We start from the raw sequence: 115343 nt of genomic DNA, 5'->3' as shown, positions 1-115343 counted from the left end.
GTGCCATCATCGGATTCTTAATCGGAGGCTCCATCGGCTTTGGTTTAGGATTGCTGAATGGTATTGCCCGTCCTGCCGAAAAAGTGTTAGATACCTCCGTACAGATGATCCGCAACATTCCCCATTTAGCCCTGATTCCACTCGTCATCCTGTGGTTTGGCATTGGCGAAGAGGCAAAGATCTTTTTAGTCGCGTTGGGTGTCTTTTTCCCAATCTATCTCAACACCTTTCATGGAGTTCGCTCAGTTGATCCAGAACTGATTGAGATGGCAAAGTCCTACGGTTTACAGGGCTGGTCCTTATTCAGAAAAGTGATTTTCCCAGGAGCATTAAGTTCAATTTTGGTGGGTGTGCGCTATGCGCTCGGCATCATGTGGTTGACGTTGATTGTGGCTGAAACCATTACCCTGGACTCTGGCATTGGCTACATGGCGATGAATGCGCGTGAGTTTATGCAAACCGATGTCGTCGTCTTGAGTATTCTTATGTACGCCATTCTTGGAAAGTTAGCCGACGTTGCCACCCGTGCGGTCGAGAAGAAATGGTTGAAGTGGAATCCAAACTACCAGTCGGTTTAAGCAGAAGTTTTAAAGCATGTCATTAATAAGGAATTAATAAAGGTGTATCACTATGGAAAGGGCAAGCGGTGCAGATGTAAAAATCATGGGTTTAACGAAAACCTATGGGGATAAAACAGTTCTACAAAATCTTGATTTAGAAATTGCACCCGGAGAGTTTGTGGCGATCGTTGGGCGTAGCGGTGGCGGTAAAAGTACGCTCCTGCGGTTGATTGCAGGATTTGAAGAGGCGACAGACGGAGGCATCCTGATTGATGGAATGCCATTGCATGGACGCAATCGAGCAGCCTGCACCATGTTCCAAAATGCGCGTCTCCTGCCCTGGGAGCGAGTGCTTGAGAATGTTGGATTAGGACTACATCAGAAAAACTGGCGACAACAAGCACAACAAGCGTTAGCACAGGTCGGATTAGCGGAACGAGCTGGGGAGTTTCCGGCTGTTTTGTCGGGTGGTCAAAAGCAGCGGGTTGCCCTCGCTAGATCTCTGGTTAGAGAGCCGCGCTTACTCATGTTAGATGAACCGCTTGGTGCCCTTGATGCCTTGACTCGAATTGAAATGCAGCGGCTAATTGAAAGCATTTGGCAAGAAAAACAGTTCTCTGTGTTTCTCATCACTCATGATGTGGATGAAGCGGTAATGCTTGCCGATCGCGTCCTCTTAATTGAGCACGGTCAGATCAGCCTGGATATGCCTGTACCACTGCCTCGCCCCCGGCAGCGAAAATCACGGGCGTTTGTAACCTTGGCAAAAGACATTCTAGAGCGGGTAATGGGAAATCAGGTTGATTTAATGAGTGTTTAATCAGCTCAATATTTCAGGGAAGCCAAAACCTCGTTGTAGGGAACAACCCCTGCGACAGCATGGCTCACCTGTTGAGCTACACGAGGGTTCTGTTTCATCAGCCAGATCAGCAGGTAGTTCATGAACGAGAATTTTCTCAACGCTTTAATACGCAGACCCGCACGCAAGTCGGCTTCAAAGTGAGATTCATAAAGATATTGCCAATTTTCTGCCACTTGATCGGCAGTACGACTCATGTTAATGGCTTGAGCAACATGAAAGCCACTGAGAACTGCATTGGCGATTCCCTCGCCAGTTAAGGGATCGGTTAGATTTGCAGCATCACCAATCTTAAGGATTCTTCCATCAGTCACTTTGTTGCCTTTTTTAGCCGTTGCTAAAGGAAACACTTTTGGCGGTTGCTGGCTCACTACCTTGCTAAGCATCTGCTGTGCCGTTTGATTGTTCTGGATGAACTGTTTAAAAAGTTGAATGACATTGATGTTTAGCTTTTGGTATTCATCTAACCAGACTCCCACTCCAACGTTTAATTTAATCAGGTCATGTTGCGTAGAAACGGGGAAGATCCAACCATAACCATTTACACCCAAGCTGCGGTCAAAGTGAATTTGAGCTTCATTCAACACCGATTCGGGTAAATCTTGTTGCTTTAGAGTCCAGTAGGCTCGAATGGCGATCGCATTCACTTCACCCGCATAAACACCACGAGCATCAATGATCGTATCAAACGCATCATCCAAACCCTGACGATGCCAGTCATTCTTGTGAACCGTCTGAGTGAGGAAATGACATCCTGCATCCATTGCTCGTTCATACAGGAGTTGATCAAACACCACTCTAGGAATGCAATACGCCTCCAAGTTGGTTTGTTCACTATGACCAATTTGGTTGGAAACTCCTAGAAAAAAATGATGAATTGGAGCATACTCTAAAGCTAACTTCTTAATATCGTGAGGGTAAATTCCCATCATCGATATTGCCTGAATCGATTCAATGCTGACGCCATCGCCGCAGACCTTATCTCTTGGAAAAGCCTGTTTATCAATCAAGGTTACGTCATGTCCGCTTCTAGCTAGATGATATCCGGCTGAACATCCGGCGGGACCGGCACCCACGATCGCAATCTTGGACATTATTCAACCTCAATATGCAACCTCAATGAGAAATCAGCAAACGGCTCCGAAAGAAAAAGGATGCTGAGCTACCTGACCATTGAATTAACTGCTCTGCCATATCTTGAACATCTTGTTGTCGTCTGACTTTCTTATCCGATAGGTAGACTCCCAGTAATGCCTGATTAATCAATTGATGGAATTGGGTATGAGGAAGTTGAGAAACACTTTTTGTCGCATTTTGAATGAAATGCTTGAATCGCCCCAGCATATCATCCCGATCTCTGTAGTAGAAACAGAAGTTTAGATCTCCGTTCACTCGATCCTCTTCCTGATCGATCAGATAATCTAATAGAATATGCAATCCCTGAACCCAGGGAAAGTAGCTATTTTTGACTTGATCGGTGAGTTCATCTGATAGCTGATAATCTAATGCGTAAGCCACCAAGCAAAAAATTCCTAGAGTTGAGCCAGCGCAAGCAGAAAACTCATACCATCGCAGCTCAGGGAGTTTTTTTTGATAGGAGGAGAACCACATTTTTAAGCGCGGAACTCGCTCTTCAACCTTGACGTGCTTATGAACCTGTAAATTGCAGTAATAATCTGCTAACTCATGCAAGGTTGGGGCGATCGCTGCGTAATTGGGTATCTGGCAAATTACTTCCTGACACGTTCTCACTAATGCTTGTAAATAGCCACCGTCTGCCTGATCGTCTCGAAATCGGTAATAGTTTGTGTCCTGTGAACCGGGTGTAAGCGCATCCAGCAGGGATTGATGCAGGGCAGCAAAATCTTCAGGATCGAGTGAGTTGCTGCGATCGCACAGATTGTCTAAGTAATCACTAATCGTTTGATAGGTCACAATAAACTTAATCGCATTTTGCCAATGTCGTTTGGCAAGCAATCCATAAATTGCGCCACCTTCGCAGTGAAACTGTTTTGCTTCGATACTAGCTAAGGCTTGTTTACGAAGTTCTGGACTTGGAATTTCTTGTGCCCGAAGCTTCCACCTTTTCAGGTAGCCTCGAACCTTTGGAATCACCTTAAGGCGGGTTTCCAGGACGAGCGCCCAAGGAGAAACTGGAATATTCATAGAAGCCTAAAGTTCTGCAATTTTCAATGCTGCTGATAAGGTTGCTATTACTCTAGGAAGGCTGACCCAATTCACCCTCTCTATATAGGCGGACTTAATTTTGATTGCTTCTTCTACAAATTCATTAGACTGGAGGGATATCCCTATCTGCTGAAGACTTTCTGCGCCGCTAACGAGAGCGGAAACTCCTAGAATGACCGTCAGATAGAGCTAGTAGAGAGGCACACCACCAAGCATGATTTATGAATGATGATCCGGTCAAACTTCATTTTCAAGTGATCCGGCAGCGAATTGCGGCGTTGCAACAGGAAGATGCAGCAGCTTGGCAAGAAATTGATGTTGCGCTTGAAGACCTGCAGGGATGTGTGAGGAGATGCAGAAAAATTTGGAGGCAACCGAGGTTGTCCAGAATGATTTACTGCATTATCGCGATTTGTTTCGGTCCTGCCCGATCGCCTATTTAGTCACTGGCGCTGATGGGGTGATTCTGGAAGCGAACGAGGCGATCGCCAAACTCCTTAATGTACCGGAACGTTATTTAGTTGGAAGACCTCTCGCTTTATATGTGGCAGAAGGCGATCACCCCTCCGGGGAACTGCGAAGCAACCGCTTGGACTTTCGGACTCGATTGAACCAGCTTTCTGAAGCCCGTGAAACACAGATTTGGCAGATAAATTTATGCCCACGGGACGGGCAACCGTTTGCGTCTGAGTTGCATATTGCGCCCCTTGCGGTATCGACGAAGCAGCACACTCATAGTCCGGGTGGGCTAATTAAAACTTTGCGGATTGGGGTATACGACTTAAGCCGCTCTCAGCAGGTCGTTTCGCCTACAGATTTGCACGAAACAATGGCTCGTCTGGCTGAGCAACAACCTTGGGAAGCCAAACAAGCAAAAGGGATATCCCTAATGAAATTACCTCATGCTCTGGATGGCTTACGAGTGCTGGTAGTCGATGACGAAGCAGACATCCGCGAATTTATCACCACTGTTTTGGAATCCTATGGCATTGGGGTCAGGGCAGTTGCTAGCGCAGCGGCAGCGTTAGAGGAGCTAGAGCAATTTCATCCTGATGTGTTGATGAGTGATATTCGGATGCCCAATGAAGACGGTTATAGCCTGATTCGGCAAATTCGGGCGTTAGAAGCTGGGCAGGGAGGGCACATTCCTGCTGTCGCAATCACCGCTTACCTAGACGAGGATCGGGAGAAAGCATTGAAGGCGGGCTATGAGACACATTTGCACAAGCTAGCTCATCCCACTACATGGATTGAGATGGTGGCTCAATTAGCTGGATATTGATGAAAGCGGTAAATTTTGAGGGCTGGGCATCGGGATTCATCCTAATTTTCTGCCTATGTCTTTGATCGCTTCGCTCAAGCGGAAGTCTCCAGCAGCCATTCACCGGGAGGAGTGGGAATTGGGCTGGCGATCGCACGTCACCTAACCGAGTTGCACCACGGCACGATCGAGGTCGCCAGTGAGAGAGCAAGACAAGGAGCAACCTTGACCGTCCGATTACCATTCATGAACGCGGCTGAACTGAACTCAAAAGCCTCGGAACAGAAAGCGTAAATTTTATGCAACTCGACAATGACAAGCAGCTCTGCATCAGCGATCCCTTGCAGGATTCGGAAGTACTCCTGCGGGCGATGGTTGAAAATCTGCCGAGTGGAGCTGCGTTTGTGGTTGGCTCCGATCTACGCTATCGGCTTGCTGAAGGTGAAGCGCTCTCTGCTGCTGGTTTCAAACCCGAAGATCTGGTTGGGCATACCATTTTTGAGGTATTACCGCCTGACTTAGCTGCGAGCTATGAGGGGCTGTATCGTAAAGGGTTGGCAGGTGAGACATTTGAGCATGAGCACAATGCTCACGATCGCTTCTACATCTCACGGGGCACGCCTTTACGGTCTGCAAATGGTGAAGTCTACGCCGTGCTGACCGTCTCCTACGACATTACCGATCGCAAGCGTATCGAAGCTGAGCGCAAACAAGCCGAAGCCGCTGCTGCTGCCGATCTCGAAGACACGCAACGGCTACGCGAACTCAGTACCCGGCTGGTGGCTGAAGACGACATTCAAACGCTGTATCAAGAGATTGTAGCCACGGCGATCGCCCTCACCCGCGCCGATGCTGGATCAGTGCAGATTCTCGATGAAGCTACGCAAGATTGTCTGCTGCTGGCGGCTCAGGGCTTTGAGTAAACTATGATCGACCGTTTTTATCGCGTCAACGCGAGTTCAAACACCTCCTGCGGTATGACGCTGGCAACGGGCGATCGCACCTTCATTGACTTTGATGGGCCCCATAAAGACCTCGATGCCTCAGTACGATGGCACTTTGAGGCAGGCTATGTCTCGGCTCAGTCTACGCCGCTGATTTCGCGTTCCGGCAAAGTGATTGGGATGGTTTCGACCCATTGGCGCAAACACCACCGACCGAGCGATCGCGAACTGCGCTTTCTGGATTTGCTTGCCCGCCAAGCGGCTGACCTGATTGAGCAGCGGCAAGCCCAAGTCACCTTACGCGAATCGGAAGAAAAATATCGATTGTTGTTCAACGCCATTGATGAAGGATACTTTCTCATTGATGTAATTTTTGATGAAACTAATCAGCCCGTTGACCTCTTGTATCTGGAGGCAAATCAAGCTGCGATCGCCATGACTGGGCAAGATTTCACCGGACGACGGCTGAGCGAAATTAACCCGAATTATGAACTCTTTTGGTACGAAATCTTTGGTCGCGTTGCCCGCACCGGCAAAGGTGAGCGATTAGAGCGATATGCCAAGCCGGATCAAAAATGGTATGACTTCTACGTGGTTAAAGTCGGTAATGCCAGCGCTCGCCGCATTGCCGTCGTCTTTCAAGACATCACCGAGCGCAAACAGGCAGAAGAAAAATTGCACCGAGCTGCCGAGATGGATGCCTTTCGGGTCAAGCTGTCGGATGCACTGCGATCGCTCACCAATCCGGTTGAAATTCAGGCAGTCGCCGCACGGGTGCTGGGCGAGCACCTCGGCGCGAATCAGGTACACTACGGCGAAACCATCGGCGAGTACGTGGTCATTAGTCAGGGGTACGGTAACGGACTTCCACCTATGGTCGGGCGCTTTCGCTTCATTGATTTTGGCGAACGACTCATAGCTGACTACCGGGCAGGTCGGATATCGCTATTGCGCGATGTGGTCAACGACCCCAACATTACCGAGTCCAAGCGACAAGTTATCACTGGAGCCGGTTTCCGCGCCTATGTCGCTGTGCCGCTCACTAAAGCAGAAGGATGGGTTGCCACCCTCGCCGTTCATAGTATCGCCCCCCACGGCTGGACGACCGATGAAGTAGAGTTGGTGCAGGAAACCGCCGAGTACACTTGGGCAGCGGTTGAACGTGCCCGCGCAGAAAAAGCCCTACGTGAATCGGAGATTCAACGGATTCAAGAACAATCTGCCCGTGAGCAAGAACGCCAACGCGCTGAAGCACTAACAGAACTCGATCGCGCCAAAACGATCTTCTTCAGCAACGTCAGCCACGAATTCCGTACTCCGCTCACCCTGATGCTGGCTCCCCTACAAGATGCCTTAAGCGATCGCACGCTCCCCTGCTCATCGAGAAGGCTTAGATCTGGCTCATCGCAGTAGTCTTCGCTTGCTGAAACTGGTGAATACGCTCCTCAACTTTTCTCGCATCGAAGCCGGACGGATGGAAGCCGTTTATGAACCAGTCGATTTGGCACAGTGCACAACTGAGCTAGCGAGTGTGTTTCGTTCTGCAATCGAGCGGGCAGGTTTGCGACTGATTGTCGATTGCCCACCTCTACCAGAACCTGTCTTTGTAGACCGGGAGATGTGGGAAAAAATTGTCCTCAACCTGCTCTCCAACGCCTTTAAGTTCACCTTTGAGGGCGAAATTACCTTATCCATCAGAGCGGAAGCAGGGGAAACGCTTCAGGCTTCGACTGCCAAAGTTGATAGTTTCACCTCAAAACTCCAAATGCCAGGCTCCAAACTTGAAACTCTGAGCTTGGAACTTGAAACTCCGAGCTTGGAGCCCGAAATTCCGAGCTTGGAACCCGAAACTTCGAACTTGGAACTCGAAACTTCGAACTTGGAACTTGAAACTTCGAACTTGGAACTCGAAACTCCGAGCTTGGAACTTGGAGTCTTGAGATCAGAGGTCAAATCATCACCCTCATTCCCTCGTGTTGTTTTGGAAGTGCGAGATACAGGCGTTGGTATCTTGCTGGATGACCTGCCTCATCTGTTTGAGCGGTTCTATCAGGTGCGAGGCACCCAAGCACGAACCCATGAAGGATCAGGAATTGGTCTAGCCCTGGTAAATGAACTCGTTCGACTACATGGCGGCACCATCAACGTGAGCAGCACTGTAGGGCAGGGAACTTGCTTTACGATCGCCCTCTTCTTTGGCACAGAACATTTGCCCAGCGATCGCCTTCAACCTGAAGGCGATCGTATTCAGCCAACCCGTACCCTAGCATCAACCGCGATTGATGCAGCCCTTTGTGTCAAAGCAGCAGAGCAGTGGGCTCCTCTGGGGTCCACCGAGACGCAGAGATACGGAGACACGGAGAATTCTACTGTTTCTCCCACTCCGCGCCTCCCTCTTCCCGCGTTCTCCTGGTGGATGACAACGCCGATATGCGAGAGTACCTGACCCGAGTACTCAGCAAACATGTTCAAGTAGAAGCCGTGGCAAATGGAGGAGCGGCACTGGCAGCCGCTCAAGCGCAAGTGCCCGATCTAATCGTGAGTGATGTGATGATGCCAGAGCTAGACGGCTTTGGGTTACTTCAGGCATTGCGGGCAGACCCACGCACGAGAGAAGTTCTGATCATCTTGCTGTCGGCGCGTGCCGGAGAAGAAGCGATCGTGGAAGGACTGGAAGCTGGGGCAGACGATTACCTGATCAAACCCTCTTCGGCGCAAGAACTGGTGTCTCGCGTCAATGCCCATCTTCAGATGGCACAACTGCGTGGGGAAGCGCTTAATCAAGCAAGAACCACCATTCGCAGAAAGGATGAACTGCTATCCACGGTTTCCCACGAACTCAACACTCCCCTGGTCTCGATTTTGGGCTGGACGCGCCTGCTGAGAACTAATCCCCCCAGTCCGGCCATATTAACCAAAGCGCTAGACACGATCGAGCGCAACGCGACGCTGCAAGCCAAACTCGTGCAAGATTTGCTAGATATTTCTCGAATCACCACAGGCAAGCTGCGGTTGCAGCTTCAACCCGTCGAACTAACAGCTGTGATTGAGATGGCGATCGCCTCTATCCATCATCTCACTGAAGCCAAAGGGATTGATTTGGTGAGTTGGGGCAAAGGTCAAGGTCAAACGGTTGATGCTGTGGTGATGGGAGATAGCGATCGCCTTCAGCAAGTCATCTGCAATCTCCTGACCAACGCGATTAAGTTTACGCCAGAAAGTGGGCAGGTCGAGGTTCAACTCATCACTCATGCCATTTCGCAGTCCGCAAACTACGCCGAAATCCGTGTCACCGATACAGGCATTGGGATTGCTGCTGATTTTCTGCCTCATGTCTTCGATCGCTTCCGTCAAGCCAGAGATTCTGATTCAGAGAATGGGCTGGGATTGGGACTGGCGATCGCCCACCACTTAGTCGAACTTCACAACGGGACAATTCACGCCGAAAGTGCAGGAGAAGGAAAGGGCACAACCCTGATTGTCCGCTTGCCGCTGCTAACATCAATGCCCGTTGAGCAATCGACAGGACCATCATGATTTGATGAAAGATACTCCCCTATCCGCAACAGATTTGATCTGCTCTCCTGTACCTTTTCTCTGCCATTTGACAGGGGCTTTGTTTTTGGGAAATTCCTACGATCTTTGTGTGGAAAAACACATTTTCATTTCTCCTTAATTTCACTTTTCTTTGATTTTGCCTTAATAATATGAGCTTCCTTTCGATTGAAGAACTGAAAGAACTGGTTGACCAGCCGCAAGGATTGTGTGTATCGATCTACATGCCCACTGTGCAGCTTGGTTCTGAAACTCAGCAAAACTCTGTTCGCTTTAAGAATCTAATTCGACAGGCGCAAGCAGAGTTAGAAAAATATGAATCGCCACCTCTCGATCCAGGTGAATTTCTTCAGCCTGCGATCGCTTTGGATACGGATGAATTTTGGCAGCATCAGGACGCGGGTTTAGCTCTGTTCGTCTCAGAGGGATTTTTCCGCTTCTATCGCGTGCCGCTCGAAATGATTGAACTGGTGGTCGTGAGCAATCGCTTTCATCTCAAACCATTAATTCCGCTGTTGGGCGGAGATAACCGCTTCTACATTCTCACGCTTGGTCAGCGCGATGTCCGTCTTGTGGAAGCTAATCGCTACAGCATTACCCGTGAGGTTGAAATCGAAGGCTTGCCAAAAGACATGGATGAAGCCTTGCAGTATGACGAAACATCAAAAGATCAACAGCGGCGGCAGGAGGGTGGTGCAGGTCGTGCAGGCTTACAAGGTGGCGGCTCATATCACGGACAAGGAGCCGACCGCGAAAACGTGAAGGAGGATTTGCTGCAATATTTTCACTTAGTGGATAAAGCGCTGCACGATTTCTTCCGTAACCGTCGTTCTCCGCTTGTTCTGGCTGGCGTTAACTATTTGCTGCCAATTTATCAGGAGGCAAATACCTACAATTTTATTGTGGAAGAAGGCATTCAACACAACGTCAAAGAGCGATCGGCGGAAGAGCTTCATGCGGAAGCTTGGGCGATCGTGGGTCCGCAGTTTGAAGCAGACCAGCAAAAGGCGATCGATTACTATCATGAGTCGATTGCGAATGGTAAAGGATCAAACGACTTGAATGAAGTGATTCAAGGTGCGTTTTATGGTCGTGTAGAACAGCTTTTTGTTCCAGTTGGGGTGCAGAAATGGGGGCATTTTGATCCGGACTCAATGCAGCTTGAAATGCACAATGAGACTCAACCGGGTGATGAAGATTTGCTCAATGCAGCAGCTATTCAAACGGTTCTTCATGGTGGAACGGTGTATGCCGTTGAGCCAGAAGGAGTGCCAGATGAAGCACCCGTTGCGGCGGTGTTTCGCTACTAATTGCGCTTTATAGAGCGACACGTCAATTTCTGTGAGGGCGCACCGCGGTGCGCCCCTACCCACGTCCGCGACATCTTCAAATCAATAGAACAAAAAAGAGGACGGAGCTTTAGCTCCATCCTCTTTTTATCGACTTCGTGAAGATGAGGGTGTGACCGTAACAAGTCGAGTGCTTGAGTCGATCGCCACTTTTGCCAGTCCAAATTGCTCAATCACCCAGGCATTGGTGATCAGATGAGTACTGATTTCTGCCACTCGGTATTGGCTGGGTTCCGAAGCTAAGGCGGCTGGCAGGAGGAGTTGATCCGCTAAATGAATATCAACGGGTGCTCCATTTTCGTGGAACGCTAGAAGTTCCTGGGTGGCGATCGCAGCAACTTCTTCGGCAGGTAATCCGATTTTTCCAACTGCCCCAAAGCCTGTCCGGGTATGCTCATACTCTGCCATCAAAAAGATGCCCGTTCCAGGTCCAACGCCTCGTTCTCGTTGGGGTTGTACCTGAGCTTTTAACTGCGCTTGCCCCAACAAATTCTGTGCTCTGTTTGCCATCCGTTGAGGAATGTGGGATGGCAGCTCTGTGGCGATCGCCAATCCTTTAACCTGATGCAAGTCTCCCCGCTCCAGCAGGTGAATCGGCTGAAGTGAACCCACTCCATTACTTCCACTAACCTGCAAGTTCAACTCACCGCCACCCCGTGGATACCAGCCCCAAGCTTTAAGTTTCACCGTTGCCTGTACACCCATCTGCTGCAAACAGGGCAAATACACCTGTTCAATGTAAGGAGCGGGTGGACTCCAGGGAATAAAAGTGCCTCCTCTCAAAGTCACGATCGACTCCCCTTGAGTAAGTGCCAGGGGCAGCAAAACCGTTTGTAGAATTAGGGTTACGGCTCCGGCTGATCCAGTTCCTACCGTTTGGGCAACGTCAAAGGTGTATTGTCCCGCTTGAATGGGTCGGGTGGGAGTAAATTCTATCTGGGTTGAACCAACGCGATCGCCTGTAACTTTCGCTTGACAAAGCGTTGCGGCTGCTCGCACTCCAGTTAAATGTTGGATTGCCAATCCTGGCTTTTCCCGTTTTGCTCGGATGCAATTGATCCGAATCGCTCGCCCGGTAATCGCCGCTAAACTCAGGCTGGTGCGAAGGATTTGCCCTCCCCCTTCTCCATAGGAACCGTCGATATGTAGCATCTTAAATATCCAGAATCACTTGTGCCCTCCAACCCGAATCTGTTTTTTCGAGTTGAAACTGATGGAGCGTGACAGCTTTGACATCCACTCGCTGATGATGGCGATCGCGATCTAACCTTTCTCCTTGAGTCATGGCTGTCAGATGATAAATAGATTCCTTTTGGGCAATTTCCACCTGTTGCGCTCGGAGCAATAACAACTCACTGTCTTTGTAATAAACAAACTCCTGTAAGAAGTTAAACAGGAGTAAATCCAGTTCATCATTTTCTAGTTGAAATGTGCGCGCTTCAGTGAGTGCGATCGCTTCGAGATTATCAATCATCGTGTTAATTACAGCATCTCCTGCCGCTCTGAATACTTCCTCCAAATCGTCTCCCCAGGCATGGAAGGCAATGTCAGCCGTAGCGATATCTTCAAGGAATTCGTAGGGCATAGCACTTACTTCTGCTCACAAGATTGGAGGCGATCGCAAATTTCAGGTTTTTGTTGGGTGACGTGTTTGCCGATGAAAACAAGTTCTGTGGAGGAGGGTTCAAAGAGTTCTAAGTCCCAACGTCCAGCAACAAAATTGAACAGGTGAGTGCCTTCAGGAAATTGCACAAACCCCTTGGCTCGATAGATATCAGAACTGAGAGAATCGGCAAATTCAGTAAAACAGGTGCGATCGTAAACTGCCTGTGAGGTGTAACTGAAGGACTCAAATTCAGGTTGATGGTGATGATGGGGCGATGGCTGTAAGCGCTCTCGACCAATCCCAAATAACAAATCGGGGTCGATCTGACAGCGAATCGTGGAAATGATCGAGGCAATTTCATTCAGACTCTGAAGCTTGTCCGTAATCGTTGCCAATTCCTGTTCAGAAACGAGATCCACCTTGTTGAGCAGCAAGATATCTGCGGACTCAATCTGGATGCGACTGGTATGTCCCACTTGGGGATACTTCACCAATCCATCCGCATCAATGACGGTGATAACGCCATCTAACCGAACCTGGGGCAAACTTTCTTGAATATCAAACACCAGAGCATCAGGTTCTGCCACCCCAGTGGTTTCGACGACAAGATAGTCTGGATTCACCGTTGCGATAATTTCATCAACCGCCGCTTCAAATTCACCCAGCAGCGAACAACAGACACAGCCGCCACCCAAATCTGCCATCTCTACATTCTTGCCCTGTAGAATTTTAGTGTCGATCGCAATTTCGCCAAACTCATTCATTAGAATGGCAATCTTGCGCGGTACCACCGTCAGAATGTGCCGCAGCAGTGTGGTCTTGCCGCTACCCAGCGGTCCTGTAAGAACAGTCAGTGGTGTACGTCCTGGCATCCCTCACCCCTTCACATTGCCGATCGGGGTTAGCCTGACCACCCGCCGACTGATGCCTGCCAACTCTGCCGCTTCGATTACCTCATCGACATCCTTGTAAGCGCCTCCTGCTTCTTCTGCCAATCCTGCATTGGAGGTACTGCGAACATAGATGCCCTTTTGCTGCATTTCTTTCTGAAGCTGCTGCCCCTGCCAAGTTTTGCGGGCTTTTGTGCGGCTCATTGTGCGTCCGCTGCCGTGGGCGGTGCTAAAAAAGGTTTGATCGCCTGTCGCGACGCCTGTAAGCAAGTATGATCCCGTTTCCATGCTGCCGCCAATGATCACGGGCTGACCGGTTTCTTGATAACGGTAGGGCAGATCACTCATGCCGGGACCAAAGGCGCGGGTGGCACCCTTGCGGTGAACAAGCAGCGATCGCTCCCTGCCATCCACGATATGTTTCTCTAACTTAGCGGTGTTGTGCGACACGTCGTAAACCATGTGCATTCCCAGATCTTCGGGCGATCGCTCAAACACTTGCGAAAACACCTCACGGATGCGGTGCAAAATCACTTGTCGATTGACAAACGACATATTGATGCCACATTTCATCGCCGAAAAGTATGCTTGTCCTTCGGGGGAATTAAAGGGGGCACAGGCTAATTCGCGATCGAGAATTTTGATGCCATACTTGCTGTCCATCACCTTGAGAAAGCTTTGTAGATAATCCGTTGCGACCTGATGCCCAAACCCACGGCTACCACAGTGAAACATCACTACCACCTGATCGGGACGGGTGATCCCCATCGCTTTGGCTAGATTCTTATCAAAAATATTTTCCCGTTTAGCAACCTGAATTTCTAAGTAATGATTACCCGAACCCAGCGTACCAATTTGATGAACGCCGCGATCGATCGCCTTTTCACTAATCTTTTTGGCATCGGCTCCCTTTAAACAGCCTTGCTCTTCGATTAACTCCAAATCCTCTTCCCAGCCATAGCCATTATGAATGCACCATTGAGCTCCCTGCTCTGCCACCTTACGGAACTCATTCCGGGAAAGTTTCACAAATCCAGTGCTGCCAACGCCTGCCGGAACCCGCTCATACAGCTTATCCACCAATTGTTTAATGTGCGGTTTGACCTCTTTGTAATCTAGATTGGTCGTCACTAGACGCATTCCACAGTTAATGTCAAATCCAATGCCACCAGGAGAAATGACGCCGCCCTGATCTACATCCATCGCTGCTACACCGCCGATCGGGAAGCCATAGCCAAAGTGTCCGTCGGGCATACACAAGGCATATTTGGTGATGCCGGGCAAAGTTGCGACATTGGTAATTTGGTCATAAACCGCATCATCCAATTCTCGAATCAATTTTTCAGTACCATAAATCCGCGCAGGTACCCGCATTCCATCCTTGTAAGAGACTGGAACCTCCCAAATGACATCCGAAATTTTGTTTAAGACATCGATAGGAGCCATGACTTTACCTCGTGAACTGCGCGAAGGATGTCTTCGACTTATGATTCATAGGGAACTGCGTCCAGTTTCTAAAGACACGGCAAAAAGAACCTCCCTCTATGGGTTTATCCATTGAGCGATTGTCACGAGTAGAGTTCGCACGGTTTCAGTAAGGTGTGACTGGGAGAATATTGACTTCTGCCACCACGGTTTCTACCCGGGTTACTGCACAGGGTTCAGCCCCTTGACAACTGCTGACACGCACTTGCCTATACTCCAAGCTGGCTCGTTGGTTCAGAAAGCGGTCTTGCTCCGCGCAAACATCAAAGGTGGCTCCGACATTCTCATATCGATCGCCTTCATCATCCACAATAGTGAGATAACACAGCACATCGTCACTCGCTACACTTTCAACTGTACCGACGGTTGGGTGCTCCTCTGAGTGAGGGGTTTGAGCAACAGCAGGAACAACAGAACCAAGAATCAAGGCAAAGAATAACGAAACACCAAAATTTAGACGCTGCATGGTTAGATGCCCCTATTAAATTGAATACGGTTGAAAAGGTAGATGCGATCGCACAACATAAACGAACTTACCAGCCAAGCAGACGACTAACCAGAAGGCAGTGAAGCCCACACGGCAACTAGCAAAGCCAATACCAGCAGATAAGCGAGTGGTACGAGGCTGACTTTGAAGGCGATCGCTGTTCTCCGAATTTTAGCCATCACCAGAGTCATGACAAGAGATACAAAATAAACCAATGGGTAACTGATAGACCCAATCAGGACGCTCTTAGCAACTACCGTCAATAGTGGTTCATTGTCCGTCCAAGGAGCAGCAAGGCTAATTGATACACCGATAAATACACCTGGATATATCAATAATGGCAACCCTCCAGCAATTAGGGAAAGCGCTATTCTGAAACGAACTGCTCTGCTACTTCGTAGCCGGTAATTTGAAATTCTTTGAGACATAGATGCAACCTACTGTTCCGAGTGTATAGGTAAGGCTCCGGGTAGACCAATTGCTACTTGTGTTTGGATAAACTCACTGTATGAAATTGGCTCTGGCTTGTCGTCCCCTCAGAGTTGGCACTTTTATTAAACAAGTGATCAATCGTGAATCCATCTTGCAACGGGTTCTGAATGCCAACTTTAGTTGGCATTCAGAACCCACCATAAGCACAAGTTGCAAACTGACAATACTCTTCTTCAACACTTAATGCAGTGGCATTGCACAAATTGAGAATGATGCGGAAAGTCCTAATATGCAAATCGCCCACTGTAGGGGCACGGCAATGCCGTGCCCCTACGAAAATCATTCGTTAAATGGGCAACCCCTAATGCAGTTGCCCCCAATTGTATCAATCTCAGCAGAATCCGGAAGATTAAAGTGAAGTTGATTAGTATTAGCCGCTACATTGGATAAGCTGATGTGCCAAGTTCCTATCTATCGTGTAGCTACTCGTCTCGTGAAATGCTACTGGATTTTTTTTGTTATCCGCTAATCTTTCAGAGGCGATCGCCTCTTGAATATTAAGAAGGTGAAGTATTATTGCTTCCACACCCGCTCTAAAACATGTCACCTATCGTAGGGATAGAAATAATCAGTATGCTGTTAATCTGATCCTGCTCGAAAGCCCACCTGATTGCCCTTTCCATACCTAATATGAACAAAAGCCGAACCTAGCCCTCTACTTCTATCCTAAGCACAAAAAAGAGAATGAGTATTACGATCGCTGGCTACGAGTTGCTCGAAGTTTTATATGAAGGAGTCACGACCTGCGTTTATCGAGCTAGGACGGCGTCTAAAAGCGATCTGGAACCAAATTCTGTCATTATCAAAACCCTAAAAGCCGAGTATCCGACCCTTGATCAATTGACTCGGTTGAGACACGAATATCAGATTCTTCAAGACTTAGATATCGTGGGAATTGCTAAACCATTAGGCTTAGAAAACTACCGCAATGGACTAGCCTTGATTCTGTCTGATTTTGACGGAGAATTGCTGGCTAAATTGATTGATTCGCAGTTCTCCAACGGGGTTGTCGCTACGCGACAGGTCAAGATAAACAATTTTTTACAAATTGCAATTCATTTAGCTTCAATTCTGGTGCAGCTTCATCAGCAGAACGTTATTCACAAAGATATCAAGCCCCAGAATATTCTCTTTAATGAAGAAACGGGCGAAGTCAGGCTGATTGATTTCGGTATTGCGACCCGTCTATCTAGAGAAAATTTAACGATTACTAACGTTAATGTTCTCGAAGGCACGCTTTCATATATGTCTCCCGAACAGACGGGGAGAATGAACCGTTCAATTGATTACCGCACTGATTTTTATTCATTAGGCGTTACTTTTTATGAGATGTTGACGGGGCAGATGCCATTTCAGGCGACCGATGCTCTGGAAATCATTCATTGCCACATTGCTAAAACACCGCTCTCGCCTCATTCGGTCAATTCAGACATTCCAGAGGTAGTGTCCGATATTGTGATGAAGTTACTCGCCAAGACGGCAGAAGACCGTTATCAAAGTGCATTAGGACTAAAGGCTGACTTAGAAACTTGTCTAGAGATGCTGCAATCTTCTGGTGCGATCGCTCCCTTTAAAGTGGGAGAATTCGACCTATTTAGCCAATTTTCGATTCCAGAGAAGCTATATGGGCGCGATCGCGAAGTTAGTTTGTTAATGGATACCTTCGCTCGCGTCAGTGCTGGCAAAACTGAAGCCATATTAGTAAAGGGTTACTCTGGCATCGGTAAAACATCGTTAGTCAATGAGATCCGTAAACCCATTGTTGGAGCGAGAGGATACTTCATCCCTGGTAAATTTGACCAGTTTCAACGCAATATTCCTTACTCTGCAATTATCACTGCCTTTCAATCATTAGTGAAACAACTTTTAACTGAAAGTGAAACCCGACTCACGCAGTGGCGAACCAAACTTTTAGCGGCTCTGGGCAACAATGGTCAAGTCATTATTAATGTTGTTCCAGATGTAGAGTTGATTATTGGCAAGCAACCTGCTGCTCCTGACCTAGCACCTACAGAAGCACAGAACCGATTTAATCTCGTTTTTCAAAACTTTATCCGAGTCTTCTGCTCAGCAGAACATCCTCTAGTCTTGTTTCTAGACGATTTGCAGTGGGCTGATTCTGCCACGCTAAAGCTGCTGGATGTGATCTTGATGGACGTAGAAACAGGCTATTTATGCTTGATTGGAGCCTATCGAGATAACGAGGTTAACCCAAGCCATCCCTTAGTCATGGCTTTAAACGCTCTACGATCTAAAGCCGTTGTCATTCATGAAGTTAATTTAGCTCCCTTAGCCCTCGTAGATATTAGTAATCTTATTGCTGACACGCTGCATAATGATGATTCTGTTCAACCATTGGCTGAACTAATCATCCGCAAAACATCAGGTAACCCATTCTTTGTCAATCAGTTTCTCAAAACGCTACATCAAGAAAACCTTTTGTCTTTTGAAACTCCAGCTAGTGGAGACAAAGCTTATTGGCAATGGGATATTACACAGATTGAAGCGATCGACATTACAGACAATGTCATTGAATTGATGATTCAGAAGTTACGAAAACTACCTGAATCAACTCAGCACGTCTTGCAGTTAGCGGCTTGTGTGGGTAGTGCGTTTGACTTGCAGACGCTTTCCACAATTTACGGGCGATCGCCAGTCCATACTTATCAAGATCTTTTGCCAGCGATTGAAGAAGGTTTAGTCTTACCTATCTCTGAGCTAACCCTTACACAAAATTTGACTGATACGCATCCAGTCAACCTAGAATCTAGATTTCTGCATGACCGAGTGCAACAGGCAGCATACGCCTTGATTGGCAATAGTTCTAAGCAAGCGACTCACTTGCAGATTGGTCGTTTGCTTCGACAAAACATGTCACCCGAAACATTATCAGAAAAGATATTTGAGATTGTCGATCATCTCAACTTAGGAATCGAGCTCGTTACAGATACAGCAGAACGAACCGAAGTCGCCCAACTTAATTTAATAGCTGGACAGAAAGCCAAAGCAGCAATGGCTTGTGCGGTGGCTACAAAATATTTACAAACAGGGATGCACTTCCTCGCAGAAGATAGCTGGACTCATCAGTACGAACTTACGTTAGCACTGCATACCGAAGCGGCAGAGTCAGCCCATTTAAGTGGTGACTTTAAAGCAATGCAGAGATTCATCGACCCCGTACAAAATCATGGTAACAGCCTATTAGACAAATTAAAGGTTTATGAAATCCAGATTCAAACTCATGTACTGCAAAACAAGCTGCTAGATGCAGTGAATACAGCATTACAGGCCCTAAAGCTATTGGGGGTAAATTTTCCCGAACAGCCAACTCCATCTGATATTGGGCAAGCACTTTCAGAAACTGCGGCAATTTTGAACGGCAAGCGAATTGAGGATTTAGTTGATCTACCTCAAATGAGCGACCCCTATCAATTGGCAGCTATTAGACTTTTAGCGAGTATCTTTGCTCCTGCTTATATTGCGGCTCCTACCCTATTGCCGTTGACGCTATGTAAACAGGTAGATTTATCCGTTCAATATGGCAATGCTTCCGTTTCTCCGATGGCTTATGCCAATTATGGACTTCTGCTGTGCGGAGTTGTGGGAGATATTGATTCGGGCTATCAGTTTGGACAACTCGCGTTAAATCTGCTGTTAACATTAAACGCTCAAGAAATTATCACCAAAACAACCGTCATCGTTAATATATTTATTCGTCCCTGGAAAGAGCATCTGAGACAAACCTTAGAGCCTTTGCTATCAGCCTACTCTAGCGGAATGGAGACAGGAGATTTAGAATTTGGGGCTTTTGGACTGTTAGTGTATTCCTATTTTTCTTACTACAGCGGCAAAGAACTGAATGCCCTTGAAAAAGAGATGGCAGTCAATAGAGAGGCAATTGATAAAATCAAGCAAAAAACAGCGCTTAATTATCATGAGATTTATTGGCAGTCTGCCTTGAATTTGTTAGGAAAAAGCGAAAATCCTTGCTGTCTTCAGGGTGAAGCGTTTGACGAGCAGATCAGATTGCCACTACACGAGCAAGCAAACGACAAAGCAGCGATCGCCTACATTTATTTGAACAAACTTCTACTCTGCTATTGGTTTGAAAATTACTCAGAAGCAATTGAACATGCTGCAACTGAAGAGAAGTATTTGGATGCAGTGGTCGCGACCCCTCACATTCCTCTCTTCCATTTCTATGATTCTTTAGCAAAACTGGCGGTTTACTCTGATGCTTCACAGTTAGAGCAACAGGGCATTCTGGATAGCGTAAAAGCTAATCAAGAAAAAATGCAAAGATGGGCACATTTTGCGCCAATGAACCATCTTCATAAATTTCATCTCGTTGAGGCAGAAAGGCATCGAGTTTTAGGCGAAGAAGTAGAAGCAATGGAACGGTATGACCAAGCCATTGCTCTTGCTAAAGAAAACGAATATGTGAACGAAGAAGCACTGGCTTATGAACTGGCTGCTAAATTTTATTTAAGCTGGGGAAAAGAAGCGATCGCTCAACTCTACCTGCAAAAAGCACATTACGCGTATCAGGTATGGGGCGCTCAACGCAAGGTTGAGCATTTAGAAGAGAAGTATCCCCAACTACTAGACAGAACAACCTATAGTAGAAGCAATACAGATCATCAAACAACTGTCTCTACTCACAATCATTCTGAAACTGGCACTAGCTTAGATTTAACAACCGTGATGAAAGCCGCTCAGGCATTTTCGGGTGAAATCGTTTTAAGCAAGCTGCTAAACAAGTTGATGCAAATTGTGCTTGAAAATGCAGGAGCAGAAACTGGAATATTAATTCTGGAAAAAGCTGAAAGACTTTTCATTGAAGCAACGGGACATGTTAATCAGAATGAGATTGTTATACAGCAATCTATTGCTGTAGAAATGAATCGATCCTTGCCGCAATCAATCATCAACTATGTCCGGCAAACCCAGGAAAATGTTGTTTTAAAGGATGCGATCCGTGAGGGAATTTTTACGACAGACGACTACATTCTGAATCACCAACCCAGATCCATTTTGTGTACGCCAATTGTGCATCAAGGCAAGCTGATTGGCATTCTTTATTTGGAAAATAATTTAACAACAGGTGCTTTCACGGCAGAGCGAGTAGAAGTTTTACAGCTTTTATCGTCACAAGCTGCTATTTCAATCGAGAATGCCCGTCTTTATCAAGATTTAGCTGCCGCCAATGCTGATTTGAAGCGATCGCACGAACAGTTAGCCGACTATAGCAAAACCCTAGAAGCAAAAGTAAAAGAACGCACCGTACAGCTTCAGCACGAAGTACGCGATCGCCAACGCGCCGAAGAAATTGCTCAGTCTGCCAATCGAGCCAAAAGCGAATTTCTGGCAAATATGAGCCACGAACTGCGTACCCCACTTAACGGCATTTTGGGATACACCCAGATTTGCCAAAAAGACCGAGCCTTATCGGAACAGCAAAAGAATCGCATTTCAATCATCCATCACTGTGGAGAACACCTACTCACGCTGATTAATGATGTTTTAGATCTTTCTAAAATTGAAGCTCGCAGAATGGAACTGTATCCGAGAGAGTTTCATCTTGCTGACTTCCTGCAAAGCATTGTAGAAATTTGTAGAATTAAAGCTGAACAAAAAGGAATTTCCATAACTTATCAATCGCGCTCTCCCCTGCCCAAAGTCATTCGAGCAGATGACAAACGCCTACGTCAAGTTTTGCTGAATCTGCTGGGCAATGCTGTCAAGTTTACCGAAACGGGGGCGATCGCCTTCACAGTGGGGTATCACGAGCAAAAAATTCGCTTTCAAGTTGAGGACTCCGGCATTGGCATTGCCTCCAATCATCTAAGTGAGATTTTTAAGCCGTTCCAACAGGTGGGTGAAGACAGCCGTAAGACAGAAGGAACAGGGTTAGGGTTAGCCATCAGCGGTCAACTGGTTGAGATGATGGGCGGAACGCTTCAGGTCAAGAGTACCCTGGGAATAGGCAGTACCTTTTGGTTTGATCTAGACTTGCCGACCGCTGATGCATTGATGGAGGCTGCTCATGCTTCAAAGCGCACAATTATTGGAGTCAAAGGTGACAAGCCCAAGATTTTAATCGTAGATGACAAACCCACCAACCGCTCTGTCCTGATTAATCTCTTAGAACCCATCGGGTTTGACGTGCTAGATGCTGTGGATGGACAAGACGGACTCAACAAAGCACAGTCCTTTCAGCCCCATGTCATCCTGATTGACTTAGTCATGCCCAAGTTAGACGGTTTTGAGGCAACCCGTCGACTTAGAGCCATGCCAGCCCTGAAAGACGTTATTGTGATCGCAGTCTCAGCCAGCGTTTTTGAATTCGATCACCAACAGAGCCTCCAGGTTGGCTGCAACGACTTTCTGGCAAAACCGATTCAAGAAGATAATTTGCTTCAGAAATTGCAAGAACACCTGAAACTGGAGTGGATTTACGAGAATGAGAGTGAAGTCGGGGAATCCTCGAAGAATGTAGACAACCAGGACAGCCAGGTGAGTTTTCCAACTTCTGACCTCTCAATCCCGCCCGCAGAAGAAATCGCTATTTTTCTGGACCTAGCAATGCGAGGAGATTTGCGAGCCATCGCCAAACGAGCTACGCAGCTAGAGGAGGCAAACCAGCAGTGGAGTCCTTTTGCCGCTCACCTACGACAGCTTGCCAAGGGCTTTAAAGGACGGCAGATTCTGGAATTTTTACAGCAATTTTAAGAGGTTTTCATGGTTACAGGGACTGCGGAAGAAGGTGTGATTTTGATCGTGGATGATACCCCCACGAATCTAGATGTGCTGCTCGATTTACTAGAGGCTGCTGGGTTCAAAGTGGTGGTGGCTGAAGATGGGGAAAGAGCGATCGCTCTGGCAGAATATGCCCCACCTGATTTGATTTTGCTAGACATCCTTATGCCCGGTATAGACGGGTTTGAAACCTGCCGTCGGCTCAAAAGCAAGCCAGCTACCCAGGAAATTCCAATTATTTTTCTGACCGCGGTTAGCGATAACGACGACAAGGTCAAAGGCTTAAATCTTGGAGCAGTTGATTACATCACTAAACCGCTCAACCACGAAGAGGTTCTAGCGCGAGTCAACACTCACGTTCGACTGCAAAATTTAGCCAAGCGGCTAACAGAACAGAATGAGCGGCTAGAAAAGGAAATCCAACAGCGTCAGCAGCTAGAAGCAGAACGCGAGCAAGCATTTAAAGCACTACAGCGTAGTGAAGCTCGATTTAGACATTTAATCGAGTCCAACGTGATTGGGGTGATTTTTAGCATGGCTGATGGCAGGATTACAGATGCCAATGACGCCTTCCTCCAAATCATTGGATACAGTCGCGCTGACCTACAGGCTGGAAAGATCAATTGGCAGACCCTTACGCCTCCAGAATATGATTATCTCAATCAGGCAGCAATAGCAGAACTAGCCAGTTCTGGAGCGTTTAGTGCCTTTGAGAAAGAATATTTCCGCAAGGATGGACACCGCATTCCTGTGATGATCGGCGGGGCTTTGCTGGATGAATCTGAAGAGGCGATCGTTAGCTTTGTGCTTGATTTGACACAGTACAAGCAAGCAGAAGACAAGATCCGGGAACAGGCAGCTCTACTCAACATCACAACAGATGCCATCCTGGTACGAGACTTAAACAACAAAATTAAGTATTGGAATAAGGGAGCAGAGCAAGTCTACGAATGGAAGGCTGAAGAGGTCATCAACCAGGACGCAAATCGGCTCTTGTATCGGTTAGACTCGCTTGACCAACTTGAAACGGCTCAAAGAGGCTTAATGGAGTGTGGTACCTGGCAAGGCGAATTGCATCAGGTGAATAAACAGGGCAAAGAAATCATCGTCGCTAGCCGTTGGACATTAATGCGCGATGCCCAGGGGCAACCCAAATCTGTTTTGACGGTTAATACAGACATCACTGAGAAGAAACAGCTCGAGAGCCAATTCCTGCGAACGCAACGGCTCGAAAGTTTGGGTACGCTTGCAGGTGGTATTGCTCATGATCTCAACAACATTCTGACGCCCATTTTAAGTACGGCACAGCTGTTGCAGTTGAAGTTTCCCAATGCCGACGAGCAAAGTAAGCATTTGCTTAAAATCGTTGAAACCAACACCAAACGTGGGGCAGCTCTAGTCAAGCAAGTGCTTCAGTTTGCTCGCGGTGTCGAGGGTAAGCGGACAATCGTGCAGGTAAAGCACCTAGTCCACGAGATTGAGCAGATTGCTGAAAAGACATTTCCTAAATCTATTGAGTTGTCGACTAATGTGGAGCCAGAGCTTTGGTTAGTGTCTGGAGACGCGACCCACCTGCATCAGGTGCTGATGAATCTAGTCGTCAATGCGCGTGATGCGATGCCTCACGGCGGCACACTCACCATTTCTGCCAAAAACCTGTTTATAGATGAACACTATGCCCGCATGAATCTTGACGCATCCGTTGGTTCTTATATTGGGCTGAGCGTCAAAGATACCGGAACCGGAATGTCAACCGAAATCGTAGACAGAATTTTTGAACCGTTTTTCACCACGAAAGAGATTGGGAAAGGGACAGGGTTAGGACTTTCTACGGTAAGAGGTATTGTCAAGAGTCACAGAGGGTTCATCGAGGTATTGAGCAAAGTGGGCGAAGGAACTGAATTTAGAGTGTTTTTACCAGCGGTCGAAGCCTCCGTTTCTCCCCGAGTAGAGCCCGCTGCCTCATCCAACGGGAATGCAGAATGGATTCTCGTGGTGGACGATGAAACGGCAGTTTTAGAAACAATCAAAGTTTCGCTAGAAGCCTATAACTATCATGTGCTGACAGCCAATGATGGGATTGAAGCAATTGCACTTTGCGCTCAACACAAACACAGAATTGCTGTTGCGCTGGTCGATATGATGATGCCCTCTATGGATGGCATCACAACCATTCAAACTCTCCTAAAAATTGATCCGCAGATCAAGGCGATCGCCATCAGTGGATTTGTGTCTAACGGTAAGTTGAGAGAGGCTAGCGGAATCAAAGGTTTTGTTGTAAAGCCTTACACCATTCAAGAGCTGCTGCAAACATTGCAGGCTGTATTAGAACAGCCCGTTCAACCAGGATTTCAACCCAATATCAATATCAATTCCCTCTAAGGCTATTTCTCAACGATTTCCCAAAGGTGCGTAACCTCAGCTTTAGCGTAGATAGACATCAGTTCAAATCCTTGTTGGGTCTGGAGCGTTTCACGAAATCTGTAAGACGCATCAAACAAGAAGCGCTCTCCCGGATAGGCAGGAATTCGAGGAATCTCGGGTGGGAAAACCAGTAGCATGGGAGTATCTGGCTGTAAATAGCGGCTGGTAGCAAGCAGCGCAATGGGGTCAGCATCACTAATGAGCAAAGGTCGATTGGATCCATTTAGAATGTCGGCGACTGGTAGATAATGTCCGCTGCGATCGCGGCTTTTTGTCCACCAAACATCTGCCTGCGCACTAAGGGAATTGCCAATCACACCCAATGTAATAAGGATTGCCAAAAATGCTTTTGCAATTCTGCGTTGGCGCACCTTCTCACCATTCAGCTGGGTTGCGATCAGATAGGAAACGGCAAGCTGAACTCCTAAACAGCATGGAGTTGCATATCGCATTAGAGTAGAGCGTCGACCTCCCAGAATGACGTCTGGTAAGAGCAAGGTGAGCGCAGTCACTCCAGTTAAACTAAGCACAAATAGCCAAACTGACCTGGGTGTTTTGCGGCAAAGAAAGTAAAAGGAATAGGCTGTCAAAACCACAAACAGGACATTCAACGAACCTTGTTCATGGTCAAGAAAAATTCGGTTGAAATTGAGAAACCACTTGTCTATTAGCGATGAAAAAGTCAAACCCCGGCGGGAACCTGCTGTGATGTCGTGAATTTTAAAAAACCCTGAAATGACAACGATTAACCAGGGTGTAAAAGACAAAATTCCAGCCCCCGAAGCGAGCAGGTAAGGCTTAAATGCTTTATCACGCAGATTTTTGCTTAGCAGAACATAAATACCGTGACTCACGCTCACCAACACCGCTAAGAGGTGAGCATAAAGCCCCAATGCAATGGTGATTGCGTAAAGCCCCCAGTTCACGGCTTTCCCCAGCCGAATTGCTTTGAGCAGGGCTGCACTAGATAGCAGAATTGTGACGGTCCAGAGGCTATATTCTCTCGCTTCCTGAGAGTACAGCACGTGGAAGGGGGAGATCGCAATGACTGCCATTGCGATTAATCCAACCTGAGCAGAACCAAACAGTTCCAGGCACAGCCAGTAGGCGCAGGGAAGTGCCAAAACGCCAATTACCGCAGTCAGGCTTCTCATGGCAGCAACCGAACTACCAAACCAGCTTGCCCACAGCCGCGCCATCAGATAGTAGAGGGGTGGATGCTCGGCGTTTCCGGCGAGGGCGGTGAGGGTATCGCCCAGGTCTTTTTCGGAGCTGGGCTGCTGGAATTGCTGAAGCTGCTCAGCAGTAATAATCTCACCGTCAAATGCTTTTTGAACCAGTTCTGTCTCGGTGTGACCAAAGATTCGCAAAGAGGTGAGCGTTTCGTCATGCCAGTAGACTTTGCGGTCGAGGTTAACAAAGCGAAAAAAGATGCCGAGAACCAGCACAATCGCGATGAAGACGTGTAACCCGGTTAAATGTTTCCTCAAACGCCATATTGATTTGCTGTTCATACTCAAAGCGGTTTCTCAGCAGGTTCGATCTTTCACAGAAGCTTACAATATTTCAGGCTGATTCAGTTGCAGGGGTGGACGATGGTTCACCCTACAATCAGATGTGATCAACCTGTACCTTCCTTATCGCTGCTATTCTAATGGCTCGTCTACATCACTTGTTTATGTCTGAAACGGCTCATAAATCTGGGTCTCAGCTAAAGTTTTGGTTTGGCTTTAGTTTAGCTTTCGCGGCAATTTATGGCATTTTGGGGCTTCAGCAGGCGTTTGGCAGTGAGTATGTGGTGCAGGATGATGCTCGTCAACATGTTTTTTGGATGCAGCGGTTCATGGATGCAGCGCTGTTTCCAGAAGACTTGATTGCTGACTATTTTCAGTCTGCTGTACCCGTTGGCTACACCAGTTTGTATCGTTTGGGAGCTTTGCTGGGCATTGACCCGATGATTTTTAATAAGCTGCTGCCGATCGCCCTCAGTCTAATCACGACGGGCTTTGTGTTTGGCATCAGTCTGCAGATTTTGCCGATTCCGGTGACGGGTTTTCTAACGACGCTGCTGCTGAATCAAAACGTGTGGATGAAGGACGATCTGTCCTCTGCAACCCCTAGAGCCTTTCTGTATCCGCTATTTGCAGCTTTTCTGTATTTTTTGCTGCGGCGATCGCTCCTCCCGATGCTGGGGACGATCGCCCTTCAGGGATTGTTTTACCCGCAATGTGTCCTAATCTCAGCCGGAATTCTCTGCCTCCAACCGCTTCAGTGGAACCAGGGGAAACCAGGCTTTTCTAAGGTTCGGTCAGACTATGGATTTTGTCTAGCAGGTCTGGCTGTAGCGGTACTGGTGCTATTGCCATTTGCGCTGCAATCGTCAGAATTTGGCCCGACTATTACACCTGCTGAGGCGCGAGAATTGGCTGACTTTGGTGAGGATGGGCGATCGCGCTTCTTCATCAAAGATCCGTTTGAGTTTTGGCTGGTGGCAGAGCGCAGCGGTATTTTTCCGGCGCTGTGGGTGCCCCGATTGATGCTGAGCGGTTTACTATTGCCGCTCATCTGGCGCTTTCCCGATCGCTTTCCGCTGCTGCGACAGGTGACCAGTCAGGGGAAGCTACTGCCGCAGATCATTTTGGCATCAGTAGGTTTGTTTCTCATCGCGCATCTGCTGCTGTTTAAGCTTCAGCTACCCAGCCGCTATACTCAGCACAGCTTTCGCTTTGTCATGGCAATTGCAGCGGCGATCGCTATTACGGCAATTCTGGATGCTCTATTTCAGTGGGCAAATCAACCAGGCGATCGGGTTGCCTACAAAAAACTTCTAGCCGTGGGGCTTACTGCCCTGCTGAGCGGCGGACTGATTTTTTACCCCAGCCTGGTCGAAGAATTTCCTCAGCCTAACTACAAAGTCGGTGAAATTCCAGCCCTATATGAGTTTTTTCAGCAGCAGCCCAAAGATACGCTGATTGCTTCCTTGTCTAACGAAATTAACAACATTCCCTCCTTTGCTCAGCGATCAATTTTGGTCGGTCGGGAATATGCCATTCCCTATCAGCTTGGCTACTATCGCAAGTTTCGAGAGCGTGTTGTTGATTTAATTCGAGCGCAATACAGCTCCGATTTATCCGCTGTGAAGGCGTTTATTCAGCAATATGGAATTGACTTTTGGGTGCTGGAGCAAGATTCACTCACCGCCGAATATGTCGTAGACGAACGCTGGGTCAGGCAGCACGAAGAAGTTGCGGCAGAAGTAGTCACCACGATGCAGCAAGGCAACGTCCCTGCACTGAGCCGCGCATTAGAACAGTGTTCTGCCTTCGAAGTTGAAAATTTGATCGTGTTACAAGCTGACTGCCTTTTAGGATTGTCAGACTGAACTCACAGCCGTTTCCCCTTGGATAAACCACAAATCCCTGTAGGGGTCGTTCGCAAACGACCCCTACGCTATGGACCCATCGGAACATGGCTGTAATATTGCTTCTATACCTAGCTATATTCCGCCAAAGGTTTTGTCTGCAAAAGTTCCTGGCTCAGTGCCTGATGAATTTGCCCATTGGTTGCCAGAATTCGTCCTGAATTAATCACAAAAGGGCTTTCATCGTAAGCAGTCACCTGACCGCCCGCCTCTTCTACCAAGATGACTCCAGCAGCCATATCCCAGGGTGATAGTCCCCGTTCCCAGTAGCCATCCAACCGCCCACAGGCAATATACGCCAAGTCAATGGAGGCAGACCCACCACGCCGTACTCCCTGAGTTAAATGGGTCAGGTGGCAGAACTCAGCATAGTTATTGTCAGGGGTTTCGCGGCGATCGTAAGCAAAGCCTGTCACCAGTAGGCTTTTACCTAACTCAGCAGTTTTTGAAACAGAGATGGGGCGGCGGTTTCGGGTTGCTCCCAGTCCTTTTGCAGCCCGAAACAAATCCTCGTGAAATGGATCAAAGATTGCGCCAACTTGTGGAACTCCATCAATCAGCAAACCAACCGAAACGGAGCAAAAGGGATATTGGTGGGCATAGTTGGTGGTGCCATCCAGCGGGTCGATCGCCCACAGATACTCACTGGTCGCTTCTCCCAGTTGCCCTGACTCTTCCGCCAGGATGGGATGGTCGGGCAGATGCCGCTGCAACACTTCTAAAACAGCTACCTCTGACGCTTTGTCTGCCTCAGTCACCAGATCTCCGGGTCGTCCTTTTTCCTGAATTTCCTCCAGTTTCCCCCAGTAAGATTGCAAAACTGCTCCTCCTGCAAGAGCCGCTTCGGTTGCAATGTCGAGCAGGGTTTGGAGTTGGGCGGGGGAGTGGGGCATGGGATTTGGGGTTAGAGGTTGGGGAGGAGAGAAGATATTAACTGGGGCAGGAGATGGTTTCGTCTGGCGATCGCTGTTGTCGAAATTCACAGGGTAATTGTCGCATTGGCTGCTGCGGATTCCAAATGCCAACGCCTAAGAGTCGCGCTTTTTCTTGGGCACGAGTGAGGCGATCGCCATATTTGGGGTGGGGTGTCCCGACTGATAGCGCCAAACCGTCCTCAACTAACTGCTGGTTGACTAGTAGGTCATTCAGCCAGACATAGCCCCAAATTCGGTCATAGCCGTCTCGCGTTGCTACATCTGCCTCTAGCAAAACCGTCTGTCCCTCTACCAGTTCTGCCAATCGTTCTCTCGCCTCAGTTCCCCAAGGTTCCTGCTCTGGATGGGGCGCATCAATTCCTATCAGTCGAACTTCCTGATTGAGAACTGTTTGTCCGGTCGGGTCTAAAACCTCAATAGTTTGTCCACTAACGGCTCGCGACACCTGCACCACTGTGCCTTGAGGCTTAATAGATGCTTGACAGCCGATGAGCAACAGACAGCAAAGAAGCAGGAGAAATTCCCTAATCTTCATCCAACGGTAAACCTGCCCGAACCCGTCCTTTGCCAAAATAGCGACCAAACTGAAGCTCATACACCTCGTCTTCATTTTGAGTCTCTACCTCCAGATCCGAGCGAGGATAGCTGACACATAACAGCGCATAGCCAGAATCCTTTAGCTTGGGAGAAAGCCCCATTGCTTCAGGCTGGTGAATTTCACCAGAGAGTACTCGCACCGCACAGGCTGTGCAAGCTCCATTGCGGCACGAAAAAGGCAATTGCACGCCCTGCTCCTCAGCAGTTTGCAAAATATAGCGATCTTCAGGAACCTGTACCGTGTGATAGGTTTCTGTCTGGCTATTGTGAATCCGGACAGTATAAGAGCGAATCATGGATCTCGATAACCAGAAAAACACACAACCTCTGTATGATAAAGCGCTCTGCGCCCAACAAAGCATCACTTTAAGAGCTACCGTTCACGCACGAGGTCTAATATAAGACTGGGTTTGCTATTTTTAATAAAGCTTAAAGTCGTAAAATCAGACGTTTTGGATCAGCTATTGAACGACTCAACCGATCAACCCGCTCAAGCCAAGCGTCGCTGTGTCTTGGTTTGTCAGCACCGCTCTTGCCTGCGAAGTGGCTCGGCTGATGTGTTGGCTGCCTTTCAAGCTGCTGCAACTCCTGGCGTATTTGTCAGCGCTAGCGATTGCATGGGGCAGTGCGGTTCTGGCCCAACGGTGAAGGTTGCTCCTGACAACACCTGGTATTGCCGGGTTAAGCCCACCGATGTGCCTGTGATCATTGAGCACCACTTGCAGTCGGACAAACCTGTAGAAGCATTGCTGCATCCCCGGTTTCATCCTCGGATGGACGCTTTCTCACCCCAAGATTAAAAAAGCAGGAGCGGAATGCACCCCTGCTTCAAATTTAATAAAACTTATATTCTAAACTTCGCCGTGTGCCTCATCGTTCTTGCTGGGTGACGAGTTGTAGAGTGCATCAAGCTGCTCACGCGCATCTTCGACTGTAAAGGAGCGCATCACTAAGAATGGCTCATTCACAATGTTTCCAGCCTCATCCAACAGTTCTGGGTGGGGCACAGAACGCACTCGCCCATATCCTACTTGAGGCTGACCCGTTGAGTTGGGTGAAAATCGACCTTGCGGAGCATAAGAACGCTGAGACTCAATGCCAAGCGTCATTAGATTGCGAATCAAATTGCCAACCGCTAGAAACGCTAAAACTGTAAAGGCAAGAATGTAAATTAGATGTAACATAACCGCTCTCCTTTAGACCGACTGCTCACCGGAACAAAATACTCTTACTAAAACGCGCTCTTGGTAGTTACAGAACCTGAAGCCATGCAGACGACTAAATCGACTGCAACAAAAGTACCTATCTAACTTGTAGGGTATTCAGCTAATCTAAGCATCCATATTTTCTCAGATTTTTTGCCTCAACCATAGGCTTAGGAACCTAATCAACCGGATTTTCTAAGCGAAATTGAATGGCAACCTGCCAGCACTCCGTAACCAACTGATGCCAAGGCATTAATACCGAAGTTTCTACCCCAACCTGGTTGTCGGTTGCTTTCATCAACATTTGAGCAGTGCTAACCTGCTGCTGGGCTTGTTTGACTCGCTCCAACAGGGCTGCCTGCTTCTCGTCACCCAAAAAGTTGATGGTTTGGGATTCGAGTAAAGTGCGCGATCGCCCAAACCAATACTGAAAATCTTCCAGCAGAGGCTCCAACAAAGTCTTGAGCAGCTCAGGCTCAGGCACATTGAAATTAGAAGAGTTAAACATTGATTCAGATATAAAATTCTAGCTTAACTAAAATCTTAACTTAATTTACGTTTCGTAACAATTATTAGAAGGGAAGTAGGGGCTAGGGGCTGGGGGCTAGGGTTAAGAATAAGGATCAGCTTCTGCTCGCTAACTTTTCATCCTTCATCCTTCCTTGTCCCCCGTGTAAGATAGAGGCTGTAGAATACTCAACCCTATGACCTATGCGAACTAGCACAGCTTTAACCCCAAACCGAACTACGGAATTGCTGAACGACTCATTCTTTGACCGATTTTGTCCATTTGTAGTCTCTATCAACCGATCACCAGACAATGCCTAACCTAGAATCATCTCTTTCCCAACAGCCCGAACCGCTTCAACAGCAGTCAGAAAAGCAGCCAGAGAAAGTCTACCTGCCGCGCACCAGCGAATCTGAGCATTTAAGAAAAATTCGTCACACCGCTTCACATGTGATGGCGATGGCCGTACAAAAGCTATTTCCCAAGGCGCAGGTAACTATTGGACCCTGGATCGAAAACGGTTTTTATTACGACTTTGACAGTCCTGAACCGTTTACCGAGAAAGACTTAAAGGCAATTAAGAAGGAGATGACTAAGATCATCAACCGAAAGCTGCCCGTGACGCGGGAAGAAATCAGCCGGGAAGAAGCTGAACGCCGCATTAAGGAAATTAATGAGCCTTACAAATTAGAAATCCTGGAAGGGCTAGAAGCCCCGATTACGATTTACCATTTGGGTGACCAGTGGTGGGATTTGTGTGCTGGTCCGCACCTGGAGAGCACGGTTGAACTAAATCCTGATGCGATCGCCCTCGAAAGCGTGGCGGGTGCCTACTGGCGCGGCGACGAAACCAAAGCGCAGCTTCAGCGTATCTATGGCACTGCTTGGGAAACGCCAGAGCAGTTAGCTGAATATAAGCGCCGCAAAGAAGAAGCCCTTAAGCGCGACCACCGCAAGCTGGGCAAAGAACTAGGGCTATTTATCTTCGCCGATCCGGTTGGACCGGGTTTGCCGCTGTGGACTCCTAAGGGAACGGTATTGCGGTCGACGCTAGAAGATTTCCTTAAGCAAGAGCAAGTCAAGCGTGGTTATCTGCCTGTCGTTACACCGCATATTGGACGGGTTGACCTGTTCAAAATTTCGGGACACTGGCAAAACTACAAAGAAGACATGTTCCCGATGATGGCGGAAGATGACGACTCCCGTCAGGCAGAACAGGGCTTTGCGCTAAAGCCAATGAACTGTCCCTTCCACATTCAGATCTATAAGAGTGAATTGCGCTCTTATCGGGAACTGCCCATGCGGCTGGCAGAGTTTGGCACAGTCTACCGCTACGAGCAATCGGGCGAACTGGGCGGACTAACCCGCGTTCGGGGCTTTACGGTGGATGACTCCCACCTATTTGTCACGCCCGAACAGCTGGATGAGGAATTCCTCAGCGTCGTGGACTTAACCCTGTCGGTGTTTAAGAATCTGCAGCTGAAAAACTTCAGAGCCAGACTCAGCTTCCGTGACCCTGCGCTAGATAAATATATTGGCTCCGATGAAGCCTGGGATAAGGCAGAATCTGCCATTCGCCGTGCGGTAGAAACGCTAGGCATGGATCACTTTGAAGGCATTGGGGAAGCAGCTTTCTACGGGCCAAAACTCGACTTTATCTTCCAGGATGCGCTCGATCGCGAGTGGCAGTTGGGTACGGCGCAGGTTGATTACAACTTACCCGAACGGTTTGACCTAGAGTATGTGGCGGAGGACGGTAGCCGCAAGCGCCCTGTGATGATTCACCGCGCTCCGTTTGGCTCTCTCGAACGGTTAGTTGGCATTCTCATTGAGGAGTATGCAGGTGACTTCCCGCTATGGCTATCTCCGGTTCAGGTACGCCTGTTGCCGGTGGGTGAAGAGCAGTTGCCTTTCGCTAAAGAAGTTGCAGCTAAGATGCGATCGCTCAACATCCGCGTCGAAGTGGATAACAGTGGCGATCGCCTTGGCAAACAAATCCGCAATGCTGAGAAGGAAAAGATTCCGGTCATGTCCGTCATTGGCGCAAAGGAAGTGGAAGCCAATTCTCTCAGCGTCCGTATTCGTGAAGCCGGAAAGGAAACGCAGGATCTCGGCGCAATTCCAGTTGAGCAAGTGATTGAGCGGGTGAAAGGGGCGATCGCTCACTACAGCCACTTCTAACCAAACTTGATAGGGTGCGTCGTGACGCACCCTACTTCTTAGCGCCTATGGGTATTAGGTGTTCCTGAACTGTGGCGCTACGAGAATGGCAGGTTAAAGGTTAGCGTTCTTCAAGCTGGTAAATACAGTGAATCTGAGACCAGTCCGACCTTCCCTAATTCGCCTATTGTTGAAACCATTCCTCAGTTCATAGAACAGAGCAAAAGTAAGGGTACAAGCCCTGCTTTAAGGGCATTTCGGTAGTGGGTAAAGGATAAAATTTACTAGAAAGAGGAAATCTCTCCATCTGGGGCGGTTGTCTGGGATGAATTCTATTGGCTCAAGATCTATCTTGAAAGAGCTGATGAATTGGATTTTGTGTTTTGAGTTTGAAGATTGCCACGCCACAAGAGCAAGACCGTGAGGCGCTTAACCGCCTTCTCAACATTCAGACGATCTATTATGAACCCGCTGTTTTAGAAGTTCCGCGAGGGCAGGAGATTTTTGCTCAATATTCCGATACGCAGCGAATTGAGGTCGAGTCACACTGGCAGATTCCTGAACTACATGGCAACGAGGGAGCCGTAGAAGACTGGAACCGGAGCAAGCGAAGTGTCTTAATTCTGGGTGTGAAAAAGTCACTTCAGGCACGTCCTAACTCTCGCAGTTCTGACTTTATTGCACCTTCCCATGCAAATGGCTGTGCGATGGCTTGTTCATACTGCTACGTGGCCCGGCGCAAGGGCTTTGCTAATCCTATTACTACATTTGTCAACATCGAGCAGATTCAGCGATATCTTCAGCGTCAATGTGAAGGATATCATTCAGCTTTTTCGCACCATTCCAAATGCAAAAGCAACGTTTGCCACAAAGCGTGTTAATCGTGCGTTGCTTGACTATGACCCACAGGGCAAGACTCGCATTCGGTTTAGCTTAATGCCTCAGTCAAGAGCCCAGATTGTGGACATTCGCACTTCTAGTATTGGCGATCGCATCTCCGCCATCAACGACTTTGTCGAAGCGGGTTATGAAGTTCACATTAACCTTGCACCGGTGATCTACACCGATACTTGGCTGACTGACTACGAGGAGCTGTTGCAGCAGATCGACGACACGCTGTCACCCCAAGCAAAAGCCCAACTGAAAGCAGAAATCATTTTCCTGACTCATAACGATAAACTGCACGCGGTTAACATGGGCTGGCATCCGCAAGGAGAGACCCTACTCTGGCAACCTGATTTGCAGGAACAGAAGCATTCTCAGACGGGTGGCAAGAATGTCCGCTATAAGCGCGGCTTTAAAGGAACTCTCGTGGATGCCCTTACTCAGTTAATGCAGGAGCGCTTACCCTATTGCACCATTCGCTACGCGTTTTAGATGAGAGGATTAGAGTAGGTCTGTGGGCATCCAAGAAACCACCCTTAAAACCTGCTCCTTGTATCTTTCGGAGATAGTTGTTATTGGTCTAAATTGCTATCTATCGTGCTATCAATTCCCCCTGACTGCAAGAACTCACGCCAAGTCGTATCGACACTTAGATCATCAGGTTGGCTGCGCTTTAACTCAAATAGGAGAGTAAGGGCATCGTACCAAATGCCATCCTCTTGATATAGTGCAATACGCCGGGCAGGGGGAGATTGCTCAATTTGACTCAGACGGACTGGGTTTAGCTCGATACGTTGAATGCTGCCTGTAACAAACTGATCTTCGATACGATTGTCTGGGTTGCAAATGATAGCAAATGACCATGTATAGAGACTGCCAATTTCTAAAGGAGCAACCTGCTCGGGAAGGGAAACGCTGATTAAAGTAGGAGTATCCGTCAGGGGGACTGTTGTTCGATAAATGCCTCGTCCGTCTCGGCTGCGAAGGCTAAACTCTGCGTTCTCGGCACTGGTGCTGGGCACGTATACCAGAAACGTAGGGTGCTCTGCCAGGCTTAAACCCGGTGTAGTCGTTGGGCTAAGAGCAGTCAATAAGGGATCGGTTGTTGCCGCGATCGCATCTTGGGGGCAGGTGGATGCACTGCGACGTCCTCCTGCGGCTGAGCTACCTGGATTGTTAGGCGGGGGTGGAGGTAGGGTTTGCTTGAGCGTCTGCTGAACAGCCATTGCTTGGGGGGCGATCGCCAGTTCTAAAATCAAGACAACTGCAATAGATAGGCGGCACAGCAAAGATTGGATGTAAGTCATGACGTTGTTATAACCGGTTTTCTAGAAGGGCAAAACTTAAGTATCAGGGAAACGGTGGATTAGGTAACTCCTTTCAGTGTTGCCACGTGAACAAGTGGCTGGTTGATTGGAGGAGCTCTGCACGACTGGCTCAGGAGTGATAGCCCTCAGGAGAACCTCTCCAGTGGAAGTAGTTTGCCATCCCGTAGCTTCGGTGAGTGGGATATTGGGGACGTGGGGAGGGTTTGCGATAAATTCCCCGGACCCCCGTGTCTCTATGTCTCCCCGACCTTCCCCCTCATCCCTTTGCTGAGTTATTGTTAACCTGCGTCTATCCTGCCAACCTGCGTCATCGTCTAGTTGCTGTTCGAGGTTGGGGGGCAAACCCCCTCGACCACTAATGACGAATGAATTGCCCTCGTCTGCCGGACAGCCTTGAGCAATTAACTGGGATGAGTCTACTAAGTCAGCGGGGAGTTCAACTAAACCGGGTGTGGGATCAGTTCCGGTAAGGGTGAGGGCAATGGTTCCATCTAGAGCGGTATTTGCGCCTGTAGCGGTGATGTCGCTTAAAGGGGTAGGAGTAAGACGCGGCTGGATACCCAAAATACCAGATGCGTTGATGCTGATGTTGCCACCCCGAAAATTCTCTGAATTGGCGCTGATATTGCTATCTTCGTTGGACACAGCAATTAGAAATTGAGTATTGATTGCAATGTTGCCGCCAGGAATGTTGCTTCCAGTGGCGTTGGTTGTGATGTTGCTACCGTTGCGTAGGAGAATGAGGGGCGATCGCAAGTTGATATTACCCCCACCACCAGCCGTGTCCGCCCGAATACGTCCTTGATTATTGAGAAAGATCTGACCTGCATCCACAAACAGGGAACCTGCACGTCCCCGACCTGAACTACTCACCGTCACTTCTGCCTGATCTTGAATGTTCAGCGTTCCGGTCTGTAGGTTTAGGTTACCGCCTGCTCCCCTGCCGCTGGTTTCGGCTGAGATGATGGAGCCATTACCTGTTAACGTGATAGACTCTGGAGCCGTAATGGTCAGCGCTCCACCTCGACCGCCACCAGAGGTGGAAGCAGAAATTTGTGCTCCTTCCTGTAGCTGCACTGTTATGCTCTGCCCGTCCCCCTGGGGCTGAATCCTCAAGTTGCCTGCATCAGCATCGGTGGTCGTTTGAGCGAACAGTCCGCTTGATGCACTAGAGAGCCGCAGATTAGATGAGTTTACTGTGATGTCTCCGGCATCCCCTTGTCCTGCAGTGCTGCTGACCAGACGACCGCCATTCAGCAATGAGAGAAAGTCAGTAGTAAGGGCGATCGCCCCGCCTGCACCACTAGAGTTAACTTCAGTGTTGGTAAACAGTCCACTAGCCGCACTCACCGGATCAACCGTAGTTCTGCCAAACCGAGCTAGTCGAGCGTCAAAGGTAGAGTCACTGCCTGCGATGTAGAGGCGATCGCCCGCATTCACAGTGATGCTTCCCGCTTGACCGCTACTAAAAGCAGTGGTGAGTAGTTGTCCGCCCCCAGTTAGATCAACAGTTTCAGCATTCACAATAATTTCACCCCCTCTTTCGGTGCTGGAAGAGCGGGCACTCAAGACTGCTCCCTCCTCTACCCGCAAGGCGTTAGTATCGATACGAATGGCACCGCCCCGCCCTGTTGATGTGTTCTCTGTATTGGTGAGCAAGCCGCTGGAAAATCCAAAGGAACTGGTGCCGGAGAGCGTCACTGCATCGGTCGCCCGAACTCGAATGTTGCCTGCATCCCCTCGTCCAGACGTACTGGCAACCAATCGCCCACCCGCTTCAACGGTCAGTTCGCCCGTCGCTATCCGAATACTTCCTCCGCGCCCGATCGAGTTTGGTTCTGTATTGGCATATAGCCCACTGGCTGGACCTGCACTAATCGCATCAATCTCATCATCAGGTTGAGGAACACGACTGGTGTAGTTTGCATCTGTTCCAGAAATGGCTACCCGCTCTCTAGCGTTAATTGAGATATTTCCGGCTCGCCCCTGACCTAACGTAGTCGTCGCCAATTGTGCTCCATTGATCAATGAAACTGAGTCTGCTGTGATCTCGATTTGCCCTCCGATTCCGATGGCTCCAGCGTCTACACGAGTGTTAATCGCACTGGCGGATACGCGATTTGCTCCATCCAGAAGAACGGTATCACGAGCATCAACCGTTACATTCCCAGCATCACCGCGTCCCCTAGTGCTGGTAGACAGTTGAGCACCATTGAGCAGAGTGAGCGATCGCGCAGCAATATCAATATCACCGCTTCTACCAATGGCATCTCGATCTAATGTGCTGACAGCATCTCCACCATTAAAGGAAACGGTATCCCTTGCCTGAATTCGGATGTTTCCAGCCCTGCCTTGTCCCTCAGCATTGGTGATAATCCTTCCCCGATCAGAAACGGAAAGTGAGCCTGTGGTGATGATGACATCTCCTCCGTTGCCCGTTGATCCTTCCGTTGCTGAGGTGAATATTCCACTGCGGTTGGTAGTCTGAACGGGGGCTGTACCACGAATCTGTATAGCGTTACGAGCCTCGATAGTGACGCGACCTGAGTTACCCGTTCCACCAACATTTGCAGTATTGATTGCCCCTCCATTGGTCAGAAACAGTGAGCCAGTTGTGATATTTACCGCCCCTCCCTGCCCCACCGCTCCTGGCTCCACTCGTGTAAAAATAGTGCTTGCAATGGTGCCATCGGAAGACTCACCATCCAGGGAAACGCGATCGCGCGCATTGATGGTAATGTTGCTGGCATTCCCCTGTCCAGAAGTTCCAGCAACCATTTGAGCCCCATTGGTGAGAGTGAGTGCCCCCGTCGTGATATTGATACCGCCAGCATTACCGATAGCAGTTGAGCCCACCGTGTTGGATATCTGTCCACCCTCCATCAAGACGGTGTCGCGAGCATTGATATTGACACTGCCACTATCCCCTTGCCCTAGCGTGGATAACAGCATCCTAGCGTTTTCTGTAAAAGCAAGTGACTCCGTAGTAATGTTAATGTCACCACCGTTGCCAATACCCGTTGGTTCCACATAATTGAATACAGCACTGTCCTCTGAAAGAACGGTATCACGGGCATTGATATTAAGATTGCCAACGTCTCCTCTCCCTGCTGTGAATAGAATGAGTTGAGCGTTCTCGGTAAGAGCAAGAGACCCTGTGTTGATATTGATGTTGCCACCGTTGCCGGTGCCCGTTGGTTCTACGGTATTGTATACAAAACTGTTGTTGAACAAGACGCGATCGCGAGCGTTGATGAAGATATCACTCGCATCCGTTTGCTGAGAGGTATTGGAAATTAAAAGTGTACCGTCGAACAGGATTGTTCCCGCTGAGATTGTTATATTTCCCGTATTGCCACTGCTGCCAGGTTCGGCTGTGCTGAGTAACCTATTTCCCAGGATCGTGATGCGATCGCCCGCTGCGAGATAGATGCTGCCGGTATTTCCCTGTCCAGCCAGAATGTTGGTTACGGGAGTGTTGGAAATTGTGATCGAGCCAGTTGCATTTAGCTCAAGATCCCCAGTTTGAGCATTGGGAGATCCTGTATCTCTTAGAACTCCAACTCGAAGTGACCCTCCAAAAACCTCAATGTTTTGGGCAAGAATTCTGATACTGCTGCCACTGTCTCCTTCGACACTAACATCAGGACTACCATTCCTTAAGAAAACATCCGCTCTGGTTACTTCATCGGGTATATTTAATCGCCAATTCTCGCGCACCGTGGATAACCCAACAATTCCCACCTCACCAACACTTCCTAATTCGACATGGCTTCCTGGGCTAATCAGCCGCCCGCCATCTAGTTGAATTTCTCCTCCAACCAGCAATAGATTCTGTCTAGGAAGAACTTGTAAACCCTGCTCGTTAAAGATGGATTGGTTAACAATAGGCTGTGGAGTGGGTTGGTTGAAGAAGAGCGCATTGGGATTGATGCTTAGCAATTGATTGGGCAGGGGTTGAGCTATATCGCTGCTGAACACTTCGCCATTGGGAAAGCCGATCGCATCCGCAGTCGTAGCAACGAATGAGCCACCGATATTAAGTGATGCATTCGGCCCAAATAGAATGCCATTGGGATTGAGCAAAAATAGGTTAGCAGTCCCATTCGCTCGAATCACGCCATCAATCTCTGAGACTGACCCGCCTGTAACGCGGCTGAAAATGTTTTGGATACCGGCAGCATTATTAAAGAAGGCAGAACCGTCAGTAGGCACCGAAAACTGGCTAAAACTGTGGAATAGATTTCCCCCTCGCCTTGCTCCACCATCAATCTGAAAATTGGGGTTGCCTGTAACTTGCGATCGCTCCCCCGTAGGCAGAGTAACATCAGGAATGACCTCTGCAACACTGGGTTGCACCCAACCTAATACTGCTACAGCACTGGTCAGCAAAACCCATATATTCAGATGCCACTTACTCATCCAGTTTCGTCCCCAGAATTGAATAATTTGGTGCAGACAGTCTTGTTGCATAAGTGCGATCGCGCTATCCGTGGCTAATCCTCTCCTAAACGCCATACAGTTATCCCGATTCAGCCATTATTTTCTGGCTGACTTGCTTTCAGTCAATATTTAACGGGTAGGGACTCTACAGCTCCTTCTCAAATTTCCGTTTTTTATTGTCGTATTTATTTTTCAACATTTCTTCATTTCTTACCACTTAAGTTCATTGAGTTAACTCTTAACTTAAGCTGACATCAGGTTATTGCTCAATTAAATTCGATTTAGGCTACCTATATCTTAATAAAGCGTTATAACTCTATAAGTCGGAGTATCTATATTGTGCTGATACCCCATTTGTTTGAAATGACTCTGATACCACTTAGAGCCCAATTTGAGGTAGTAATGTAGCGATCGCTACAAAATTTCTCACCCTTAGAAGAGTGGTTGAGAATGTTCTGTCTATGCTGTTACGAGTGTTATGTCGCAAAAACTGTTTAAGGACAAACAATCTGTATTATTTGGATACTCGAAACGTAATTCCAAAGAGTGCTTAAATAAACTTGGCTGAGAGACTCTACTTTCTTAAGGGCGTTGTTGAATGCGGGTATGATTCACGGGTCTCAATCTCCTCTGTAGGGCATGGCAATGCCATGCCCCTACAAAAATTCATATATCAGGTCAGCAATGCCTCCTTGAGCAATTCCATTAACTTGTCCCTTGCGGATCATATTCATCGCTTCAATCCCACTGGAAGTTCTTCTCGCGCTATTGAACGATTTGAATCCCATCATCGCTTCACAACACGGTTGATGCTTCAATGATCTTGCTCAACGAGGTTATTCAAATATTTGCTTTGCCTCAATTCGGTCTTATTTCCAATCGTCTCATCTTCCTTAAGAGTCCCGTTGCCGCTGAGTAAGCGATATCCTCGTCCACCGTAATCACCCGTGGAGGCTAAGTGTGCTGTACTTGGGCGATCGGCAAAAAGCCAATCGAAAAAACCAGCGTGGACAAACCAGGATTAAAACACCTTGTATGGATAACCTCCTGAATTGATAGCCTTGACTGGTTTTATAGAACTACAGCCGTTTTCACTCGTATAAACCACAGACCGCTATAGGGGCAGTTCACGAACCGCCCCTACGCTAGGCTTACCCATCCGAAAATGGCTGTAAGTTTTGGTAACTTCCATAAATTAGCTACAAAAAATTAGCTACAAAACAACAGTAAAACCTTTTTTATTTCAAGTAGTGTTCTAGATGTTCCACAAGATGTTTCTTTAAAACGATCACCATTTGCTACTCCTTGCCACGATTGGGTGAGGAGTCTCAGGAGTTGGACGTGCTTGAGGTACAAACAGCGTTTCAGGGAAGAAGGAATGACCAGAAATTTCAATACTCTGATTTCACCTTCACTATCTGAGCCAGTTACCTTCAATAGTTAGTAGTGTTGCAAAATGGTAGTTCTGTCGCAAAAAAATTGACTACTCTATATCAAGGACAAAAGTTTGTTAGAATCCCGCATCGGTTTCCTAAGCATATTGTCCCTAAAAATTCTTGCGACAGAACCGGAACAAGCACTTTAACAGTACGGCTCCAGAGGAGCCTAGCTCACCAAGCTCACCTCTCCTGTATCAAGGTCGTAGTAGGCTCCAACCACCTTAAGCTTGCCTTGTTCTACTGCGTTGGCAATGACTGAAGAGGTTTGTAGCCGTTGCACCTGAAGTCGAACATTCTCCTTGATCGCATTCGTTAGTCGATCGCCTGATTGTCCTTCAGATGCTGCAACGGCAGGTCGGATGGCATACACGAGGGACTCAATCACACCAGGAAGTTCTGTACCAGCTTCTAGAGCAGCTTGGACTGCACCACAGCGTTCATGTCCTAAGACGAGGAGTAATGGTGCTCCCAGCACACCAACGGCAAACTCTTCACTCGCAATGTCCTCTGTAATGGCAATATTGCCTGCAACCCGTACCACAAAGAGGTCGCCAATGCCCTGATCAAAAACGATTTCTGGAACAACCCGCGAATCCGCACAACCGAGAATCGCAACAAAGGGAGCCTGTCCAGTTGCCACCTGCGCAATGCGAACGCTGTCTTGATTCGGATTCAGCCGTCTATTTGTCACAAAGCGCTGGTTGCCTTCCATCAACTTGGCTAGTGCTTCATCGGGAGTCAAAGTGGATGAAGCCGTATACGGAGCACTGCCCGAAGCTTGAGCCACTTGAGTTCGATCGGCTCGGTTTTGAACGGTACGAGCCAGCGCTCCAGACCCTAACCAAGCAGTGAGCGAAGTTGCACCCACGAAGGCACTGCCCAATTGCAAAATGTTTCTTCTTGAAACCAAAGATTTATCTGAATTCTGCTTCATATTCTCTCCTCTCTGCGTAGATCTCCATCACAATTCGATCGCCCCGCAAAACAAGCTCAGCCGCTCAAGACGGTAGAAGCTTGCTGTACTAATGAGTGCGATCGAGGTTGATTGAGTTTCGAAACAGCTTACCATAGATTAATATCAATTCTCGCGAAATGAACCATTGAGTTTAATCGATGGTTTTCATTAGTGCAACACGGCCCGATCGCACCGTCACTGTTTTTTATTCCTGCTTAAATGAGTAGAAGAGACGCATTGTGCCATTGATAAAACCCAATCCCGCACAAAGGCTCAACCAAAGCATGACATCCAACATCGCTCGGAACAGTTTGTCGTAGCCAAAGATGCGATCGCTCACCATCCCTAACAGCCAGGGCATTATCAGTAGTACTATCGCTGGGAAAAACATCCATCCGATGCCCAAAATGAGTTGCCATTTAGGCATCGTGTAGGTCTTTCGTCTCCACTGGGAAAGGTGAAGCAGGCTGCGAATCGCAAACGCCATACCGATGACCGTGACAATTGCAACACTGATACCCCAAGAATTAATGCTGAAACCACCTGAAGGAAACGTTCCATCAGTGAGCAATTGAATCAATCCCGTTTTGATTTGCGGCAGGGCGAAGGCGATCAGTGGCAAAGCACTGATGTTATAGAGCAGAGCGATACCATATTTTTCGTTCGGCAACACAACAGCATCAGTATAGAAAGTAGACAGAATGCCATTATGCTGAAGAACTTGCCTGCCATTTTCTGTTGTGGCAAACCATCCCATCGCATAGGAACTGTCAAGCTGTTGTGGAGGCGTATGCATAAGGGACATGCTGCTTGGAGTTAGCAGTTGTGTGTTCTGAAACTGCCCCTCGTGACTTTGCAGAATGAGATACTTTGCCATGTCCTCAGCAGTAGAAATAATGCCCGCATTGCCACCTAAGTAGGCTGATAGCTCTGGATATGCAAACGGGACAGCAAACGTCATCAGATGTCCCGATGCCAAACGTTTGGCTTGTTGCTGTGCTTCAGCCATTGTCGTTGCATGGAAGGTCTGTAACATTTGAAGCGGCGCAAAGATGTGCGATCGCAAATAGTCTGAAAAGGGTTGACCGCTGACCACTTCCACCACTCTCGCCAAAACATCATAGTTAGGATTGAAATAGTGAAACTCAGTTCCGGGAGCTGCAACTGGATGGGCTTTGTGCAAACTGTTTACTCGTTCTGCATTGGTTGTGGGTTGAGGTTGCAGTGACTCCGGAAAGCCACGATCAGACAATCCACTGGTCTGATTTAGCAACTAGGGAAGTGAGTTTTAAGGTGAGTGAAGGTCGGAGAGAAGATAATACTACCATCACTTGCTCTCACGGTAATGCTGCGTAGCTTCGTGTGGGGCAATTCCAGGAGACGATCTGCTAAACCCATCTCCTCCATAATTTCCATTGCGGAGGGTTGGAGGGTATCTCCTCGAAAGTCGCGATCGAAGTCCCGATGGGCTTCCAAAAGCGTTACGGCAATGCCTTGACGAGCTAGAAGTAATGATAGAACTGCGCCTGCTGGGTCACCTCCGATAATGCAGCAGTCTACTTCCTGTACATCTGCTATTTCATGAGTCTGGGAAACTGGCTCAGTTTGAGGTGAACTGGAATGGATTGACATCGCGAACCTCCTCGGGATGTTTTGCTCCCTCTTCTACAAAGCTCAATTAACAGAGCCTTGGCGAAGGAAATAAATGCTCCCACGATTCTCTTGTAAGCTGCCACTCAATCTGATTCCATCCTCGCACATTCATCCAATCAGGACTGGGTTGTATACCAATCTCAACGAATCCGTAACGTTTTGCTAGTCGGGATACCCTCAGGTTAGCGCTCACAGAAATACCGATGATTTCTTTTAGCCCCAAATCGCGAAACCCAAAGTCAATTAACGCCTTACCGATCTCAATCGCGTAGGCATAACGTCCCCAAAATTGAGGTGCCAGTTCAATTCCCAGTTCTGCTTGTTCGGAGCCATAGCCATTCTGTCGCAAACCGCCGCAGCCAACTAACTCTAGAGTCCGGTGATCGACGATCGCTAACTGGTAATTGCGTCGAGGAATTTCGGTTGCCCACTGTCTGAACCGTTGAAACAGTTCTTGAATAAACTCTGGTGTCGATTCTTCTGCTGAACAAAATTCGGCATATCGAGGCTCAGCATGATAGGCAAGAAATGCAGGCTCATCCTCTTGAACAAAATCACGCAGAATAAATCTCTTGGTAATAATCTCCATAATCAGTACTCTGCCCTCTTATTGCTCAGTGTAGTTACTCGGTGTAGTAACTTATGTTTACGTTTCTCCATCAGGGCTAGAAAGAAAGCCCGTCTCATTCAGCAACTGTTGTAGTTTTTTGTGAGGTAACTCTGTATCTTTTTTAGGATTGCTCCACATTGTAGAAAAGAAGTTTTGCATCAACACGACAATGCTGTGATATTTAACAACGCTATCCACATAAAACTGATCTAGATTCAGATCCTCATCCACATGAATCTGTTTGATGTTGTTGAGTAGTATGGCTCCCACTTGGTAAGGTTGTAGACCCTCGTTTATGCCATATTTCTCCATTATCTTGCGTTTGCTATTGTCTGAGCATGAATCAAATGCCCAGCGAATTGGATGTCCTAAATTTCGCAGGACTTCCCCGTAATCATAAAAAGTGTTTTGCTCAAAGAAATTTTCTTCCTCTTCCGTCGGTGCAAAACTCTTGTCCAAAGCTAGACCAAAATCGGTTAAATAAGTTTGTTCGCCATCAGTGAGAACATTGCGAAAATGTGCGTCGAAATGGATGATGCCCTTCGTTCTCAAGAAAGCGATCGCCCTCCACAAGTCGTTGAGAGATTGCCGAAGCTTGCTAGGGTTTTCTTGCAACCATGTTTCTAGCACATGAGGAACGTACTCCAGAAATAGAACCAACTCGTGCTGAGCATTTGACCTATCTAACACATATTTCTTGACGTTGATATGATTGCCCCAGTGCTCTACATCAATCTCTAAATCTGCACGCTCTCCAGTGGAAGGAACAATTCGATAATGGTACATCAATGGAAATGTTGCGTGAGCGTCACTGCTGGAGGCGATCGCACCTTCTAGTACCCAGTGAGTTGTTTTGAGATGAGTCACAAGTTCACGGAAAACCCCTAACCCAGTAGAACCGAAGCCATAGTTGTAAGTGGGTGGAAGATTATAGAGATTTTTAGTAGAAAACAGGTTGTCATATTCAAGATCTGTAACTGGAACCCGTTTCACAAAGACTTTAGATTGTTCAAAGATGATGATGTGATTCATCCCCCAACCTGTGCCCGATTCATTCGATGCACTTTGGTCAAGCAAAGAACGTAGTTTTTCGTCATCTAACTGGCTAATTTGTGAACTAATCTCGAAATATTTCTGCCTTCTAAGTTCTAAAGAGTTTCTAGGCACGTCCTAAACACCTCATGTAGGTCGAGCAATAGTTTTATCCGTAGTGTAGCGATCAATCTGGTTCAAAGACCTTTCCATCCTTGCTCAAACTGTGCCATTCTTGCATTCAAACACAGCATCTTTGAAGAGGTTCATTCAACATCTGTGTAAAGTGCGATCGTCTCCTTAGCTGCTTGCACAATGCGATCGCGTAATTCTAAAGGTTCAATCACTTCCATCTGTGCACCAAACCCCAACACATAAGCACAAGCCGCTTTCTCAACGTCAAATCGTAACGAGACAGGAATCCAACCCTCGGCATCGGGTGCATCAATCATTTGTTCGATGCGGGCAAAGTATCCGGCGTAGCGCAACCAGGACATTGCTTCTGGCGCGACCCGTACCGTCACGCCATAGTACGGTAGATTCGCTTTGAACTCTACCATTGATCGCTGCCAATAGTCAGCTAAGTCGAACCCAATTGGACGAACACAGTGAGCATCCATCAATACAGCATTCTGCACTCGTGAAATACGGTAAGAACGCACCTCTCCCTCTACGCCTGCCACTAAGTACCAAACACTGCCTTTGGCAACCAGTCCCAAAGGGTTAACCAATCGTTCAACCCGCTTACCAGTGCTACGCTCATAGCTCAAAAAGACTTGCCGCTCTTGCCAAATTGCGGCTTGCAGAACCGGAAATGCTGACATCTCTTCGTCCCAATGATGCCATCCGGTTGGGTCAACATGAATGCGCTCACCCACTACTTCTGCCTGCTGACGATTAGCAGTAGGCAATGCTGCTAGAAGTTTGAGTAGTGCGGCTTCAAATGCCTGGTTCCAACCTAAATCTGCTAGCACATGAGTCGGTTTTGGCAAAAATAGCGCTTGAATTTCTGCCAAGTTGAGTCCGGTCAGGGTGGTTTGATAGTCCTCCAGCAAGCCCCATCCGCCGCCCTTACCGCGTTCTGCCACCACCGGAACCCCCGAACTGCTGAGGGCATCCATATCGCGGTGAATAGTGCGCTCAGACACTTCCAGCCGCTCTGCCAAATCTCGTGTGGTTAACCGAGAATGAACCTGCAACAACATCAGGATAGAGAGGAGTCGATCGGCACGCATAACGATTTTTAGAACGATCGCAACTTCTTCTACACTACTGCTGAAATATGACAAAGGGTGTCAGGAAGTTGTCTTTATGCTGTTAGCTAGAACGATTTTGAGAGGTCATGATGCAGCCATTAAAAGATAAGATTGCGATCGTTGCAGGAGGTACGCGCGGTGCAGGACGGGGCATTGCGACAGAACTGGGTGCAGCCGGAGCAACGGTTTATGTGACTGGACGCACAACTCGCACACAACAGTCAGACTACAACCGCCCAGAAACCATTGAAGAAACCGCAGAGCTAGTGACTCAGGCGGGTGGACAAGGGATTGCAGTTCAGGTGGATCATCTAGATCCGGAGCAGGTGCGATCGCTCGTAACTCGGGTTGAACGAGAGCAAGGACAGTTAGACATTTTGATCAACGATATTGGAGCAGAACATTTCGTAGAATTTGACAAGCCCGTCTGGGAGGTTGATTTGGAGCGGGGTCTACGCTTGTTGCGATTGGCGATCGATACTCATCTCGTTACCAGTCACTTTGCCCTACCGCTACTGATTCAAAAGCCCGGAGGATTAGTGGTTGAACTCACTGATGGAACGGCAGACTACAATAATCAGCACTATCGGCAAGCATTAATGTATGATCTTGCCAAGAATTCAATCATTCGCATGGCGTGGGGACTGGCGCAGGAGCTTAAACCCCATCACTGCACGGCAGTGTGCCTGACTCCAGGCTGGTTACGATCAGAGATGATGCTAGATCACTTTGGCGTGAGTGAAGCCAATTGGCAGGATGCTACAGCAAAGGAACCGCATTTCATCATTGCCGAAACTCCCCGCTATGTAGGACGTGCCGTTGCCCATCTTGCTGGTGATCCAGAGGTGGCTCGTTGGAATGGTCAGTCTCTTTCCAGTGGGCAACTCGCGAAAGTTTATGGTTTTACGGATCTGGATGGTTCTCAACCGGATGCTTGGCGTTATATCCAGGAGGTGACAGAGATGGGTAAACCTGCTGATGCGACTGGATACAGGTAAGGTTAACCATTTAATTTGGAGCAATTAAAGAGACTTTAGCCAGAATTGAAATGCAGTTCGTGCCCTACATACAACTTCTCTTGATCACCTCTGCAAAACACAGTTATTTCACTATATACTTCCGTTTAAATTGCTTATGCAAGTTTTGGGTTGCGGTCTCACCAAATGACGCTTTGACAAGCGCAAAACTAGAAAAGTCTTTTGCACGCCACTCATTTTGTGGGACCTCTTCAATGTAGTAAAAATAATCCCAGAGGATGGCTTCCCAGCTTGTGCAGCGAAGCAGTTTGCTGCCAAGACTTCCCGTAGGCTCTAACGTGCGGTGTGTCGCTGTATTGCCTCAATCATGATGAACCAATCATCATGATGCAGCTCATGTCCTGTTCCAGGCAACGTGAGTAATTCAGCGTTAGGAATCTCTGCTTTTAATGCCAAAGCATGAGCATAGGGCAGCACAAGATCTTCTGTACCGTGAATAATCAGTGTTGGAGCAGCGATCGCGGCGAGACGGTTCAGCCATTTCTCTCCTCCTTGAAGCAGGGCATGGTTAAAAGCAGTTGTTGGATTGGGTGTGCGATCAAAATCAGCAATCACCAATTCACGTATAGCTGATTCATCAAAGGGATGGGCCGAGCCAGAGAGCAACCGCCATGCCTCAACCTGGTATTCAACCACTGCCTCACGGTTCGTCCAATCCAGTTCACTGGCTTTTGCATGATAGTTGAGGACAGACGGATCAATCCCAGGTATGGTAGGGTCTGCCTCAGTCAACCGTTCTGAGGCAATCAAGGTTAAACTTTTGATACGTTGAGGATGCTTAAGCGCCATGAGTTGACTGAGATAGCCTCCCAGTGACATCCCAACTAAATGAGCACTCTGAAGACCATAGCCATCGAGTACCCCAAACGCATCATCTGCCAGATCTTCAACGGAATAGTTGATCTGTCCTGGCTCGTAGCTGGTTGAGCATCCAGTATCTCGGTGATCATAACGAATCACATATCGTCCCACAGCAGCCAACTGACGGCAGAATGCTTCCGGCCACCAGATCGCTGAAGCCGTTGCTCCCATGATTAACAAAATTGGAGTATCGTCCGGAGAACCAAACGATTCTGAAAAAAGGTGAACTCCGTTGATGCTAATTTGTTTGCTTTTCATACGTTGCCTTATTCAGTTCGGTTTTGTAACTCCAGTTCATTGAACGGGTGCTGCATATTTAGTTCGCTGTGACTGGCGATCGCTTCTAAATTCGCAATCGTTCTTCAAGGAATTACATGATGAACACTGCAAAGTTCAAGCTATGTCTCCATCGGAACTCCAGTTAATGTCTATTATCATGGTTCCAATGGTTCAAAGGGCTTGGCATCTGAGAAATCGTAGATTTCGACCGCTTCTTCACGCCGAATCATCCGTTTTCCCAAGCGAGGAAACTCAGCAATCTCAACATCCAGGTTCTCTCCTCCTGCCAGATACACGAGGTCTTGAGTCCCTGTATTCCTGAGATGGTGAGCCACTGAAGGGGTAGGAAATCCCATAAAATCTCCAGCACTCACCTCAAATTCTGACCCATCAATTTCTGCGACACCATCACCCGATAGGACATAAATCCATTCTTCTTCCCGATGATGGGAATGATAGATAAATGATTCTTTGCCGGGAGGTACTTTAATGAAGTTCACTCCTGTGCGCTGTAGCCCAACCGTTTTGCCTAACTGCATTCCTGCCAACTCGGAGTTTGGGTTCCAGGGATGTGAGAAGTTTTGCAAGTTTTCAACAATTTGTTTGGATTGGAGAAGCAAAGGCTGTTGATCTGTCATGCTAATTATCCTCCGGAAACTAATTAGTACAGCTTACTCGTAAGTTGATATGCCCCACCGTACTCCAACTTTGGTTTGTGTGCTGACGAGATGAATGCGATCGCACTCAGTCGCAGGATGAAGCCGGAACTCCCCTAGCTTGCCATTTCAGTGAGCGAATCCCTGGATCGGGAAAGCGAGTTAAGGAAATACGATATCCGTTGGCACGTTGCTCTAGCAGTTTTGCCCCAATATGACTAAGCTCAACAGGCAGTATCAACTCAGGTAGAGACGCATAGGGCTGTGGATAGAACACATCTGTCTCGCCAACTCCTAGTACAGCTGATAAATCACCTGATTGCATGAGTAATGCATCATCACCTTCTGCACAAATGATACCCACCTGGCGACTTTGCAAAGTTACCATTTCAATTTTCAATCTTGCTACTTCAGCCTCTGACTCAGCCAGTCTAGCCTCCAGGGACTTCAGTTCTGCATCACTTGTAGAAGCATTGCACGAGGCTAGACTGGCGAAACAAGCAGTAGCAAGAAATACCTGGTGCCAAGAAAGGTTAAACATTGTTTCACACTCTCAATTGAGCAAATTGAGGCGATCGCTTTTCAGGTCGTGGATTTGCTTTAATTTATCTAAATAAAATGATTCACGTAAGGAAATTTGCTCAACATCATTTTTTCCATACTACGCCCATTCTTACAACTTTTCTAGAGTAGAGAAATTGTCTAAATCTGGCTATCTGCTTCCTGCCATACTATCAAAATCTTGCGACCAGCTTTCAAAAGCCAGAGTGAGCCGCGCAAAAGTGACTACAATCGAAACAAGACTTTTCATGTACACAACCAGATTTATAGAATGAGACATCAACAATCATCTAGTAGCTTTGTATGAACCGTGCTGTATCTTTATTAATGGCTGTGTGTATTAGTTTCATTGCAGGGTTACTCATTTGCATAGGAACCTATTGGTTTGTCCGAGCTTACTTATTTCCACCAGCGACTCTCGAAGTTCGTGGAGTTTTGAGGTTTCAATCACAACCCAGTGCTCCAAGTGCCACTGGTAATCCTCCCAATGGCTATTTTGTTGAATCGACTGCAATTGATCGATTTTATCTAGAGGGCGATCTGATTAAGACTTATGTTGGTTCTCTGGTTTTGGTTAAAGGAACGATTTCGACCGTGTGTGGTCCTGATACTTATCCTTGCTACCCAAATCTCCTAGTAAAATCTGTAATTCAAGTTTCAGGGTCAGGCTAATGATCGAGAGGATCAAGACTCATCAGGTCTAAAACATCTTTTAACACTCCACTAATAAAAAGGCGATCGCACTAACTCAAGTTTGACAATCAAGTGAACTTAAGTTCACCTTGTTCCAATACTTTAGATTGCCTGATTAGCAATCGTTCTGTTACTTAAAGTGCAAACTCTAAGTTGACGACGGATTTGGACTTGTTTCCTATAGTGAATACTACAAACTGCTATCCAAGATTGAAGAGAAGCGATTTCACAGTGCCTCTAGTACAGGAATTTATTTTTCTTCAGAGGTTTAGAATGAGCCACGATATTTTTACTGAAACAGTTAGCGATCGCAACCAATTAAGTGTACCTCCCTCAGAACAAGATCATCTTCAGGGATCGCTCAATGCCAAAGTTGTACTTGTTGAATACGGAGATTATCAGTGTCCTCAATGTGGAAAACTTCATGCTTTAATTCAGACCATCCAAAACCATCTCAATGCAGCCGGTTCTAAACAAAATAATCTCTGCTATATATTCAGGCATTTTCCTCAGCCCCAAATTCATCCATACGCTCAAAAGGCAGCGGCAGCAGCAGAAGCAGCGGCAGCACAAGAGCAATTCTGGCAGATGCACAAAGTTTTACTGCAGCATCAGCTAGCTTTGAGCGATGGTCATCTAGCGGAGTATGCTCACAATTTAGGGCTTGATGTGACTCAGTTTGTTCGTGACATTGTTAGAAAAGTGTATGCTGATTCCATCAGTCGAGATGTCACGAGTGGAAAGCACAGTGGCGTGCTCAGCACTCCGGCTCTGTTTATTAATGGTGTTCGTTATAGAAACGCTCTAGAACTTGAACCGCTATTGGCTGCGATCGCCAAATCTAACAATTCTCCATGACAAGCTATTCGCGTTTTAATTGTTGATGACCACTCCATTGTTCGGTGAGAAATTATGACCCAACATCCAGATCAATTCGATCAGAAGCATCCCAGTCAGAATATTGAAGGACAAAAAGAATCTCGTTATAAAGACGAAGCATCCATCAGCGGAGTCATGGATGAGGCACAACTTAGCAATGAAGAGCTTGCCGGTATTTCTGGCGGCTTGAAAAATTCGAGCGACTTACTTCAGCAAGAAATTTCACACGATGTCCTTGGCGAGGAAACCAAGTCATTTGAACCTGAGCCAACTTTTCCAAAGCCATCTCATCTAGAAGACTTGTCATAAGCATCGTCGATTCGAGACTTAAGGAGTAATTCATGACGACCTATCGCACGGTTGCGATCGATGGTTTAGATATTTTTTACCGCGAAGCAGGTTCTCGTGATAATCCAACAATTCTGCTGTTGCACGGATTTCCGGCTTCATCACATATGTTTCGCAATCTGATCCCTACGCTTGCTGATCAGTTTCATTTAGTTGCCCCCGATTATCCGGGCTTCGGCAACAGTTCGATGCCAACTGTAGATGAGTTTGATTACACATTTGATCATCTGGCTGAGATCATCGAGAAATTTATCGATGCGATCGCCGTCCAGAAATATAGTCTTTATGTGATGGATTATGGTGCTCCCGTTGGCTACCGCATTGCAGTTAGACATCCAGAGCAGGTAGAAGCATTAATTGTCCAGAACGGGAATGCCTACGAGGAAGGATTTGGCAAGTTCACGAACCCGATTAAGGAATACTGGCGAAACCCTTCTCCTGAAAATACTGACAAGATGAAACAATCTTTCACTCTGGAAACAACAAAGTGGCAGTATACCAACGGTGTTAGTAATCTAGAAGCAATCAGTCCTGACACCTGGACGATGGATCAATTCTTTCTTGATCGCCCAGGAAATGAAGAGATTCAGCTAGCACTGTTTTATGACTACAGAACGAATCCACCGCTCTATCCACAATGGCAGGAGTATTTTCGCAATCATCAACCTCCTACCTTGATTGTTTGGGGTCAGAACGACGACATCTTTCCTGCCGAAGGCGCTTATGCCTACCAGCGTGACCTGAAAGACGTTGAGTTTCATCTGCTCAATACCGGACACTTTGCGTTGGAAGAGGAAGGAGAGGCGATCGCCAACTACATACGTCAATTTCTCACATCACGACTGCAACCCATTTCTGCTTAATCAAATCGCACAAACAGCTATCCCGACCACTACATCATCTGTGGTTGATGTAGTGGCAGTAATTCAGCGTAAACAATCGCTCGTGCCATCCTTGGATAGTGTTTATGCAGAAGGACGACAGGTCATGACTCCTTCCCTCTGAGTATCGGCATTAGGGTTACTGCCCATTGCCCGAACTGTAATCGTAGGTTCATAGCCAGGGTAACAACGGATCAAAACAGTGTCTGCGGCTTGGGTCACGTACAACACATAAACAGGTCTACCTCCTAGTACAGCAGGAACTAGGTCGGGGGGTGCCGGAGCGGTTGCAACAAGTGTTGATTGATTCAGAGCATCTATATCTGGCGTTTCAGATAGAACGGACCGTGCTTGAACAGACTGCAAACTGATCAGGACTAATGCCACGAGAGTAGCTAGTGCAGCAAAGAATTTAGCGGATAGTTTGAACATGACTTTAAAGTATGTGTGTAGCGCTATATGACTTTAATTTAAGGAACAAATTCCAATCTGTCGTCAACTCAAAGTCCTGATTTGAAGCAACAGAATGATTGCTTACTGGGCAAACTGAGGTACTGCCGTTGCATCAAACTTAAGTTCACGTAACATTCCTATAGGCTAAGCGATATTCACTGTCCTGCTAACGTTTGAGCCTGCTCTAGCAATTGTTCAGCATTCTCTGCCCATTCTGTCTGTTCCTGAGTGGTAAACAGATCTTTGGCATATTGCAAAACTCGCTCAGCACTAGCGTATTGCCGCTGCTGAATAAATACTAGTCCAGCTCCGTAATATGCATTGGGATAATTAGAGTTGGCTTCGGCGGCTCGACGAAATGATTCTAGTGCGTCGTCCAGATTACCCTGAGCAAACTGAATTGAGCCCAGATTGTAGTGTGCTTCTGGATAGTTGGGACTGATCCTAATTGCCTGACTAAAGGCAGTAGCAGCTTGTTCAAACTGTTCTTGTTGAAGGTGAACCAAGCCTAAGTGATAGTGTGGCTCTGGTGCAGAGGGGCTGAGTTCGGTGGCGCGTTGAAAGGCAGCGATCGCCCTATCCCAATCTTGCTGTTGTTCTCGCACCAGTCCCAAATTGTAATGAGCTAAACCTAAGTTTGGATCAAGGGCGATCGCCCGCTCCAAATAATCGTCTGCCTGGTCAAAGTTGTTTCCTTCTAGCAGTGCTGCTCCTAAATTGGCAAAAGCCAGGGCAAATCTTGGTTCTGCCTGAGTTGCTTGATAAAAGGCATTGGCCGCATCCTGAAGCTGTCCTTGCTGGCGCAAAGCTAATCCCAGGTTGTAGTGGGCGGGTGCAAGTCCAGGATTCAGTTCAGTGGCTTGACGGAAGGCGGCGATCGCCTCATTCATTTGCCCTTGCTGCACAAACTGCAAGCCTTGATTCAGCCGATCTTCTGCCGTTTGTGAAACTGTCTGTGCCTGAGCAACGGAAATCGCACTTAAACCAATCGGAGCAAACAGCACTGGAATCAAAGACAAACTAACGAGTAAAGATCTTGCAACCATGCCAACCACACTCCTGGGCGATCGCCGCTATTGTACTGCGTTCATCGTTCTAATCGAACTGTCATCGAACTGTTGAAGTCTGACCTGACAAAACCAATCCCTTATTATTGAGTCAGTGAACTGTTGCGATCGCCCATACCATGTCTGCCCCAGCCACCGAAACAATTGAAACCGTCCTGGAGGAAGCGGTAGACGGCATCGTCCTTCCCCCCAGTGACCTCTACAGCGACGAACCCCCTTTTGAAACACATCTCCACTTGCAGCAAATGCTGCTGCTGCTTAAGTGCCTGGATTGGCTATGGCGCGATCGCAACGATTACTTCGCCACAGGCAACCTCACAATCTATTACAGCTCTCGTCGGCTCAAGTCAGAAGATTTTCGTGGTCCAGACTTTTTTGTAGTGCTGGGTACGGAACGCAAGCCACGCAGAAGCTGGATGGTGTGGGAAGAGGAAGGAAAATATCCAAACGTAATTGTTGAACTGCTCTCAAATTCCACCGCCAAAACTGATCGAGGGTTAAAAAAACAAATTTACCAAGACACCTTTCGCACGCCCGATTACTTCTGGTTTGACCCCGATTCCCTAGAGTTCAAAGGTTTTCATTTGGTGGATGGCACCTATCACGACCTTCAGCCAAATGAGCAAGGGCAGTTGTGGAGCCAGCAGCTAAACCTTTACTTGGGCATTCACAACCATCAACTGCGGTTCTTTACTCCAGAAGGACAACTCATTCCCACTCCAGAAGAGTCTGCCCAAGCGGCTGAGGCAATGGCGACAGAGGAACGACAGCGGGCAGAGGCAGAACGGCAGCGGGCAGAAGCAGAACGGCAGCGGAATGGAAAACTAGCAGCAAAGCTACGAGAGCTAGGCATTGATCCCGATACAGAAGTCTAGAACACCTTTGAGGATGACTCTGATCCCGCAAAAAATTCTCAGTTTTGTTTAATTCTCAATCTTAAGCAAAGTACACTAGAAGGAATTTAGTGGCGGTGAAGTGGGACGTACAGAATGTCTTTAAAGATTGAGCAGGGACTATTTAACTCAGACTTCATTGACTACCATGCGATTTTGGGAGTTCCCGTTGACGCAAATCCGAAAGAAATCCGGAAGCGCTACCTCAAAATTGCTCGACGGCTCCATCCAGATAGTTTCGCGACAGAAGATCAGACAGAGCGCGATCGCGCCAGTGAATTGCTTTCAAAGCTGGTCAACCCCGCCTATGAAAAAATCTCTCAGGAGAAAAGCTACAGCGAATACTGTGTTGTGCTGCGGCTCAAAGGACAGCAGGCGCTCAAGCAGCAAGATACAATCGTGTTGATGAATGAAGCCTCTCGCACTCTAGCTTCAACCAACGACCTGGAAAACTACTACAAATCGACTCTAAAAGAGTTGGCAGAGCAGCAGTACCAATTGCTCAACCAAACTCTAGAACTAACGGGGCGGATCAGCGAACTCAACCTGGTCTACCTGATGCGTAAAGAAGCGCGCGGAGAGCCTGCAAGCCATCAGCCCGTTCAGTCTGATTCTAAAAAAGGCTCGACGCAAAAAGCTCCATCCGCCCCAACAACGCCTAAACCCCCACCCACCAAAGAGGCGATCGTAACAGCCTATTTGCGTCGAGCCAAAGAATTTGAGGCAAAGCAGGATTTTCCCAGGGCAATTCTTGAGCTGCGCGAAGCGATTCAAATTGACCCTCGCAATAGCAGCTGCCATAGCCGCTTGGGAGCAGTCTACCTAAAGACAAATCAAGCGACGATGGCAAAAATTTACTTTAATCAGGCATTGAGCCTTAACCCCCAAGACCCAATTGCGCTGGAGGGTAAACGTCAACTTGAGGAGGCAGGCGGGCAGTCTGCCAAATCTCAGCAGACGAGTGCGAAGAGCAGCAAAGCCAGTAAGCCGAGTGGCGGGCTGTTTGGATTGTTTGGCGGAAAGAAGAAGTAATAAAGAAGTAGCAATGTATCAACCTCCCTCTGGAGCCAGAGATCTGTTTCCTCTGGATGTGGCTCAAAAACGCTGGATCGAAAACCGTTTGCAGCAGGTTTTTCAACGCTGGGGCTATCACCGCATCATCACCTCTACCCTGGAACGGGTAGATACGCTGATGGCAGGTGGGGCTGTGCAGCAGTCTACGGTCATTCAATTGCAAGAACTTGAGGATGAAACGCTGGGGTTGCGTCCAGAGTTGACGGCTTCGATCGCCCGTGCAGCAGTGACTCGTATGGCGGGCGTGAGCCATCCCCAGCGCCTCTATTACAATGCCAATGTGTTTCGACGGGCACAGCGGGGCAGCCACAACCGCCAGCAGGAATTTTACCAGGCAGGGGTGGAGTTGTTGGGCAGTGGCGGCATAGTGGCCGATGCTGAAGTGGTGCTGCTGTTGATGGATTGCCTTGGCACGTTGGGACTAAAAGATTGGCATTTGGTTTTGGGAGAGGCTGGGCTAACGCGATCGCTCCTTTCCCCCTTTCCGGAAGAGCTGCGCGACCGGGTAAGACGAGCGATCGCCCACCTCGATCGAATCACCCTAGAAACTTTGCCCCTGTCTACCGAGTTGCGCGATCGAGCGTTGCTGCTGCTAGACTTGCGCGGTCGTCCGGCAGATGTGCTGCAACAAGTTTCCAGCCTGGATTTAGATGAAACCCAGCGGGCTACTGTGAATGCCCTAAAGTCGCTGATGGAAGTGCTGCAAGTCAGCTTTGAGGCTGAAGGGGAGGCAATTGCCCCCTCCCTAATTCTGGATTTAAGCTTAATTCAAACCTTTGACTACTACACGGGCATCATCTTCGAAGTCGTAGGAGATGCCAACACGGGGCGGCGAGTGCTGGGTCAGGGCGGTCGCTATGATCAGCTTTTGGGCATCTATCACCCACAAGCAGAAACCTATCCCGGTGTCGGATTTGTCTTTAACCTGGAAGAGGTGCACCAAACGCTGCTGCCTACAGGTCAACTGCCCCATAACACTCCAGCGACCAACTGGTTAGTTGTTCCATCTAGCCCACAGGACTGTGCAGTTGCCTTTGCTTATGCCCAGAAAATTCGCGAATCAGCCAACCTGGTCAGGGTAGAAGTTGACCTGGATCAGCGGGATAGCCAGGATGCGGTGCGCGACTATGCCCGTCATCGCGGCATTAGCCAGATTGCCTGGGTCAATGCTGACGGTGTGCCTGAGATTGAAACCCTGTCTTCTGTAGGATAAATCTCACACATAAATCACCTCTTGAGACGTGAATGGTAGCGCTGTTCCATCGTGCTACCATTCACGCAAGAAATCTGATGAGCCTTTGCCTGTCAAAGTAGATACGGTTGCAGTCGTGTCTACACCTGTTAGGCTAGAAAAAGCTGAATCAGGCTCATCCTGCTGATTCTTCAAGAGAGAACACTGAGAGAGAACACTGTGCCGCATACGATTCTGACCAATACCTGTGAGGGCATTGCTGATTGCGTTGATGCCTGCCCGGTTGCTTGCATCCATGAAGGGCCAGGCAAAAACGAAAAAGGGACAGACTGGTACTGGATCGACTTTGCTACCTGCATCGACTGCGGCATCTGCCTGCAAGTCTGCCCGGTAGAAGGGGCGATCGTGCCGGAAGAAAGACCCGATCTGCAAAACACGCCTGAGTAGGGTAAAAGATCTAACCGATCTGACCATTAAAGCGGGATTGCGGCTAGCCGCAATCCCGCTTTAATGGCTTATACCAGTTCTCCAAAGTAAGGGGATAGATGGTGTAAAGCTTGTAGAGGGTTCAACGGTAGGATATGGCAGTGGGATACAAGCTAGAGATTAAAGAGATCTCAAGCAACTGCTGCGAGGGGAAAAATGGCATCTGGTAAAGAACGAATTCAACTGTTGTACTTGTTGAAGATTAAGCAAGCCACATCATCCTGTTATTTCAATCCCCTCATTGTCTTGAGAACTGCTCTGCACTGGCTAAAAACTTGACTCAACCGTGATACCAAGCTGTTGAGCTTTGCTGCAAATCGCGTCAATGAGTCTAGTAACAGCTTAATTCACTGCCTCCTCCACAGAAGTTTATTGCTTTAATCCTTTTGCAACACAACCAAACTGAGTCCGTGGAGGAGTCATAGTGAAAGGGTTAGGCGATCGCTAGATCTTGCTCCTTGCGGATAAAAACAGCTGGTTGTTGTAGGTCATCAGACATATAAGCAACTGCCATATCCTGGGAGTTATATGCCCAGCCGATCTGCCCATCTCGGTCGAGCAAAATGCAGCCTGCTTCTCCCGGAACCCGCTGTTTTAGTACCTCAATTGCTTTCTCCGCCGCTTCTTCGGGATGGCAGGCGACGATTCCATCCATACTTGCAGCATTACCTGACAGAAAATCAACCGCCGTCTTCGCTAATACGACTGGAATGATCGACTCACCGTCGCCCGTCGTGGAGCAAGCACCCCGACCATCGGCATATAAGCCACAACCAACCAACGCTGTATCCCCAACGCGACCCTGATTTTGATCCGTTACTCCGCCTGTCGAAGTGCCAGCAACTAGTCTGCCATTGACATCTAGCGCTACACAGCCAACAGTGTTAGGACGATCTACAACTTCTGCCTCTTCTTCCCACTCCTGTTTTTGCTCCTCACTGACTAAATCCTCCTTAGCACACAGTTCCAGTCCATGCTCTAGAGCAAAGCGTTCCCCGCTACGGGCTACTAGCAGTCGAGGCTTATCTTCCATGACTTTGCGGGCCACGGAGATTGGATGACGGACTCCTTGCACTGCAGCTACAGATCCCCATCCGAAGTTCGTACTCTCCATGATTGCAGCATCAACCTCTACCTCTCCTTCACTGTTGAGGGTCGAGCCAAACCCTGCATTAAAGGTCTGGTCAGATTCGAGCACTCGAATGGCCGCCTCAACCGCATCTATGGCATCCCCGCCCCGTTGCAGAATTTCCCAGCCTGCCTGGACAGCTGCCAAACAACCGTCTTTATTGGGTTGTTCTTTACCTTTGGAGATAGTTTTTGCTCCACCATGCACAATAATTGCTACAGTCATGTTCTTTTACCAATCGGGTGTTCAGTTAATCAAAAAATTCTCAGTCCAGTTCAGACCGTGTTACCGCCACAAGCACAGTGACTAGCTTGCACGGAGACAGAATAAATCTCATTTAGCCTCTACCGCTGAGGGTGAGTGTCGCTAAAAGTGTTAGTGCAGCTACTCCTAACGCAGCGATCGCTTCTTGCTGCCACAATCGATTTTGCGCCTCTTTGAGCAAACTGGAGCGCTGTTTCTCGTCCGATGCCGTTGGAGGCACCAAAGATGACAACCACCTGCTGGTCTATAGGCTTCAGATTCATATTGCTATTCCAAAAGTTCTTGCGGCGATTAGCCTGGAAGCGATGTCGTATTTTATGAGTAACAGCGTAATGGTTGCCTTTTCGGTCAGACTCTACCGGAGGGACAAGTCCAGCTTCTCTGTGGATAGAATTGTGAGTTAAGTAAAGTGGTGTTTCGTAAACGAAGGCACTAATCCTAAACTTAGGTTTCAGCTTTCACAGGCAAATTGCCTGAGCAAATCCATCCTGATGAGTTCTCCGTTCGTGCAGCCCGTAGTGCCCCGCTGCCAACATTGAACTAGTTTTGAAGATGGCGATCGCCCTTTGTATACTCCAGCACAAGTAAAAGTAACATTAGCTGTCGTGTAGTTACTATTCTTAAAGTAGTGTAAACCACTTTTTTAAGGACGAATGCAATAGCCATTACACAATATATTTACAATAAATCTTCCTGGAGCAGTTGCCAGAGTAGGAACATAAAGCGAAGCTTCAGATTATCCATGAAACTTTAAAGATAAACTTCTTGTGTCACAACCTGAACAGACCATTTTAGTGACTGGAGGGGCAGGATACATTGGCTCCCACGCGGTACTAGCGCTACAAAGAGCAGGCTATCGAGTGATTGTGTTAGACAACCTCTCTGCGGGTCATCGAGAGCTAATAGAGCCATTGCAAGTTGAGTTGATTGTGGGAGATGTGAGCGATCGCCCCTTCCTTGACGACCTGTTTGCAACCCACTCGATTGCAGCAGTGATGCACTTCGCCGCCTACATCGCAGTGGGTGAGTCAGTAACAGACCCAGCGAAGTACTATCACAATAACGTCGTTGGCACACTGACCTTACTAGAAGCGATGGTGGCGGCATCGGTCAAAACTTTTGTTTTTTCCTCCACCTGTGCCCTGTACGGTGTACCAAAATTTGTTCCCATTACAGAAGAACATCCCCAAGATCCAATTAGTCCCTATGCCACGACGAAGTGGATGGTAGAGCGAATTCTGGCAGATTTTGACGCAGCGTATGGTTTAAAGTCAGTGCGATTTCGCTATTTCAACGCGGCAGGAGCTGACCCCGAAGGGTTACTTGGGGAAGACCATTCTCCTGAAACTCATCTAATTCCGCTGGTACTGTTAGCGGCTCTGGGAAAACTTCCCGCCATTAAGATTTTTGGTACGGATTACCCAACTGAAGACGGTACCTGTATCCGAGATTACATTCATGTTGCTGATTTGGCACAGGCGCACGTTTTAGGACTGAAGTATTTGCTGGACGGCGGGGATAGCGATGTGTTTAACCTGGGCAACGGCAGCGGGTTTTCAGTCAGGCAAGTGATTGAGGCAGCCCAACAGGTTACTGGGAAGGAAATTAAGACCCTGGAGAGCGATCGCCGCCCTGGAGATCCGTCCATTCTAGTAGGCAGCAGTGAAAAAGCTAGAAATATTTTGGGCTGGCAGCCGCAATATGCAGACCTAAACAAGATTTTGGCTCATGCATGGCAGTGGCACACCCATCGGCACGGGCAATCTTGAATGGAAAACCCATTTTCCCAACCTGACATTACTTTTGGGAATGCTAAGACAGATGGTGTTGAGCGCCGAGGCTGGTTTGTAGGGCACTTTGTCAACGCTGCTAACCTACGCTCAACCGAAATTCTAGAAGTAAAGTGGGGCATTCACGCAGAAGGAGATAGTCGCTCAGAGTGGAGCGTTAACCAAGTCGCAACGACGCTATCTATCCTGATCAAAGGACGCTTTCGCCTGCAATTTCCTGAGCAGGAGTGTCTATTGGCTGAGGAGGGCGATTACGTCATCTGGTCAGCAGGAGTGCCTCATACCTGGATTGCCGAACTGGCTTCTACGGTTGTTACAGTTCGCTACCCCTCGCTAGAAGGAGATAGCATAGAGAAAGCAGAGTAGAAGCAAGTTTGCCAAGATGACCAGGCCTTGTCAAGATGATGTATGGCCTTTATCTACTGACTCAAGCGAGGGAGCTGTTCCTTTGACATCTCCAGCTAAGTCTGCTAACAAAGGTTAAATCATAAATCAATAAGGGCACCCTTTCTTGAGCAGCTAGGGTTGAACTTGTAATGAAAACATTCGGTAAGTGCCTCGAAGACCGCTATCCTTGTCCCATTGGGACTGACGACGTTCTACAAACGCCTCTACAGGGGTACCCGCGCCCACAATTGCAGCGATCGCACTGGCTTTCTCTCAACGGGCAGTGGAAGTTTATGTTTGATGATGAAGGGCAGTACACCAAGCCCGACCAGATATCCAGTTGGAGTCATACTATCGAGGTTCCCTTTGCACCGGAATCTACCCAAAGTGGGATTGATGATCATGGCTTCCACCCCAACTGCTGGTACGAGCGAGAGTTTCTCTTGCCAGCTAAAGAAGGACGAGTACTGTTGCATTTCGGCGCAGTAGACTACCAAACACGGGTTTGGGTCAACGGTCAGTTCATGGCAGAACACGTAGGCGGACACACCCCGTTTAGCATGGACATCACGCCTGTCCTGAATGCTGATGGAGTGCAACGGGTTACCGTTTGGGCACAGGACGACCCTCACGATTTAGCAAAACCGCGCGGCAAGCAAGATTGGCAGCTTCAACCGCATAGCATTTGGTATCCACGCACTAGCGGCATTTGGCAAACCGTCTGGGTGGAACAGGTGCCAGAAACCTATATCGACCGTCTGCGCTGGACTCCCCATTTTGAGCGCTGGGAAATTGGCTTTGAAGCCTTTGTCACTGGGGAAGAGCAGGGCGACCTTCAGGTTAAAGTGCGGCTAACCGTAGGGCAACAGCTTCTTGTCAATGACACCTATGCTGTACTCAATGGAGAAATTCATCGCCGCATCGCGTTGTCTGACCCCGGTATTGACGATTACCGGAATGAATTGCTCTGGAGTCCTGAGAAGCCAACCCTCATCCATGCTGAGATTCAGCTTTGGCAGGACGGGCAGCTTTTAGATCAGGTGCAGTCCTACACCGCTATGCGAACTGTGGGAATTCAGCGCGATCGCTTCATGCTCAACGGACATCCCTACTACCTGCGTTTGGTGCTAGACCAGGGTTACTGGGAAGAAACACTCATGACCCCTCCCTCCGACGAAGCCCTGCGGAGAGATGTAGAGCTAGTGAAGCAAATGGGCTTCAACGGCGTCAGAAAGCACCAGAAAATCGAAGATCCTCGCTTTTTGTATTGGGCAGATGTGCTAGGGCTACTCGTCTGGGAGGAAATGCCCAGTGCTTATCGGTTTACCCCTAAAGCCGTTGAGCGCATGACCCGAGAATGGGCAGAAGTGATCGAGCGAGATGCCAGTCACCCCTGCATTGTCGTTTGGGTGCCGTTTAATGAGTCGTGGGGTGTGCCTGACCTGACTGCGACTCCCGCCCACCGCAACTACGTTCAAGCGCTTTACCACCTGACCAAGACGCTTGACCCGACTCGCCCTGTGATCGGTAACGATGGTTGGGAAAGTACAGCCACCGATATTTTGGCAATCCACGATTACGACAGTCATCCGCAACGGTTAGCAAACCGTTATGGTCCTGAAGTTAAGCTGTCTGACCTGTTCGATCGCCAGCGTCCGGGCGGGCGTATTCTCACCTTAGATGGCTACCCTCACCAGGGACAGCCGATTATGCTCACCGAGTTTGGTGGTATTGCCTACACACCCCCGGATGAGGCTCACAAAACCTGGGGCTATGCCCGATCTGACAACGCTTCTGAGTTTTATCAGCAGTACGCAGACTTGTTGAGAGTAATAAATCAGGTTGAGATCTTTAGCGGTTTCTGCTATACCCAGCTGACCGACACTTTCCAGGAAGCAAACGGGCTGCTCTACGCCGATCGCACTCCTAAGTTCGCATTAGAGGCGATCGCCGCTGCCACTCATGGTAGAGGCTTCAGCCCTGATGTCGTATCAGGGCAGTGGACACCCCCCTCCGAACAGCCTCAACTCGTGGCCCACTGCGGACCTAACGGTTGCTGAAGTTCGGGAGGAACAAGAAACAAAAACAACTGCGCCCACCCCAGTTCCTCTCCTGCGGGAGAAGGACTGGGGTGGGCGGAATTAGTACACCCTACTGGCTAGACCTACTGGCTAGACTAAGGATTAATCAGACCGTAATAAATCGCTGCGATAAAGAGAAGCGATGCCAGAAAAAGTCCTACAACAACCCTAAAACCTAGTGAATAAGCAGAAGCTTTGTTAACGTTTCCCCGATCCACTTGGACCTGTTCTAAGGGTATGGTCGATGTTCCTGAAACGTGTATTTGAGCGGAATAATCACGGTCGAGAGCTTCGCTCGTAGATTCTTTTGTTCTCTCTTTTGAATAACTCATTGTTCGCTTGCCACTTTAACCCGTGGTGGAATATGAAGAGTTCGCTTGAAAAGAAACAAGCGCCCAATCCAAAGGATCTCCGGGTTGGGCACTTATCAATGGTTAACGATGAGGAGTTAGCGACTTAAGCAAATCTACTGGCGGTTGAGGCTATCAGGAAGGCTGCATAAGTGAGAATGTAGCCAACCGTAAAGTGAATTAGACCGATCAACCATCCCTGAACAATGGACAGAGCAACAGGCTTATCCTTCCAGCGAACCAAGTTCGCTAAAGGCGTGCGTTCATGGGCCCAAACAAGAGTTTCAATTAACTCTTGCCAGTAACCTCTCCAGGTAATCAGGAACATGAAACCCGTCGCCCAAACTAAGTGTCCAAATAGGAACATCCAATCCCATACAGCAATATTGTTCATGCCGTAGGAGTTGTAGCCATTGATGATTGGCGCAGAATAGAGCCACAGATAATCCCGTAGCCAGCCCATCAAGTAGGTCGAACTTTCATTGAACTGAGCAACGTTGCCTGACCAAATGCCCAGATGTTTCCAGTGGAAGTAGAAAGTAACCCAGCCCAACGTATTCAGCATCCAGAACATTGCTAGGTAGAAAGACTGCTGCCACGCAGAAGACTGACAGGTGCCGCCCCGTCCAGGACCATCGCAGGGGAAGGAGAAGCCAAAGTCCTTTTTGTCAGGAAATAGCTTGGTTCCACGTGCATCCAGGGCACCCTTCACACAGATCAAGGTGGTAGTGTGCAGACCTAGGGCGATCGCATGGTGAACCAGAAAATCGCCAGGTCCAATGGTTAGGAAAAGAGAATTGGTACCACTGTTGATACCTCCTAGCCAACCCGGTAGCCAGACGTTGCCGTGATTTGGCCAAGCTGTAAAAGCGAGGCTGTCTGGGTTAGACAGAAGTGTGTCAAAGCCATACAGTGCTTTACCATGAGCAGCTTGAATGAACTGAGCAAACACAGGCTCAATCAAGATTTGCTTCTCAGGCGTACCAAAGGCAACTACCACGTCATTGTGAACATACAATGCCAGCGTATGGAAGCCCAGGAACAGCGATACCCAGCTTAGGTGAGAGATGATTGCCTCTTTGTGCTCCAGGACGCGAGCTAACACGTTGCCCTGGTTCTGAACGGGGTCATAGTCCCGCACCCAGAAGATCGCACCGTGAGCGAACGCACCAATCATTAGGAAGCCCGCAATGTACTGGTGATGGGTGTAGAGCGCTGCTTGAGTGGTGAAATCCCTGCCCATGAAAGCATAGGGTGGCATGGAGTACATGTGCTGAGCCACCAGAGACGTGACAACGCCCAGCGCCGCCAGGTGAATGCCTAGCTGGAAGTGCAGGGAGTTGTTGTAGGTATCGTACAAACCCTGGTGAGGCAAGTTAAACTGCCCTTCAGTTTTGATGCCGAAGAAGTTCTTGGCGTTCAACATCTCCTTGATGTTGTGACCAATCCCAAAGTTAGTGCGGTACATATGTCCCGCAATGATGAAGATCACGGCGATCGCCAAGTGGTGATGCGCCATGTCCGTCAACCACAGAGACTGAGTCTGAGGATGGAAACCACCCAAGAAGGTCAGAATTGCATCTCCAGCACCTTGAGAGGTGCTGAAAAGGTGATCAGGGGTGTCAGGATTCTGAGCATACACGCCCCAATTGCCCGTAAAGAATGGTTTTAGACCAGCGGGGTGAGGTGGGGTCGTCAGGAAGTTATTCCAGCCTACATGCTGTCCGCGAGACTCGGGGATGGCAACGTGGATCAAGTGACCTGCCCAAGCCAAGGAGCTAACCCCAAACAAACCAGCCAAGTGGTGGTTGAGTCGGGACTCAGCATTCTTAAACCAGGACAAGCTAGGACGGAACTTGGGCTGAAGGTGAAGCCAGCCAGCAAACAGAAAAACTGCTGCCAGTAACAACAGAAAAACTGCACCCATGTACAGTTCTCCATCGGTTCTCATGCCGATGGTGTACCACCAGTGGTAAACGCCCGAGTAGGCAATGTTAACCGGGCCAGAAGCACCACCTTGTGTGAAAGCATCAACGGCGGGTTGACCAAAGTGAGGGTCCCAGATCGCATGGGCGATCGGTTTAGTGTTCAGCGGATCTTTAATCCACTGCTCAAAGTTGCCTTGCCAGGCGACGTGGAAGAGGCTGCCAGATGTCCAGAGGAAGATGATTGCCAGGTGACCGAAGTGCGAGGCAAAAATCTTTTGGTAAAGATTCTCCTCGGTCATTCCGTCATGGCTTTCAAAGTCATGGGCGGTGGCAATCCCATACCAGATCCGACGTGTAGTCGGATCTTGAGCCAAGTCCTGGCTAAATTTTGGGAATTTAGTTGCCATATATTTTGCCTATTTCATCCTTTAAGCTATGGCGCATTATTCTTGAGTTGAACCACCGTATCTTGTGGCTAAACGTCCACTGAAGTGAGTTATTAAGTTATCTCTCAGACAAGCTCCAAACGCTGCTGCAAAGGGAACTAAACGGCTAGCGTTCTGTAACTATGTTTCGATTAGCCGATCTCAACGGTTATACCTTTCCTCCTATAACCACAGAAGGAGAGCTATTTAGCTAATTACTCTACCGACTACCGCTTTATCTCAGGTCTGACTTAGGAAGGAGTATTGCATTACAGGATTTTGTGATACCAAACACTATCTATATTTTTCTAAGAAACGTAAATTTTGTTGAATTCCTGTTTCTTAAACAAACAAATTGTGTGTCCCATCCAAGCGGTGCGCAATGCTTACTCTGCCAATGCTTAATGACGTTTCTTTAAAAAAGAGGCTACAGATGGAAGGGCACCTCGCGCCGCAGGGTGCCCTTCCATCTGTAACCCTAGTTTTTGGAATTGGTATAGTGCCAAGTTGGAGATTAAGTATGAAGTTGAAACAGGCTGTTGTTTACTGGGTTGGTTGATAGCGTTAGCACCACAATCTCTTAGCTATTTCTATTACCCATGCTTATCATCTGCGGTGTCCAGGTAGGTCCGTTGCAACGTGGACCTTCTGGTGTCCAGACCAGCTTATCCAGACACAGTCGGCGGGCAGTTCGGTTTGTATCCCAAGCGTGGTAGACGATGTATTCAGTTTGGCGATCGGGAGCTAGCACAATGGAGTTGTGTCCTGGACCTAAAACTCGGTGAGCAACGGTTCGTAACACTCGCGGACCTGCCTCATTGCCTGCGTCAGAGTAAGGCCCCATCACTTGGTCGGCAACGCCATAATCCACTCCATAGTTTTCTGTTTCCCAGCGTCCACCACTATAAAAGCAGTAATAGCGCCCCTCATGCTTGCGAACCGACGCACCTTCGAGGGTATGCCAATCATAGGTGCCGCCGTACATCGGGCGATTCTCCAGAAACCGCTGCCAATCCTGATGAGCGCGTAGGACGACTTTTGCCTCTCCTGCTAGCTTGGTCATGCTTTCCAGGCGGTCTACCATTAGTGCAGTTCCGGCTCGTGCATCTCCTTCGGTATCTAGGAAATCACAAGCATAAAATAGATACCATTGCCCGTCGTCATCTTGAAATGGATGGGGGTCGATCGCAAAGGGATAAGGCTCTGCTTCCAGGAGTGGCTTGCCGATATCTTGGTAGGGACCAAGGGGGCGATCGCTAGTTGCTACCCGCAACTGGTGATTTTTGTCCTCATGCCCGACAGAGTAGTAAAGATAAAAGGTGCCATCCCAGTAGGCAACTTCGGGTGCCCAAAAGTTATTGCCAAGGGAAGCATCGGGTCGCAGCATAGCTCGTCCGGCGGACTGCCAGTCCACCAAATTGTGAGAGCGTAGAAGTGGAAAGACGCGCTGTTCGCCAGCTTCATCTACTTCTCCTTCGGCTTCGGCTTCCCCCGTGCCGATCGCGTAATAAACCCCTTGATACTCCCAAACAAACGGGTCAGCAAAGTAGCTGGGATAAACTGGATTGGTGTAAGCGAGTGTAGTAGACTCTATTGGCGTGGATTGTGACATTGTTACTTTCCTTGAAGCTACCGAGTGCAGGAGTACTAAAACTGTAAGTAAAATGCGGCAATAATTTCGCTAAACAGAATTGCACTGATATCAACCAGTGCGCTTATTCCTTATCATAGAAGGCGCAATTTACCGCTCGGTACACTTTGTAACATCAAGGTTGGTGCTAACACTTCGAAAAGTGAATGCGAAACAGAGTAAAGCAAACGTGGGGGTGGGCAATGCCCACCCCCACGTTTGCTTTACTCTAGTCGGTTCTTAATACTTAAAATTGATGTAACTTTCAGCTTTTTCTGGCAATTGATCTACCACTTCACAGCGGAGTAATTGCTGGGTTTGCTCTGGTAAGCTCTCGTAATAGTCTTGCGTTACGGTCAAATCAACCTTGGGAGTATGTAACCAGTGCATCACGTAACCCATCACAACCATTGGACGAGGTTGTTCCGTTTGGTTAGGTGAGCCTCGGTGTAGTGCCAGGGGCGATCGGATCATCACGTCTCCTGGCTTTAGGTAGAAAGACTCCAACGGAATTTCGCCAGCCGTGACTTTGACTAACCCTTCTTCACGGGGAAGAACATGAGTACCACGGGCCATTTGAAAAGGACCATTGTCTGCAGTTACTTCAACGAGCGGAAAATTTACCGCCACTGCATATAAAGGCGTAACGATTTGATCCGAGAAAAGCGGGCGAAAATCCCGATGAATTTCTTGATAATCTGAGCCTTTTGTTGGAATATCAACCCCCAACTGAACCAGGCGATATTCCTGATGAAAAACTCGATTTAGCACAGCCAAAATTACCGGATTGGCAAACACCTCCGTATTTGCAAAGGGGGCAACCCAGGGCAGGGTTAAATAGTAGCGAGCTTGCTCACGCGGGGCTAATCCGCCTGGTTGGTTTTGGCGCTGCTCAAAGAGTTGGTTGAAGGCTTCTGCCCACTCTTTAATCAGTTGCGGATCGAAAAGTTGACGAATAATGCAGATTCCATCTCGATTCAGGTCTTCGGCAAGCTGATTGAAATCTGCTGTTGTGAATTTAGTAACACCTGTAGCTTGAATCATTTCACTATTTGCTGAACTCGGGCATTAAATCTAGATGCTGCCCTTGGGGGCAGACTGAATAGAGAAGTAGCGCTCTATACACTTTCAATTATTCCCCTGGATAGAAGCAATGGGGCGATTGCCAATCAAATTGTAAAAAAAGTTTGAAATACCTCTCCCAATGGGGTGAACCATTAGGAAATTTAGCCAAGAAATTGTTGGATCAAATCATAAAAAGTGTGTTTATTATCACGAATTCCTGTTACAAAGAACCCGTCTTTAAGGGAATGTGTGAAACAGCTTGAAACGTAAAGCTTGATATATCCTCTATTTGTGTCCAGAGATGTATTCTCAGGAGTTGTCCAAGCCGGATGGTCGAGCGTTGACTTTGTACAGTCGTACTCCAATTGCGACAGGCATTCAGGCTCCCAGTCCAAGTAATGAACCTGTGCAGGCAAATCCCCATTTGCGTTGGCATCCGCTGCGGGGTGAGTGGGTTGCCTATGCCAGTCATCGACAGGGGCGCACGTTTATGCCGCCCCCGGAGTACAATCCGCTGGCTCCAACTCACAATCCTCAATTTCCGACTGAGCTTCCCCAAGGCAAATATGATGTGGCGGTGTTTGAAAACCGTTTTCCATCAATGACTCCAGCGGCTCACGATGCACCTCCTGAAATTGTCGAAACCTTGCCTTCTAACGGAGCCTGTGAAGTGGTGGTCTTTACTCAAGACCCCCAAGCTTATCTCGGTTCTCTAGAGGTGGATCATTTGGAACTGCTATTGGAGGTGTGGGGCGATCGCACCCGTCACTTAGGAAATATCTCTCAAATTCAGTACGTGCTGCCCTTCGAGAATAAAGGGGTAGAAGTCGGCGTGACGCTACACCATCCGCACGGACAAATTTATGCATATCCGTTTGTGCCACCTGTTCCTGCGCGGATGCAGTCCTGCCAGCAAACCTATTACGACCAGCACCAGCAGGGGCTGTTACAAGACCTGATTCAACAGGAAATTAAGGACAATCAGCGAATTTTATATCGAGATGAGTGGGCGATCGCCTTTGTACCGGTGTGTGCTCGCTACCCCTATGAAGTTTGGATTGCCCCCATTCAACCCGTGCCAGGTTTTTTAGAACTCACTTCAGAGCAGCGTGGGGGACTGGCTAGAGCCATCAAAACAGTCACCTTGAAATATGACGGACTGTGGAATCGTCCTTTTCCCTATTTGATGGCATGGTTTCAGGCTCCTACCGATGGTCAACCTCATCCAGAATGGCATCTCCATGCTGAGTTTTACCCTCCTTACCGCACTTCAGAACGGCTGAAATATCTAGCAGGAACCGAATTGGCAGCCGGAATGTTTGCCAACGATGCACTACCAGAGGAAAAAGCAAAGGAATTACAGGCTGTAAATGTCAATTTGGAGGAATTACACACTGTATAAGAGGGCGTTTGGAAAGTAGCAAATTCCGTAGGTTGGGTGAAGCGAATGCGGAACCCAACAGAGGCAAAATGCGAACAGGCGTAGGTTGGGTAAAGCGAAGGTAGAGCTACGAGACTAGGCAAATGTTGGGTTCCGCTTTGCTTCACCCAACCTACATCAGAGAGTTTGTTAGTCAAACAACTTTTATCATTTTTATTCATTTATATTCACGTTAAACCAATGATTTCTGCCTCAGTTCAAAACTCGTCATTTAACACTCACTATGCCGCCGAAATTGCTCGCAAACTAGAGCTGATGCGGGCGGCTCTAAGCGATGGAGTGACAGGGCTACGACTGCGCGGCACAGATTGGTTTTCTTGGGCAACTGCCGGAGCAACACACACTGTTTTGCTTGCAGCGGAAACTGGAGCCGCAGAAATTTTAGTAACGTCTGAGGGTGCCTGGTTGTTGACCGATGAAATTGAAGCCCAGCGGTTTATAGATGAGGAACTTCCGGGACGAGATGAGTCTGCTGGAGGTTATAAACTCTTTGCTCACCCCTGGGCTGATTCAACCGCACGAGACACTTTTGTGCAAGAGGTGGCTGGTGGCGGAAAGATTCTGAGTGACAAACCCTCTACGTCATCAGATTTTACTGAGCTTCCGATTCCGGCATCCCTAATCACCCACAAGCGAGTCATGATGCCTAGCGAACTGGAGCGATATCGACTAGTTGGGCGGTTAGCCAGTGAAGCGATGACAGAAGTATTACTTGAAGCGCAACCAGACTGGACAGAATATCAACTCGCCGGAGCCGGAGCAAGAGCAATGTGGGCAAGGGGACTACATCCCGCGCTAACCCTAGCAGCAGGGGAGAAACGATTGCCTCTCTATCGCCATCCTGTCCCTAAGCATGAGGCACTTGGGCGAGTCGCCATGCTGGTCTTTTGTGCGCGGGGCTATGGCTTGGTTGCTAGTCTGACCCGCTTCGTTTACTTTGGTGGATTGTCATTGGAGCAGGCGAAGTTACATCAGCAGGTGCGAGAAGTAGAAGCAGCAACACTGGATGCGTCTAAGCCCGGTGTGTCTTTGCGGGAAGTGTATGAGGCGATCGCCCAGTCCTATACCCAGCAAGGCTATCCTCACGCCATTCAGGAACATCATCAGGGCGGCACCGCAGGCTATCTGGCGCGAGAAGTGATTGCAACGCCTACCAGCACCGATTCCTTAGCCGAAAACATGGTTCTAGCCTGGAATCCTAGCCTGTCAGGAGCAAAAGTTGAAGATACCTTTGTGCTTTCTAATGGCGGTTTGAAAAATCTCACCCTTGACCCTAACTGGCAAAGCATCGATGTGAATGGACGTGCCAGACCCTTACCTCTAGAACGGTGAGAAATATACGAGGACGGGCGGTCTGCCTACCTCACACTCAAAACAGGCAGGTTGTGACTTATGGACTTTCAACAGATCTTTAATGCAGCACCCACAGTCCAGTCCAGTGCTCCGGGACGAGTAAACCTGCTGGGTGAACACACTGATTACAATGATGGCTTTGTTTTACCGACGGCAATTCCCCAGGAAACAACCGTTTATTTAGGGCTTAGCCCAAACAATCAACACCACCTTTATTCTGCGGAACTGGAAGAATGGGTTGACATTACCGATTCAAACATGGACTCCTCCCTAAAGCCGCAAGGGTTCGCCAGTTACGTAGTTGGCTGCATTCGCATGTTGGAACAAGTAGGACACTCGATCCCACCTGTGAACATATTTATCACTTCGGCTGTGCCCATTGGTTCTGGGCTGTCGAGCAGCGCCGCACTAGAAGTTGCGACCTTACGAGGATTGCGATCGCTCCTCCACCTCGACTTAGACGATGTAAAAATCGCTCAACTAGGACAGCAGGCAGAAATTCAGTATGCCGGGGTTAACTGCGGCATTATGGATCAAATGGCATCCAGTTTGGCAGATCCTCAACACCTGCTGTTTTTGGATACTCGAACGCTCGAACGCCAAAAGATTCCGCTTCCTCAAGATACAGAAGTTGTTGTAATCGATAGCGGCATTCCTCGGCAACTGGCAACTAGCGGGTACAACCAACGTCGAGCAGAATGTGAAGAAGCAGCCCGGCTATTGCAGGTCAAAGCACTCAGAGATGTAACTGACCCGGAAACTGTAGAAACCTTGCCCGAACCTTTGCGGCGACGGGCACGTCATGTGGTAACCGAAGACAATCGAGTATTGGAAGCGCGTCAAGGCGTTTCAGCAGAACGGTTTGGTGAGTTGATGAATGATTCTCACGCTAGCCTCCGAGATGATTACGAAGTATCCGTAGCCGGACTTGATCAGCTTGTAGAACTTCTGCAAAAAACACCTGGTGTATTAGGGGCACGGTTAACCGGAGCCGGATTTGGTGGCGCATGTGTGGCTCTGGTAACTGCTGGAAGAGGAGAAGCGATCGCCCACGAAGTTCTCGAAAACTACAACAAATTAGGCTATTTAGGACATATCCTGGTTCCAGAGTAAAACCAACCCTCTGTACAGCTTTGATAGACGATTACTGTGGCTTTCCTAAGTGAAAGAAAGCAGTTGTCACTCTATGCCCACTCGCGAAAGAAGCTAAAGTTCTGCCAGTCAGCGGCTGTGCGTTGCTCGATTGCAGTTATTTCTTCACTTGTTAAGGGTTGAAATGTTTGAGCTACAGTAACGTTGTGTTCTAACTGCTGCACGGTTTCTGCGGCAATGATGCAGCAGTGTACTCCTGATTGAGACAAAGCATATCCCATTGCCTGACGCATTCCATCTACAGCTTCCGTTTCGATTAGCCGACCATAGGCAGGAACCTTCATTGCAATCAACCCTGTGTTGTGTTGCTGAGCAGTAGGCAAGACTTCTGTGATAAATGGGCTAGCAGTATGTTTATCAGCAGCATTAACCGGAATCAAGGCTGTATCAAACGGGTAACGACGTAACCCCTCAGCAATGATTGCTGGGTTGTAGTGTCCTGTGATGCCAATGAAACGAATGATTCCTTGCTGGCGTGCCTCCTCTGCGGCTTTGATTGCACCTTGCTGCTGATCTAGCAGAGTGTTCAAATCCCAATCGTATGTCAGAGCATGAAACTGCCAAAGATCAAGATAGTCCGTTTGTAAACGCTGGAGAGACTGCTCTAAGTCTTGCCATGCACCATCCCGATCTCGGTGGCCTGTTTTGCTGGCTAAAAATAAGTTTGCTCGATGAGAAGGTAAAACTTTTCCCAACCTTTCTTCACTGGGGCCGTAGCTAGAAGCAGTATCAAAGTAACGAATTCCCAAGTTTAAGGCTCGTTCGATGATGGCGATCGCCTCTTGCTCTTCTCCAGCACGAGATAGCGGAGTACGACCCGCTCCTCCCAAGCCCAAAATTGGTATATTAACCTCGGTACGTCCGAGCACTTGTTGGGGAATTTCTACTGGAGCAGAAGGTGTAGATGACGAAGTAGCAGGCTCAGAAAGTATAGAGGATGAGTCGTTTTGTACTTGGGCTGTTGTAGTCGTCTGAGATTGTTGGCAAGCCCCATTACTCACTGCTCCACCTGCCGCAATCACGCTGGTAATCAGGAAATTCCGCCGCGTTGTTTTAGAGCTTGCCATAGTTCACCTTTAATGAATGGTAAATATTACTCAATCATCGTTCTTATACCTTTTCGATCGAAAACGGTTATAGATGAAAAGGCACCTCACTTAGCGGGGTGCCTTTTCATCTGTAGCCTTAGTTCTTGGAATTGGTATTACGGTTCTGCTCAGCCGTCAGCTTTGCAGCATCTGGCGTAGTGATATCTGGCTTGGATATACCTGCTTCATGAATATCTCCAGTATTAGGGTCTTGCTTTTCCCCTTTGCCGGGAACAGCATCTAGCTCAGTTTGAGGAAGTTGTTCTAAGCCAAGGGATTCATCCTGTTGTTCATCAGACATCTTAACTTCTCCTTTAATGTGGCTTCGCCACTTATTTTTACTCCTTACCCATTACACTGACTGTCGCTCGCGCAAATAACGGGCGATCGCTTGATCCAACTCAGGCAACAAGGTACCCCGTTCGCTACCCAGAGCACTGTAAACTGGGCGAGGGGCAACCCAGCCAAGTGAGTGAGATGGACGGGCTTCGATGCGGCTAACATCCATGCCTGCTAGCTTCGCAGTGAGTTGGGCTAGCTCTGCCCAGGCGATCGCTCCCGGATTCGCTAGATGCCACAGACCACACTCACCATCAATTAACAGATCAAGAGTGGTGTTAACCAAATCAGGAACATAAGTGGGAGAAACAATCGCATCATTCGCAGCAACAAATGGATTTCCATCCGCAAGCGTCTGCAACAGGATCGTGAGGAAGTTATGACGATCCCAGGGCCCAAAAAAGGCACTAGTGCGAATCACCAGTGAACAAGGATGGGTCTGCAACACCCACTTTTCGGCAACAGCTTTGCTGTGTCCATACACGTTGAGCGGTGAAACTTGATGGCTTTCTAGATAAGGCTTTGTGTGAGTACCATCAAACACCAGATCAGAGGAGAAAGTCACCAACCCAACACTTCGTTCAACACAAGCCTGTGCTAGAATTGCGGCTCCATCAGCGTTAATTTTCTGACATAGATGAGGTTCACGTTCGGCATCATCAACTCGCACATATCCTGCTGTGTTGATCACAGCCCAGGGTCTTAATTCGTCTAGCGATCGCTCCACTGATTGAATATCTGTAATGTTCATTTCCTGTCGAGTTAACAGTCGATAGGGAATGCCTCGGATATCACAGATTCGAGCAAATGCTTGTCCTAGTGTTCCGGTTGCACCCGTGATTACGAGTGGAGAGAGAGAGTCATGACGTGCTGGGGAAGTAGTGGATGATGAGAAATTACAGTTAACAGCGGGGTAGAACAAGCGTTCTGGGCGTTGCCACCATCCTGGTGTTTCGAGGATAGGGTGCTCGTAAGTTTTGCCTTGGGAGAAATGGCTCACCATTGTAGCCAAAGCAGTGGCACGAGGGGTAGGCGATCGCAAATCAAACACACCCGGTTCGTAGAAGTTATTGGCACGAGTGACCAAACTGTTCCAGTCATAGGCTCCTAGTAACGACCAAGCCGTGATCGCCCGGATGTCTGCTCCTTCGCCGCGTAACTGTTGCGCTGCCTCCCAGGCTTGCTTGAGCCAGCGCAACTGCTCCTCACGGGTACAACATAGGTGAACTTCTGTCACCGCAACTGGGAGTTGATATCGTTCCCAAGTTTCTCGTAGCAGGCGATAATGTCCAGCGACTCCCTCTCCACAAACCCGCACAGCTTCTACATCAGCGTATTCGTGCTGACCGTTACCACCGTGAAAGTGAGTTGGATATTTTTCCAACTGTTCATCGAGTAGGCGATCGCTCGTCAGGTAATAGTTGATGCCAACAATATCTGGCGGGCAGGGATGCTCTAGGAACCATTCCAATTCAGCCGCCTCAATGTCAGCCTGACAAAAGTAATGCCAGAGTGGATGATCTGGATTAATCCGACCGCAGAGCAAATCCAGGCTCAACCAGCGGCGTTGATTTTCCAGGTCTGCCTGGTATGCCAGCAGGGGTGTGCTAAACGTTTTGCCCATGTCCTCAGTTTGCACCAGTTGCGCGTCAGGATTGACCTGACGGACGGCTTGCATGGAAAGAGCAACGCTGCGGCACTGAACCAGCAAAGCACGCAGAAAGGTGCGATCGTCGCGACCGTGCGGATACCAGTGTCCGTACAGTCCGCTAAATCGAGCAGTTGTGAGCGGTTCATTCACGGGTGTGTAGTGAGTCACCCAAGGATAGCGATCGCTCACCGCATGGGCAAACTCCGCCAGCCGCTCTGGAAATGCTGGATCAATCAAACTGGTATCCCGTGGGCCACTGCCATGATGCACCAATCCTACAATTGGACAAATCCCCAACTCCCGCAGCCGTTCCAACCGTTCATCGGTCCAAGTCCAATCTGCCTTTTCCAATCCGTTTGGAGCAACCCGTTCCCACAGCACTGGATAGCGAATGGCACGAATGCCTAATGCAGCAAAGCGATCGAGGTCATTTAGCCTCGTCGCGTGACCATTGCGCTCCAACTGATCAAAATACTCATCACCCACACGATTAACCGTACACTCCACTCCAGCCCACATCTCCAAAGGTGGAAGTGAGAGAGGTTCCAAGTTCATCAACGATTCTCCTAGTTAAATTTGATCTAGCAGATTCCTGGTTCCTAACTCTAGCTTAGGAACCAGGAATCTCACGCTTTACCTACGCTCTAGCTAGTTGCTTCTAAGCGTTGTTTGCTAGCAATTTGCTTGTATACGTTGAGTGCTTGAGCTACACATTGATCCATGTTGTAGTACTTGTAGGTTGCCAGCCGTCCAACAAAGTACACCCCAGGAGTAGTATCTGCTAGCGCTTTGTAGTTCTTATACACTTCAGCGTTTTCGGGGCGCGGCACAGGATAGTAGGGATCACCCTCAGCACGGGGAAACTCGTAAACGATACTGGTCTTAGAGTGTTCCTGTCCGGTCAAATACTTAAACTCCGTGACGCGAGTATAGAGATGCTCGTTAGGATAATTGATTACAGGAGCAGTTTGATGGACAGGTGTATTGTGAGTTTCGTGTTTAAATTCCAGCGATCGGTAGGGCAGCTTGCCATAACGATATTCAAAAAACTCATCAACTGGTCCCGTATACACCATTTCACGACAGGGAATCGCTTTCTCAATCTCGCGGTAATCGGTGTTTAACATTACCTTGATATTCGGATGGTTTAACATGTTTTCAAACATACGAGTGAAACCATGTAGCGGCATCGCCTGGTATGTATCCGTGAAATAGCGATCGTCCCGATTAGTGCGTGTGGGAATGCGAGCAATTACAGATTTATCCAGTTCTGACGGGTCAAGTCCCCACTGCTTCCGAGTGTAGCCCCGGAAAAACTTCTCATAGAGAACCCGTCCAACCTTGCTTACTACCACGTCTTCAGAAGAACGGATCTGCTCTTTGGGTTCCGCCAATGATTGTAGAAACTCTTCAACCTGGAATGAGTTGAGGTTTAACCCGTAGAGTTTGTTGATGGTATTCAAGTTGATTGGAATAGGAACTAGCTGACCATCAACACTGGCAAGTACGCGGTGTTCATAAGAACGCCATTCTGTGAATTGAGAGAGGTACTCAAATACCTCACGAGAGTTGGTATGAAAGATGTGAGGACCGTACTTGTGAACTAGAACGCCCGCATTGTCGTAGTGGTCATAAGCGTTGCCAGCAATATGGTTGCGACGATCGACTATCAGCACTTTTTTGCCAGATTTTGCCAGTCGCTCTGCAATGACGCTACCCGAGAAACCTGCTCCCACGATCAGATAGTCAAATACAAAGTCTCTGGTTACAACCGCTGGGGTTTGTCCATATCCTGTTGCGTGAGTAGTCGTGAGATGGGTAGATGAATGAGTATCAGCGATCGCCTCTCCAATCAATTTTTGCATTGAAGACAACGTCCGATCCCAGGAAATCTTTTCCAAGAAAGCATCTACTTGACTGAGCCATCCCGATGTTGGAGTATCTTCTCGCATCGCAGCTTCAGCCGACGCAACAAAATCTGCAACGTTGTCAGCAATTCTCACCATACCCTGTTGTCCATAAGGACGAACTACGTCTCGAATGGATGTAGATACAACGGGTTTCCCAGCTGCCAAATATTCGGGAGTCTTGGTGGGGCTAATGAATCGAGTCGATTCATTACGGGCAAAGGGCAGCATTGCAAGATCCCACCCTGCCAGATAGGAGGGCAACTCTTTATAATCTTTGCTGCCCAGGTAGTGAATGTTTTCACCCTGCGGCAAATTGGCGGGATCAACCTTAGCAACGGGACCAATCAGAACCAAATGCCAGTCGGGACGGGCTGCAGCAATGCCTGCGATTAGCTCAATATCCATCCGCTCATCAATTACCCCATAAAAGCCGAGTCGAGGATGGGGAATGTTTGCTTGATCTGCCGGGTCTTCGGTGAGTTTTCTAGATTGAGCGAAGTGAGGCACATCCACACTGCTGGGGAAAGCATACACATTTGGATGATGATCCCGCTTTGATTCGTATAAGCTTTGCCCACCCGTAAATACCAGATCGGCACGACCAAACAGCTCAGCCTCCCGCTGTTTCATGATAGGAGAGGCACCCTTAAAGGCCGATAGTTCGTCCATGCAGTCATAAACTACTGCCAGTGGTTCAAGGTGGCGAGTGAAGGCGATCGCCATTGGCGTGTAATACCAACAGATGTACTGTTGAATATTTCGCTCTGCCAACAAATCATCGATCAAACTCCGTTGAACCGTGTTGATCGCCTCTTCACTCATCCCTTCGGGCAACTGTGGCACAACTACCCAAACACCAGCTTCAGGCTGGCTTACCTCTAGCTGTGCCTGAATAGAAGGGTGAAAAATAGGTTCTTCGATAAAAAAGATCCGCTGCGTTTGAGCACAACGGCTCAGCAATTGCTGCGGCCGCTGGTAAACAAAATTCCAGCGTAAATGGGATAAGCAAACCAAATCAGGCGCTTGAACAGACGCAGTTACAGAAATACTTTTCTCAATTGTGGATTGAGAGTGAGATGAATATAGGCTAGATGAAGGTGTACTCATTGCTAAAGATTTTTTAGAACTTTGAGATTGACCGTTGCGTTCATCAAACGTCTGTTTTTTTTGTGGCATAGGGCTACCAATATTGCTGTTTTTAAGGTGAGGTTTGCTTTGGAACTATCGACTGAAGAATCACGAGTTCCAAAATTGGCAACTGTTTATTTGAATCAGGGTGATACGAGCGGCAAACATCAGCCAGTAAGGTGAAAAGAACCTAATTACTACTCGGCGATCTCTACCAAAAACTATGAGTCAGATAAAACCAGTCTCAATCGTCGAGTAAAGAATTCAGGCAATAAGCTGAGCTGATTCTTTAGCCATTAACTAAAAACAATATCTGCTGTCATCTGCTTTATCCTCTATCTCAAGAACAGCGTGATTTGCGTCTGAAGGGCTATGCCATGTTACGGAAGATAGTGCTAATAGCTACAGCTTCTTGTTACAGACTACGATTTAAGACTGATTTTCTTTAAAGCTTTGTATTTTGCAGTCTGTATAGAGTACGCTACAAAATATGAACCACTGTGTAGAATCGGTATGATTTAGTTTTCAACAATAAATAAAACTCCTCAAGAAATTGTTGTCTCGAGGAGTTGGTTTGAGCACGAAAAATCCTCAACAGGCAACTGTTTCCCATCAGTCATCCTACGAGAAGTTTCATTTGCTAGCTGCTAAGTTATAAATTTACTTTTGCCTTCCTATCCAATCTTCCACCCGGGGGAGGGGGATTAAATGAAGCAAGTTTGTGACTTTGAAAACATTTGAGCTTGAGAATTATTTACAGGTTCACTCAAGGTAATATCCTTTCAGTTCGCTCCCCTGCAATTCTTTTGAAGAGGAACTTTACAATCTGTCCAGGCTTAGTGCAGGGCTAAGGGAAGAACCATCGGGCAAAATTGTTCGACTCAGAATTGCATCGTCTAAGTCTGCACCTGCTAGGTTTGCGCCTGCTAAAGATGCCCACTTCAGGTTAGCACCCACCATCCTTGCTTGGGACAAGTTTGTTCTAAGTAGCAGCGCAGCAGACAAATCTGCACCTCTTAAATCTGCACCTTCTAAATTAGCGTCTGTTAAATCTGCATTTGCTAGACATGCATTGCTTAAGTTTGCCTGCTGTAGATTAGCTCCGATGAGTCTAGCTCCTCTTAAGTCTGCTTGAGACAAGTTGATGTTGGTTAATTCTGCTCGATTTAACTTTGCATTGGCTAGTTTTAGTCCGACAAAATCTCTTTCTCCTGCCCAATAACGCTGCAAGACATTGGTGTCCATTATGTTTAAAGCCGTTTCAGTTATACGGGTATGGTTACGTGATCGATGAGTTGTAGTAGTCGCTGTCGGAGAGTGTCTAAGCCCAAACCTTTAGTGGCTGAAATAAACACTGATTGTGGATATTGTTGCTGGGCGATCGCCAACGTCTCACTATCCACCTGATCTAGTTTGTTAAACACTAGCAAGGTAGACATTGGCAAATTTGGGTCAGGAAGAGTTGATAAATCTGCCAATACTGCTTCTACCGAATGGATATGACTTTCCCAGGCGGGATGAGACAAGTCAATCACATGCAAAAGTGCATCTGCCTCAGTTACTTCTTCGAGTGTGGCGCGAAATGCATCAATCAGTGCAGGTGGCAGTTCGTGGATAAAACCAACCGTATCGGTGAGCAGCAATGGACGCTGTTCTTGAGATAACGGCTCAGAAATCGTGAGTCGGCGAGTTGTGGGATCAAGGGTTGCGAATAGCTGATCGGCAACATAAACCTCAGCCTGGGTCAAAACATTAAGCAGGGTCGATTTGCCTGCATTAGTGTAGCCAACCAATGCAACGGTAGGAATATCCTGTTGTTGGCGCTGTTGGCGTTGGCGAGAACGATGTGCCTGGAGTTGGTTGACCTCATGCTGGAGATGACTAATTCGTTGTTGAATGGTGCGTCGCTCTACTTCCAGGCGGGTTTCTCCTGGTCCTCGCGTGCCAATGCCAGCACCCAAACGAGACATTTCTCGTCCGCGCCCTCGTAGGCGAGGCAGCAGATATTCCATTTGCGCTAATTCGACTTGCAATTTGCCTGCTTGAGATTGGGCGCGTTGAGCAAAGATATCCAGAATAACCTGAGTTCGATCTACAACTCGAATGCCAATCTGTTCCTCCAAGTTGCGGCTTTGGGAAGCGGAAATGTCTCGATCAAATGCAATCAAGTTAGCGTTTAAGGTTTGAGCCTGAAGCGTAATTTCTTCAACCTTGCCTTGACCTACCACAGTCTGGGGATGAGGGCGCGATCGCTTTTGCTGCACTGTCCCCACGACTTCGCCTCCAGCCGTTTCTACGAGTCGAGTCAGTTCTGCTAAACCATCGTGAAACCGTTGTTCTGTTAGATCATCGGTCATCAGTCCGACCAGAAGGACGCGATCGTCATCAGACTCAATTTGCTGAAACTGCAATGCTGCAAAGCCAGATTCCTGAAACTCCGTTTCCCACTCATCAACCCAATCAATTGAGTCCTGTTCCACCAAATCTTCTAGTTTAAAGGGGGGTGAAACAGCCCAAGGTGTTTTCAGGTCAGATACCAAATGGGCGAGATAGGCTTCTTTGATTGAGGCTGGATTATGGTTTCCCGGTCGCTTCCCATCTGTTTCATTTGGAATCAGGATGACTAGTGCATCTAAGCGTTGTCGTACCATTGCAAGTAGGCTTGCAGCATCAGGAGGGGTAGGCTGAACAGCCACACAGTGAATGCCACTCAAGCGTTCAGCACTTTGGCGAGGTAGCTCAGAAGCAGCAAGCTGAGTTTGGGCAGGAGTTCCTATCGCGATGCGGACGATTTGCCCACGACGATTGATGTAGCTGCATAAGGGATGGTGAGTTTCAAGGCTGAGAGCCGTCAACTGTTGGGCAAATTCAGAGGTTACAAAGCGATCGCCCGGCTGTCGCTGCTCATACAATTGCTGAAGCTGTTTGAGATGACTCGATCTAATGCCTTGTGTATTCCCGTAAACTTTTTCCATCGTTTTAATCTGTTTACTCACACAGGTTCTTTAAAGTGATATTAAGTCAGTGAAGTAGATGCAACCAAGCATGCCCTAAAAACTGGAACCCTTTGAGGAGCGCGCCTCCAGTTTTTACAGTTGTCCACTTCATTCTTTAATCACAGCAATTAGATTTGAGGGCACGGCAATTGCTGTTTTTATCTACCTGAACGGTTTAAAGTGGCTGTTAAGCCAACCAAATCCTCTGCTAATGCAGACAGGGCAAACATTGCCGTAGATGCTTCCTTGGTCATCACAAACCATAATCTGTGCGGCTTGCATTTCAAAGGAACAATTACAAATCTGGCAAACCTGCTGTTTTCCAACTGTGTTGCTACACTCGACTTGAAGTTGCATAAGTTTCTCTTAATATCTTTAATAATTAATGTCTTTGTTAGAAGCGGGTTAGTGATAGTGAAGAGACGGGGCTAAACTTCATCTCTAGAGTGTAGAGGGCGATCGCTCTAGCTAACGTCTGCCTCAAGCGCTAGGACTACTCTGTCTTCAGAGTTGAACTAAAGGTGAAGCCGAGGTGTGTTCAGAAATACAGTTCGTAGACATATGAGTGGAGGCGATCGCTCAAAGAAAGAATCAATATTCTAGATTGAACTTTGGCGAAAGGATAGCTTATTGAGTGACAAAAGCTTAGCTTAAATCAACACTGTGCTTTGGAGAAAACTCCTGCCGTAGCGATAAGCATCTTCTTTAAACACAGAGCAGCAAATATATGCTCTATTATCAATCAGCGTGAGTGCTCCTTTCTTATACCTTGTTCGAGTAACTGCCACGTTGCTCCAGCTTCTATTAGTGACAAAAAGATATGCACGAGCTCGATCGTCCACTATAGCCATTGCCACATCTATTCTGCTCCAGCTTGCCCTAGATTCATTAAGAAAGCTTATTAGCGCTTAAGATTTTAGGTTAATCTGGTCTAATTTCTTCGGAATCCTCGCTGTATCAATATCAAGCTCTACTAGTGATATCAGTGAATGGTTGTTTGAGTATTAGAAAATTGAATCGATAGCGAAGGTCTATAACTATTGGCTGAAATAGCTTCTAGAAAGTCTCAGCCTTGAGAAGATGAATTACTAGATCCCAATTGATATGCTCTAAATAGAAATAAGAGAAATTTATCTTTCAAGAGGATTTACTTTATGACGAGTGCAAGCAATAACCAATATCCATCTGGAAATCCTGATAAAAACATTGTAAGTCAGGATACCAATTTTCCTTCTACCCAATCCGAGCAGACAGAGAAGGACAAAAAAAATCAAAGCGGTGGACATACTGTAGCTAAAGCGGTTGGCGCAACCGGAGGTAGTGTTGCAGGCGCGGTAGTTGGTAGAATGGTCGGTGGTAAAATGGGTGCAGCCGTTGGTGCTGTAGGTGGCGCGATCGCAGGTGCAGCTATTGGTGATCAAGCTGCTACAAACATGGACCAGCAAGTGGAAAATGCGGTGGGATCAATTAAGGACGCAGCTGAAAGCGTCACCCATCGGGTTGAAGATGCCCTTGATAGTGTCAAAGAAAAGATTGACGAAACAGATGTCAAAGGGCTAGCTGAGTCTGCAAAGCAGAAGATCGAGGAAGCGGATGTTCGCGGTGTCAGTCAATCTATTCAAGGCAAAATTGACGAAGCAGATGTTCGCGGCGTAACCCAGTCTGTCCAAAGCAAAATTAATGAAGCAGATGTTCGTGGTGTAAGCCAGTCTGTCCAAAGCAAAATTAATGAAGCAGACGTCCGCGGCGTAACCCAGTCTGTACAGGGCAAAATCAATGAAGCAGATGTTCGCGGTGTCAGCCAATCTATTCAAGGCAAAATTGACGAAGCAGATGTTCGCGGTGTAACCCAGTCTGTACAAGGCAAAATCAATGAAGCAGACGTTCGCGGAGTCACCGATTCTGCTAAAAAAACAATCAATGATGATGTAAGGCCCGCGATCCAAAACACCATTAACCAAACCTCTCAAAAAGCTAAAGATGTTGCCGATAGTGCAACTTCGGCAGCGAAGAAGACCCTAGAGGAACCCTCCTCTGGAAATAGTGCGGAACCAACGGGTTGGCAAGATCCTCTAATTGAGCAAAAGCTCCACGACAGGCGAGGAAAGGCTTAATTGTTCTGATTCTTAGTGCATAAAAAGTTGGGGAGCACCTCTTCAGGTGCTCCCCAACTTTTATGTTTGTGTACGCCTAGCTTTCCTGACCACTTCCAATCACAATGATATCTGCTGTTTCCATGACTACCTCTATTGATAGCTAGTCATTTTGCCGAGTGAATACATTGGTCTCGAACTAACGCAGTGACCTGAATGCTGCGCGGATTTCCTCGGAAAAGAGCTGCGGCTCCTCCCATGCCGCGAAGTGACCGCCCCTGTCAGCCTCATGGAAGTAGATCAGGTTGCGATAGGCACGCCGAGCCCACGTCTCTGGAGCTTGATAGATCTCCCCTGGAAACACCGTGATGGACACTGGCAGCGAGATTTCGTTGGTCTTCTGGGCGATCGCGTTCAAGAGGCTGGCTTTGTTCTCCCAGTACAGCCGAGCTGATGAAACCGCGCTATTTGTTAGCCAGTACAGCGTGATGTCGTCCAGCACTTCGTCTTTCGTCGGGGACTTTTCGGAATCGTCGCCACTGGAGGTCCACTGCGCGAAGCCTGGATGCCCAAGCAGCCACGCCGCAAGTCCGGTTGGCGAGTCCGACAGACCATACCCGACCGTCTGTGGACGCGTGCCCATCATCACAGCGTAGGCTCGGTCCTTCTTATTAAACGTATCGAGTGAGTCAAACGCCGCGCGTTCCTGCTCGGAGAGTTCGGCTGGTGCGGGACTGCCGCTAGCAAGCACTGTGGCTATCTCGGGCGGTATCGTCGCTGGCAGGTTGAGGTGGACTCCGAGTAATCCTGCTGGTGCCTGGCGCGCCATCGCGCTAGTGATGGGAGATCCCCAGTCGCCGCCTTGGGCAACGTAGCGGGTGTAGCCGAGGCGTTGCATCAGTTCTGCCCAGGCTTGTGCAATGCGATCGGGGTCCCAACCGATGCCCGTCGGCTTGCCGGAGAAGCCGTAGCCGGGAATCGACGGAATCACCAGGTCAAAGGCATCCTCTGGTTGTCCTCCGTAGGCAGTGGGATCGGTTAGTGGACCGATGACCTTTAGCTGTTCAATGACCGAGCCGGGCCAGCCATGCGTAATGAGTAACGGCAACGCATTAGGATTTTGGGAGCGGACATGGATAAAGTGAATATCCAATCCGTCGATGTTTGTTATAAATTGCGGTAAGGCATTCAGCTTCGCCTCGGCTTTCCGCCAGTCGTACTCCACGCCCCAGTAGCGGACGAGCTCCTGCATGGTTGCCAGTTGCACACCCTGTGACTGGTCGGTAACAGTCTCCTGGTCAGGCCAGCGAGTCGCCGCAATGCGTTGGCGAAGGTCGTCGATCGGCTCTTGTGGAACGTGGACTTGAAAGGGGCGAATTGCAGTTGTGTCGGCGGACTGTGCAGTTTCGAGTTGAGTCGTGGCAGCTTCATTGCCAAAGGGGCGGAGTGTGTTGTCTTGGGTTGCGATCGCCTCGGTTACAACCTGAGCTTGTGCGCCACTCTGTGTAGGCTGCTGCGCCAGCACGCGGCTGAGTGGTGCTAGAAACACCGTTGCCACAAAAAGCGCAACAAGGAATCGTGAGAGGAAGACGAAGGCACCTATCGTGCGGGTTTTGGTTGGGTAACGTACTTTTTTTAGTTGGGTCATGGTGTTTTCTCCGTGCTGTAAATTGTCTGTTCACGACTCAGGTAAAACACCATCAATAACCGTCAACTTCGACGATCGCATTTGCAAACTCCTGTGGCGCTTCTTGAGGTGGGTTGTGTCCAATGCCGCCACTGATAACCCGGTGTGAGTATCTGCCCGAGAATTTCCTGGCATAGGAACTGGCATCTGGGTGTGGTGCACCGTTGGCATCCCCTTCAAGCGTGATGGTGGGCACGGTGATTACTGGAGCTTCGGCAAGTCGCTTCTCAAGCTCGTCGTACTGCGGCTCACCTTCAGCCAGACTGAGCCGCCAGCGGTAGTTGTGAATGACGATGCTGACATGATCGGGATTGTTGAAAGACTCGGCACTGCGATCGAATGTCGCGTCATCGAATTGCCATTGCGGCGAAGCAAGCTTCCAGATGAGCTTGTTAAAGTCATGCCGATATTGTTCGTAGCCCGCGCGGCCCCGCTCCGTCGCGAAATAAAATTGATACCACCATTGAAGTTCAGCTTGCGGCGGCAGTGGCATCTGGTTGGTTTCAGGGTTGCCGATCAAATAACCGCTTACAGAGACGAGCGCCTTGGTGCGTTCGGGCCAGAGTGCCGCGATGATATTGGCTGTTCGCGCGCCCCAATCAAACCCGCCGATGATCGCTTTCTCGATGTTGAGTGCATCCATTAACGCGATGATATCGACTGCAAGTGCCGACTGCTGCCCATTCCGGGGTGTCTCGCTCGAAAGAAAGCGCGTCGTCCCATAGCCGCGTAGATAGGGGACAATCACTCGGTACCCCGCTGACGTTAACAACGGAGTGACATAGACATAGCTGTAAATGTCGTAGGGCCAGCCGTGCAGGAGGATTACTGGATCACCATCCACAGGACCCGCTTCAGCGTATCCAACATTCAGAACCCCAGCATCGATCTGCTTGAGTGAGCCAAACGATGTGGTTGTCCCCGACTTCATCCTGTCCAGAGCGGCTGGTTTTGTTTGGCTTGATTGGGCGATTGCAGAACCAAATCGGACTAGCTGTGTAGTCGCAATGGTTGTGGCCGCAATGCCCAAAAAGCGGCGGCGTTGACGGTTGATTTTTTCAGACATATTCTCTGCCTCTTTTGAGGGGCAATGATGGCTTCCAGTGTGAGATTGACTGGTGCGCCTCCTTGCATGTGATAACTCTGCGTCTAGTCCTGTTCACCGATCGTCTGGGCGTAGGTTTTACCATACGGGTAGAAGAGTTCCTTGCGGCCTTCCTGCCATGCTGCTTTCAGTTCAGGTGTTGTGATGTCCCAGTCTGGTCGGCATTTCTTGAGAACGGCGCGCAGATCCTGGCACAGCTCCTCTAGAGTCGGTCGCCCGAAAAACCAGTAGCCCATGTAGATCTTGTAAATGACTAGACCCGGTTCCAGGACGATCGTGTATGGGATCATGGGATTGTGGAGCGGGTCGGTGTATTCGGCAATGTCGAGGTCCTTTTGGACTTTGCGTCCGGCATCGGAGAGAAACGGCCAGTGGGCCCCAACGCCGCTGCGATATTCATTCGTCTCGGTGAGGTTGTCAGTGCTGATCGTGACCAAACGGCAATAGCCGACCTCGATCTCACGATGGAGTTGAACCAGCCCTTCAGCCTGCCGGCGATCCTTGGGGCAGTACCCACCGCGACTGAGGACGAGGACCATCGGATGTTGCCCTTGCAGGTCGGAGAGCTTCCGGCGCTTGGTAGTGTGGTCGGGCAGTTCGTAGTCGGGAAAGACCGCTCCTGGAACAATGTCAGATCGCATATGAAATCCTCCTAAATTTTTTCATGCATGTTGCTAGGCATTCTAGAGATCGATGACCATGTCTTCCTGCGGGCGCGCGCAGCAAATCAATAGGTTCCCAACCGCCGGAGCGTCGAGCGGCTCAGGGTCATATTGCACCGACCCGGAAATTAGCCCAGACTCGCACATATGGCAAACTCCGCTCCGGCAGGACCAACGCACCGGGACATCACAGGCTTCAGCAAGTTCTAAAAGGCTCTGAAACTTGGAGTCCCAGGAAACCGTGAGCCCGGTGCGGGCAAATGAAATGCTTGGACCTTCGCCAGCAGGACCATCCGGCGCGTGTGGTGGACGGTGTGCTGCGTTCGCTACGCCCGGGGTGATGGACTTGCCTGAACCGAAAACTTCGGTGTGGATGCGATCGCGCACTACTCCTCGATCGGCAAGTCCGGCGGTGAAGTCTGCTAGAAACGCGGGTGGTCCGCACAGATAAAAATCGGATTCGAGGGGAAGCTCCAACGCTTTGAGGACAGTGGCAGTCAGGCGACCGGCTGCATCAAAATCAAACCCCAATCGGTCAGTGGAATCAGGCTGGCTGTACTGGACGTAGCTCCTGGCGTTGGGAAGCTTCGCCAGCAGATCGCGTACTTCCTGGGCAAAGGGATGCTCCCCGCTGTTCCGTGCGCCAAAAATCCACCAAACCGGGCGCACCGATGCCTGGGACACCAGTGCATGGAGCATAGCCAGCACCGGAGTTACGCCTACGCCCGCGCTCAATAGCACCACAGGACGATCGCCTGGTTGCAGGGTGAAGGCACCCCGTGGCTCGCTGACCTCCAGCACATCGCCAATCCGGAGCTGTGTGTTTACGTAGGTGCTGGCGAGGCCGTGCGGCTCCTGCTTAACACTGATGCGATAACGATGGGCATCCGGCAGACCCGAAAGTGAGTAGCTGCGCAAAACTGGAGGTCCATCCGGTTGAGGACGAAGTCGCAATGCTACGAACTGCCCAGTCAGAGGGACGGTGAGTGGACGATCGTCTGTTGGCTCCAGTATCAGTGAGACGACGCTACTGCTCTCGCGATCGATCCGAGCTACTTTGAGAGACCGAAATCCAGGAGCGGCTGTAGCCATCTGCTCCGGTGAAGCGAGACCCGCATTGCCGGTGCGTGACCCCGATTGTGCCATTTGCTGAAGCATCGCCTCGAAAGAAGACTGCCAGCCAGGGCTCAGCGCTGAGATCCGCAGAGCCCGCTCAACGTCTTCTTTGGCAGGTTTGGGAAGATAGAGCAGCGCATCGACCGCGGCGACCGTCAGGTGCTCTGGACCCTCAGCAACTTTAATAATTTCGTCGCCAGCCCCGACCTCGCCCTCTTCGAGCACGCGAAAGTAGAACCCCGGGCGGCGATGCGCCACCAGCAAAGCCGGCATCCTGGGATCATCCATGCGGATGCCAACGCGATAGCAGGTCACACGCGGCTGGGTGACTTCAAACAGCGCCCCGCCAATCCGGTAGCGATCGCCGATGCAGACCTCACTATCAGCCAGTCCCTCCACCGTAAAGTTTTCGCCGAATTGCCCGAATGTGAAATCACTCCGATTCAGTTCACGTTCCCAATAGCGATAAGACTCGATCTGGTAGACAAACACCGCGCGCTGTTCGCCACCGTGACCGGCCAGGTCACCTTGTGCATCACCATCGATGTTGAGTCGCCGCACCATGCAACGTCCTTCGACCGGCTCTTTCCATACTGCTGTATATACAGTCTGCCCGCGCCATGAAATCTCGCGAGGAAGACCAACGTTGACTGATAACAACCTTGCCATGGGGGCTATCTCCTATCCAGCATTTGCGCTTTAAAGCTGAGTCCGCCCGCCATCAACGGCAAGTTCGACTCCTGTAATGTAGGAGGCGTCGTCCGATGCCAGAAAAGCCACCGCCTTCGCAACTTCCTCTACCGTGCCAAATCGCTGCATCGGCATCTGTTGTAGGAGACTTTTTCCGATTGCTTGGACCGTCTCTTCCGGCAAGCCAAGCTTCCCAAACAGCGGCGACTCAATCACGCCAGGACTAACCGCATTGACTCGGATGTTGCGTGGCAGTAGCTCTGTTGCCAGGGTGCGTGTGAGCGATCGCAGAGCTGCTTTGGTTGCAGACACCGCTGATGTTCCGGCAATGCCGACCTCCACAAACCAGGATGTGGTGAACACGATCGCCCCACTATCTTTCAATAGCGGCAGCGCTTTTTGAGCCGTGAAGTAATTGCCTCGAAAATTGGTATTGAACAGTTCGTCCACCACTTCTTCAGTGGTACTCTCCACCGGACCCAACTTTGCTATGCCAGCATTGGCAAAGACTACATCAAGGTGTCCATGCTTCTCGCGCACCTGCTTGAACAGTTCATCCAGTTCATCAGACTTGCTCACATCCGCTGAGACTACGGTCGCATTTGGTCCTAGCACCTCCGCCGCTTGGGCAAGCCTGTCGGGAGTCCTGCCCGTTACCACGACCTTCGCCCCTTCGCGGATAAATTCTTGAGCGGTTGCTAGACCAATGCCGCTGGTACCGCCAGTGATTAAGGCTGTTTTACCTTCCAGTTTCATGACAATCTCCTTTAGAAATATGGTGTGAATGTTGCAGGTTAGGTGATAGTCAAAGCCGTTTGGGCCTTCGGTTTTAAGCGCTGACTGGTGAGCTGATATCCACGCCGACGCGCCGATCGGCTGCTTAATCGCGCAGGTAATGGCAGGTGTATCCGCCGGGATGCTTGCGCAGGTAGTCCTGGTGGTACTCCTCAGCGCTGTACCAGGTTGCAGCGGGTTCAATGCTTGTGGTAACCGGTCGCTTCCAGTGCCCTGACACGGCGACACGCGCGATGACACGTTCCGCGATCGCCTGCTGCTCGTCCGTCTGCGGAAAGATCGCCGAGCGGTACTGCGTCCCGATGTCGTTGCCCTGACGGTTGAGCGTCGTGGGGTCGTGCAGGCGGAAAAACCAGCGATCGAGCAGATCCTCGAAGCTAAGCACCGATGGATCGAAAGTGACGCGAACCGCTTCGGCGTGTCCAGACTGGCTGTCGTGCGTGTCCTCGTATGTTGGGTTCTCAAGCCAGCCGCCCGTGTAACCGACCTCGGTGTCGATCACGCCAGGCACCTCACGCAGGATGTCCTCGATGCCCCAAAAGCAACCGCCAGCAAGCACGGCTACCTCCACCTGCTGCACATTAGTCGTCACCGGGAGAGCCGCTCCATTCTCCTCGTTGATGTCGCTTGATCGGGGGTCGGCGATCGCGTAGCCTCTATCCCACCAATTTGTGACGAATGCCGCGTACTCGTCGGCAGCATCCTCCCATGTGAAGTGCCCCGCTTCGAGGACGGCAAGTTTGCTCGCGGGCAGTCGTTCGAGGAGAAACTCCGCGTTGACCAGGGGTACGACGTGATCCCGTCGTCCGGCAATGATCAACACTGGCGTTTGGATAGTCGGCAGCAGACCAGCGAGGTCGGGAAGCTGCGTTGGATACGCACGCACGTAGCGCATTGACTCGACGAACCTTTCACCCTCATAGGACGAGAGATAATCCTCGCGTGCAGCATCGGTCGGCGTGTATCGCTCGAACTTCGCGATCGCTGCACTGACAATCTGTCGCCCGTCGATGTTGCGATATGGCTCGATGTCGGGAGCCTCGACCCACTCCTTCAGCAGTCCACCCAACTGTAGCGGAACTGCCGCACCCCCGCTCCCGACGACAAGGCTGCGTAGCCGTCCTGGATGGAGGGCTGCGGCGAAGAGTGCGGCACTGGTGGCAACGTCAGGTCCGACAACGTGCGGCTGCTCCAGCCCAAATGCATCAGCGACGCGCACGATAAACTCGCCCATGGCGCGTGAGGACATGAGGTCGTCGCGTCGCTCAGAGTGTCCGAAGCCTGGAAGGTCGATCGCCACAAGGTGCGCGTACTGGGAGAGCTGCAACCACGTTGGCTCAAACGCATATAGGCTCTCCGGCCAAGGGCTGAGAAGGAGAGCATGCACACCTCGCCCTGGGTCCTCGCTCTCGGCATAACGGATGGATAGCCCGTCAATGGTGCGGAATTGTGGCTGGATGGGCAAATGCAACGAGACGGTTATGGGTTTATTCCTTCCGATCGCATTGGCATCAGATGCCTGCCCGCTGTTTCGTTGTGTAACTTCTGATTGAGTCATGATGTTCTCCTTTTGAATAGGTTGAATAGGTTTCGATCTTTTTGGTTTGTACGTGGTGAGCTAACTAGCGTCGCGATCGAAACGCAGCACGGATCTCCCTAGAGAAGAACTGCGGCTGTTTCCGTGCCGCGAAGTTTCCGCCGTCTACTCGGTGACATCTGGGCGACCTGCCCTTTAAGCCGCGACTTGACTTCGCGTGAATTCTGCGGCGTGCAATTTCACGAAGTCGTATAGGTTCGTTGGCGTCTTGCCCGTGAGCTTGAACAGGTCATCCGTCATGCGGTCATACCGCCCCTGAGCATGAAGTTCAGCCATCACCGCGAGGTGGTTGATGAGGTGCGTTGGCACTGCAAACTCACGAAGCGTGTCAGTCCACCCGGAGAGCGGCACGTCGCGATAGCGAATCGTTCGACCGAGTGCTTCGGAAAACGCGCGCGCATAGTGGTCGAGATCGGCTGACTCAAATCCGGTTAGATTGTAAATATGACCAATGTGTGGGGCAGGGTCGTCAAGGATTTCGGAAACGGCGCGCGCTACATCAACCGCTGAAACCGGTGAAGTCTTGCTGTTGCCCAGCGGCAGTGCCAGTTCGTTGTTATCCCGGACGCCAGCAGCGGCGAGACGCAGGAAGAAGCCTTCGAGGAAGACCGTCGGCCGCACTGTGACGACCGGCAGCCCCGACCACGCCAATGCCTGTTCTGCAAGCCAGTGCAGCTTGTGCTGCGGGCTGTCCGTGGTTTCAGTGATGCTCATCTGCGTCACCGTCATCTGCGACATGTTCACGAAGGCTTCGACACCGTGGTGTTTTGCCACCGCAGCAGTGTTGACCGTAGCTTCGAGATAAGCTGCCGAGACTGACATGCCGAAATAGATGCGCTTAACCCCTTCGATCGCCTGGTGCATCGAGGCAAGATCGGTCAGGTCGCCTTGCACAACCTTGGCACCAAGCTGACGCAGCGCTTTAGCGCGTTCATCCTCCCGGCGGACCAGGGCGCGCACCTGGTGCCCTTTGTCGAGCAGCATTGCAGTGAGGTTGCGACCGATCGCACCGATATCGCCAGCCGCTCCAGTCACGAGGATTGGGCTGTCATGTGTGGAGTTCATCGTCATATCATTTACCTCCCTGTCACTTGTTGTGAGGACATATCTGTTTGCGTGATCAACCAAACGTGAATGCAAACGCCTCTACCCCAGCATCTAGAAACTCGATCTCGAATTGGCGATCGCGGATAGGCTCCGATTGCCGAACCAGTTGGTACAACCGCTGTTCGGTCACGGTGCCTTCGCCTCGTTCATCAACGTCAAGTCCACGAGCCGCGACTGCCGGTTGCCCATCTATGAGCACGCGGAACCGCACGGGCGTTCCTGGTGCGGACGGACCCATGACGAGATGAAGGTCGCGGGCGTGGAAGCGGTACACAATTTGCCCACCGGGCTGGTTCAGGACAATGGCTTGTCTGCCGATTGTCCAATCGCCCGAAAGTGCCCATTGATTTCGTTGCAATTGCGCGGGGGCGGTATACGAATGAGGCTTGTTTAACATCGCGCCGGAAGACGCAAAATTGTCTGTTCTTGCGTAGCCGAGGTAGTTTTCAGGCGATCGCAGACTGTCCCAATCGGCAGCAGCCTCAAAACCGCGCGCCTCGACTGCGACCATTTCCTGACTAACACGACCAGCTCCAGCCTCAGACAGGAGCTGTTGAATGACCTGTTCCGATCGCTCATACTCGCCCTCGCCAAAGTGGTGATGACGGATGCGTCCTTGCGTGTCTATAAGATAAAGGGCCGGCCAATAACGGTTCCCGAACGCACGCCACACTGCATAATCGTTATCCACGGCGATCGGGTAGTCAATTCTCATGTCCGTCAAAGCTCGGCGGACATTATCGAGATTCTTCTCGAATTCGAACTCCGGTGTATGTACACCAATTACTACTAGTCCCTGATCCTGATACTTTTCGGCCCACGCACGAACATAAGGGAGTTGGCGCAGCCAATTGATGCAGGTATAAGTCCAGAAGTTGATAAGCACAACTTTTCCGCGCAGTTCGTCAACCGTTAATGGCTGCGAATTGAGCCATGTGGTTGCGCCGACCAGAGAAGGGAGTTCGCCTTCAATCGGTAACTCAGCCGTTGCCGGTGTAGCGTGCTGTTTTGTGAGACCAAGCCTGCCAAGCTGGGTAGCAGCAATGGTTTGAACCGTGGTTGTTAAAAAGGAGCGGCGATTAGGATTGATTTCTTCGGACATGTGCTGACCTCCCTGTCGTTGGTTCAGGTACGGTGTAATTAGAGAACTTCGACTGGCCTCTCCTCCGCGACAGCCATCAGCAAGCCATCAGCATTGGGGTATGCGGTGCGCTCATGGACGTACGATGCGGGTGTCCGGTCGATCAGCAAGCTGAGCAGTTCGGGGCGGCTGTAGTGACCACGCGCATCCATAACTCTTTTGCGGGCGTCAATTTGCGCAAAGTCAAGATCGGCAATTATTTCGCCTTCACCAGCCTGGATCGGCCCATCAGTAATCGATCCGTCCGGGCTCACGATCGCAGTAAAGTTACCACCCGAAATCGGTCCGATCGGACAACCCGTGTCCTGCATGATCTGGGCCTGCTGATCGGCATCCAGCCACGCGGTCGCACTAACGACAAAGCAGCCAGATTCAAGGGCGTGCTGACGGACGTTAATTTCTGCCTGCTCCGCGAACAGTGGTCCTGCAAACGATCCGGGATACATCGCCGAGTGAATCTGCTCACCATCAGCGATCAGCGCGTACCGTGCCAAAGGATTGTTGTGCTCAAAGCAGGCAAGTTGTCCGATGCGGCCAACGGCACTATCGACGGCGCGCAGACCCGAGCCGTCACCCTGGCCCCAAAGTATCCGTTCGTTGTAAGTCGGCGTGATCTTGCGGCGACGTTGGATCAGCGTACCATCTGCGTCGAAGAGAAGCTGCGTATTGTAGATCGAACCGCCGTCGCGCTCATTGACGCCGATCGAAACGACCATGTTTGCTTCTCTCGCGGCTTCGGCGATCGCCCGGGTTTCAGCAGACGGCACCGTGACTGACTCTTCAAGCAACCGCAGATGTTCCTTAGCCAGCGCGAACGGGGCTAGCACATAGGTGAAGTAGGGATAATAGGGAATGATGGTCTCGGGGAAAGTGGCGAACTGGACGCCTTGTTGGCCCAGCTCACGGATCTTCTTCACGACCTTTTCAACGGTCCCTTGCCGGCTGTACAGGACGGGGCTAATCTGCACGGCGGCGGCTTTAACGATCTGATTAGTAATCATGTTTTTAGCCTTTTTCACTGTTTTGTAATTTGCTGTTCATGTCAGGTGATAAAACCAGTTCCGGTAAGAGCTGGTTTTCCAAAGACGCAACAGAGTTCAGCGCAGCGACTTAAACGCCGCCCTAAGTTCCTGAGTAAAAATTGTTGGCTGCTCCCACGCCGCAAAGTGTCCACCTTTGTCGAGCTGGTTGTAATAAATGAGATTGGGATACGCCCGCTCGGTCCAGCTTCGCGGAGCCTGATATGCCTCACCGGGAAAGACGCTCACCGCCACTGGAATAGAGACGCCCTTAGCGTCCCAAAAACCACCCTTATACTCCCAATAGAGCCGAGACGCAGAGACGCCTGTGTTTGTCAACCAATACAGCGTGATGTTGTCAAGGATCTCGTCACGCGTCAGTTCGCCGGTGGTGCTCGTGGGTCGGTTCAGAGCCTCGACGACCGCAGCCGCTGGCTGACCACCATCATCATCGTGGTCAAGTAGCCAGGCGGCTAGTCCGACGGGTGAATCTGCAATGCCGTACAACGTTTGCGGACGCGACGCCATGTACTTGGCGTAGGCAACTTTTTGCTTCAACGTTCTGTCCAGCTGCTCATAGGCGCGTCGTTCCTCAGCCGAGAGACCGGATGGCACCGGGTCGCCAGCCAGGAGCGCCTCATAGATGTCGGCTGGAACTGTCCCAGGATAGTTAGTGTGGATGGCGAGCAATCCCGTCGGTGCCTGCACACCCATCAGGTCAACCACAAACGCACCCCAGTCACCACCCTGAGCGACGTAGCGGGTATAGCCCAGCCGCTTCATTAACACGTCCCAGGCACGTGCCATGCGCTCCACGCCCCAGCCCGTAGTAGTCGGCTTGCCGGAGAAGCCGTAACCCGGCATCGACGGAATCACGACATCGAAAGCATCCGATGCATTTCCGCCATAAGCCGTGGGATTGATCAGTGGATCGATAATCTTTAGCTGCTCGATGATTGAGCCGGGCCAACCGTGCGTGACGATGAGCGGCAATGCGTTTTCGTGCTGCGATCGCACGTGAATGAAATGAATGTCTAGCCCATCGATCTCGGTGATGAAGTGCGGCAAGGCTTTCAGGCTTGCCTCAACCTTGCGCCAGTCGTAGTCTGTCGCCCAGTAGTGCGCGAGTTCTTGCATCGTTGCGAGCTGCAAGCCCTGCGACTGGTCGGGGACAGTCTCCTTTTCGGGCCAGCGGGTCGCCACGATGCGTTGGCGGAGATCGTCGAGGTCTGCTTGCGGGATGTTGATTTGGAAGGGGCGGATTGCGGTTGGATCGGTGTGTACGGTTCCAGATTGAGCCGTGGTAATTTCCTTGGGGTGTGGTTGGCTTGATTGAGCGTTCGCAGAACCGAATCGACCTAGCTGTGTAGTTGCGATCGTCCCGGCTGCAATGCCCAAAAAGCGGCGGCGTTGATGGTTGATTTTCTCAGACATTGATCTTTCTCCAATTGATTTAACTCAGCCTGCTCTAATCAATTTCGTGATACCTGTCGTGCTTTTCGACCCAGAACAGAGACCAGTTTCGTCGGTGCTGATACCTCTGGTGGGCGATCGCGATCTACGCTGGCAGCAAAGGTCTTTCTCCCATTAGTGCTTGGGTCCAATTGCCTGCTGTGCGAAACTTGAAGCGGGTTTACGTACTCTTTTACTCCGGCGAAGCGGGCCGGGTATAGAGGCTCCATTAGTGCGCGTGCGCGCTCTGGTATTCAGGGATGGTGAACATCTGCGTCACCACCTGTCCGGGGAAAACGTTGTGGTTAGGGTCAACTAACTCGATCTTTACCTTGTGCGGTCCGGGTGGCAGTCCGGCTATGTCGATTGTGTTGGTATCACTCGCATCCGCCCACCACCAGGGCAGATCGTCGACGGTGATGTGCAAATGCCCGACCCGCGGAGAGGTCTGGATTGCACCTGCTCCAAAAACGGGTACGATACGCAAATTCTCTACTCGGTACTGGGCCCAGAAGATGCCCAAAGCCAGCCCTTGAGGAAGTGGGGGATCTACGATCAGCTTGGGTTCGGGCTCGTTCTCGAGCGGGAGATACGGTGAAGCGCCGCGAATGTCCCTCGCGCTTGGGGTGGAGGGGCGGATTGCGTTTGGGTCGGTGGACTGCGCGGTTCCGGGTTGAGGTGTGGCGGCTTCCTTTGGCTGTGTTTGGCTCGATTGTGCGTTCGCCAAACCGAATCGACCTAACTGTGTAGCAGCAATGCTCAGGGCTGCAATGCCCAAAAAACGGCGGCGTAGTGGGTTGATTTTTTCAGACATTGGTCTTGCTCCAATTGGGTTTAACTGAGGTTATGTATTGGTCATCCATATGACTCAGTTGTGATGGCGGGGCGAGCTGTGGGTTTGAGTTCCGTCGCTCGCCCCATCGCTCAATGCAACGAGGAAAAGGCGATCGGTTATTTGGAAAGAACAGGCAAAATTGTCTCCATGTATCGGTCAGCAGCTGCGGCAGCTTCTTCTGGGTTGCTACCACTCTGACGTGCACTTAAGTAGGGCGCATACCAGTCCCACCAGTTATGCTCGCCGTGAGTCTTCTCGTAATGGTCGTGACGCTCTGCCGTCTCGTGGAGAAGGGTTGCAAGGGTGGCAACGTCTGCTTGTAGAGAGTCCCACAGGCGACCAGGAAACCGCGTTGTGATTTCCTGGAGCAACCAGAGGTTTCCATCTGGGTCTTCAAAAGAGGCAAATGAGAAGTAGGAACGACCTTCCGGGTCGCGCCCGCTGACGCGCGGGTTCTCCACCGCGTTATTGAAGGGGCCGCCAGCGTAGTGGAAGATCTCACTGACATTGACACCACGATCGAGCAAGTCTTTGCGGGCGGCATCGAGGTCGTCTACAGCGAGAACCAGGTTTTGCACCGAGCCAGAATTAGCTGGAGTGACTCCCTTGCCGAAAATGATCGAGGCGTCTGACTGAGGTGGCGTCACATGCACGTTGCGGTAGCCGCCCGCTGCGATATCGATATCGAGCCGCCAGCCGAGCTTCTCGTAGAATGCCTTCGTGCGATCGACGTCGGAAACGGTGAACACCACGACTTCGAGTTTCATGTTTGGACGGTTTACTTGATTGCTACTCATCTTGTTCTCCTTTTGGTTGGTAAGTTTGCTGTTCAAATTCGTTACTTTTCATTCTTCTGTGATCGCCCCATTCACACCACTCAAGTTATTTGAGTTAACACGCGACTTAAATGTGCGTTCACCAATGAGAAGTGCAATGAAAGGTGTGATGGTTTTACGGTGCGACTGAGACTGTTTTTACAGGGGTTTGCAGCTGGTATTCGAGCTGTAAAATTTCCGCTGCTCGCTCCCCAACGATCACGCAGGGAGCCATCGTGTTGCCCGTCGTTACTCGCGGCAGAATTGAGCCATCCGCGATCCGGAGATTGTCGATTCCATACACTCTCAGGTTGCTATCCACCACCGACATGGAATCTCGACCCATCTTTGCGGTGCAGGTTTCATGCCAAAAACTTGTCGCAGCATCTCGAACAAAGCGTTCGAGTTCGGCTCCTTTCAAATTCCCTGGCATGACTTCGCGCTTGATAAACGGACGAAGCGGGGCGGAGTTACCGACTTCGCGGCAAAGTTCTACGCAGGCGATCGCGGTTTTGAGATCGTCTGGGTCAGACAGCGTATTCGCATCAATCAGAATCGGGTCGGATGGATCGGCTCCCGTCAGGCGCAGACGCCCCCGGCTTTTGGGGTGCACGATCGCCCCAAATAACGTCCAGCCTGCATCAGGCAGACTAAACCGGGCGGCATTCTCAGCAGTGGTTTTTGGCACCTCAGCCTGACAAACAAATACGTCTGGACTGTCAAGCCCGGACTGGCTCGTCGAGAAAAAGATTGCCTCGGACAAGTTGTTTCTGGGTTCAAGAGCGGTTTCATATTCCCAGACACAATCAAAGGCAACGTGGTCTTGAAAATTTTGCCCCACACCGGGAAGGTGCTGCACGACAGAAATTCCCAATCGTCGCAACTCGGACTCATCACCAATACCGGATTGCATCAGCACTTTCGGCGTATGGATTGCACCGAGCGACAGCACAACTTCGACTGCCGCACCAATGCGATAGATCGCATCACGATAAGAGATCTCCGCGCCAGTGACCCGCTTGCCCTGAAATGTCAGCCGTGTGACCAGTGCATGACTGAGAACCGTCAGGTTTGGACGATCTAGATAAGGGAAGACGTAGGAACGGAATATCGATTCGCGCTTACCATTGCGGACTCGCACATCGGTGATAGAAGCACCCTTCGCCGCTTCCATCATTTGTCCGTTCGGATTTTCAAACGTAGGAATACCGACTGATCGCGCTGCTTCGACCGTTGCGGGTGCGATCGGGTTTGGATCTGGTGCGGGCTGGACAAATACTGGTCCTCCCGTACCGCGATACATCGGGTCCGGTACACCATGCCAATCTTCCAGGCGGCGATAAATCTTCAAGACAGATTCATAATTCCAGGCAGGATCGTTGGCTTCAGAGGCGAAAAAATCCCAATCCTGTTTGTGTCCGCGTGCCCAAACCATGACGTTGATGCTCGATCCACCGCCGAGTACCTTGCCCATCGAGAACGGAATTGAACGACCATTCATATGTCGATTTGGCTGTCCCTGAAAGCTCCAGTCGCGATCGCTTCCAAGGTTCATCGGCCATTGATTGGCTTCCAGGACAGTTGGCAGATCATCGCTGCCTCCAGCTTCAATCAGCAGAACGCTGACATCGGGATTTTCAGCCAGTCTACGGGCGACCACTGAGCCAGACGATCCAGATCCGCAAACAATAAAATCGTACTGGTGTCTTAGCTCAGAGGTGAGCTGGCGCTGGTTGTTGCGAACCCGTTCGGTGAAAACATTGTGGCTATCAGTTTCAAGTTGATAGGTTTCACGTTCATCCTCAAAGGATTCGTTCTCAAAATTCGTCTTCATCGCGACTACCTCGCTTTCAAAATCGAATTAACTGAGTCCGGCGATTGCCCTACCGTTCACTTCACCGAGGAAAAGGAGGTTGGTGTCAGCAACTCGCTGTTAATGTTTTGCACAAGTTGACCATCCTTCTCGCTTTCAGCCTTGATCGCAATCCATTCGGGGTCGGTGAGGAATGCACTCCAACGCTCCTGGCGCTCAGCCATGCTGTCCCAGGCAAGCAGGTAGGTGAGCCGGTTACTCTCACTCTCGCCGATTAGCGTTGTCCAAAATCCTGCCTGGCGGATGCCATGCTTTTCCCAAATCTGTATCGTATGGTTCTGGAAGCGCGACAGCAGCGCGGGTAGTTGTCCGGGCATGGCGTAATAAATGCGCAATTCGTAGATCATGCTTTTTCGAGTTGGGTCACAAGGTGCGTTCCTGAGTCAGCAGGTTGGACGATCGAGCAATCTTATTTGGGAGCGTCAATGATGCTCCCTGGGTGTAAGGCGGCGGTGTCAGTGCCCCGCACTCTGTCCACCATCAACGTGGAGGATTTCACCCGTCACAAAGTTAGCTGATTCGAGGTAGAGGATGGCATCGACAACATCAGACATCTCACCCAACTGACCAACCGGGTGCAGGGCAGCGAGTTGAGCATGGGTCTCAGGGGGATGCATCGGCGTTTTGATAGTTCCCAGCGCGATCGCATTTACCCGGATACCGCGCTTGGCATACTCGATCGCCAGTGATTTGGTTGCGGCATTCAGTCCACCCTTTGTCAGTGATGCGAGCACAGAGGGTACACCAGCGATCGGGTTGTCAACCAGGCTTGTTGAGATCTGCACAACATGACCGCCGCCCTGCTTCTCCATCTCGGCGATCGCCAGTTGCGTCATGTGAAAGAAGCCAGCAATGTTGGTGCCCAGGTACACGTCGTAGTCTGCCTGGGTGTACTCGGTGAACGGTTTGGCGATGAAGATGCCAGCGTTATTGATGAGTGTGTCGATGCGTCCGAAGTGTGCAACGCCTTTGGAAATCACAAGCTCAGCGGTTTTTCGATCGGCGATATCACCCGGCACTGTGAGAATTGCATCATCGTTTGATGGCTCGATCGAGCGCGAGGTTGCAACTACCCGATAGTTGCGATCGCGGTATGCCTTCACTAGAGCTGCGCCGATGCCTTGCGATGCGCCGGTGATAATAGCAACTTTCTGTTCAGTGCTCATTAGAAAAACTCCTTGATGCGTTTGAGAAATGGGTGGAATGAGAGTCAAAGGTCAGATATGTTGAATGGCACAGTGCAATTACACTTCATTCTTCAGCGATCGCTCTTATTTAGACCATTCAAGTTAGTTGAGTTAACTGCCAGTTAAGCTTGCTCAATTCAAAACTGGCAGGTTCGATGACATCCGAGGGTTAGGGTTAGAGTTAGGGGCAAGATGGTCTAAGCCGCGATCCGCTGGTCATGGTCGGTACTGGTCGCGACTGGCAGCCATGCTTGAACGTCCTGTGCTATTTTCGCAGCGCTGCTTCGGTATAGGGCGATCGTGTCGTTGCCGACGGGTAAATGCAGCGGTGGACGGTCTGTATTAGCGAGTTGAAGCATTACTTGAGCAAACTTTTTCGGATCACCGGGCTGATTTCTGTGTAGCGCATCGGCTCCGCTCCGCATCGGTCCTACCGTTTCCTGGTAATCGTCGATGATGGTTTTAGCCGCGACATAGGAGTCAGTGCTCAAGAAGTCGGTGCTAAAAAGACCAGGAGCGACTACCGTGACATGAATGCCGAGCGGTGCTAATTCGACTGCTAGCCCTTTTGAAAGACCTTCGACTGCAAACTTAGTAGATCCATACAAGCCCCAGCCTGGAATTGCATCGTAGCCAAACAGTGATGAGATATTGATGATGTGCCCAGACTTTTGCTGGCGCAGGTACGGCAACACGGCACGAGTCACGTTGAGTAAACCAAACACGTTGGTTTCATATTGTTTGCGAACTTCAGCATCCGTGATTTCTTCGATCGCACCAACCATGCCAAACCCGGCATTGTTGACTAAAACATCAACCCGACCGAAACGAGTAATACCTTCCTTAACAGCTTCACGTACCTGGTCTTCCTGGATGACATCCATTTGCACCACGTACAGATCCGGGTGGTTGTGCAGAGTATTGGTGAGTTGTGCGGAATTACTGCGAACCGTTGCTACGACCTGGTCGCCTGCTGCCAGAGCGGCCTGGGCAATTTCTAACCCAAATCCTCTGGAAGCTCCGGTAATGAACCAGACTTTCTGAGTTTTCATCTTCTTTCCTCGCTTAAGTGTTGTCTAGTGTGTTGGCTTTAGCTTGGTAAGCTTGCTGCTCACCTCGATTAACTTCATTCTTCAGCGATCGACCAATACACACCACTCAAGTTCTTTGAGTTAAAACGCGACTTAATTATTCAGACTGAAGGAAAGCAGCAAAAAGTGAAGTCATTAGACCTGATACGCTTCAGGTGAGCTGCGTGATGAAGTGATTTTGGATTGTCGATACATCAAAATTCTTTGTGCAATTTTGCGCCTCACTCTTCGTCGTTTATCACCAGATTCTGTTCATCGGTATCGACGATAAGCACTGCTAGGAGGCGTGCGGGTTCAGTATCACTGGCATTTGCGCTGACACGATGATGATCGCCAGGCAGTTCAGTGAAATTCTCACCCGCGTGATACACCTGCTCTGGATCATCATTGACCTTACTCCGAATTGCACCTTCCAAGACTGTCGCATAGATGAAAGCCGAGGCTGCATGGGTGTGAGGGATCGATGAGACACCTGGCTCATATTCGACCATCTGGACTTTCATGCTCTTGCCTGGGACATTGGGAAGGGCATTGTCGAAGACCAACGTTACCTTTTCACCCAACACGCCATCGGCTGGAGCTGCAAATACGGGGGAAGTGGCAAATATAGAGAGCGCTATGAATAGGGAGAGAGTCAGGAATGCAACTCTACAGAAAAATCTAGTGAACATTTGGGTTCTCCTTGTGTGAATACAAATGTGAATACAAACAGGTAGATATCAACCTGGCTGATGTGGACGCATCTAATACTTAGGGGAGCGGGTAGGAATGACGCGGAGAGGGGAAGACGTAAAATTGTCTATTCAGGGATTATTGATCTGACGTATGAATTTTGTAGGGGCATGGCAATGCCATGCCCCTACAGAGGGGCTTGAGATCCGTGAATCATACCCACATTCAGCAACGCCGAATTGTCTATTCATTCTCTGTATCCCCGTATCCCTATGTTCCCGTAGCAACCCTGTCCTCTAGGCGATCGCGCGGTTAAGCCATTCCTCAAAGTGTGTCGAACCGATGAGCGAGTTACCCTGCGGAACGAGCTGATCGTTCAACGCTGCACCAAAATAACGGGCGTGGCTGTCTACAACCACCTGACGTGAGTCGTGAGTTGCGCTCAGGAATTGGTGGATGATTTCCTCAAAACGGAACCGATCTGGACCTGCTAGATCGATAATGCTGTTGGCTGGTGCTCCCAGTGTGATATCCACCAGCGCGTCAGCAACGTCCTCTGATAGGATAGGTTGGATAAAGGCAGGAGGCAGGTGGACTGTTTGCCCATCCGTGGGAAATTGAGCAATGATCGTCTCGATGAACTCAAAGAACTGCGTAGCGCGGACGATTGTATAGGGGATTTCTGCGGACTGGATCAACTTTTCCTGAGCGACTTTCGCACGCATATAGCCGCTATCGGGAATGCGATCGGCACCCACGATCGACACCACAACGTGATGAGCTACACCTGCGGCTGCCTCTGCTGCCAGCAGGTTCCGGGTTGACTTCTCGAAGAACTCTAATACCGCTGCATCCTCAAAGGAGGGCGAATTCGTCACATCAACAACAACTTGAGCACCCGCCAACGCCTCAGCCAGTCCCTCACCTGTAACCGCGTTGATACCTAAAGAAGGGGATGCTGCGATCGCCTCATGCCCAAGTTTCTGTAGCTTGCTCACAAGCTTCTTGCCAATCAGCCCACTGCCACCAATAACAACAATTTTCATGACAATACCTCTGATAACTTAATGCGATGAAACCATGCTGCTTACGCAAGTTGAAATGCTCTACTTTGTTTAGACAGGAGAATTGAGTTTGGCAGTCACCGTTGCGAGTTTGCGACCAAGTTGCAGGATGCTTGTCTGTTGGGCTTCATCCTTCAAATTGCCATTCTCATCAAACGCTTGATACGCGCTGCTAATTGCCTGCTGATCTGGCAACACTAAAACCCCAATGTTGCCAAGAATGGAACGGACATGAACTAATCCTCGTAAGCCTCCCAAAGCTCCCGGGGAAGCACTCATTAACACCGCAACCTTGTCTGCGAAACACGCCAATGGCGGTTCGCCTGGTTCAGAACGTGAAGCCCAATCGATCGCATTTTTTAGCAGCGGAGTGATCGAACTGTTGTATTCTGGGCTGGCAATCAGGAATCCCTGATGCGCTTTCATTAGAGCCTTGAGTTTGAGGACATTCTCCGGCAGTCCCTCAGCCTCCTCCAAATCGCCATCATAGAGTGGTATGGGCAGATCGCGGAAATCCAGGTAGGTCACTTCTGCACCCGCAGCTTTAGCGCCTTCAACGGCAATTTTAACCAGTTTTTTATTAATAGAATCTTGGCGAGCACTTCCGGCAAAAGCGAGAATTTTGGCAGTGGTCATGAATTCCTCCTTCTAATTTTTTGTGATGAGTCTATGGTTGTTGAGTTTTGAGCCATCTGGTTTAAACCATTGAGAGGAAGTTATATTGCCTTCTCTGGTGGCTGAATTGTTCTCAACGCCAATACACCAATCCAACAACCCAATCCATCAACGATTAACATCAGGTAAGCGGTAGCCTGGAAAAGCAAGCCCCATCCTTCAAAGGAAACTTGAGAAACATGATCGGGGCTAATGACCAAGTGATGATTATAAATTGCAGAAAGGAGTGAGCCTGCCAATGAACCCAGCAAAAGCCCGCTACCAATACGATAGAACGACGTCCAGAGTAAACCGGCTGCAATAATGGGAGACAATATCACCACAACGCCCACAAACAAACCTTGAAACAGAGAAAGGGAAATTGGGATTTCATTATGCGCTAAGCCATGCAGGACATGAAGGAGCACGTGCATGACTACGATCGCTGTTCCATATTGGGCAATCTTCATCTTCTTCTCCTTTAACAGGTCAACTAGCATGAGTTACAGCAGTCTCAACCACCCATTCCAACGGCCGCGGTTGAAAATCCAATTCACGTTTTGCCTTGGCATTCGAGGCACCTCGCATTTGAGTCTGGTAGTAAACAATATCCGTACCCCCCTCCAATTTCAGAGCATCTTCAACCGATACTCGTGGCGGGGGTGGAGCATTCAGCGATCGAGCAAATGCAGGCAGCCAGTCGCGCACTGCTAAAGGCTGATCATCCACAATCAGATAAACCCCAGGATTGCCTTGCTCTGCGGCTGCAACAGTGGCGATCGCTGCATCCTCAATGTGTAACCAAGACCAGACGCCATCCCCATTGCCCACAATTGGAAACTGTTGCTGCCGCACCTGTTGCGCTACATCACCATCCGGGTTGAACCAGGTGCCGGGTCCGTAGAAGAAACCATAACGTAAAGCGATTCCTTCTAGATCAGGCGTTTGGAGCAAACGACGTTCAGTGTCAAGGACGAGACGAGCATCGGCGGCAACGGCAGGGGAGGCATCAACCGATAACGGGGTTTCCTCATCTGCCAATCCAGCACCGGGAATTCCCCAGAAGGCCATCGACTGTTTCAGGAAACGGCGCACCCCTGCTGCCTTTGCTGCTGCCATCACATTGGCACTGCCTTCCGAGCGAATGCGCGTATTTAGAGCCGCTGTCGCATTCATGGATTCGCGAGTGTAAGTTCTGGGTAGAGCGGTGAGTTGTTCAATCACTACGTCTGGTTTAGCTTGGGCGATCGCTGCTTTGACTGAATCTGGATCGAATACATCGGCGATCGCCGGTTCGATTCCCTGTGCCGCTAAGGACTGTGCTCTTTCTGGGGTGCGGGTCAGCGCGACAACATTGTGTCCTCTGGCAAGTAATTGGTCGAGCGTTGGGCGACCGATCGCTCCTGTTCCCCCGGCAACAAAAACCTTCATCTGTAAATCCTCCAAAACGGGTTGGCTAGTACAGCACTACATCGCGTTGATAGCGGAAGGGGTAGAAGGGTAAGGGGGTAGAAGGGATGATAAGTAGCTCCACCACCACTCCTCTACTTCTCCACCCACTTCCTTGTCATCATCTCTGTCGTGAACTTTGCTTCTGTCCTTATGCGATCAATATCCTGTTACCGTCCGGGAAGCCGCACCCTGACCTCTTGAAGTATCCAACCATTGCCGTCTGGATCACTGAACGAGGCGTAGGAGGCATAATCGCCACGCTTTGGATCGGGACCCGGTACTCGTCCCTCGGTTCCGGCGTGGTGGAAGATCCCGTCGATGTCGTGAAATACCTCACTCACCTCCACACCCCGCTCAACGAGTTCGGCACGGGCCGCTTCGATGTCGTAAACGATAAGATACAAGCCTTGAACTGAGCCTGGCTCGGCTAACGATACCCCTTTCCCGAAGATGATCGAGGCTTGTGATTCAGGTGGGGTAAATTGCACGACTCGGAAACCATTCTCGCCAGGGAAGTCGGCATCGAGTCGCCATCCCAACGTTTTGTAGAAGTCTTTGGAGCGATCGACATCGGCAACAGGTATCACCACAACTTCGAGTTTCATAGCTTGGCTGGTTACAGGATTGTTACTCATCTTGTTCTCCTTTAGATTGGTGGATTTGTTGTTCAGATTCGTTACTTTTCATTCTTCAGCGATCGCCCCATCCAAACCACTCAAGTTCTTTGAGTTAAGATGCAACTTAATTATTTGAATTAAAGGAAAGCAGCAGAAAGTGAGCCAGAAGCATAGACCTGACAGGCTTCAGGAGAAAATTGCATTATTCACTGATTGAGCAGCACACTGATGATCCGTCTGATGCCTAACTCATTGCGCTCTCATGGTTTCCCTCGACTTATTGCGTTGATAATCACTGTAATTAACTGCTCTACATTCCAGCGATCGCTATACCGAATTCCATTAACAAACAAAGCAGGTGCAGCCTTTACTCCACTTTGATGCCCACCTTCGCTATCTGCGTTGATACGAGCGATATGCACTTTTCTAGATAAATCCTGCAAAAATCGAGAACCATCAAGTCCCAGGTAATTTGCATATTCCACGAGGTATCCGTCCTCTAGCGCTTGTTGATGGATAAAGAGTACCTCATGCATCTGCCAAAACTGACCTTGCACTGCTGCTGCTTCCGCTGCTTCCGCTGCCCGTTGAGCGTGAGGATGAATCAGTATCTGAGGAAAATGACGAAAGATAAAACACACATCATTCTCCTGGCAAGAACAACTTAATTGTTGTTGAGCAGCTTTAATCAACCGGTAGACGTTTGCACTTTGAAAACATTCATAATCTCCATACATGATGAGTACAGCACTGGCATTTGGCACACCCCGAATGTGATCCTGCATCAAAGGCGGGACAAACAAGGAATGTTGCTCACGGGCATTAGCCATCTTTCAAACCTGCCAAGCAAACTTAAACCCTGCAACTAAATTGCTGTTACCGTTTGCATGGATTCAATATAAATAAATAGTTTTTGTGTGTCGTCCACTCAGAGTCCACAGTTTTGCACAACCCGGGGATGCACGAGGTACCTATTAAAAGTAGACCATCGACTCCGACTAAAGTCGGAATCTAATTTTCTTAAAGTACAATCTATAAACTGACAAGCCCGCGTTTGACACCAACAATGACGGCTTGAATGCGATCGCTCACTCCCAGCTTGTTTAAAATACGAGTCACATGAGATTTGACAGTGCTTTCACCAATATTTAAAGCAGCTCCAATGTCGTGATTACTCAATCCCTGCGCCATCAAACGAAACACTTCTAGCTCTCGATCGCTGAGTACTGGGTTGTTCATCCGCTCTACCAGCTTGCTTGCCACAGTCGAAGAAACGTACTGCCTACCACTATGAACCATCCGGATCGCATTCAAAAGTTCATTGGGTTTTACATCTTTAAGCAGATAGCCCTGAGCACCTGCCTGCAATCCTCGATAAATATCTTCATCACCATCATAGGTGGTTAACACAATAATTTGAGCTGACTTAAACTCAGCACGAATCGCAGTAATGGCTTCAACCCCTCCCATTCCTGGCATTCGTAGATCCATCAGTGTGATATCAGGCTGATGTTCACGATACAGGGCGATCGCCTGCTGCCCGTTCTCTGCTTGAGCAACCACTACCATTTCTGGATCATAGTTAATGATGTTTGCCAATCCTTCTGTAACGAGGGAGTGGTCGTCGACAATCAGAACCCGAATTCGGGGTGTGGGGTGTGGGGTGTGGGGTGTGGGGTGTGAAGAAGTCATCGGAGCATAGGGTGTGTGGCGTGGAGAAGTCAGTTGTCTATCCAAAGTTTCTAGTTCTTTGAGGCTTCCATTGGCAATACCGAAGAACTGAAAATACTCCTTACGATGATCCCGTCTATACTCCACACCAATTCTACGCTCAATCAATGGAAGTAATTCAATGAACACAAAAGCTCACTCTCACTGTTCGCTCACCCTTGCCGCATTAAGCCCGCTCTATTCTGCTCTGATTCATCAATTTTCAGATGCCTCAAGCCGTTGCCCCCACTTCTTCACAAGCTCTGCTGCCACTTCAACCATACGATCTTCAAAGGTGTTGAGATAAACTTCAAAGGATGCCAGTTGAGGATCAGCTTTTAACCGAGACAAAATCTCATTGGTTGGGTGGTCTATCGGGTAGTGAGCATTCAGTGCTTCCAGCAATGCAACTTGAAAAGCTAATAAATCTTGATGAGTTTCCATGAGCCCTCCATCAGCCGCAGCGCTTAACAATTTGTTTAATTCGATTGAAGTCCTGGCGAAACTGCTCAATCTCTGGTTCACTGTTGAGGGTATGCCCCAGTCTCTCAAGAATCACAGCTTTGACATTAGTGCATTGCTTCAGAACGATCGCTAGCAGATCAAACACAGCTTCGGGAACCGCCCCATCATGTGTATCTCGTCGTACCAGATTTGAATCAGGAGTTGTTCGACTCCAAGAACCACCAGAAAGATGCAATTCTCGCACGCGAGCGAGTGGGTAGCTTGCCAGGAGTTCAGGAATTGATAGCTGAAAGTTGTGAATTTGGCAAAAAAGATTGTGCAGATCTAGAAGCAAGAACCCATCTACAGGTTCCAGTAATTCAGTAATGAATTTTCCCTGATCTGCAACATCTTTTTGTCCAAACGCAAATGCTAAATTTTCAAGCCCAACGGGGACTTTGGCAGCATCGGCTAATCGCTGGAGGCGATCGCGACCCAGGCTCACTGCATCCGGCGTATAGGGCATGGGCAGCGGTGCGCTTCGAGCAAAATTGCCTGCCGACATCCAGCCAAAATGCTCTGAAATGTGGACATAGCGATGCCGTGAGCATTCTGCCTGAAACTGCTTTAACCAGTGCATTTGGCGATTGCTCCACTCTGCCGACAGCAAGGAATAGGTCACACCATGACCCAACAGGCGATCGCGCTGGCTATAAAAATCAATCAGTTCACTTGCCCAGGAAGGAATTGTGTCTTCCCAGCCTGCATCAAAACTCCATTCCAACACTTCAACCTCTCCCTGCTCAAAGAGAGGGCGAGTGGCTGTAAGGAAATGGGAGTCTGCCATCAAAGACAGACCCACCCAGGGCAAGTTTTGCTTCCGCTTAAACATAAGTGATGTGCAGCGATCCTTCAATCCATTCGACTAACCCATTCCGCAGGCAAGACAAGGCGAAGGAGGATTGGGTGTAGTGGACTGTTCTGTTTGAAGATCAGGTTGGGGATCTAATGGCAACTCCGATAGAGTAACTGGCTGAAGTTGACTAGAATCAAACTGAACTTTAAAGTTTGGGCTTTGTTCTTTTGCCATCAGGGCAGCATTTAATCCAGCAATCAGGCTCAAAACAAAAGAAGCAGCGATCGTCAATAGCTTATTCATGGAATGATCCTTTTCATGAAATGACGCAATCAGACAAACAGAAACTCAAATCAACCCACCTTGAATAGAGTCTGTCCATTCAGCTAGTTCATTTGAACTTCTGTTGGCTTGTAGACTAATCTAGCCTCATCCTTGCCCAATGGCGATCGCGTTTCACTTTTTGAACTCTTTGCCCTCAATGTTCCCGAAAGCAGGACGACAAAACCTGGATTGAGAGACACTGTCCTCCTTGCCAACTCCCTGCGCTGGTCTTTTCAAGATCATATTATCGCTCCAATCCCGCTGACAAATGTCTCTTGTGGTGCTCAAAGTCTTAACCCATCATCGGTGACACAACCCTACGTGTTGAGAAGAGTAACCAAATGGGCATCCTTGAGAACGAAGGTCGCTTTACCGCAACTTTAAATCCGCTTATCAAGATGGAAAAATCTATGAAAGTCATGAAGAACAAATACTCAAGACAATTTTCTGATTGATAGCTGCAAACTACACCTTTAACGAGGTTTTGGCAATTTTTTGCTTTAAGGAGCGGCAAGTACTGTTCATACTCAACCTGTAAGTAGTAAGTATTTCTGTTTGTCAACCATGATTAGGATATGGAGTATTTGATGCAGATTCCTCTGCCAACTAATGAACTGGATAGACTTAACGATCTCTACCAGCATCAAATTTTAGATACTGAACCCGAACAATTATTTGATGACCTCACTCGTCTAGCTGCACACATCTGCCAAACTCCTATTGCACTCATAACCCTACTTGACACAGAGCGCCAGTGGTTTAAATCAAAAGTGGGTGTAGACATATCAGAAACACCGCGCAACATATCATTTTGCAACCATACAATTCTACAAACTGATGTATTAGTAGTTCCAAATCTTCTATTAGATGAGCGGTTTGCTGCCAATCCATTAGTTACATCAGAACATCACATTCGGTTTTATGCTGGTTGTCCCTTAATTACATCCAAGGGTCATGCTCTAGGAAGCATCTGCGTTGTAGACCGACAACCCAGGGAACTCAGTGCAGAGCAAATAAACGCCTTGCGAGCATTAGGGCGTCAAGTCGTTTCTCAACTTAAGACACGACGGAACCTAGCTGCTGTAACCCGTTTAACAGTCAAACGCACGCAGACAGAAAATACGCTATGGCAGAGCAGAGAACAATTTCGTAGCCTAGTCGAACAGACGAACGACTGGGTGTGGGAAGTGGATGCCAAAGCTATTTTCACTTACGTCAGCCCAAAGGTAAAAGAAATTTTGGGACATAAGCCTGATTCTCTGCTGGGCAAGACGCTAGAGCATCTCATGCTACCTGATGAGGCGAAACGCTATGCGACAGTATTTGGTTACTCTGCTGCTCAACAGCAGCCCTTCACACAACTAGAAGAAACGTTAATTCATAAAGACGGACACCCTATCGTTTGTGAGAGCAGCGGTGCGCCCGTATTTGACCAACAAGGTCAGTTTCAAGGTTACCGTGGTATTACTCGGGATATCACTGAACGAAAACAGGTGGAACGTGAGATTCGTAAAGCATTAACTAAAGAGAAAGAGTTAAATGAACTCAAATCTCGTTTCGTTAATACCGTGTCACATGAGTTTCGTACTCCACTCACTACTATTCTTGCGTCAGCTGAATCATTAGAGTATTACAGCCATAAATGGTCTGAGGAAAAGAAACTCACCTATCTTAACAGCATTCAATCTGCAGTCCATCACCTGCGTGAACTCGTTGATGGCGTTTTGGTGCTGGGGTGTGCAGAAGCAGGAAAGCTTGAGTTTAAGCCAACTCCTTTAGATTTAGAAAAGTTTTGCCGTGAATTAACAGAAGATATGCAGCTGAGCATTGGCAAAAATCATCAGCTAAGCTTTACTGTTCAGGGTCCGCGTACTCAAGCTTACATGGATGAGAGATTGCTAAAACAGATTTTCATCAATCTACTCTCAAATGCTATTAAGTACTCACCCAACAGAAGCCAAATTGATTTTAGGCTCATCTATGAACAAGACGCAGTAATATTCCAAGTTCAAGATAGTGGAATTGGAATCCCGCTAGCTGATCAAGAGTACTTGTTTGAGTCATTCCATCGGGCAACTAACGTAGGCAATATTTCTGGGACAGGACTAGGGCTATCTATCGTCAAACGGTCTGTAGAGCTGCATAAAGGTCGCATCTCGGCTACTAGCACGGTTGGAGTTGGCACAACATTTACCGTTATTCTTCCAACTCAAAATAATGTGTTCAACTAAGGAATGAAACAAATGAAGAAGATTTTGGTGATTGAAGACGAAAATGCACTTCGAAATGTCATTCTTGACATTCTTGAAGCTGAAGATTTCTACAGCATTGGTGCGGAAAATGGGCGAGTCGGAGTACAGCTAGCTCAAGAACATTATCCTGATTTAATTATCTGTGATGTAATGATGCCTGAATTAGATGGTTATGGTGTTTTAGCTGAGCTGCGGAAGAATGCAGCTATGGCAACAACTCCGTTTATTTTTCTGACTGCAAAAGCAGATTACTCCAGCCTACGAGAAGGAATGGAGTTAGGAGCAGATGATTATCTAGCTAAACCATTCCAGCGGTTTGAACTGTTGAGAGCTGTTTCCACGCGATTAGATAGGCAAGAGGCAGTTGATAGAAAAGTTCAGGAGAAGCTCACCGACCTACGAGATAACATTGCTTTTGCGCTTCCTGCCGAGTTGAATACACCGCTCAGCGCGATCGTTAATTCTTCTAGAGTACTGGTTAATGAATGCAATCTAATGGAGTCTGATGACATTCTTGATATTGCAGAAACGATTCATTCTTCTTCCCAACAGCTGCACAGGCTAATTCAAAACTTTTTGCTTTATGCTCAATTAGAATTAGCGTCAGCAGATCCAGAACGGGTTAAAGCTTTGCGAATAGGTTCTACTCAGTCAGTCAAGTCATTAGTTGTAGATTTGGCAACTCAAGCGGCTCAATGTGTTGATAGACAAGCTGATTTGCAGCTAGAGCTTCAGGATGCAACCGTTCAAGTTTCTGAAATTAAACTCAAGAAGATTATTAGAGAGTTAATTGATAATGCTTTCAAGTTTTCTCAACCCGGAACACCTGTTCGTATTGTTAGCCTCTTGAGCAGAAATACTGTAGTTATATATATCACTGACAAAGGGCGGGGAATGACAGCAGAACAAGTTGCTAGCATTGGCGCTTATACACAATTTGAACGTAAGCTGCAAGAGCAAGAAGGAACTGGATTAGGGCTAATTATTGCCAAGCGTATGGTTGAGTTGCATGGGGGAGAACTTGAGATAGAAAGTATTCCTCGTAAAGAGACAACCATACGAATTGTTTTGCCAATAGTGTAACTGGTGGCGAAGATTTGTTGCAATCTGTTCACGGTCGAGACCAGCAGTCAGTTGATGTTGTTTCGACTGGAAGTGGTCTCGAATCGGTCCAAACGCCGCGAGAAATCGTTGTGCTTGTCCGGGTGACTTTAAACTTCCGCATCCGCTGCTCCCGTACTCGAATTGGTTGATGCGAGTTCTCTTACACGGGTTATTTAATCGCTTTTCTATCCCTTCTCTACAGGTTAAGTTGACTGCGAGGATAGAAGAGTATTGCTTCTGCCAATCTGACCCATAAGTTGACCGGCTTCGTGCCTTTGTATTGATTTGTCGATTGGTAGAAGCAATACATCTATTGCTTGTTTGGCTTGGGAAGAGTGACCTTATAGGAGCCTGTCTTGAAGAAGTCCCATCGCAGTCTTGTCCGTTGACCCAAACCTGCAAGCGGTCATTCTCTTCAATCAGGTGGTTCATCATGAGGCAAATCGCGATTACTTCTCATCCCGTGATCATTGGCGTTGACACCCATAAAGACACTCACGCTGCTGTTGCCATCAATGATCTAGGAGCACGATTAGGTGATCAAATCGTGCCCACCACTTTAGCTGGATATGAACAGTTGTTGAACTGGACGAAAACTTTTGGACCAATCGTTGCCTTTGGTGTGGAGGGAACCGGATCGTATGGCAGTGGTCTGACTCGGTTTCTTCGCCATCAAGGACTCAAGGTGATTGAAGTCAGTCGTCCTTGTCATCGTCGTCACCAACGGTCGCAAGGGAAGAATGATCTGCTCGATGCGGAAGACGCTGCGCGGCAAGTGCTGGCTGGACAAGCCACCGCAACGCCCAAAGCAAGTGAGGGGGTGGTAGAAATGATCCGGATTCTCAAAGCTGCACGAGATACGGCAGTCAAAGCACAGACTCAAGTCATGGTGGCGCTCAAAGCAATGCTGGTCACGGCAGATGCAGCACTGAGGGCGCAGTTGGAACCCTTGCCGACTTCTGGGTTAATCAAAGCTTGTGAACAACTCGAAGTCGGATCACTCGATACGCCTGCCGCAGCAATGCAACATGCCCTAGCTGCAATGGCAAAACGGTGGTTACAGTTACATGAGGAAATTGAAACTCACACCCAGCACCTAGCAACTCTTACCCACAAAGCGGCTCCCGAGTTAGTGCAAGCTTTTGGCATTGGAGTGGATACGGCTGCCGAGATGCTG

Annotated in this window: 94 protein-coding genes and 6 pseudogenes (1 of these 100 running past the window's edge); 31 read left to right on the top strand and 69 right to left on the bottom strand. The window is 49.1% G+C overall.

From position 1 onward, the window contains the following. Positions 1-578 carry the 3' portion of an aliphatic sulfonate ABC transporter permease SsuC gene (gene ssuC, locus H6F88_RS27735; RefSeq protein ID WP_190646039.1) on the top strand. It extends 205 nt beyond the left edge of the window, so the window shows 578 of its 783 coding nt (coding positions 206-783); its start codon lies off the left edge, out of view; the stop codon is at positions 576-578. Between the two features lie 52 nt (positions 579-630). Next, the gene (locus H6F88_RS27730; RefSeq protein WP_190646038.1) at positions 631-1380 is read left to right on the top strand and encodes an ATP-binding cassette domain-containing protein; all 750 of its coding nucleotides are present in this window, start codon (positions 631-633) and stop codon (positions 1378-1380) included. Positions 1381-1385: 5 nt separating this feature from the next. Here the strand turns inward: H6F88_RS27730 and H6F88_RS27725 are convergent, their stop codons facing one another. Beyond that, positions 1386-2513 carry an NAD(P)/FAD-dependent oxidoreductase gene (locus H6F88_RS27725; RefSeq protein WP_190646037.1) on the bottom strand — a complete coding sequence of 376 codons (1128 nt, stop codon included), beginning with the start codon at positions 2511-2513 and terminating at the stop codon, positions 1386-1388. 22 nt (positions 2514-2535) lie between these two features. Beyond that, the gene (locus tag H6F88_RS27720) at positions 2536-3585 is read right to left on the bottom strand and encodes a tetraprenyl-beta-curcumene synthase family protein (RefSeq protein ID WP_190646036.1); all 1050 of its coding nucleotides are present in this window, start codon (positions 3583-3585) and stop codon (positions 2536-2538) included. Positions 3586-3958: 373 nt separating this feature from the next. On the opposite strand from H6F88_RS27720, the gene H6F88_RS27715 reads away from it, so the two are divergent. The 4 genes and pseudogenes from H6F88_RS27715 (at position 3959) to H6F88_RS27685 (ending at position 10676) form a co-directional block, all read left to right on the top strand. After that, positions 3959-4888, top strand: a complete 930-nt coding sequence (locus H6F88_RS27715) for a response regulator (protein WP_199333826.1) — start codon at positions 3959-3961, stop codon at positions 4886-4888. Positions 4889-4999: 111 nt separating this feature from the next. Further along, positions 5000-5161, top strand: a complete 162-nt coding sequence (locus H6F88_RS34705; RefSeq protein WP_347277754.1) for an ATP-binding protein — start codon at positions 5000-5002, stop codon at positions 5159-5161. Between the two features lie 74 nt (positions 5162-5235). After that, positions 5236-9348: pseudogene (locus tag H6F88_RS34700) on the top strand (ATP-binding protein); the annotation flags it as partial. A gap of 170 nt (positions 9349-9518) precedes the next feature. Next, positions 9519-10676, top strand: coding sequence for a hypothetical protein (locus H6F88_RS27685; RefSeq protein ID WP_190646034.1), 1158 nt, complete (start codon positions 9519-9521; stop codon positions 10674-10676). A gap of 126 nt (positions 10677-10802) precedes the next feature. Here H6F88_RS27685 and rtcA read toward each other — a convergent pair whose 3' ends face one another. The 6 genes from rtcA to H6F88_RS27655 all read right to left on the bottom strand — a co-directional run bounded on the left by rtcA (position 10803) and on the right by H6F88_RS27655 (position 15527). Then, positions 10803-11867 carry an RNA 3'-terminal phosphate cyclase gene (rtcA, locus tag H6F88_RS27680; RefSeq protein WP_190646033.1) on the bottom strand — a complete coding sequence of 355 codons (1065 nt, stop codon included), beginning with the start codon at positions 11865-11867 and terminating at the stop codon, positions 10803-10805. Between the two features lies 1 nt (position 11868). Beyond that, positions 11869-12300 carry an archease gene (locus H6F88_RS27675; RefSeq protein ID WP_190646032.1) on the bottom strand — a complete coding sequence of 144 codons (432 nt, stop codon included), beginning with the start codon at positions 12298-12300 and terminating at the stop codon, positions 11869-11871. A gap of 5 nt (positions 12301-12305) precedes the next feature. Further along, a complete protein-coding gene (locus tag H6F88_RS27670) occupies positions 12306-13193 on the bottom strand; it encodes a GTP-binding protein (RefSeq protein ID WP_190646031.1) in 888 nt (295 codons plus the stop codon). Positions 13194-13196: 3 nt separating this feature from the next. Beyond that, positions 13197-14657, bottom strand: coding sequence for an RtcB family protein (locus H6F88_RS27665; RefSeq protein WP_190646030.1), 1461 nt, complete (start codon positions 14655-14657; stop codon positions 13197-13199). 145 nt (positions 14658-14802) lie between these two features. Then, positions 14803-15162, bottom strand: a complete 360-nt coding sequence (locus H6F88_RS27660) for a hypothetical protein (protein ID WP_190646029.1) — start codon at positions 15160-15162, stop codon at positions 14803-14805. An 86-nt stretch (positions 15163-15248) separates the two neighbouring features. Next, a complete protein-coding gene (locus H6F88_RS27655) occupies positions 15249-15527 on the bottom strand; it encodes a hypothetical protein (protein WP_190646028.1) in 279 nt (92 codons plus the stop codon). A gap of 832 nt (positions 15528-16359) precedes the next feature. On the opposite strand from H6F88_RS27655, the gene H6F88_RS27650 reads away from it, so the two are divergent. Both H6F88_RS27650 and H6F88_RS27645 read left to right on the top strand, forming a co-directional pair. Further along, complete coding sequence (locus H6F88_RS27650) at positions 16360-22407, top strand: hybrid sensor histidine kinase/response regulator (protein WP_190646027.1); 6048 nt, start codon at positions 16360-16362, stop codon at positions 22405-22407. A gap of 9 nt (positions 22408-22416) precedes the next feature. Further along, positions 22417-24816, top strand: coding sequence for a response regulator (locus tag H6F88_RS27645; protein WP_190646026.1), 2400 nt, complete (start codon positions 22417-22419; stop codon positions 24814-24816). Between the two features lie 2 nt (positions 24817-24818). Here H6F88_RS27645 and H6F88_RS27640 read toward each other — a convergent pair whose 3' ends face one another. Beyond that, positions 24819-26372 carry a glycosyltransferase family 39 protein gene (locus H6F88_RS27640; protein ID WP_190646025.1) on the bottom strand — a complete coding sequence of 518 codons (1554 nt, stop codon included), beginning with the start codon at positions 26370-26372 and terminating at the stop codon, positions 24819-24821. Positions 26373-26512: 140 nt separating this feature from the next. On the opposite strand from H6F88_RS27640, the gene H6F88_RS27635 reads away from it, so the two are divergent. Beyond that, positions 26513-28240 carry a hypothetical protein gene (locus H6F88_RS27635; RefSeq protein WP_190646024.1) on the top strand — a complete coding sequence of 576 codons (1728 nt, stop codon included), beginning with the start codon at positions 26513-26515 and terminating at the stop codon, positions 28238-28240. 110 nt (positions 28241-28350) lie between these two features. Here H6F88_RS27635 and H6F88_RS27630 read toward each other — a convergent pair whose 3' ends face one another. From H6F88_RS27630 to H6F88_RS27620, 3 genes are read right to left on the bottom strand one after another with little or no spacing between them, the layout of a single operon-like run. Further along, positions 28351-29172 carry an inositol monophosphatase family protein gene (locus H6F88_RS27630; RefSeq protein WP_190646093.1) on the bottom strand — a complete coding sequence of 274 codons (822 nt, stop codon included), beginning with the start codon at positions 29170-29172 and terminating at the stop codon, positions 28351-28353. A gap of 37 nt (positions 29173-29209) precedes the next feature. Further along, on the bottom strand, positions 29210-29749 hold the full coding sequence (locus tag H6F88_RS27625) for a thermonuclease family protein (protein ID WP_190646092.1): 540 nt from the start codon (positions 29747-29749) through the stop codon (positions 29210-29212). Further along, the gene (locus tag H6F88_RS27620) at positions 29739-30107 is read right to left on the bottom strand and encodes a 2Fe-2S iron-sulfur cluster-binding protein (protein WP_190646023.1); all 369 of its coding nucleotides are present in this window, start codon (positions 30105-30107) and stop codon (positions 29739-29741) included. Before H6F88_RS27620 ends, H6F88_RS27625 begins: the two co-directional genes overlap by 11 nt. Before the next feature lie 156 nt (positions 30108-30263). Here H6F88_RS27620 and H6F88_RS27615 point away from each other — a divergent pair, with 156 nt between their 5' ends. Next, positions 30264-30611 (top strand): (2Fe-2S) ferredoxin domain-containing protein, encoded by a 348-nt coding sequence (locus H6F88_RS27615; protein ID WP_242050742.1) that lies wholly within the window; start codon positions 30264-30266, stop codon positions 30609-30611. A 51-nt stretch (positions 30612-30662) separates the two neighbouring features. Here the strand turns inward: H6F88_RS27615 and H6F88_RS27610 are convergent, their stop codons facing one another. Beyond that, positions 30663-30995, bottom strand: a complete 333-nt coding sequence (locus H6F88_RS27610) for a DUF2973 domain-containing protein (RefSeq protein WP_190646021.1) — start codon at positions 30993-30995, stop codon at positions 30663-30665. 199 nt (positions 30996-31194) lie between these two features. Next, the gene (locus H6F88_RS27605) at positions 31195-31524 is read right to left on the bottom strand and encodes a DUF2605 domain-containing protein (RefSeq protein WP_190646020.1); all 330 of its coding nucleotides are present in this window, start codon (positions 31522-31524) and stop codon (positions 31195-31197) included. Positions 31525-31836: 312 nt separating this feature from the next. Here H6F88_RS27605 and thrS point away from each other — a divergent pair, with 312 nt between their 5' ends. Both thrS and H6F88_RS34695 read left to right on the top strand, forming a co-directional pair. Beyond that, positions 31837-33705: a threonine--tRNA ligase gene (gene thrS, locus H6F88_RS27600; protein WP_190646019.1), complete on the top strand. Its 1869-nt coding sequence runs from the start codon at positions 31837-31839 to the stop codon at positions 33703-33705. A 374-nt stretch (positions 33706-34079) separates the two neighbouring features. Then, positions 34080-35061, top strand: a pseudogene (locus H6F88_RS34695) (spore photoproduct lyase family protein). 80 nt (positions 35062-35141) lie between these two features. On the opposite strand, the gene H6F88_RS27590 reads toward H6F88_RS34695, so the two are convergent. From H6F88_RS27590 to H6F88_RS27555, 9 genes and pseudogenes are all read right to left on the bottom strand, one after another. Continuing rightward, on the bottom strand, positions 35142-35876 hold the full coding sequence (locus H6F88_RS27590) for a DUF928 domain-containing protein (RefSeq protein ID WP_190646018.1): 735 nt from the start codon (positions 35874-35876) through the stop codon (positions 35142-35144). A gap of 36 nt (positions 35877-35912) precedes the next feature. Continuing rightward, positions 35913-40415 (bottom strand): filamentous hemagglutinin N-terminal domain-containing protein, encoded by a 4503-nt coding sequence (locus H6F88_RS27585; RefSeq protein ID WP_190646017.1) that lies wholly within the window; start codon positions 40413-40415, stop codon positions 35913-35915. Between the two features lie 581 nt (positions 40416-40996). Then, positions 40997-41196, bottom strand: a pseudogene (locus tag H6F88_RS33695) (DDE-type integrase/transposase/recombinase); the annotation flags it as partial. 749 nt (positions 41197-41945) lie between these two features. Then, positions 41946-42713, bottom strand: a complete 768-nt coding sequence (locus H6F88_RS27580; protein ID WP_190646016.1) for a carbonic anhydrase — start codon at positions 42711-42713, stop codon at positions 41946-41948. Between the two features lie 226 nt (positions 42714-42939). After that, positions 42940-43986: a serine hydrolase domain-containing protein gene (locus tag H6F88_RS27575; protein WP_190646015.1), complete on the bottom strand. Its 1047-nt coding sequence runs from the start codon at positions 43984-43986 to the stop codon at positions 42940-42942. 23 nt (positions 43987-44009) lie between these two features. Further along, positions 44010-44366: pseudogene (locus H6F88_RS27570) on the bottom strand (FAD-dependent monooxygenase); the annotation flags it as partial. A 46-nt stretch (positions 44367-44412) separates the two neighbouring features. Further along, on the bottom strand, positions 44413-44976 hold the full coding sequence (locus tag H6F88_RS27565; RefSeq protein ID WP_190646013.1) for a GNAT family N-acetyltransferase: 564 nt from the start codon (positions 44974-44976) through the stop codon (positions 44413-44415). Between the two features lie 57 nt (positions 44977-45033). Continuing rightward, on the bottom strand, positions 45034-46164 hold the full coding sequence (locus H6F88_RS27560) for a hypothetical protein (protein WP_190646012.1): 1131 nt from the start codon (positions 46162-46164) through the stop codon (positions 45034-45036). A gap of 131 nt (positions 46165-46295) precedes the next feature. Further along, positions 46296-47264 (bottom strand): YafY family protein, encoded by a 969-nt coding sequence (locus H6F88_RS27555; RefSeq protein WP_190646091.1) that lies wholly within the window; start codon positions 47262-47264, stop codon positions 46296-46298. Positions 47265-47374: 110 nt separating this feature from the next. Here H6F88_RS27555 and H6F88_RS27550 point away from each other — a divergent pair, with 110 nt between their 5' ends. Then, complete coding sequence (locus H6F88_RS27550; protein ID WP_190646090.1) at positions 47375-48283, top strand: SDR family oxidoreductase; 909 nt, start codon at positions 47375-47377, stop codon at positions 48281-48283. Between the two features lie 103 nt (positions 48284-48386). On the opposite strand, the gene H6F88_RS34690 is transcribed toward H6F88_RS27550, so the two are convergent. The 4 genes from H6F88_RS34690 to H6F88_RS27530 form a co-directional block, all read right to left on the bottom strand. Further along, entirely contained in the window at positions 48387-48542 is a 156-nt protein-coding gene (locus H6F88_RS34690) for a hypothetical protein (RefSeq protein WP_347277756.1), read from the bottom strand. A 53-nt stretch (positions 48543-48595) separates the two neighbouring features. Continuing rightward, complete coding sequence (locus H6F88_RS27540) at positions 48596-49441, bottom strand: alpha/beta fold hydrolase (RefSeq protein ID WP_190646011.1); 846 nt, start codon at positions 49439-49441, stop codon at positions 48596-48598. A 176-nt stretch (positions 49442-49617) separates the two neighbouring features. Then, positions 49618-50100 (bottom strand): cupin domain-containing protein, encoded by a 483-nt coding sequence (locus H6F88_RS27535; RefSeq protein ID WP_190646010.1) that lies wholly within the window; start codon positions 50098-50100, stop codon positions 49618-49620. Positions 50101-50206: 106 nt separating this feature from the next. After that, positions 50207-50659: a hypothetical protein gene (locus tag H6F88_RS27530; RefSeq protein WP_190646009.1), complete on the bottom strand. Its 453-nt coding sequence runs from the start codon at positions 50657-50659 to the stop codon at positions 50207-50209. A 986-nt stretch (positions 50660-51645) separates the two neighbouring features. On the opposite strand from H6F88_RS27530, the gene H6F88_RS27525 reads away from it, so the two are divergent. Genes H6F88_RS27525 through H6F88_RS27515 form a run of 3 tightly spaced genes read left to right on the top strand, consistent with a single transcriptional unit; the run spans position 51646 to position 53462 of the window. Next, complete coding sequence (locus tag H6F88_RS27525; RefSeq protein ID WP_190646008.1) at positions 51646-52230, top strand: DsbA family protein; 585 nt, start codon at positions 51646-51648, stop codon at positions 52228-52230. Between the two features lie 54 nt (positions 52231-52284). After that, the gene (locus tag H6F88_RS27520; RefSeq protein WP_190646007.1) at positions 52285-52560 is read left to right on the top strand and encodes a hypothetical protein; all 276 of its coding nucleotides are present in this window, start codon (positions 52285-52287) and stop codon (positions 52558-52560) included. Positions 52561-52592: 32 nt separating this feature from the next. After that, on the top strand, positions 52593-53462 hold the full coding sequence (locus H6F88_RS27515; RefSeq protein ID WP_190646006.1) for an alpha/beta hydrolase: 870 nt from the start codon (positions 52593-52595) through the stop codon (positions 53460-53462). A 102-nt stretch (positions 53463-53564) separates the two neighbouring features. Here H6F88_RS27515 and H6F88_RS27510 read toward each other — a convergent pair whose 3' ends face one another. Beyond that, complete coding sequence (locus H6F88_RS27510) at positions 53565-53912, bottom strand: hypothetical protein (protein WP_190646005.1); 348 nt, start codon at positions 53910-53912, stop codon at positions 53565-53567. A gap of 176 nt (positions 53913-54088) precedes the next feature. Further along, a complete protein-coding gene (locus H6F88_RS27505; protein ID WP_190646004.1) occupies positions 54089-54979 on the bottom strand; it encodes a tetratricopeptide repeat protein in 891 nt (296 codons plus the stop codon). A gap of 140 nt (positions 54980-55119) precedes the next feature. Here H6F88_RS27505 and H6F88_RS27500 point away from each other — a divergent pair, with 140 nt between their 5' ends. The 4 genes from H6F88_RS27500 (at position 55120) to H6F88_RS27485 (ending at position 58606) form a co-directional block, all read left to right on the top strand. Next, positions 55120-55875, top strand: a complete 756-nt coding sequence (locus H6F88_RS27500) for a Uma2 family endonuclease (RefSeq protein WP_190646003.1) — start codon at positions 55120-55122, stop codon at positions 55873-55875. A gap of 114 nt (positions 55876-55989) precedes the next feature. Further along, positions 55990-56925: a J domain-containing protein gene (locus H6F88_RS27495; protein ID WP_190646002.1), complete on the top strand. Its 936-nt coding sequence runs from the start codon at positions 55990-55992 to the stop codon at positions 56923-56925. Positions 56926-56938: 13 nt separating this feature from the next. Beyond that, on the top strand, positions 56939-58180 hold the full coding sequence (locus H6F88_RS27490; RefSeq protein WP_190646001.1) for an ATP phosphoribosyltransferase regulatory subunit: 1242 nt from the start codon (positions 56939-56941) through the stop codon (positions 58178-58180). 198 nt (positions 58181-58378) lie between these two features. Beyond that, complete coding sequence (locus H6F88_RS27485; protein ID WP_190646000.1) at positions 58379-58606, top strand: 4Fe-4S dicluster domain-containing protein; 228 nt, start codon at positions 58379-58381, stop codon at positions 58604-58606. Positions 58607-59078: 472 nt separating this feature from the next. Here H6F88_RS27485 and H6F88_RS27480 read toward each other — a convergent pair whose 3' ends face one another. Together H6F88_RS27480 and H6F88_RS27475 are read right to left on the bottom strand one after the other, a co-directional pair. Next, entirely contained in the window at positions 59079-59999 is a 921-nt protein-coding gene (locus H6F88_RS27480; protein ID WP_190645999.1) for an isoaspartyl peptidase/L-asparaginase family protein, read from the bottom strand. A gap of 176 nt (positions 60000-60175) precedes the next feature. Continuing rightward, positions 60176-60301 (bottom strand): annotated as a pseudogene (locus H6F88_RS27475) (SDR family NAD(P)-dependent oxidoreductase); the annotation flags it as partial. 504 nt (positions 60302-60805) lie between these two features. On the opposite strand from H6F88_RS27475, the gene galE reads away from it, so the two are divergent. The 3 genes from galE (at position 60806) to H6F88_RS27460 (ending at position 64275) form a co-directional block, all read left to right on the top strand. Next, positions 60806-61807, top strand: coding sequence for a UDP-glucose 4-epimerase GalE (galE, locus tag H6F88_RS27470; protein ID WP_190645997.1), 1002 nt, complete (start codon positions 60806-60808; stop codon positions 61805-61807). Beyond that, a complete protein-coding gene (locus H6F88_RS27465) occupies positions 61808-62194 on the top strand; it encodes a signal peptidase I (RefSeq protein ID WP_190645996.1) in 387 nt (128 codons plus the stop codon). A 170-nt stretch (positions 62195-62364) separates the two neighbouring features. Beyond that, on the top strand, positions 62365-64275 hold the full coding sequence (locus tag H6F88_RS27460) for a glycoside hydrolase family 2 TIM barrel-domain containing protein (RefSeq protein WP_190645995.1): 1911 nt from the start codon (positions 62365-62367) through the stop codon (positions 64273-64275). A gap of 116 nt (positions 64276-64391) precedes the next feature. Here the strand turns inward: H6F88_RS27460 and H6F88_RS32945 are convergent, their stop codons facing one another. From H6F88_RS32945 to H6F88_RS27445, 4 genes are all read right to left on the bottom strand, one after another. Beyond that, complete coding sequence (locus H6F88_RS32945; protein ID WP_206756472.1) at positions 64392-64628, bottom strand: hypothetical protein; 237 nt, start codon at positions 64626-64628, stop codon at positions 64392-64394. Between the two features lie 124 nt (positions 64629-64752). After that, positions 64753-66981 (bottom strand): photosystem I core protein PsaB, encoded by a 2229-nt coding sequence (psaB, locus tag H6F88_RS27455; RefSeq protein WP_190645994.1) that lies wholly within the window; start codon positions 66979-66981, stop codon positions 64753-64755. Positions 66982-67579: 598 nt separating this feature from the next. Then, complete coding sequence (locus tag H6F88_RS27450; RefSeq protein WP_190645993.1) at positions 67580-68611, bottom strand: glycoside hydrolase family 43 protein; 1032 nt, start codon at positions 68609-68611, stop codon at positions 67580-67582. A gap of 258 nt (positions 68612-68869) precedes the next feature. Further along, positions 68870-69673, bottom strand: coding sequence for a phytanoyl-CoA dioxygenase family protein (locus H6F88_RS27445; protein WP_190645992.1), 804 nt, complete (start codon positions 69671-69673; stop codon positions 68870-68872). 322 nt (positions 69674-69995) lie between these two features. Between H6F88_RS27445 and galT the strand changes: the two genes are divergently transcribed. The 3 genes from galT (at position 69996) to galK (ending at position 73601) form a co-directional block, all read left to right on the top strand. Continuing rightward, the gene (gene galT, locus H6F88_RS27440; RefSeq protein WP_190645991.1) at positions 69996-71096 is read left to right on the top strand and encodes a galactose-1-phosphate uridylyltransferase; all 1101 of its coding nucleotides are present in this window, start codon (positions 69996-69998) and stop codon (positions 71094-71096) included. A gap of 219 nt (positions 71097-71315) precedes the next feature. Then, positions 71316-72467 (top strand): M24 family metallopeptidase, encoded by a 1152-nt coding sequence (locus H6F88_RS27435; protein WP_190645990.1) that lies wholly within the window; start codon positions 71316-71318, stop codon positions 72465-72467. 60 nt (positions 72468-72527) lie between these two features. Continuing rightward, the gene (gene galK, locus H6F88_RS27430) at positions 72528-73601 is read left to right on the top strand and encodes a galactokinase (protein ID WP_190645989.1); all 1074 of its coding nucleotides are present in this window, start codon (positions 72528-72530) and stop codon (positions 73599-73601) included. 71 nt (positions 73602-73672) lie between these two features. On the opposite strand, the gene H6F88_RS27425 is transcribed toward galK, so the two are convergent. The 6 genes from H6F88_RS27425 to hflX all read right to left on the bottom strand — a co-directional run bounded on the left by H6F88_RS27425 (position 73673) and on the right by hflX (position 82731). Beyond that, a complete protein-coding gene (locus H6F88_RS27425; RefSeq protein WP_190645988.1) occupies positions 73673-74707 on the bottom strand; it encodes an aldo/keto reductase in 1035 nt (344 codons plus the stop codon). Positions 74708-74825: 118 nt separating this feature from the next. Continuing rightward, the gene (locus H6F88_RS27420) at positions 74826-75029 is read right to left on the bottom strand and encodes a hypothetical protein (RefSeq protein WP_190645987.1); all 204 of its coding nucleotides are present in this window, start codon (positions 75027-75029) and stop codon (positions 74826-74828) included. 51 nt (positions 75030-75080) lie between these two features. After that, the gene (locus tag H6F88_RS27415) at positions 75081-77273 is read right to left on the bottom strand and encodes a family 1 glycosylhydrolase (RefSeq protein WP_190645986.1); all 2193 of its coding nucleotides are present in this window, start codon (positions 77271-77273) and stop codon (positions 75081-75083) included. Between the two features lie 89 nt (positions 77274-77362). Beyond that, complete coding sequence (gene glf, locus H6F88_RS33690) at positions 77363-79804, bottom strand: UDP-galactopyranose mutase (protein ID WP_190645985.1); 2442 nt, start codon at positions 79802-79804, stop codon at positions 77363-77365. Between the two features lie 771 nt (positions 79805-80575). Next, on the bottom strand, positions 80576-81001 hold the full coding sequence (locus tag H6F88_RS27405) for a pentapeptide repeat-containing protein (RefSeq protein ID WP_190645984.1): 426 nt from the start codon (positions 80999-81001) through the stop codon (positions 80576-80578). A 20-nt stretch (positions 81002-81021) separates the two neighbouring features. Beyond that, complete coding sequence (hflX, locus tag H6F88_RS27400; RefSeq protein ID WP_190645983.1) at positions 81022-82731, bottom strand: GTPase HflX; 1710 nt, start codon at positions 82729-82731, stop codon at positions 81022-81024. Between the two features lie 1175 nt (positions 82732-83906). On the opposite strand from hflX, the gene H6F88_RS27395 reads away from it, so the two are divergent. Next, positions 83907-84866 (top strand): glycine zipper domain-containing protein, encoded by a 960-nt coding sequence (locus tag H6F88_RS27395; RefSeq protein ID WP_190645982.1) that lies wholly within the window; start codon positions 83907-83909, stop codon positions 84864-84866. Between the two features lie 178 nt (positions 84867-85044). Here the strand turns inward: H6F88_RS27395 and H6F88_RS27390 are convergent, their stop codons facing one another. The 12 genes from H6F88_RS27390 to H6F88_RS27335 form a co-directional block, all read right to left on the bottom strand. Then, entirely contained in the window at positions 85045-86493 is a 1449-nt protein-coding gene (locus H6F88_RS27390; RefSeq protein WP_190645981.1) for an epoxide hydrolase family protein, read from the bottom strand. 52 nt (positions 86494-86545) lie between these two features. After that, entirely contained in the window at positions 86546-87598 is a 1053-nt protein-coding gene (locus H6F88_RS27385; protein ID WP_190645980.1) for an alpha/beta hydrolase, read from the bottom strand. A gap of 83 nt (positions 87599-87681) precedes the next feature. After that, positions 87682-88278: a redoxin domain-containing protein gene (locus tag H6F88_RS27380; protein ID WP_190645979.1), complete on the bottom strand. Its 597-nt coding sequence runs from the start codon at positions 88276-88278 to the stop codon at positions 87682-87684. Positions 88279-88320: 42 nt separating this feature from the next. Further along, complete coding sequence (locus tag H6F88_RS27375; protein ID WP_190645978.1) at positions 88321-90084, bottom strand: MOSC and FAD-binding oxidoreductase domain-containing protein; 1764 nt, start codon at positions 90082-90084, stop codon at positions 88321-88323. 30 nt (positions 90085-90114) lie between these two features. Further along, entirely contained in the window at positions 90115-90861 is a 747-nt protein-coding gene (locus tag H6F88_RS27370) for a glucose 1-dehydrogenase (protein ID WP_190645977.1), read from the bottom strand. A gap of 124 nt (positions 90862-90985) precedes the next feature. After that, positions 90986-92458, bottom strand: coding sequence for a peptide-methionine (S)-S-oxide reductase MsrA (gene msrA, locus H6F88_RS33685; protein ID WP_242050741.1), 1473 nt, complete (start codon positions 92456-92458; stop codon positions 90986-90988). A gap of 174 nt (positions 92459-92632) precedes the next feature. Then, complete coding sequence (locus H6F88_RS27360; RefSeq protein WP_190646087.1) at positions 92633-93562, bottom strand: SDR family NAD(P)-dependent oxidoreductase; 930 nt, start codon at positions 93560-93562, stop codon at positions 92633-92635. A gap of 55 nt (positions 93563-93617) precedes the next feature. Next, entirely contained in the window at positions 93618-94706 is a 1089-nt protein-coding gene (locus H6F88_RS27355) for a thioredoxin family protein (protein ID WP_190645976.1), read from the bottom strand. A 38-nt stretch (positions 94707-94744) separates the two neighbouring features. Continuing rightward, positions 94745-95746, bottom strand: a complete 1002-nt coding sequence (locus H6F88_RS27350) for a carbon-nitrogen hydrolase family protein (protein ID WP_190645975.1) — start codon at positions 95744-95746, stop codon at positions 94745-94747. A gap of 96 nt (positions 95747-95842) precedes the next feature. Then, positions 95843-97198, bottom strand: coding sequence for an epoxide hydrolase family protein (locus H6F88_RS27345; protein ID WP_190645974.1), 1356 nt, complete (start codon positions 97196-97198; stop codon positions 95843-95845). A 247-nt stretch (positions 97199-97445) separates the two neighbouring features. Further along, complete coding sequence (locus tag H6F88_RS27340; RefSeq protein ID WP_199333818.1) at positions 97446-98030, bottom strand: DUF6130 family protein; 585 nt, start codon at positions 98028-98030, stop codon at positions 97446-97448. Between the two features lie 137 nt (positions 98031-98167). After that, positions 98168-98800 (bottom strand): VOC family protein, encoded by a 633-nt coding sequence (locus tag H6F88_RS27335; protein ID WP_347277755.1) that lies wholly within the window; start codon positions 98798-98800, stop codon positions 98168-98170. On the opposite strand from H6F88_RS27335, the gene H6F88_RS33680 reads away from it, so the two are divergent. Beyond that, positions 98699-98941 carry a hypothetical protein gene (locus tag H6F88_RS33680; RefSeq protein WP_242050751.1) on the top strand — a complete coding sequence of 81 codons (243 nt, stop codon included), beginning with the start codon at positions 98699-98701 and terminating at the stop codon, positions 98939-98941. The genes H6F88_RS27335 and H6F88_RS33680 overlap by 102 nt on opposite strands. A gap of 61 nt (positions 98942-99002) precedes the next feature. Here H6F88_RS33680 and H6F88_RS27330 read toward each other — a convergent pair whose 3' ends face one another. From H6F88_RS27330 to H6F88_RS27260, 15 genes are all read right to left on the bottom strand, one after another. Continuing rightward, positions 99003-100700, bottom strand: coding sequence for a GMC family oxidoreductase (locus H6F88_RS27330; RefSeq protein WP_190645972.1), 1698 nt, complete (start codon positions 100698-100700; stop codon positions 99003-99005). A gap of 56 nt (positions 100701-100756) precedes the next feature. Beyond that, positions 100757-101086, bottom strand: a complete 330-nt coding sequence (locus H6F88_RS27325; protein WP_190645971.1) for an NIPSNAP family protein — start codon at positions 101084-101086, stop codon at positions 100757-100759. 108 nt (positions 101087-101194) lie between these two features. Next, complete coding sequence (locus H6F88_RS27320; RefSeq protein WP_190645970.1) at positions 101195-101905, bottom strand: SDR family oxidoreductase; 711 nt, start codon at positions 101903-101905, stop codon at positions 101195-101197. A gap of 218 nt (positions 101906-102123) precedes the next feature. After that, positions 102124-102978: an oxidoreductase gene (locus H6F88_RS27315; protein WP_190645969.1), complete on the bottom strand. Its 855-nt coding sequence runs from the start codon at positions 102976-102978 to the stop codon at positions 102124-102126. A 260-nt stretch (positions 102979-103238) separates the two neighbouring features. Beyond that, the gene (locus H6F88_RS27310) at positions 103239-103688 is read right to left on the bottom strand and encodes a cupin domain-containing protein (RefSeq protein ID WP_190645968.1); all 450 of its coding nucleotides are present in this window, start codon (positions 103686-103688) and stop codon (positions 103239-103241) included. A 297-nt stretch (positions 103689-103985) separates the two neighbouring features. Further along, entirely contained in the window at positions 103986-104735 is a 750-nt protein-coding gene (locus tag H6F88_RS27305) for an SDR family oxidoreductase (protein ID WP_190645967.1), read from the bottom strand. Between the two features lie 69 nt (positions 104736-104804). Further along, the gene (locus tag H6F88_RS27300; RefSeq protein WP_190645966.1) at positions 104805-105389 is read right to left on the bottom strand and encodes an NAD(P)H-dependent oxidoreductase; all 585 of its coding nucleotides are present in this window, start codon (positions 105387-105389) and stop codon (positions 104805-104807) included. 80 nt (positions 105390-105469) lie between these two features. Continuing rightward, positions 105470-105877 (bottom strand): hypothetical protein, encoded by a 408-nt coding sequence (locus H6F88_RS27295; RefSeq protein WP_190645965.1) that lies wholly within the window; start codon positions 105875-105877, stop codon positions 105470-105472. A gap of 19 nt (positions 105878-105896) precedes the next feature. After that, the gene (locus tag H6F88_RS27290; protein ID WP_190645964.1) at positions 105897-106838 is read right to left on the bottom strand and encodes an NAD(P)-dependent oxidoreductase; all 942 of its coding nucleotides are present in this window, start codon (positions 106836-106838) and stop codon (positions 105897-105899) included. 188 nt (positions 106839-107026) lie between these two features. Then, positions 107027-107494, bottom strand: a complete 468-nt coding sequence (locus H6F88_RS27285; protein ID WP_190645963.1) for a VOC family protein — start codon at positions 107492-107494, stop codon at positions 107027-107029. A gap of 242 nt (positions 107495-107736) precedes the next feature. Further along, positions 107737-108306: a thioredoxin domain-containing protein gene (locus H6F88_RS27280; RefSeq protein WP_190645962.1), complete on the bottom strand. Its 570-nt coding sequence runs from the start codon at positions 108304-108306 to the stop codon at positions 107737-107739. Between the two features lie 202 nt (positions 108307-108508). Further along, a complete protein-coding gene (locus H6F88_RS27275; protein WP_190646085.1) occupies positions 108509-109168 on the bottom strand; it encodes a response regulator transcription factor in 660 nt (219 codons plus the stop codon). 234 nt (positions 109169-109402) lie between these two features. After that, on the bottom strand, positions 109403-109630 hold the full coding sequence (locus H6F88_RS27270) for a hypothetical protein (RefSeq protein ID WP_190645961.1): 228 nt from the start codon (positions 109628-109630) through the stop codon (positions 109403-109405). Positions 109631-109640: 10 nt separating this feature from the next. After that, a complete protein-coding gene (locus tag H6F88_RS27265; RefSeq protein ID WP_190645960.1) occupies positions 109641-110522 on the bottom strand; it encodes a DUF692 family multinuclear iron-containing protein in 882 nt (293 codons plus the stop codon). A gap of 33 nt (positions 110523-110555) precedes the next feature. Beyond that, complete coding sequence (locus H6F88_RS27260; RefSeq protein WP_190645959.1) at positions 110556-110789, bottom strand: hypothetical protein; 234 nt, start codon at positions 110787-110789, stop codon at positions 110556-110558. Positions 110790-111397: 608 nt separating this feature from the next. Between H6F88_RS27260 and H6F88_RS27255 the strand changes: the two genes are divergently transcribed. Both H6F88_RS27255 and H6F88_RS27250 read left to right on the top strand, forming a co-directional pair. Further along, positions 111398-113041 (top strand): ATP-binding protein, encoded by a 1644-nt coding sequence (locus H6F88_RS27255; RefSeq protein ID WP_190645958.1) that lies wholly within the window; start codon positions 111398-111400, stop codon positions 113039-113041. 12 nt (positions 113042-113053) lie between these two features. Next, the gene (locus H6F88_RS27250; protein WP_190645957.1) at positions 113054-114145 is read left to right on the top strand and encodes a response regulator; all 1092 of its coding nucleotides are present in this window, start codon (positions 113054-113056) and stop codon (positions 114143-114145) included. Positions 114146-114184: 39 nt separating this feature from the next. On the opposite strand, the pseudogene H6F88_RS34685 reads toward H6F88_RS27250, so the two are convergent. Beyond that, a pseudogene (locus tag H6F88_RS34685) lies at positions 114185-114326 on the bottom strand (IS6 family transposase); the annotation flags it as partial. A 273-nt stretch (positions 114327-114599) separates the two neighbouring features. On the opposite strand from H6F88_RS34685, the gene H6F88_RS27245 reads away from it, so the two are divergent. Further along, positions 114600-115343, top strand: a 744-nt coding sequence (locus tag H6F88_RS27245) for a transposase (RefSeq protein WP_190645956.1), incomplete at its 3' end; no start/stop codon positions are given.

This window comes from Oculatella sp. FACHB-28 (assembly GCF_014696015.1).
Classification (GTDB): domain Bacteria; phylum Cyanobacteriota; class Cyanobacteriia; order Elainellales; family Elainellaceae; genus JAAUTN01.
Note: the sequence above shows the minus strand (reverse complement) of the source record. Positions and strands in the feature narration are given on the sequence as shown.

Excerpts from the sequence above, each read along its gene's own strand:
- H6F88_RS27255 (WP_190645958.1), top strand. The coding sequence starts at position 111,398 with ATGCAGATTCCTCTGCCAACTAATGAACTGGATAGACTTAACGATCTC.
- H6F88_RS27360 (WP_190646087.1), bottom strand. The coding sequence starts at position 93,562 with ATGAACTCCACACATGACAGCCCAATCCTCGTGACTGGAGCGGCTGGC.
- H6F88_RS27720 (WP_190646036.1), bottom strand. The coding sequence starts at position 3,585 with ATGAATATTCCAGTTTCTCCTTGGGCGCTCGTCCTGGAAACCCGCCTT.
- H6F88_RS27730 (WP_190646038.1), top strand. The coding sequence starts at position 631 with ATGGAAAGGGCAAGCGGTGCAGATGTAAAAATCATGGGTTTAACGAAA.
- H6F88_RS27645 (WP_190646026.1), top strand. The coding sequence starts at position 22,417 with ATGGTTACAGGGACTGCGGAAGAAGGTGTGATTTTGATCGTGGATGAT.
- H6F88_RS27250 (WP_190645957.1), top strand. The coding sequence starts at position 113,054 with ATGAAGAAGATTTTGGTGATTGAAGACGAAAATGCACTTCGAAATGTC.
- H6F88_RS27390 (WP_190645981.1), bottom strand. The coding sequence starts at position 86,493 with ATGACCCAACTAAAAAAAGTACGTTACCCAACCAAAACCCGCACGATA.
- H6F88_RS27670 (WP_190646031.1), bottom strand. The coding sequence starts at position 13,193 with ATGCCAGGACGTACACCACTGACTGTTCTTACAGGACCGCTGGGTAGC.
- H6F88_RS27310 (WP_190645968.1), bottom strand. The coding sequence starts at position 103,688 with ATGTTCACTAGATTTTTCTGTAGAGTTGCATTCCTGACTCTCTCCCTA.
- H6F88_RS27275 (WP_190646085.1), bottom strand. The coding sequence starts at position 109,168 with ATGACTTCTTCACACCCCACACCCCACACCCCACACCCCACACCCCGA.
- H6F88_RS27665 (WP_190646030.1), bottom strand. The coding sequence starts at position 14,657 with ATGGCTCCTATCGATGTCTTAAACAAAATTTCGGATGTCATTTGGGAG.
- glf (WP_190645985.1), bottom strand. The coding sequence starts at position 79,804 with ATGCCACAAAAAAAACAGACGTTTGATGAACGCAACGGTCAATCTCAA.
- H6F88_RS27265 (WP_190645960.1), bottom strand. The coding sequence starts at position 110,522 with ATGTTTAAGCGGAAGCAAAACTTGCCCTGGGTGGGTCTGTCTTTGATG.
- hflX (WP_190645983.1), bottom strand. The coding sequence starts at position 82,731 with ATGGAAAAAGTTTACGGGAATACACAAGGCATTAGATCGAGTCATCTC.
- H6F88_RS27260 (WP_190645959.1), bottom strand. The coding sequence starts at position 110,789 with ATGAATAAGCTATTGACGATCGCTGCTTCTTTTGTTTTGAGCCTGATT.
- H6F88_RS27345 (WP_190645974.1), bottom strand. The coding sequence starts at position 97,198 with ATGTCTGAGAAAATCAACCATCAACGCCGCCGCTTTTTGGGCATTGCA.
- H6F88_RS27465 (WP_190645996.1), top strand. The coding sequence starts at position 61,808 with ATGGAAAACCCATTTTCCCAACCTGACATTACTTTTGGGAATGCTAAG.
- H6F88_RS33680 (WP_242050751.1), top strand. The coding sequence starts at position 98,699 with ATGCACGTTGCGGTAGCCGCCCGCTGCGATATCGATATCGAGCCGCCA.
- H6F88_RS27610 (WP_190646021.1), bottom strand. The coding sequence starts at position 30,995 with ATGTTACATCTAATTTACATTCTTGCCTTTACAGTTTTAGCGTTTCTA.
- H6F88_RS27585 (WP_190646017.1), bottom strand. The coding sequence starts at position 40,415 with ATGGCGTTTAGGAGAGGATTAGCCACGGATAGCGCGATCGCACTTATG.
- msrA (WP_242050741.1), bottom strand. The coding sequence starts at position 92,458 with ATGACTCAATCAGAAGTTACACAACGAAACAGCGGGCAGGCATCTGAT.
- rtcA (WP_190646033.1), bottom strand. The coding sequence starts at position 11,867 with ATGCTACATATCGACGGTTCCTATGGAGAAGGGGGAGGGCAAATCCTT.
- galT (WP_190645991.1), top strand. The coding sequence starts at position 69,996 with ATGTATTCTCAGGAGTTGTCCAAGCCGGATGGTCGAGCGTTGACTTTG.
- H6F88_RS27305 (WP_190645967.1), bottom strand. The coding sequence starts at position 104,735 with ATGAAAATTGTTGTTATTGGTGGCAGTGGGCTGATTGGCAAGAAGCTT.
- H6F88_RS27725 (WP_190646037.1), bottom strand. The coding sequence starts at position 2,513 with ATGTCCAAGATTGCGATCGTGGGTGCCGGTCCCGCCGGATGTTCAGCC.
- H6F88_RS32945 (WP_206756472.1), bottom strand. The coding sequence starts at position 64,628 with ATGAGTTATTCAAAAGAGAGAACAAAAGAATCTACGAGCGAAGCTCTC.
- H6F88_RS27405 (WP_190645984.1), bottom strand. The coding sequence starts at position 81,001 with ATGGACACCAATGTCTTGCAGCGTTATTGGGCAGGAGAAAGAGATTTT.
- H6F88_RS27415 (WP_190645986.1), bottom strand. The coding sequence starts at position 77,273 with ATGAACTTGGAACCTCTCTCACTTCCACCTTTGGAGATGTGGGCTGGA.
- H6F88_RS27520 (WP_190646007.1), top strand. The coding sequence starts at position 52,285 with ATGACCCAACATCCAGATCAATTCGATCAGAAGCATCCCAGTCAGAAT.
- H6F88_RS27640 (WP_190646025.1), bottom strand. The coding sequence starts at position 26,372 with ATGAACAGCAAATCAATATGGCGTTTGAGGAAACATTTAACCGGGTTA.
- H6F88_RS27590 (WP_190646018.1), bottom strand. The coding sequence starts at position 35,876 with ATGACTTACATCCAATCTTTGCTGTGCCGCCTATCTATTGCAGTTGTC.
- H6F88_RS27650 (WP_190646027.1), top strand. The coding sequence starts at position 16,360 with ATGAGTATTACGATCGCTGGCTACGAGTTGCTCGAAGTTTTATATGAA.
- H6F88_RS27340 (WP_199333818.1), bottom strand. The coding sequence starts at position 98,030 with ATGTCTGAAAAAATCAACCCACTACGCCGCCGTTTTTTGGGCATTGCA.
- H6F88_RS27445 (WP_190645992.1), bottom strand. The coding sequence starts at position 69,673 with ATGATTCAAGCTACAGGTGTTACTAAATTCACAACAGCAGATTTCAAT.
- H6F88_RS27270 (WP_190645961.1), bottom strand. The coding sequence starts at position 109,630 with ATGGAAACTCATCAAGATTTATTAGCTTTTCAAGTTGCATTGCTGGAA.
- H6F88_RS27460 (WP_190645995.1), top strand. The coding sequence starts at position 62,365 with ATGAAAACATTCGGTAAGTGCCTCGAAGACCGCTATCCTTGTCCCATT.
- H6F88_RS27395 (WP_190645982.1), top strand. The coding sequence starts at position 83,907 with ATGACGAGTGCAAGCAATAACCAATATCCATCTGGAAATCCTGATAAA.
- H6F88_RS27675 (WP_190646032.1), bottom strand. The coding sequence starts at position 12,300 with ATGCCCTACGAATTCCTTGAAGATATCGCTACGGCTGACATTGCCTTC.
- H6F88_RS27380 (WP_190645979.1), bottom strand. The coding sequence starts at position 88,278 with ATGCGATCTGACATTGTTCCAGGAGCGGTCTTTCCCGACTACGAACTG.
- H6F88_RS27450 (WP_190645993.1), bottom strand. The coding sequence starts at position 68,611 with ATGTCACAATCCACGCCAATAGAGTCTACTACACTCGCTTACACCAAT.
- H6F88_RS27535 (WP_190646010.1), bottom strand. The coding sequence starts at position 50,100 with ATGACAGATCAACAGCCTTTGCTTCTCCAATCCAAACAAATTGTTGAA.
- H6F88_RS27330 (WP_190645972.1), bottom strand. The coding sequence starts at position 100,700 with ATGAAGACGAATTTTGAGAACGAATCCTTTGAGGATGAACGTGAAACC.
- H6F88_RS27290 (WP_190645964.1), bottom strand. The coding sequence starts at position 106,838 with ATGAAGGTTTTTGTTGCCGGGGGAACAGGAGCGATCGGTCGCCCAACG.
- psaB (WP_190645994.1), bottom strand. The coding sequence starts at position 66,981 with ATGGCAACTAAATTCCCAAAATTTAGCCAGGACTTGGCTCAAGATCCG.
- H6F88_RS27490 (WP_190646001.1), top strand. The coding sequence starts at position 56,939 with ATGTATCAACCTCCCTCTGGAGCCAGAGATCTGTTTCCTCTGGATGTG.
- H6F88_RS27280 (WP_190645962.1), bottom strand. The coding sequence starts at position 108,306 with ATGGCTAATGCCCGTGAGCAACATTCCTTGTTTGTCCCGCCTTTGATG.
- H6F88_RS27315 (WP_190645969.1), bottom strand. The coding sequence starts at position 102,978 with ATGAAAACTCAGAAAGTCTGGTTCATTACCGGAGCTTCCAGAGGATTT.
- H6F88_RS27480 (WP_190645999.1), bottom strand. The coding sequence starts at position 59,999 with ATGACTGTAGCAATTATTGTGCATGGTGGAGCAAAAACTATCTCCAAA.
- H6F88_RS27350 (WP_190645975.1), bottom strand. The coding sequence starts at position 95,746 with ATGATTACTAATCAGATCGTTAAAGCCGCCGCCGTGCAGATTAGCCCC.
- H6F88_RS27355 (WP_190645976.1), bottom strand. The coding sequence starts at position 94,706 with ATGTCCGAAGAAATCAATCCTAATCGCCGCTCCTTTTTAACAACCACG.
- H6F88_RS27300 (WP_190645966.1), bottom strand. The coding sequence starts at position 105,389 with ATGACCACTGCCAAAATTCTCGCTTTTGCCGGAAGTGCTCGCCAAGAT.
- H6F88_RS27295 (WP_190645965.1), bottom strand. The coding sequence starts at position 105,877 with ATGAAGATTGCCCAATATGGAACAGCGATCGTAGTCATGCACGTGCTC.
- H6F88_RS27605 (WP_190646020.1), bottom strand. The coding sequence starts at position 31,524 with ATGTTTAACTCTTCTAATTTCAATGTGCCTGAGCCTGAGCTGCTCAAG.
- H6F88_RS27500 (WP_190646003.1), top strand. The coding sequence starts at position 55,120 with ATGTCTGCCCCAGCCACCGAAACAATTGAAACCGTCCTGGAGGAAGCG.
- H6F88_RS27715 (WP_199333826.1), top strand. The coding sequence starts at position 3,959 with ATGCAGAAAAATTTGGAGGCAACCGAGGTTGTCCAGAATGATTTACTG.
- H6F88_RS27565 (WP_190646013.1), bottom strand. The coding sequence starts at position 44,976 with ATGGAGATTATTACCAAGAGATTTATTCTGCGTGATTTTGTTCAAGAG.
- H6F88_RS27385 (WP_190645980.1), bottom strand. The coding sequence starts at position 87,598 with ATGTCTGAAAAAATCAACCGTCAACGCCGCCGCTTTTTGGGCATTGCG.
- H6F88_RS27505 (WP_190646004.1), bottom strand. The coding sequence starts at position 54,979 with ATGGTTGCAAGATCTTTACTCGTTAGTTTGTCTTTGATTCCAGTGCTG.
- H6F88_RS27285 (WP_190645963.1), bottom strand. The coding sequence starts at position 107,494 with ATGAGTAACAATCCTGTAACCAGCCAAGCTATGAAACTCGAAGTTGTG.
- H6F88_RS27540 (WP_190646011.1), bottom strand. The coding sequence starts at position 49,441 with ATGAAAAGCAAACAAATTAGCATCAACGGAGTTCACCTTTTTTCAGAA.
- H6F88_RS27635 (WP_190646024.1), top strand. The coding sequence starts at position 26,513 with ATGGCTCGTCTACATCACTTGTTTATGTCTGAAACGGCTCATAAATCT.
- H6F88_RS27530 (WP_190646009.1), bottom strand. The coding sequence starts at position 50,659 with ATGTTTAACCTTTCTTGGCACCAGGTATTTCTTGCTACTGCTTGTTTC.
- H6F88_RS27685 (WP_190646034.1), top strand. The coding sequence starts at position 9,519 with ATGAGCTTCCTTTCGATTGAAGAACTGAAAGAACTGGTTGACCAGCCG.
- H6F88_RS27375 (WP_190645978.1), bottom strand. The coding sequence starts at position 90,084 with ATGGCAAGGTTGTTATCAGTCAACGTTGGTCTTCCTCGCGAGATTTCA.
- H6F88_RS27420 (WP_190645987.1), bottom strand. The coding sequence starts at position 75,029 with ATGTCTGATGAACAACAGGATGAATCCCTTGGCTTAGAACAACTTCCT.
- H6F88_RS27320 (WP_190645970.1), bottom strand. The coding sequence starts at position 101,905 with ATGAGCACTGAACAGAAAGTTGCTATTATCACCGGCGCATCGCAAGGC.
- H6F88_RS27515 (WP_190646006.1), top strand. The coding sequence starts at position 52,593 with ATGACGACCTATCGCACGGTTGCGATCGATGGTTTAGATATTTTTTAC.
- thrS (WP_190646019.1), top strand. The coding sequence starts at position 31,837 with ATGCCTAACCTAGAATCATCTCTTTCCCAACAGCCCGAACCGCTTCAA.
- H6F88_RS27620 (WP_190646023.1), bottom strand. The coding sequence starts at position 30,107 with ATGATTCGCTCTTATACTGTCCGGATTCACAATAGCCAGACAGAAACC.
- H6F88_RS27495 (WP_190646002.1), top strand. The coding sequence starts at position 55,990 with ATGTCTTTAAAGATTGAGCAGGGACTATTTAACTCAGACTTCATTGAC.
- H6F88_RS27325 (WP_190645971.1), bottom strand. The coding sequence starts at position 101,086 with ATGATCTACGAATTGCGCATTTATTACGCCATGCCCGGACAACTACCC.
- galK (WP_190645989.1), top strand. The coding sequence starts at position 72,528 with ATGGACTTTCAACAGATCTTTAATGCAGCACCCACAGTCCAGTCCAGT.
- H6F88_RS27425 (WP_190645988.1), bottom strand. The coding sequence starts at position 74,707 with ATGGCAAGCTCTAAAACAACGCGGCGGAATTTCCTGATTACCAGCGTG.
- H6F88_RS27555 (WP_190646091.1), bottom strand. The coding sequence starts at position 47,264 with ATGCGTGCCGATCGACTCCTCTCTATCCTGATGTTGTTGCAGGTTCAT.
- H6F88_RS27625 (WP_190646092.1), bottom strand. The coding sequence starts at position 29,749 with ATGAAGATTAGGGAATTTCTCCTGCTTCTTTGCTGTCTGTTGCTCATC.
- H6F88_RS27435 (WP_190645990.1), top strand. The coding sequence starts at position 71,316 with ATGATTTCTGCCTCAGTTCAAAACTCGTCATTTAACACTCACTATGCC.
- H6F88_RS27580 (WP_190646016.1), bottom strand. The coding sequence starts at position 42,713 with ATGAAGCAGAATTCAGATAAATCTTTGGTTTCAAGAAGAAACATTTTG.
- H6F88_RS27370 (WP_190645977.1), bottom strand. The coding sequence starts at position 90,861 with ATGAAACTGGAAGGTAAAACAGCCTTAATCACTGGCGGTACCAGCGGC.
- H6F88_RS27510 (WP_190646005.1), bottom strand. The coding sequence starts at position 53,912 with ATGTTCAAACTATCCGCTAAATTCTTTGCTGCACTAGCTACTCTCGTG.
- H6F88_RS27660 (WP_190646029.1), bottom strand. The coding sequence starts at position 15,162 with ATGCAGCGTCTAAATTTTGGTGTTTCGTTATTCTTTGCCTTGATTCTT.
- H6F88_RS27550 (WP_190646090.1), top strand. The coding sequence starts at position 47,375 with ATGCAGCCATTAAAAGATAAGATTGCGATCGTTGCAGGAGGTACGCGC.
- H6F88_RS27630 (WP_190646093.1), bottom strand. The coding sequence starts at position 29,172 with ATGCCCCACTCCCCCGCCCAACTCCAAACCCTGCTCGACATTGCAACC.
- H6F88_RS27525 (WP_190646008.1), top strand. The coding sequence starts at position 51,646 with ATGAGCCACGATATTTTTACTGAAACAGTTAGCGATCGCAACCAATTA.